Origin of the sequence: Enterobacter huaxiensis, from assembly GCF_003594935.2 — a bacterium.
Lineage (GTDB): Bacteria > Pseudomonadota > Gammaproteobacteria > Enterobacterales > Enterobacteriaceae > Enterobacter > Enterobacter huaxiensis.
On record NZ_CP043342.1, the window covers coordinates 230,687 to 346,029 of the forward strand.

General features: G+C 57.8%; 96 protein-coding genes and 2 pseudogenes (2 of these 98 running past the window's edge). 66 read left to right on the plus strand and 32 right to left on the minus strand.

Features of this window, described 5'->3' with window-relative positions:
* The 3 genes in view from bcsG to bcsE are tightly spaced (each overlapping or abutting the next) and all read right to left on the minus strand, a layout consistent with a single transcriptional unit that may run on beyond the window.
* On the minus strand, positions 1–1,479 hold the 5' portion of the coding sequence (gene bcsG, locus D5067_RS01120) for a cellulose biosynthesis protein BcsG (protein WP_119937506.1). It extends 201 nt beyond the left edge of the window; 1,479 of the gene's 1,680 nt are visible here — the first part of the coding sequence; its start codon is at positions 1,477–1,479; its stop codon lies off the left edge, out of view.
* The gene (gene bcsF / locus D5067_RS01125; protein WP_119937507.1) at positions 1,472–1,666 is read right to left on the minus strand and encodes a cellulose biosynthesis protein BcsF; all 195 of its coding nucleotides are present in this window, start codon (positions 1,664–1,666) and stop codon (positions 1,472–1,474) included. The genes bcsG and bcsF overlap by 8 nt, the downstream gene beginning before the upstream one ends.
* Positions 1,663–3,222, minus strand: coding sequence for a cellulose biosynthesis c-di-GMP-binding protein BcsE (gene bcsE, locus D5067_RS01130; RefSeq protein WP_119937508.1), 1,560 nt, complete (start codon positions 3,220–3,222; stop codon positions 1,663–1,665). Before bcsE ends, bcsF begins: the two co-directional genes overlap by 4 nt.
* Before the next feature lie 173 nt (positions 3,223–3,395).
* Here bcsE and bcsR point away from each other — a divergent pair, with 173 nt between their 5' ends.
* The 9 genes from bcsR (at position 3,396) to D5067_RS01175 (ending at position 19,263) form a co-directional block, all read left to right on the plus strand.
* Positions 3,396–3,584 (plus strand): cellulose biosynthesis protein BcsR, encoded by a 189-nt coding sequence (gene bcsR / locus D5067_RS01135; RefSeq protein WP_014072225.1) that lies wholly within the window; start codon positions 3,396–3,398, stop codon positions 3,582–3,584.
* Positions 3,585–3,595: 11 nt separating this feature from the next.
* Positions 3,596–4,348: a cellulose biosynthesis protein BcsQ gene (gene bcsQ / locus D5067_RS01140; RefSeq protein WP_119937509.1), complete on the plus strand. Its 753-nt coding sequence runs from the start codon at positions 3,596–3,598 to the stop codon at positions 4,346–4,348.
* Positions 4,345–6,960, plus strand: coding sequence for a UDP-forming cellulose synthase catalytic subunit (bcsA, locus tag D5067_RS01145; RefSeq protein ID WP_119937510.1), 2,616 nt, complete (start codon positions 4,345–4,347; stop codon positions 6,958–6,960). The genes bcsQ and bcsA overlap by 4 nt, the downstream gene beginning before the upstream one ends.
* Before the next feature lie 10 nt (positions 6,961–6,970).
* Positions 6,971–9,394 carry a cellulose biosynthesis cyclic di-GMP-binding regulatory protein BcsB gene (gene bcsB, locus D5067_RS01150; protein ID WP_119937511.1) on the plus strand — a complete coding sequence of 808 codons (2,424 nt, stop codon included), beginning with the start codon at positions 6,971–6,973 and terminating at the stop codon, positions 9,392–9,394.
* Positions 9,395–9,400: 6 nt separating this feature from the next.
* Entirely contained in the window at positions 9,401–10,507 is a 1,107-nt protein-coding gene (bcsZ, locus tag D5067_RS01155) for a cellulose synthase complex periplasmic endoglucanase BcsZ (protein WP_119937512.1), read from the plus strand.
* The gene (bcsC, locus tag D5067_RS01160; protein ID WP_119937513.1) at positions 10,489–13,971 is read left to right on the plus strand and encodes a cellulose synthase complex outer membrane protein BcsC; all 3,483 of its coding nucleotides are present in this window, start codon (positions 10,489–10,491) and stop codon (positions 13,969–13,971) included. Before bcsZ ends, bcsC begins: the two co-directional genes overlap by 19 nt.
* 119 nt (positions 13,972–14,090) lie before the next feature.
* The gene (gene hmsP, locus D5067_RS01165) at positions 14,091–16,097 is read left to right on the plus strand and encodes a biofilm formation regulator HmsP (RefSeq protein WP_210433804.1); all 2,007 of its coding nucleotides are present in this window, start codon (positions 14,091–14,093) and stop codon (positions 16,095–16,097) included.
* Positions 16,098–16,256: 159 nt separating this feature from the next.
* A complete protein-coding gene (locus tag D5067_RS01170) occupies positions 16,257–17,543 on the plus strand; it encodes a dicarboxylate/amino acid:cation symporter (RefSeq protein WP_119937514.1) in 1,287 nt (428 codons plus the stop codon).
* Positions 17,544–17,769: 226 nt separating this feature from the next.
* Positions 17,770–19,263, plus strand: a complete 1,494-nt coding sequence (locus tag D5067_RS01175) for a M16 family metallopeptidase (RefSeq protein ID WP_119937515.1) — start codon at positions 17,770–17,772, stop codon at positions 19,261–19,263.
* Between the two features lie 93 nt (positions 19,264–19,356).
* Here D5067_RS01175 and kdgK read toward each other — a convergent pair whose 3' ends face one another.
* Positions 19,357–20,286 carry a 2-dehydro-3-deoxygluconokinase gene (gene kdgK / locus D5067_RS01180; RefSeq protein WP_119937516.1) on the minus strand — a complete coding sequence of 310 codons (930 nt, stop codon included), beginning with the start codon at positions 20,284–20,286 and terminating at the stop codon, positions 19,357–19,359.
* A gap of 231 nt (positions 20,287–20,517) precedes the next feature.
* On the opposite strand from kdgK, the gene pdeH reads away from it, so the two are divergent.
* The gene (gene pdeH / locus D5067_RS01185; RefSeq protein WP_119937517.1) at positions 20,518–21,291 is read left to right on the plus strand and encodes a cyclic-guanylate-specific phosphodiesterase; all 774 of its coding nucleotides are present in this window, start codon (positions 20,518–20,520) and stop codon (positions 21,289–21,291) included.
* A 66-nt stretch (positions 21,292–21,357) separates the two neighbouring features.
* Positions 21,358–23,400, plus strand: a complete 2,043-nt coding sequence (locus tag D5067_RS01190; RefSeq protein WP_119937518.1) for an AsmA family protein — start codon at positions 21,358–21,360, stop codon at positions 23,398–23,400.
* Positions 23,401–23,492: 92 nt separating this feature from the next.
* On the opposite strand, the gene D5067_RS01195 is transcribed toward D5067_RS01190, so the two are convergent.
* The 3 genes from D5067_RS01195 to D5067_RS01205 form a co-directional block, all read right to left on the minus strand.
* A complete protein-coding gene (locus D5067_RS01195) occupies positions 23,493–24,815 on the minus strand; it encodes an MFS transporter (protein WP_119937519.1) in 1,323 nt (440 codons plus the stop codon).
* 261 nt (positions 24,816–25,076) lie between these two features.
* Entirely contained in the window at positions 25,077–26,102 is a 1,026-nt protein-coding gene (gene yhjD, locus D5067_RS01200) for an inner membrane protein YhjD (protein WP_119937647.1), read from the minus strand.
* Positions 26,103–26,152: 50 nt separating this feature from the next.
* Positions 26,153–27,052 (minus strand): LysR family transcriptional regulator, encoded by a 900-nt coding sequence (locus tag D5067_RS01205; protein ID WP_119937520.1) that lies wholly within the window; start codon positions 27,050–27,052, stop codon positions 26,153–26,155.
* Between the two features lie 119 nt (positions 27,053–27,171).
* On the opposite strand from D5067_RS01205, the gene D5067_RS01210 reads away from it, so the two are divergent.
* Positions 27,172–27,930, plus strand: coding sequence for an SDR family NAD(P)-dependent oxidoreductase (locus tag D5067_RS01210; RefSeq protein ID WP_119937521.1), 759 nt, complete (start codon positions 27,172–27,174; stop codon positions 27,928–27,930).
* A gap of 173 nt (positions 27,931–28,103) precedes the next feature.
* Positions 28,104–28,706: a response regulator transcription factor gene (locus tag D5067_RS01215; RefSeq protein WP_119937522.1), complete on the plus strand. Its 603-nt coding sequence runs from the start codon at positions 28,104–28,106 to the stop codon at positions 28,704–28,706.
* Here D5067_RS01215 and D5067_RS01220 read toward each other — a convergent pair.
* Positions 28,685–29,023, minus strand: coding sequence for a glycoside hydrolase family protein (locus D5067_RS01220; RefSeq protein ID WP_119937523.1), 339 nt, complete (start codon positions 29,021–29,023; stop codon positions 28,685–28,687). The genes D5067_RS01215 and D5067_RS01220 overlap by 22 nt on opposite strands.
* 71 nt (positions 29,024–29,094) lie before the next feature.
* Complete coding sequence (locus D5067_RS01225) at positions 29,095–29,634, minus strand: GNAT family N-acetyltransferase (protein WP_119937524.1); 540 nt, start codon at positions 29,632–29,634, stop codon at positions 29,095–29,097.
* A 148-nt stretch (positions 29,635–29,782) separates the two neighbouring features.
* On the opposite strand from D5067_RS01225, the gene D5067_RS01230 reads away from it, so the two are divergent.
* Entirely contained in the window at positions 29,783–31,372 is a 1,590-nt protein-coding gene (locus D5067_RS01230) for an STY4199 family HEPN domain-containing protein (protein WP_119937525.1), read from the plus strand.
* A gap of 58 nt (positions 31,373–31,430) precedes the next feature.
* Here the strand turns inward: D5067_RS01230 and D5067_RS01235 are convergent, their stop codons facing one another.
* From D5067_RS01235 to D5067_RS01250, 4 genes are all read right to left on the minus strand, one after another.
* The gene (locus D5067_RS01235) at positions 31,431–33,080 is read right to left on the minus strand and encodes an alpha,alpha-trehalase (protein WP_119937526.1); all 1,650 of its coding nucleotides are present in this window, start codon (positions 33,078–33,080) and stop codon (positions 31,431–31,433) included.
* A gap of 241 nt (positions 33,081–33,321) precedes the next feature.
* Complete coding sequence (locus D5067_RS01240) at positions 33,322–33,597, minus strand: monooxygenase (RefSeq protein WP_233606902.1); 276 nt, start codon at positions 33,595–33,597, stop codon at positions 33,322–33,324.
* A gap of 182 nt (positions 33,598–33,779) precedes the next feature.
* Positions 33,780–35,132 (minus strand): glutathione-disulfide reductase, encoded by a 1,353-nt coding sequence (gorA, locus tag D5067_RS01245; RefSeq protein ID WP_119937528.1) that lies wholly within the window; start codon positions 35,130–35,132, stop codon positions 33,780–33,782.
* 71 nt (positions 35,133–35,203) lie between these two features.
* Complete coding sequence (locus tag D5067_RS01250) at positions 35,204–36,046, minus strand: 23S rRNA (adenine(2030)-N(6))-methyltransferase RlmJ (RefSeq protein WP_119937529.1); 843 nt, start codon at positions 36,044–36,046, stop codon at positions 35,204–35,206.
* Positions 36,047–36,254: 208 nt separating this feature from the next.
* Between D5067_RS01250 and prlC the strand changes: the two genes are divergently transcribed.
* The gene (gene prlC, locus D5067_RS01255; protein WP_119937530.1) at positions 36,255–38,297 is read left to right on the plus strand and encodes an oligopeptidase A; all 2,043 of its coding nucleotides are present in this window, start codon (positions 36,255–36,257) and stop codon (positions 38,295–38,297) included.
* Between the two features lie 7 nt (positions 38,298–38,304).
* Positions 38,305–39,057: a 16S rRNA (guanine(1516)-N(2))-methyltransferase RsmJ gene (gene rsmJ / locus D5067_RS01260; RefSeq protein ID WP_119937531.1), complete on the plus strand. Its 753-nt coding sequence runs from the start codon at positions 38,305–38,307 to the stop codon at positions 39,055–39,057.
* Positions 39,058–39,154: 97 nt separating this feature from the next.
* Here the strand turns inward: rsmJ and uspA are convergent, their stop codons facing one another.
* Complete coding sequence (uspA, locus tag D5067_RS01265; protein ID WP_003861223.1) at positions 39,155–39,592, minus strand: universal stress protein UspA; 438 nt, start codon at positions 39,590–39,592, stop codon at positions 39,155–39,157.
* Between the two features lie 283 nt (positions 39,593–39,875).
* On the opposite strand from uspA, the gene uspB reads away from it, so the two are divergent.
* Complete coding sequence (gene uspB / locus D5067_RS01270) at positions 39,876–40,211, plus strand: universal stress protein UspB (RefSeq protein ID WP_119937532.1); 336 nt, start codon at positions 39,876–39,878, stop codon at positions 40,209–40,211.
* 54 nt (positions 40,212–40,265) lie between these two features.
* Here uspB and pitA read toward each other — a convergent pair whose 3' ends face one another.
* The gene (pitA, locus tag D5067_RS01275) at positions 40,266–41,765 is read right to left on the minus strand and encodes an inorganic phosphate transporter PitA (RefSeq protein WP_119937533.1); all 1,500 of its coding nucleotides are present in this window, start codon (positions 41,763–41,765) and stop codon (positions 40,266–40,268) included.
* A 228-nt stretch (positions 41,766–41,993) separates the two neighbouring features.
* Here pitA and D5067_RS01280 point away from each other — a divergent pair, with 228 nt between their 5' ends.
* Together D5067_RS01280 and D5067_RS01285 are read left to right on the plus strand one after the other, a co-directional pair.
* The gene (locus tag D5067_RS01280) at positions 41,994–43,193 is read left to right on the plus strand and encodes a BaiN/RdsA family NAD(P)/FAD-dependent oxidoreductase (RefSeq protein ID WP_119937534.1); all 1,200 of its coding nucleotides are present in this window, start codon (positions 41,994–41,996) and stop codon (positions 43,191–43,193) included.
* A gap of 103 nt (positions 43,194–43,296) precedes the next feature.
* The gene (locus D5067_RS01285) at positions 43,297–44,322 is read left to right on the plus strand and encodes a TerC/Alx family metal homeostasis membrane protein (protein WP_119937535.1); all 1,026 of its coding nucleotides are present in this window, start codon (positions 43,297–43,299) and stop codon (positions 44,320–44,322) included.
* 59 nt (positions 44,323–44,381) lie between these two features.
* Here D5067_RS01285 and D5067_RS01290 read toward each other — a convergent pair whose 3' ends face one another.
* Positions 44,382–45,044 (minus strand): HAD family hydrolase, encoded by a 663-nt coding sequence (locus tag D5067_RS01290; protein ID WP_119937536.1) that lies wholly within the window; start codon positions 45,042–45,044, stop codon positions 44,382–44,384.
* A 239-nt stretch (positions 45,045–45,283) separates the two neighbouring features.
* Here D5067_RS01290 and D5067_RS01295 point away from each other — a divergent pair.
* Positions 45,284–45,478: pseudogene (locus D5067_RS01295) on the plus strand (NlpC/P60 family protein); the annotation flags it as partial.
* On the opposite strand, the gene D5067_RS01300 reads toward D5067_RS01295, so the two are convergent.
* Positions 45,466–46,260 carry an SDR family NAD(P)-dependent oxidoreductase gene (locus tag D5067_RS01300; RefSeq protein ID WP_119937537.1) on the minus strand — a complete coding sequence of 265 codons (795 nt, stop codon included), beginning with the start codon at positions 46,258–46,260 and terminating at the stop codon, positions 45,466–45,468. The pseudogene D5067_RS01295 and the gene D5067_RS01300 sit on opposite strands and share 13 nt — an antisense overlap.
* Positions 46,261–46,293: 33 nt before the next feature.
* Entirely contained in the window at positions 46,294–47,175 is an 882-nt protein-coding gene (locus D5067_RS01305) for a LysR family transcriptional regulator (protein ID WP_119937538.1), read from the minus strand.
* Between the two features lie 99 nt (positions 47,176–47,274).
* On the opposite strand from D5067_RS01305, the gene D5067_RS01310 reads away from it, so the two are divergent.
* From D5067_RS01310 to arnF, 8 genes are all read left to right on the plus strand, one after another.
* On the plus strand, positions 47,275–47,781 hold the full coding sequence (locus D5067_RS01310) for a phenolic acid decarboxylase (RefSeq protein WP_119937539.1): 507 nt from the start codon (positions 47,275–47,277) through the stop codon (positions 47,779–47,781).
* Positions 47,782–48,104: 323 nt separating this feature from the next.
* On the plus strand, positions 48,105–49,244 hold the full coding sequence (gene arnB, locus D5067_RS01315) for a UDP-4-amino-4-deoxy-L-arabinose aminotransferase (RefSeq protein ID WP_119937540.1): 1,140 nt from the start codon (positions 48,105–48,107) through the stop codon (positions 49,242–49,244).
* Position 49,245: 1 nt separating this feature from the next.
* Positions 49,246–50,229 (plus strand): undecaprenyl-phosphate 4-deoxy-4-formamido-L-arabinose transferase, encoded by a 984-nt coding sequence (gene arnC, locus D5067_RS01320; RefSeq protein ID WP_119937541.1) that lies wholly within the window; start codon positions 49,246–49,248, stop codon positions 50,227–50,229.
* Positions 50,226–52,208 (plus strand): bifunctional UDP-4-amino-4-deoxy-L-arabinose formyltransferase/UDP-glucuronic acid oxidase ArnA, encoded by a 1,983-nt coding sequence (gene arnA, locus D5067_RS01325; protein ID WP_119937542.1) that lies wholly within the window; start codon positions 50,226–50,228, stop codon positions 52,206–52,208. Before arnC ends, arnA begins: the two co-directional genes overlap by 4 nt.
* A complete protein-coding gene (arnD, locus tag D5067_RS01330) occupies positions 52,205–53,107 on the plus strand; it encodes a 4-deoxy-4-formamido-L-arabinose-phosphoundecaprenol deformylase (RefSeq protein WP_119937543.1) in 903 nt (300 codons plus the stop codon). Before arnA ends, arnD begins: the two co-directional genes overlap by 4 nt.
* Positions 53,104–54,759: a lipid IV(A) 4-amino-4-deoxy-L-arabinosyltransferase gene (gene arnT, locus D5067_RS01335; protein ID WP_119937544.1), complete on the plus strand. Its 1,656-nt coding sequence runs from the start codon at positions 53,104–53,106 to the stop codon at positions 54,757–54,759. Before arnD ends, arnT begins: the two co-directional genes overlap by 4 nt.
* Positions 54,756–55,094, plus strand: a complete 339-nt coding sequence (gene arnE / locus D5067_RS01340) for a 4-amino-4-deoxy-L-arabinose-phosphoundecaprenol flippase subunit ArnE (RefSeq protein WP_374208566.1) — start codon at positions 54,756–54,758, stop codon at positions 55,092–55,094. Before arnT ends, arnE begins: the two co-directional genes overlap by 4 nt.
* Positions 55,091–55,495 (plus strand): 4-amino-4-deoxy-L-arabinose-phosphoundecaprenol flippase subunit ArnF, encoded by a 405-nt coding sequence (gene arnF / locus D5067_RS01345; protein ID WP_119937545.1) that lies wholly within the window; start codon positions 55,091–55,093, stop codon positions 55,493–55,495. Before arnE ends, arnF begins: the two co-directional genes overlap by 4 nt.
* On the opposite strand, the gene acpT is transcribed toward arnF, so the two are convergent.
* Together acpT and D5067_RS01355 are read right to left on the minus strand one after the other, a co-directional pair.
* The gene (gene acpT / locus D5067_RS01350; RefSeq protein ID WP_119937546.1) at positions 55,428–56,048 is read right to left on the minus strand and encodes a 4'-phosphopantetheinyl transferase AcpT; all 621 of its coding nucleotides are present in this window, start codon (positions 56,046–56,048) and stop codon (positions 55,428–55,430) included. The two genes, arnF and acpT, sit on opposite strands and share 68 nt — an antisense overlap.
* Positions 56,049–56,151: 103 nt before the next feature.
* The gene (locus D5067_RS01355) at positions 56,152–57,201 is read right to left on the minus strand and encodes an AI-2E family transporter (RefSeq protein WP_119937547.1); all 1,050 of its coding nucleotides are present in this window, start codon (positions 57,199–57,201) and stop codon (positions 56,152–56,154) included.
* Positions 57,202–57,309: 108 nt separating this feature from the next.
* Here D5067_RS01355 and D5067_RS01360 point away from each other — a divergent pair.
* Positions 57,310–58,561 (plus strand): annotated as a pseudogene (locus D5067_RS01360) (MFS transporter).
* Positions 58,562–58,565: 4 nt separating this feature from the next.
* On the opposite strand, the gene D5067_RS01365 reads toward D5067_RS01360, so the two are convergent.
* Positions 58,566–59,123 carry a DcrB family lipoprotein gene (locus D5067_RS01365; protein ID WP_119937549.1) on the minus strand — a complete coding sequence of 186 codons (558 nt, stop codon included), beginning with the start codon at positions 59,121–59,123 and terminating at the stop codon, positions 58,566–58,568.
* A 72-nt stretch (positions 59,124–59,195) separates the two neighbouring features.
* Positions 59,196–59,861, minus strand: coding sequence for a 7-cyano-7-deazaguanine/7-aminomethyl-7-deazaguanine transporter (locus D5067_RS01370; protein ID WP_119937550.1), 666 nt, complete (start codon positions 59,859–59,861; stop codon positions 59,196–59,198).
* Positions 59,862–60,028: 167 nt separating this feature from the next.
* Between D5067_RS01370 and tusA the strand changes: the two genes are divergently transcribed.
* The 4 genes from tusA to D5067_RS01390 all read left to right on the plus strand — a co-directional run bounded on the left by tusA (position 60,029) and on the right by D5067_RS01390 (position 63,253).
* Positions 60,029–60,271, plus strand: a complete 243-nt coding sequence (gene tusA / locus D5067_RS01375; protein ID WP_119937551.1) for a sulfurtransferase TusA — start codon at positions 60,029–60,031, stop codon at positions 60,269–60,271.
* Positions 60,272–60,462: 191 nt separating this feature from the next.
* On the plus strand, positions 60,463–61,434 hold the full coding sequence (locus D5067_RS01380; RefSeq protein WP_119937552.1) for a TRAP transporter substrate-binding protein: 972 nt from the start codon (positions 60,463–60,465) through the stop codon (positions 61,432–61,434).
* A gap of 12 nt (positions 61,435–61,446) precedes the next feature.
* Positions 61,447–61,956 (plus strand): TRAP transporter small permease, encoded by a 510-nt coding sequence (locus tag D5067_RS01385; RefSeq protein WP_047716443.1) that lies wholly within the window; start codon positions 61,447–61,449, stop codon positions 61,954–61,956.
* 10 nt (positions 61,957–61,966) lie between these two features.
* The gene (locus D5067_RS01390; RefSeq protein WP_119937553.1) at positions 61,967–63,253 is read left to right on the plus strand and encodes a TRAP transporter large permease; all 1,287 of its coding nucleotides are present in this window, start codon (positions 61,967–61,969) and stop codon (positions 63,251–63,253) included.
* Between the two features lie 121 nt (positions 63,254–63,374).
* Here the strand turns inward: D5067_RS01390 and zntA are convergent, their stop codons facing one another.
* Both zntA and D5067_RS01400 read right to left on the minus strand, forming a co-directional pair.
* A complete protein-coding gene (gene zntA, locus D5067_RS01395) occupies positions 63,375–65,546 on the minus strand; it encodes a Zn(II)/Cd(II)/Pb(II) translocating P-type ATPase ZntA (RefSeq protein WP_119937554.1) in 2,172 nt (723 codons plus the stop codon).
* Positions 65,547–65,622: 76 nt separating this feature from the next.
* The gene (locus D5067_RS01400; RefSeq protein WP_119937555.1) at positions 65,623–66,249 is read right to left on the minus strand and encodes a lysoplasmalogenase; all 627 of its coding nucleotides are present in this window, start codon (positions 66,247–66,249) and stop codon (positions 65,623–65,625) included.
* Between the two features lie 129 nt (positions 66,250–66,378).
* Between D5067_RS01400 and D5067_RS01405 the strand changes: the two genes are divergently transcribed.
* Positions 66,379–66,738, plus strand: a complete 360-nt coding sequence (locus tag D5067_RS01405) for a DUF2500 domain-containing protein (protein WP_119937556.1) — start codon at positions 66,379–66,381, stop codon at positions 66,736–66,738.
* A gap of 95 nt (positions 66,739–66,833) precedes the next feature.
* Here D5067_RS01405 and D5067_RS01410 read toward each other — a convergent pair whose 3' ends face one another.
* Together D5067_RS01410 and rsmD are read right to left on the minus strand one after the other, a co-directional pair.
* Positions 66,834–67,115 carry a DUF1145 family protein gene (locus tag D5067_RS01410; RefSeq protein WP_010436509.1) on the minus strand — a complete coding sequence of 94 codons (282 nt, stop codon included), beginning with the start codon at positions 67,113–67,115 and terminating at the stop codon, positions 66,834–66,836.
* Positions 67,099–67,701: a 16S rRNA (guanine(966)-N(2))-methyltransferase gene (gene rsmD, locus D5067_RS01415; protein ID WP_119937557.1), complete on the minus strand. Its 603-nt coding sequence runs from the start codon at positions 67,699–67,701 to the stop codon at positions 67,099–67,101. Before rsmD ends, D5067_RS01410 begins: the two co-directional genes overlap by 17 nt.
* A gap of 127 nt (positions 67,702–67,828) precedes the next feature.
* Between rsmD and ftsY the strand changes: the two genes are divergently transcribed.
* The 6 genes from ftsY (at position 67,829) to livJ (ending at position 74,832) form a co-directional block, all read left to right on the plus strand.
* Entirely contained in the window at positions 67,829–69,307 is a 1,479-nt protein-coding gene (gene ftsY, locus D5067_RS01420; RefSeq protein ID WP_119937558.1) for a signal recognition particle-docking protein FtsY, read from the plus strand.
* Between the two features lie 2 nt (positions 69,308–69,309).
* On the plus strand, positions 69,310–69,981 hold the full coding sequence (ftsE, locus tag D5067_RS01425) for a cell division ATP-binding protein FtsE (protein ID WP_119937559.1): 672 nt from the start codon (positions 69,310–69,312) through the stop codon (positions 69,979–69,981).
* Positions 69,968–71,023 carry a permease-like cell division protein FtsX gene (gene ftsX / locus D5067_RS01430; protein WP_119937560.1) on the plus strand — a complete coding sequence of 352 codons (1,056 nt, stop codon included), beginning with the start codon at positions 69,968–69,970 and terminating at the stop codon, positions 71,021–71,023. The genes ftsE and ftsX overlap by 14 nt, the downstream gene beginning before the upstream one ends.
* Positions 71,024–71,274: 251 nt before the next feature.
* Positions 71,275–72,132 carry an RNA polymerase sigma factor RpoH gene (rpoH, locus tag D5067_RS01435; protein WP_010436497.1) on the plus strand — a complete coding sequence of 286 codons (858 nt, stop codon included), beginning with the start codon at positions 71,275–71,277 and terminating at the stop codon, positions 72,130–72,132.
* 136 nt (positions 72,133–72,268) lie between these two features.
* Complete coding sequence (locus tag D5067_RS01440) at positions 72,269–73,534, plus strand: 4-aminobutyrate--2-oxoglutarate transaminase (protein WP_119937561.1); 1,266 nt, start codon at positions 72,269–72,271, stop codon at positions 73,532–73,534.
* Between the two features lie 197 nt (positions 73,535–73,731).
* Positions 73,732–74,832, plus strand: coding sequence for a branched chain amino acid ABC transporter substrate-binding protein LivJ (livJ, locus tag D5067_RS01445; protein WP_119937562.1), 1,101 nt, complete (start codon positions 73,732–73,734; stop codon positions 74,830–74,832).
* Between the two features lie 117 nt (positions 74,833–74,949).
* Here livJ and panM read toward each other — a convergent pair whose 3' ends face one another.
* Positions 74,950–75,333, minus strand: coding sequence for an aspartate 1-decarboxylase autocleavage activator PanM (gene panM, locus D5067_RS01450; protein WP_119937563.1), 384 nt, complete (start codon positions 75,331–75,333; stop codon positions 74,950–74,952).
* A gap of 424 nt (positions 75,334–75,757) precedes the next feature.
* On the opposite strand from panM, the gene livK reads away from it, so the two are divergent.
* The 10 genes from livK (at position 75,758) to ugpQ (ending at position 85,822) form a co-directional block, all read left to right on the plus strand.
* Complete coding sequence (gene livK, locus D5067_RS01455) at positions 75,758–76,867, plus strand: high-affinity branched-chain amino acid ABC transporter substrate-binding protein LivK (RefSeq protein WP_119937564.1); 1,110 nt, start codon at positions 75,758–75,760, stop codon at positions 76,865–76,867.
* 46 nt (positions 76,868–76,913) lie between these two features.
* Positions 76,914–77,840 carry a high-affinity branched-chain amino acid ABC transporter permease LivH gene (livH, locus tag D5067_RS01460; protein WP_119937565.1) on the plus strand — a complete coding sequence of 309 codons (927 nt, stop codon included), beginning with the start codon at positions 76,914–76,916 and terminating at the stop codon, positions 77,838–77,840.
* Positions 77,837–79,114: a high-affinity branched-chain amino acid ABC transporter permease LivM gene (locus tag D5067_RS01465; protein ID WP_119937566.1), complete on the plus strand. Its 1,278-nt coding sequence runs from the start codon at positions 77,837–77,839 to the stop codon at positions 79,112–79,114. Before livH ends, D5067_RS01465 begins: the two co-directional genes overlap by 4 nt.
* Entirely contained in the window at positions 79,111–79,878 is a 768-nt protein-coding gene (gene livG / locus D5067_RS01470; protein WP_119937567.1) for a high-affinity branched-chain amino acid ABC transporter ATP-binding protein LivG, read from the plus strand. Before D5067_RS01465 ends, livG begins: the two co-directional genes overlap by 4 nt.
* Position 79,879: 1 nt before the next feature.
* Complete coding sequence (livF, locus tag D5067_RS01475; RefSeq protein WP_119937568.1) at positions 79,880–80,593, plus strand: high-affinity branched-chain amino acid ABC transporter ATP-binding protein LivF; 714 nt, start codon at positions 79,880–79,882, stop codon at positions 80,591–80,593.
* Positions 80,594–80,852: 259 nt separating this feature from the next.
* Positions 80,853–82,169, plus strand: a complete 1,317-nt coding sequence (gene ugpB, locus D5067_RS01480; protein ID WP_119937569.1) for a sn-glycerol-3-phosphate ABC transporter substrate-binding protein UgpB — start codon at positions 80,853–80,855, stop codon at positions 82,167–82,169.
* A 105-nt stretch (positions 82,170–82,274) separates the two neighbouring features.
* Complete coding sequence (ugpA, locus tag D5067_RS01485) at positions 82,275–83,162, plus strand: sn-glycerol-3-phosphate ABC transporter permease UgpA (protein WP_119937570.1); 888 nt, start codon at positions 82,275–82,277, stop codon at positions 83,160–83,162.
* Entirely contained in the window at positions 83,159–84,004 is an 846-nt protein-coding gene (ugpE, locus tag D5067_RS01490; protein WP_119937571.1) for a sn-glycerol-3-phosphate ABC transporter permease UgpE, read from the plus strand. Before ugpA ends, ugpE begins: the two co-directional genes overlap by 4 nt.
* A gap of 1 nt (position 84,005) precedes the next feature.
* The gene (locus D5067_RS01495) at positions 84,006–85,076 is read left to right on the plus strand and encodes a sn-glycerol-3-phosphate import ATP-binding protein UgpC (protein ID WP_119937572.1); all 1,071 of its coding nucleotides are present in this window, start codon (positions 84,006–84,008) and stop codon (positions 85,074–85,076) included.
* Positions 85,073–85,822, plus strand: coding sequence for a glycerophosphodiester phosphodiesterase (gene ugpQ / locus D5067_RS01500; RefSeq protein WP_119937573.1), 750 nt, complete (start codon positions 85,073–85,075; stop codon positions 85,820–85,822). Before D5067_RS01495 ends, ugpQ begins: the two co-directional genes overlap by 4 nt.
* Here ugpQ and D5067_RS01505 read toward each other — a convergent pair.
* Positions 85,803–86,183: a DUF2756 family protein gene (locus D5067_RS01505; protein ID WP_119937574.1), complete on the minus strand. Its 381-nt coding sequence runs from the start codon at positions 86,181–86,183 to the stop codon at positions 85,803–85,805. The two genes, ugpQ and D5067_RS01505, sit on opposite strands and share 20 nt — an antisense overlap.
* A gap of 123 nt (positions 86,184–86,306) precedes the next feature.
* Between D5067_RS01505 and ggt the strand changes: the two genes are divergently transcribed.
* Positions 86,307–88,052: a gamma-glutamyltransferase gene (gene ggt, locus D5067_RS01510; protein ID WP_199746147.1), complete on the plus strand. Its 1,746-nt coding sequence runs from the start codon at positions 86,307–86,309 to the stop codon at positions 88,050–88,052.
* 91 nt (positions 88,053–88,143) lie between these two features.
* Here ggt and yhhY read toward each other — a convergent pair whose 3' ends face one another.
* The gene (yhhY, locus tag D5067_RS01515; protein ID WP_119937575.1) at positions 88,144–88,632 is read right to left on the minus strand and encodes an N-acetyltransferase; all 489 of its coding nucleotides are present in this window, start codon (positions 88,630–88,632) and stop codon (positions 88,144–88,146) included.
* A 255-nt stretch (positions 88,633–88,887) separates the two neighbouring features.
* On the opposite strand from yhhY, the gene D5067_RS01520 reads away from it, so the two are divergent.
* The 5 genes from D5067_RS01520 to gntU all read left to right on the plus strand — a co-directional run bounded on the left by D5067_RS01520 (position 88,888) and on the right by gntU (position 93,830).
* On the plus strand, positions 88,888–89,925 hold the full coding sequence (locus D5067_RS01520; protein ID WP_119937576.1) for an oxidoreductase: 1,038 nt from the start codon (positions 88,888–88,890) through the stop codon (positions 89,923–89,925).
* A gap of 124 nt (positions 89,926–90,049) precedes the next feature.
* On the plus strand, positions 90,050–90,745 hold the full coding sequence (locus D5067_RS01525; protein ID WP_003861565.1) for a pirin family protein: 696 nt from the start codon (positions 90,050–90,052) through the stop codon (positions 90,743–90,745).
* A gap of 91 nt (positions 90,746–90,836) precedes the next feature.
* Complete coding sequence (gene gntR, locus D5067_RS01530; protein ID WP_089598541.1) at positions 90,837–91,832, plus strand: gluconate operon transcriptional repressor GntR; 996 nt, start codon at positions 90,837–90,839, stop codon at positions 91,830–91,832.
* Between the two features lie 126 nt (positions 91,833–91,958).
* Positions 91,959–92,486 carry a gluconokinase gene (gntK, locus tag D5067_RS01535; protein WP_119937577.1) on the plus strand — a complete coding sequence of 176 codons (528 nt, stop codon included), beginning with the start codon at positions 91,959–91,961 and terminating at the stop codon, positions 92,484–92,486.
* A gap of 3 nt (positions 92,487–92,489) precedes the next feature.
* Positions 92,490–93,830, plus strand: a complete 1,341-nt coding sequence (gene gntU / locus D5067_RS01540) for a gluconate transporter (protein ID WP_010436459.1) — start codon at positions 92,490–92,492, stop codon at positions 93,828–93,830.
* 508 nt (positions 93,831–94,338) lie between these two features.
* On the opposite strand, the gene D5067_RS01545 is transcribed toward gntU, so the two are convergent.
* Complete coding sequence (locus D5067_RS01545; protein WP_119937578.1) at positions 94,339–94,932, minus strand: YhgN family NAAT transporter; 594 nt, start codon at positions 94,930–94,932, stop codon at positions 94,339–94,341.
* A gap of 177 nt (positions 94,933–95,109) precedes the next feature.
* Between D5067_RS01545 and asd the strand changes: the two genes are divergently transcribed.
* From asd to glgP, 6 genes are all read left to right on the plus strand, one after another.
* A complete protein-coding gene (gene asd, locus D5067_RS01550) occupies positions 95,110–96,213 on the plus strand; it encodes an aspartate-semialdehyde dehydrogenase (RefSeq protein ID WP_119937579.1) in 1,104 nt (367 codons plus the stop codon).
* 233 nt (positions 96,214–96,446) lie between these two features.
* Positions 96,447–98,633: a 1,4-alpha-glucan branching enzyme gene (glgB, locus tag D5067_RS01555; RefSeq protein ID WP_119937580.1), complete on the plus strand. Its 2,187-nt coding sequence runs from the start codon at positions 96,447–96,449 to the stop codon at positions 98,631–98,633.
* Positions 98,630–100,603, plus strand: a complete 1,974-nt coding sequence (gene glgX, locus D5067_RS01560) for a glycogen debranching protein GlgX (RefSeq protein ID WP_119937581.1) — start codon at positions 98,630–98,632, stop codon at positions 100,601–100,603. Before glgB ends, glgX begins: the two co-directional genes overlap by 4 nt.
* A 17-nt stretch (positions 100,604–100,620) precedes the next feature.
* Positions 100,621–101,916, plus strand: coding sequence for a glucose-1-phosphate adenylyltransferase (gene glgC / locus D5067_RS01565; RefSeq protein WP_119937582.1), 1,296 nt, complete (start codon positions 100,621–100,623; stop codon positions 101,914–101,916).
* Positions 101,916–103,349, plus strand: a complete 1,434-nt coding sequence (gene glgA, locus D5067_RS01570) for a glycogen synthase GlgA (RefSeq protein ID WP_119937583.1) — start codon at positions 101,916–101,918, stop codon at positions 103,347–103,349. Before glgC ends, glgA begins: the two co-directional genes overlap by 1 nt.
* 18 nt (positions 103,350–103,367) lie before the next feature.
* Positions 103,368–105,815: a glycogen phosphorylase gene (glgP, locus tag D5067_RS01575; protein WP_119937584.1), complete on the plus strand. Its 2,448-nt coding sequence runs from the start codon at positions 103,368–103,370 to the stop codon at positions 105,813–105,815.
* Between the two features lie 88 nt (positions 105,816–105,903).
* Here the strand turns inward: glgP and glpD are convergent, their stop codons facing one another.
* Positions 105,904–107,412: a glycerol-3-phosphate dehydrogenase gene (gene glpD / locus D5067_RS01580; RefSeq protein ID WP_119937585.1), complete on the minus strand. Its 1,509-nt coding sequence runs from the start codon at positions 107,410–107,412 to the stop codon at positions 105,904–105,906.
* 285 nt (positions 107,413–107,697) lie between these two features.
* On the opposite strand from glpD, the gene glpE reads away from it, so the two are divergent.
* The 3 genes from glpE to D5067_RS01595 are packed head-to-tail and all read left to right on the plus strand — an operon-like array spanning position 107,698 to position 109,683.
* The gene (glpE, locus tag D5067_RS01585) at positions 107,698–108,030 is read left to right on the plus strand and encodes a thiosulfate sulfurtransferase GlpE (protein ID WP_119937586.1); all 333 of its coding nucleotides are present in this window, start codon (positions 107,698–107,700) and stop codon (positions 108,028–108,030) included.
* 47 nt (positions 108,031–108,077) lie between these two features.
* The gene (glpG, locus tag D5067_RS01590) at positions 108,078–108,908 is read left to right on the plus strand and encodes a rhomboid family intramembrane serine protease GlpG (protein WP_119937587.1); all 831 of its coding nucleotides are present in this window, start codon (positions 108,078–108,080) and stop codon (positions 108,906–108,908) included.
* Positions 108,909–108,924: 16 nt separating this feature from the next.
* Complete coding sequence (locus D5067_RS01595) at positions 108,925–109,683, plus strand: DeoR/GlpR family transcriptional regulator (protein WP_119937588.1); 759 nt, start codon at positions 108,925–108,927, stop codon at positions 109,681–109,683.
* Positions 109,684–109,745: 62 nt separating this feature from the next.
* Here D5067_RS01595 and malT read toward each other — a convergent pair whose 3' ends face one another.
* On the minus strand, positions 109,746–112,451 hold the full coding sequence (malT, locus tag D5067_RS01600) for an HTH-type transcriptional regulator MalT (protein WP_119937589.1): 2,706 nt from the start codon (positions 112,449–112,451) through the stop codon (positions 109,746–109,748).
* Positions 112,452–113,034: 583 nt separating this feature from the next.
* Here malT and malP point away from each other — a divergent pair.
* Positions 113,035–115,343, plus strand: partial view of a maltodextrin phosphorylase gene (malP, locus tag D5067_RS01605; protein WP_119937590.1) — the 5' portion only. 85 nt of this gene lie beyond the right edge of the window; 2,309 of the gene's 2,394 nt are visible here — the first part of the coding sequence; it begins with the start codon at positions 113,035–113,037; its stop codon lies off the right edge, out of view.

The window sequence follows — 115,343 nt, forward strand, 5'->3', positions numbered from 1 at the left end:
GCTGCTTGGCTGGGCGATCTCAATCGGTGCACCCTGATGCGGCGCCTTCATACCAAAGAATTTAATTCCGGCAGGTACGTTGGTGATGGATGGGCTTGGAATGTCGCGCAGGCCGGAAACCTGCATTCTGTCGCCTTTCAGCGCGCCACCGTGTTCAGGTACAACGACCACCATCACTCTACGGCCCGATTTCTCCAGCTCGGTGAAGAACGCATCCAGCTCATCGAAGAACTTCTGGGCGCGAACCTTATAATCAGCGGTTTTGCTCACGCCCGGATAATGGTTCCCGTCGTGAAGCGGCAGGGTGTTATAGAACGTTGCGCTACGCGAGCCCTCTTCTTTGCTGACGGTTTGCAGCCAGCGCTGGAGCACGGCGGTATCGTCATATACCGGAGAACCGTCAAAGCCCAGCAGCGTGACGGGAAGACCCTTCTGGTCCATCAGCGGCGCCTGCATACCCCCTTCTTCACGCACTTCTTTCAGGAAGTTACCAAACTGACCGTTATGGCCCAGCATCAGGTGCTGCGTAAAGCCCAGTTTGGACAGGTTATCGAAGAGATAACACTGGTTCCCGGTCGGCTGATACAGATTTTTATGCGATGGCTGGCCGCAGCTTGCGCGTAGCAGACGAATCGCCGCCGGGCCGCTATAGGAGGTTGCGGAGTTGAAGTCTTTGAACTGAATATCGAAGTGTGACCACAGCGGATGCGACATCAATCCTGCAGCATCCACATCCGCCCACGAGAGCGAACAGATGTTGATGACCAGCAGTTCAAACGGCTGGGCGTCGGCAGGCAATGCATCCGGGAATTTGGTCTGGCGCTTGTCTTCAGCGGTATAGAAACTGGAAAGCCAGGCATTCAGGTTTGTGGAGGTGGGAGGCGCCGTCTGCGTTGGAATGTCACCGACTACAGGCGTATCCCCTGCGGTCGCAACAGTCGATGCCGCAGACCCTCCCGTGGTGGTGACGGTTGTCGTCGGCTGGCCTGCAGGCCACAGGGAGAAGCTCGGGCCTGCCAGCGTCAGCACGTTCAGCCAGACCATAATAGCGACGACAAACACCGTTACGCGGATCCACTGTGACAGGAACAGCCAGGCGACCAGCAGCACAAAGACTGCGCCGATCATCTGCCAGTTAATAAAGCGTTCAACCAGGTCAAGGATGTAATCGGTGCTGAAACCCGCAACCTGTGACCCCTGGCTCATGATGCTTTCCGGGCCAGGCAACCAGGTATCATGCCAGAACAGGGCAAACCCGAGAGGAATAGCGACCCAGTGGCGTAGACGGTGCAGCCTGATATTAGGGATTGGCATTAGCAGGAATGCCATAAATACCAGGTTAAGCAGCGGGTGGAAATTAAGATAGCCTGCCCACAGCAGGCCAAACTTCACCAGGAAGTAGAAGTTCCAGCCGGAAAGTCCGCGCCAGTATTGCCAGAGCGGCGATGGCGCCGAAGTGGTATAGGAGGAATTAGTCATGTTTTCGGTTTGCCTTGACGTTCGGAGCGCGTGTCAGTGTTCCGGCGGGTTTAATATAGCGAGGTTTTACAAATATTAATCTGGCCGTATCGCGGATGCGGCGTAATGAGTGGCGCGCATAGTAGCCCAGCGGGAAAAAAATCAGCGCACAAAGTATAACCAGTTGAATGATATCGCTGAGATTCATGATGCGCTCTCCTTGCCCTCAGATAATAAGCGGTGTGGTTCGGGGATCCTGCGCCAGACGTGTCCGTCATGCTTCGCATTCAGAATCGGTTTGGTATCGCTCGTTATCGGTAAAGGTTTCGCCCACCGATCGGGCGTCAGAGTCCGCATTTGCACCAGCTCTGCGCTAATCAGGTTATCTTCGAACCAAATCATGCGGTTAGAGAAAATATCGCCGGTCGGTAACGGGAAAATATGGTTCAGGGCGGTATCGAGATCGTTTACCCGGCAGAAGGATAAAAACAGCACCAGGCGGTTATCGCCAATCGTCATGATGTCCCCGGTGCGGTTGGGGCGGCATAAGGTCAGCGCCTGCTCAACGCGGATGCCCGGAACGGGGCGCAGGGCAACCATCACCCCTTTCCCGTCTGCCGGCAGCAGCGTGTTGCTCATCATGTTTCCGACCGCATCACAGAAGGTGTCCCACTTTTGATATCCGCGCAGCTTCATCGGCTGCGTCATGGAGAGCAGGGTGCCGATATCTTCCGGTACGTGGCGGTTAAACTGCTGGCCCTGGATGCTCTCGATAAGCGTCAGGCAGCGTGATAACGGTGCATTCCACGGTATGACCATATTCGCGCCGCAGCCCAGCAGGAGACGCTCGTCCGTTGCGCGCAGGCTGGTAATATTTTCGCGAACCACGATTTTTAATGCGCTACCGCGCTGCCGGCGTAAGGTGTGGATGTGTCTCGCCAGCGTTTCGATTTGGTTATTCTGCGTTAAAGAGAAAACAATGGTCGCCGCCTGCGTCGTGCGGGCATCGTTAAATAACGCTTCATTCGTTTCGTAGAGTGACCAATTTTCAGAAAGCGCAGGCGCACCTTCTAATACCGCAATATGGCTCAGAATGCGCTTTTCATCGCTGCGCGGCTGGACCACGGTTTCTTCCTGTTGGGCGAGATGCCATTCACCCTCAATTTTTTTGAGCATCAGCTGCTGCCGGGCGCTCACCCCTTTTTCATTGCACCAGAACGCAATATCGTAAAGATAGCTGTCAGTCTGGTCATGGATACTTGCCAGACCGAAAAGAGAGCGATATTCGCCCATTAAAAGTGAAAAAAGCTTGTCATTATTACTGCCAGGGTTAATGACCAGAACCGTGCAGTTTTGATTCTTTGCCCATTTATGGATCCTGCTCAGCCAATGCAACAGTTTTTCTGAGGGGATATTTTGCAGCACGTTACCCGTACATTTAAGAATCAGTAAATGGTGGGTCGGATCAATCGAGCACTGAATGTCTCGGGGCAAAAAGTATAGACTATCCGCCTCCGCTGACATGGAAAATAATTTTACGGTTTGTGGACCTCTGTCACTTTCGAGCCTGATGATTTTCTTCGGTTCTTCGCCCATAGTGATGACAGCGACGCGGGAATCCTTATCCTGTGCGGCAATCGTTTGGTTTACCAGACTTATTGCGTCTTCGTTGCGATCCGTATTAATCCACCAGACTCCTCCGACTGGCATGTGGCGCAATTCGTCCCATAATGACTGGATGCCAATAGAAAATATGGAGTCCACAGTGTCCCTCTTTTCGTCTAATTTATCTGTATCTCAGTTTACTAGCGTAAGCGTAGAAATAAACCTAACATTGAAATTAAAGAACATCAGATTTAGCATGTAAATGAAATTTCGTGGGCAGGAAGCCCCGCTCCATCTGATCTTGTGACTTTACACAAAGGGATGAAATAAAAATGCATAATAACGAACCCGGAACGCCTGTCGACTCAAGCCTGGGTTACACATTCCAAAACGATTTTCTGGCACTTACGCAGGCTTTTTCTTTGCCTGAAATAGACTACACCGATATTTCCCAGCGGGAACAGTTGGCCGCGGCTATTAAACGTTGGCCGTTATTAGCTGAATTTGCCCAACAACAATAAGGGAGCCATTGATGGCCATAATCGGATTACAGGGCGTCCGTGGCGGTGTAGGTACAACCTCCGTTACTGCGGCGCTGGCGTGGTCATTACAGCTATTAGGTGAATCGGTGCTGGTTATTGACGCCTGCTCCGACAATTTGCTGCGCATGTTTTTTAACGTCGACTTTACCCGCAAAGAGGGTTGGGCCCGTGCTCTGCTGGATGATAAAGACTGGCGAGACGCGGGTATGCGCTATACCTCCCAGCTTGATTTACTCCCCTATGGGCAATTAACTGAATCCGAACGTGAGAATGAAGCTGCGTACCAGCGTCTGCTTTCGCAATTCACCACCGCGCTGCAAAGCCTGCATGACAAGGGTGATTATCAGTGGATACTGTTAGATTTGCCGCACGGGGCTGCCGCGTTGACCCGTCAGCTTATCGCGCAATGCGACCATGTCCTCTCGATCGTCAACGTGGATACAAACTGCCATATCCGCCTGCATCAGCAGCCGTTGCCGCCGCACGCCCATTTACTGATTAACGATCTGCGCATCGGCAGCCAGATTCAGGACGATCTGTATCAGGTGTGGCTCCAGAGCCAGCGTCGCCTGCTGCCGATGGTGATCCATCGTGATGAAGGGATGGCGGAGTGCCTTGCTTCCAAACAGCCTCTCGGGGAATACCGTAGCGATTCGCTGGCGGCGGAAGAGATCCTGACGTTAGCGAACTGGTGTTTACTGCATTTCGCTAAACGGCCGGAACCTGCCGGGAGCGCGGTATGAGTCGTCTGTCGACCTGGTTGCTCATCCCGCCGGTCAGTTCGCGGCTAAGCCAACGCTACCGGCATTATCGTCGTCACGGTGCGTCGTCGTTGAGCGCCGCGTTTGGCTGTTTCTGGATGATTCTGGCCTGGGTCTTTATTCCCCTTGAACACCCCCGCTGGCAAGGTATTCGTGCACGGCACAGCGAACTTTATCCGCACATTAATCCCGACAGACCACGCCCATTAGATCCGGCGCGTTATGCCATCCAGGCCGTCTGGCTGGTCGCCACGTCGGGCAGATCTGAAAAATCGACGCCGCGCTGGCGGAGTTTCGATCGCGTCCAGAACTTACGGGAACGTTATCACCAGTGGATGGACAGGCTACCCGATAGCTTCAGCGATAAAACCAGCCATCTGGACAACCACAAAGAGCTCGGGCATCTGCATCCGGGCTTGCGGCGTTTTATCCTCGGCGTCATTGTCGTCTTCTCGCTTATTCTGGCACTGGTCTGTATTACACAGCCCTTTAACCCGCTGGCGCAGTTTACCTTCCTGATCCTGCTGTGGGGCGTTGCGCTGCTGGTACGGCGCTTACCGGGCCGTTTCTCTGCCCTGATGCTGATTGTGCTGTCGCTGACCGTTTCCTGCCGCTACATCTGGTGGCGTTATACCTCGACGCTGAACTGGGATGACCCGGTCAGCCTGGTGTGTGGCTTGATCCTGCTGTTTGCTGAAACCTACGCGTGGATAGTGCTGGTGCTGGGCTACTTCCAGGTGATCTGGCCATTGAACCGCCAGCCGGTTCCGCTGCCGAAAGACACCAACCTGTGGCCGTCGGTCGATCTCTTTGTGCCCACCTACAACGAAGACCTGAGCGTGGTGAAAAACACCATTTATGCCGCGTTGGGCATTGACTGGCCGAAAGATAAGCTCAAAATCTGGATCCTTGATGACGGCGGTCGCGCGGAGTTCCGCCAGTTCGCAGACGAAGTTGGCGTGGAGTATATCGCCCGTACCACGCACGAGCATGCGAAAGCCGGTAACATCAACAACGCGCTGAAATACGCCAAAGGGGAGTTCGTCTCCATCTTTGACTGCGACCACGTGCCGACGCGCTCGTTCCTGCAGATGACCATGGGCTGGTTCCTGAAAGAAAAAGAGCTGGCGATGATGCAGACGCCGCACCACTTCTTCTCGCCGGATCCGTTCGAGCGTAACCTGGGCCGTTTCCGCAAAACCCCGAACGAAGGCACGTTGTTCTACGGCCTTGTGCAGGACGGAAACGACATGTGGGATGCCACCTTCTTCTGCGGCTCCTGTGCGGTTATCCGCCGCGGGCCGCTGGATGAAATTGGCGGTATCGCCGTTGAGACCGTGACCGAAGATGCCCATACCTCGCTGCGTTTACACCGTCGCGGCCACACCTCTGCGTATATGCGCATTCCGCAGGCGGCGGGTCTGGCTACGGAGTCACTCTCGGCGCACATCGGCCAGCGTATCCGCTGGGCGCGCGGCATGGTGCAGATATTCCGCCTGGACAACCCGCTGGCCGGTAAAGGGCTGAAGCTGGCGCAGCGCCTGTGCTACGTCAACGCCATGTTCCACTTCCTGTCCGGTATCCCACGGCTTATCTTCCTCACCGCGCCGCTGGCGTTCCTGCTCCTTCATGCCTATATCATCTACGCTCCGGCGCTGATGATTGCGCTGTTTGTTCTGCCGCACATGATCCACGCGAGCCTGACGAACTCGAAGATTCAGGGGAAATACCGCCATTCGTTCTGGAGTGAAATCTACGAAACGGTGCTGGCGTGGTATATCGCGCCGCCAACGATGGTCGCGCTGATTAATCCGCATAAAGGGAAGTTTAACGTCACCGCGAAAGGCGGGCTGGTGGAAGAGGAGTATGTCGACTGGGTTATCTCCCGTCCGTATATCTTCCTGGTGCTGCTTAATATCGTGGGGGTGATTGTCGGTATCTGGCGCTACTACTACGGCCCGGCAAACGAGGTATTAACGGTATTCGTCAGTATGGCATGGGTGTTCTACAACCTGATTATCCTCGGCGGCGCGGTCGCGGTGTCGGTGGAAAGCAAACAGGTACGACGCGCGCATCGCGTCGAGATCAGCATGCCGGCGGCCATTGCCCGCGAAGACGGACACCTCTTCTCCTGTACCGTACATGACTTCTCCGACGGCGGCCTGGGGATCAAAATCAACGGCCAGGCGAAGGTGCTGGAAGGGCAGAAGGTCAACCTACTGCTTAAGCGCGGCCAGCAGGAGTACGTCTTCCCGACGCAGGTTGCGCGTGTGTCAGGCAATGAGGTCGGTCTGCAGCTGATGCCGCTGACCAAAAAGCAACACATCGATTTTGTGCAGTGTACGTTTGCCCGCGCGGATACGTGGGCTCTGTGGCAGGACAGCTTCCCGGAAGACAAACCTCTGGAAAGCCTGCTCGATATTCTGAAGCTGGGGTTCCGTGGCTATCGTCACCTTGCAGAATTTGCCCCGTCGTCTGTGAAATTAATTTTCCGGTCACTTACTTCGCTGGTTTCCTGGGTCGTGTCGTTCATTCCGCGTCGCCCTGAGCGAGATGAAGCGAAGCAATCGGACCCGGTTATGGCTCAACAATGATGATAACGCGATGAAAACAAAACTTTCCTGGTTATGTGCAGTGGCAATGGGGATGAGTGCGCTTCCCTTAACGATGGCTAACGCAGCGCCTGAAAACGCGGCGGCCACGCCTGCTCCTACGGTTCCTGTCGTCGCGCAAGCGACCGACCCGGTTGTCACGGCGGCACCGGGACAAACGGAAAACGTAGTCCCGAATCAGCCAACGGCGGGGAATACGCTACCGGCCAACAATCAGGTCGTTGGGCAAGTCATGCCTGGCGTACCGGGCGCCAACGCGCCTGTCGTCGCGGAGAATGCCCCATCGCGTGATGTGAAGCTGACGTTTGCCCAGATTGCGCCTCCGCCGGGCAGCATGGTGCTGCGTGGCATCAACCCTAACGGCGGCATTGAGTTCGGGATGCGCAGCGACGAGGTGGTCTCGAATGCGGTGCTGAACCTTGAGTACACGCCGTCGCCGTCGCTGCTGCCCGTGCAGTCTCAGCTCAAGGTCTACCTGAATGATGAGCTGATGGACGTTCTGCCGGTCACGAAAGAGCAGCTGGGCAAGAAAACCCAGGCGCAGGTGCCGATCAACCCGCTGTTCATCACCGACTTTAACCGTGTCCGCCTGGAATTCGTCGGCCACTACCGCGACGTTTGTGAAAACCCGGCCAGCAGCACGCTGTGGATGGACGTAGGGCGTAACTCTTCGCTGCAGATGACCTACCAGTCGCTGGCGCTGAAAAACGACCTTTCCGCGTTTCCGGTTCCGTTCTTCGACTCGCGCGATAACCGCCAGTTAACGCTGCCGATGGTCTTTGCGAGCTCTCCGGACGTCACCGAACAGCTTGCGGCGACTATCGTCGCGTCGTGGTTTGGTTCCCGCTCCGGCTGGCGCGGTCAGAGCTTCCCGGTCATGTACGACAAAATGCCCGACAGAAGCGCGATTGTGTTTGCGACTAACGCCAAACGTCCTGCGTTCCTGCGCGATCACCCGGACGTCAAGGCGCCCACGATTGAAATGATTAGCCACCCGGACAACCCGTATGTGAAGCTGCTGGTGGTCTTCGGCCGTGATGAAAAAGATCTAGTGCAGGCGGCAAAAGGCATTGCGCAGGGGAACATCCTGTTCCGCGGTAATAGCGTCGTTGTCGATGAGGTGAAGCCGCTGCTGGCGCGTAAGCCTTACGATGCCCCTAACTGGGTGCGTACCGACCGCGCAATTAGTTTCGGCGAACTGAAAACTTATGAAGAGCAGCTGCAGGCGACGGGGCTTGAGCCTTCGCCAATCAGCCTGTCGCTGAACCTGCCGCCGGACCTGTATCTGCTGCGCACTAACGGTATCGATATCAATCTGAACTACCGTTACACCGCGCCGTCGACCAAAGACAGCTCGCGCATGGACATTAGCCTGAACAACCAGTTCCTGCAGTCCTTTAGCCTGACAAGCACGCAGGATACCAATCGCCTGATGCTCCGTCTGCCGGTACTGCAGGGTCTGCTGGACGGTAAAACCGATGTGTCTATCCCGGCGCTGAAGCTGGGTGCGATTAACCAGCTGCGTTTCGACTTCCAGTATATGAACCCGATGCCCGGCGGCTCGGTGGATAACTGCATCACCTTCCAGCCGGTACAGAACCATGTGGTGATCGGTGATGAATCCACTATCGACTTCTCAAAGTACTATCACTTTATTGCGATGCCGGATCTGCGCGCGTTTGCCAATGCCAGCTTCCCGTTCAGCCGCATGGCAGACCTGTCTGAGTCTATCGTCGTGATGCCGAAAACACCGTCTGAAGGTCAGGTTACGACACTGCTGGATGCGATGGGCACCGTTGGGGCGCAAACCGGTTTGCCGGCGATTAACGTGACGCTGACCGATGATGGCAGCCAAATCCAGAACAAAGATGCCGATATCATGGTAATCGGCAGCATTCCGGACAAGCTGAAGGATGACAAGCGCGTCGATCTGCTGGTCCAGGCGGCCCAGTCATGGGTGAATACGCCGCTGCGTCAGACCGAGTTCCCAAGCATTATGCCGGACAGCGGCGATCGTCAGGCGAACGTAAGAACCAGCATCAGTTCATCGGGACCGATGGCGGCCATCGTGGGCTTCCAGTCGCCGTATAACGACCAGCGTAGCGTCATCGCACTGCTGGCAGACAGCCCTCGCGGCTATGAGCTGTTAAACACGGCCATGAACGACAGCGGTAAACGTGCGTCAATGTTCGGCTCGGTTTCCGTTATCCGTGAATCGGGCGTCAACAGCCTGCGCGTGGGTGATGTCTACTACGTGGGCCATCTGCCGTGGTTCGAGCGTCTGTGGTATGCGCTGTCTAACCACCCGGTACTGCTGGCCATTCTGGCCGCGGTCAGCGTCGTTCTGCTGGCGTGGGTACTGTGGCGTCTGCTGCGTATCATCAGCCGTCGTCGCCTGAACCCGGACCATGAGTAAGATGTGATGAAAGGCTTTCGCTGGTGTGTATTAGCAGCGTTGATGCTGGCGGCGACGAATCTGCGCGCCGCCTGTAGCTGGCCTGCCTGGGAGCAGTTTAAACAGGACTATATCAGCGAAAGCGGGCGCGTCATTGACCCCAGCGACGCGCGAAAAATTACCACCTCTGAAGGGCAAAGCTATGCGCTGTTCTTTGCGCTGGCGGCCAATGACCGTAAAGCGTTTGATGTGCTGCTGGCGTGGACGCGCGACAACCTCGCTCAGGGCGATATAGCGCAAAACCTGCCTGCCTGGCTGTGGGGGCAAAAGGACAAAGAGACCTGGGCGGTTATCGACCCTAACTCCGCGTCCGATGCTGATGTCTGGATTGCCTGGTCGCTGCTGGAAGCCGGAAGGCTGTGGAAAAACCCGGACTACACCCGCACGGGAAAGGCGCTGCTTAAACGTATCGCCAGCGAGGAAGTGGTCAAGGTGCCGGGGCTGGGCTCTATGTTACTTCCGGGTAAGGTCGGCTTTGCTGAAGAGAACGCCTGGCGCTTTAACCCCAGCTATCTCCCTCCGCAGCTTGCCAGCTACTTCACCCGTTTCGGCGCCCCCTGGACGACGCTACGTGAAACCAACCTGCGTTTACTGCTGGAGACCGCACCGAAGGGGTTCTCCCCAAACTGGGTGCAATACCAGAAAAACAGAGGCTGGCAGCTGAAGCAGGATGCGTCGCTGGTGGGCAGCTATGACGCCATCCGCGTCTATCTCTGGGTGGGCATGATGAGTGAGAAAGACCCGCAGAAGGCCCGTTTGCTGGCGCGATTCCAGCCGATGGCGAAGGTGACGGCAAAACAGGGCGTACCGCCGGAGAAAGTCGATGTGGCAACCGGCAAACGCACGGACACAGGTCCGGTCGGCTTCTCTGCGTCCATGCTGCCCTTTTTACAAAACAGGGATGCACAAGCGGTGCAGCGCCAGCGCGTGGCCGATCGCTTTCCCGATAATAATGCCTACTACAGTTATGTACTGACCCTCTTTGGTCAAGGGTGGGATCAGCATCGTTTTCGCTTCACCGCACAGGGTGAATTAATACCGGATTGGGGCCAGGAATGCGCAAGTTCACAGTAAATCTACTCAGTTTATCGCTTGGTCTGGCCCTGATGCCGCTGGCCGAGGCCGCCAATTCCCCCCAGCAGCAACAGCTGCTGGAGCAGGTCCGTCTGGGCGAATCGACGCAGCGCGAAGATTTGGTTCGCCAGTCGCTCTATCGCCTTGAGCTGATTGACCCGAACAACCCCGACGTGATCGCCGCGCGCTTCCGCTATCTGCTTCGACAGGGTGACAATGCGGGCGCACAAAAAGAGCTGGATCGCCTGAAAGGGATGGCGCCGGGTTCGAGCGCGTATAAGTCGTCCCGCAATACCATGCTTCTCTCTACGCCCGATGGCCGTCAGGCGCTACAGCAGGCTCGTCTGCTCGCCACCACCGGCCACACGCAGGAAGCGATCGCGGCCTACGAAAAGCTGTTTGCAGGGGACCCTCCTGGCGGGGAATTAGCCGCAGAGTACTGGACCGTTGTCGCCAAAGATCCGGCCAGGCGTAATACCGCCATTAACCAGCTGAAGAAGATCAATGCCAGCAGTCCCGGCAATACCCAGCAGCAGGCGGCGCTCGCGCAGCTCCTGTTCCAGAGCGGCCGCCGTGATGAAGGCTTTACCGTGTTGCAGGATATGGCCAAATCCAACAGCGGCCGTAACCAGGCCTCTGATATGTGGTATCAGCAGATCAAAGACCAGCCAGCCAGCAGCGCCAGCGTTAGCGCACTGCAAAAATACCTGAGCGTGTTCAGCGACGGCGATAACGTCACGGCGGCGCGCGCCCAGCTTGAAGCGCAGCAAAAACAGCTCGCCGATCCGGCATTCCGGGCGAAGGCCGAAGGGCTTGCCGCGGTGGATGCCGGGCAGGGCGGTAAAGCGGTCGCGGAACTGCAGAAAGCCGTGAGTGCCAACCATGCCGACAGCGAAGCCGTGGGCGCGCTCGGGCAGGCGTATTCACAGAAAGGCGATCGCGCCCGCGCGGTGGCGCAGTTTGAAAAGGCGATCGCGCTCGATCCGCAGAGTGACAACCGCGATAAATGGGACAGCCTGCTTAAGGTTAACCGCTACTGGCTGCTGATCCAGCAGGGTGACGCGGCGCTGAAGGCCAACAACACGGCCCAGGCGGAACGCAATTTCCAGCAGGCGCGCAGTATCGATAACACCGACAGCTATGCGGTACTGGGGCTGGGCGATACCGCCGCCGCGCGCAAGGATAACGATGCCGCAGAGCGCTATTACCGCCAGGCGCTGCGTATGGACAGCGGCAACAGCAATGCGGTACGCGGCCTTGCCAATATTTATCGCGCGCAGTCGCCTGAAAAGGCCACCCAGTTTATCCAGTCACTCTCCGCGAGCCAGCGTCGCAGCATCGATGACATTGAACGCAGCCTGACCAACGAACAGCTCTCCGCTCAGGCCGAGAAGCTGGAAAGCCAGGGTCAGTATGCCCAGGCGGCGGAGATCCAGCGTCGGCGTCTTGCGCTCTCGCCGGGTGACGTCTGGATCACCTACCGCCTCTCGCGCGATCTCTACAGCGCGGGGCAGCACAGCCAGGCCGATAATCTGATGCGCCAGCTGGCGAGCCAGAAGCCGGGCGATCCGGATCAGGTTTATGCCACCGGGCTTTATCTCTCCGGAAACGATCGGGACAGAGCCGCCCTGGCGCACCTGAACACCCTGCCGCGTGATAAGTGGAACGGCAACATTCAGGAGCTGGCGGACCGTCTGCAAAGCAACCAGGTGCTGGAAACCGCTAACCGCCTGCGCGACAGCGGGAAAGAGCAGGAGGCAGAAACCCTGCTTCGCCAGCAGCCGGTATCCACGCGTATCGACTTAACCCTCGCGGACTGGGCGCTGCAGCGTGGCGACCGCGCGGCGGCAAAAAATGCCTACAGCACCGTGCTGCAGCGCGAGCCGCAAAACGAAGACGCTCTCCTGGGTCTGACCGAGGTTTACATTGCGGAAGGCGATAAGGACGCGGCCCGTGCGGAGCTGGCAAAACTGCCTGCCGAGCAAAATGGCCAGCCGCTCTCCGTCAACATGCAGCGCCGGATAGCCATGGCGCAGGCGGGCCTGGGCGATACGGCGGCGGCAGAGCAGACCTTCAGCAAGCTGATCCCGCAGGCAAAATCGCAGCCGCCTTCCATGGACAGCGCGCTGGTGATGCGTGATGCCGCGCGTTTCCAGGCGCAAAACGACCAGCCTCAGCAGGCGCTGGAAACGTATAAAGATGCCATGGTGGCCTCCGGCGTGACCACTACCCGTCCGGCCGACAACGACAGCTTTACCCGCCTGACGCGCAATGATGAAAAAGACGACTGGCTGAAGCGCGGCGTGCGCAGCGATGCGGGCGAGCTTTACCAGCAGCAGGATCTGAACGTCACGCTGCAGCATGACTACTGGGGCTCCAGCGGCACGGGCGGTTATTCCGATCTGAAAGCGCACACCACCATGCTGCAGGTCGATGCGCCGCTGTCCGACGGTCGGATGTTCTTCCGAAGCGATCTGGTGAATATGGATGCCGGTTCGTTTGCCACCAGCAACGGGACGTACGATCCAAAATGGGGTACCTGCGCCGAAACGCCGTGTAGCGGCAGCACCAACCAGTCGGCCAACGGCGCGAGCGTGGCGGTTGGCTGGCAGAATAAAACCTGGGCATGGGATATTGGCACCACGCCGATGGGCTTCGACGTGGTGGATGTGGTCGGCGGCGTGAGCTACAGCAGCGATCTCGGGCCGATTGGCTACACCCTGAACGCGCATCGTCGTCCGATCTCCAGCTCCGTGCTGGCGTTCGCGGGCCAAAAAGACACCAATACCGATACCACATGGGGCGGCGTACGCTCGACCGGCGGCGGCGTGAGCGTAAGCTATGACAAAGGTGAGGCGAACGGCATCTGGTCGAGCCTGAACATGGATAGCCTCACCGGTAAAAATGTGGAAGATAACTGGCGCATCCGCTGGATGACCGGCTATTACTACAAGCTGATCAATGCAAACAACGAGCGCCTGACGGTCGGTGTCTCTAACATGGTCTGGCACTATGACAAAGATCTCAGCGGCTATACCCTCGGACAGGGCGGCTACTACAGCCCGCAGGAGTACGTCTCCTTCGCGCTGCCGGTGACGTGGCGTAAACGTACCGAGAACTGGTCGTGGGAGCTTGGCGGGTCCGTCTCCTGGTCGCACTCGAAGACAAACGACGAGTTGCGTTATCCGAAGCAGGGGCTAATTCCAACCGATGAGCCCGGTCGATACACCGACAGAGGCGCGATGGAAACCGGGAGCAGTTCCTCCGGTACGGGTTATACCGCAAGAGCGATTGTGGAACGCCGCGTGACCTCCAACTGGTTTGTCGGTCTGGGCGTGGATATTCAGGAAGCGAAAGACTATACCCCGAGCCATGCGCTGCTCTACGTGCGTTACTCTGCCGCGGGCTGGCAGGGCGACATGGACTTACCGCCGCAGCCGCTCATGCCGTATGCGGACTGGTAATCGGATTTAACTTAATCCATTTGTAAGTCTCTCTTAAAAGTGCAGCAATCGGGTATACTCAGGCGCACCAGGTTCACTCCCTGGTGCGCCCTGCGCTTCGAGTTCTGTGGAGAGTCATTTTGCGTGTCAGCCGTTCTTTAACGATCAAACAGATGGCGATGGTTTCTGCCGTCACAATGCTGTTTGTCTTCCTCTTCTGCGTCATTTTGCTGTTTCATTCCGTACAGCAGAATCGCTATAACACGGCTTCACAACTTGAAAGCATCGCTCGTTCGGTGCGTGAACCGCTCTCTGCGGCGATCCTCAAAGGGGATATTCCCGACGCGGAAACGATTTTAAAACGCATCCAGCCCGCCGGTATTGTCAGCCGGGCGGATGTGGTGCTGCCCAATCAGTTCCAGGCGCTACGGATGAGCTTTATTCCCGAACGCCCCGTCCCGGTCACGGTCATGCGGATGTTTGAGCTGCCGGTACAAATTTCACTGCCGATCTATTCGCTCGAACGACCGGCCAACCCTCAGCCGTTAGCCTACCTCGTACTGCAGGCGGACTCCTACCGCATGTATAAGTTCGTGATGAGCTGGGTTGCTACATTAGTGACCACTTACTTACTTTTAACGCTAATCCTCAGCGTCGCGCTGACCTGGTGTATCAACCGGCTGATTGTCCACCCTTTGCGCCGCATCGCCCGGGAGCTGAACGATCTCTCCCCGCAGGAACAGGTGGGACACCAGCTCCCGCTGCCGCGTCTTCATCACGACGATGAAATCGGCATGCTGGTGCGCAGCTACAACATCAACCAGCAGCGCGTCATGCGCCAGCAGGATGAGCTTAACAGCAGTGCGACCCGCTTCCCGGTCTCGGAGCTGCCGAACAAGGCGTTCCTGATGGCGATGCTGGAGCAGACCGTCGCCCGTCAGCAAACCACGGCGCTGATGGTAATCGCCTGCGAAACCCTGCAGGACACGGCGGGCGTGCTCAAAGAGAGCCAGCGCGAGATGCTGCTGCTGACGCTGGTGGAGAAAATAAAAACCGTTCTGGCGCCGCGCATGGTGCTGACGCAGGTCAGCGGCTATGATCTGGTGGTTATCGCGCACGGTGTGAAAGAGCCGTGGCACGCTATCACGTTAGGTCAGCAAGTACTCACTGTCATTAACGAGCGGCTGCCGGTGCAGGGCATTCAGCTGCGCCCGAGCGCCAGCATCGGGATTGCGATGTTCTACGGCGACCTGACGGCGGAGCAGCTCTATCGTCGCGCGTTCTCGGCGGCCTTCACCGCCCGGCGAAAAGGCAAAAATCAGATCCAGTTCTTTGACCCGGAGCAGATGGAAAAGGCGCAGCAGCGCCTGACGGAAGAGAGCGATATTCTGACGGCGATGGACAACCGCCAGTTTGCCATCTGGCTCCAGCCGCAGGTGAATTTGCTGACGGGCGAAGTGAAAAGCGCCGAAGCCTTACTGCGCATGCAGCAGCCGGATGGCTCGTGGGAGCTGCCGGAAGGGCTGATAGAACGCATTGAATCCTGTGGTCTGATCGTGAGCGTGGGGCACTGGGTGCTGGAAGAGTCATGCCGCCAGCTTGCGGCGTGGCAGGAGCGGGGCATCATGCTGCCGCTCTCGGTGAATCTTTCTGCCCTGCAGCTTATGCACCCGACCATGGTCTCCGAGCTGCTGGAGCTTATTCATCGCTACCGCATTCAGCCCGACACGCTGATACTCGAAGTCACGGAGAGCCGCCGCATCGACGATCCGAATGAAGCCGTGGCGATCCTGAAGCCGCTGCGTAATGCCGGGATCCGCATCGCGCTGGATGATTTTGGCATGGGTTACGCCGGGTTACGCCAGCTTCAGCACATGAAAACGCTGCCGGTGGACGTGCTTAAGATCGACAAAACCTTTGTTGACGGGCTCCCGGACGACAGCAGCATGGTGGAGGCGATTATCCAGATGGCGCGCAGCCTGAAACTGCACGTGATTGCCGAAGGCGTCGAAAACGAAGCCCAGCGCGACTGGCTCGCTGCCGCGGGCGTGGAGTACGGCCAGGGGTTCCTCTTTGCCCGGGCGGTACCGTCGGATGTTTTCGAACAACGCTACCTGGCCGACGCCGACCATAACGCAAAAGTGTAATTTTGTTGCTGGCTTGTGCGAGCCAGCTCAAAGTTCTTAACATTTGTGTTTCAAATTTGAAGTTGCTTTATTTCTGTCCTGTTATGTGGGTGTTATTTTAAAGCCGCAGGTTAACCATAACCTTACAAAGCCTGTGGTTTTTCTTCCCAAGGACACCCTATGAAAACCTCAATCTTCAAGAGCCTTTACTTTCAGGTCCTGACGGCCATCGCAATCGGTATTCTGCTTGGTCACTACTACCCTGAACTGGGCGCGCAGATGAAACCGCTTGGCGACGCGTTCGTTAAGCTCATCAAAATGGTCATCGCCCCGGTGATCTTCTGTACGGTGGTGACCGGTATCGCTGGCATGGAAAGCATGAAGGCGGTTGGTCGTACCGGTGCAGTGGCCCTTCTCTATTTTGAAGTGGTCAGCACCATTGCCCTGATTATCGGTCTGATCATTGTTAACGTGGTACAGCCTGGTGCCGGAATGAACGTCGACCCGTCGACGCTGGATGCCAAAGCGGTCGCGGTCTACGCTGAGCAGGCGAAGGATCAGGGCATTGTGGCCTTCCTGCTGGACGTGATACCCGGCAGCGTGATCGGCGCGTTTGCCAGCGGCAATATCCTGCAGGTGCTGCTGTTTGCCGTCATGTTTGGCTTTGCCCTGCACCGTCTGGGCAGCAAAGGCCAGCTGATCTTTAACGTGATTGAAAGCTTCTCGCAGGTCATCTTCGGCATCATCAACATGATCATGCGCCTGGCACCCATTGGTGCCTTCGGTGCGATGGCGTTCACCATCGGTAAATACGGCGTGGGCACGCTGGTGCAGCTGGGCCAGCTGATTATCTGCTTCTACATTACCTGTATTCTTTTCGTGGTGGTGGTGCTGGGCTCAATCGCCCGCGCGACGGGTTTCAGCATCTTCAAGTTCATCCGCTACATTCGTGAAGAGCTGCTGATTGTGCTGGGAACTTCGTCTTCGGAGTCTGCGCTGCCGCGTATGCTCGACAAGATGGAAAAACTGGGCTGCCGTAAGTCGGTGGTGGGGCTGGTCATTCCGACGGGCTATTCGTTCAACCTGGATGGCACCTCGATATACCTGACGATGGCCGCAGTGTTTATCGCGCAGGCGACCAACAGCCATATGGATATCTTCCATCAAATCACCCTGCTGGTGGTGCTCCTGCTCTCGTCGAAAGGCGCGGCGGGGGTGACGGGGAGTGGGTTTATCGTACTGGCAGCGACCATCTCTGCGGTGGGCCATCTGCCGGTGGCTGGCCTGGCGCTGATCCTGGGTATTGACCGCTTTATGTCTGAAGCGCGTGCGCTAACCAACCTGGTGGGTAACGGTGTGGCCACCGTCGTGGTCGCGAAATGGGTAAAAGAGCTGGATCACAAAAAGCTCGACGATACGTTAAATAATCGTACCACTGACAGCAAACCCGCGGATTTATCCTCCTAAATCTTGCCACAATAGCCCGCATTCCCTTGTCGGGATGCGGGCGTCTGCGCATAATAACCGTTCATACCTGTCATACTTCGACAAGATTTTTTTTGGGTATATTTCACTTCCGTCCGTGACGTTTGGCTAAACACGCGGTCTAATCGAGGTGTTTTCATCGTCATCTTTTAGAGTTCTCACGTCGCGAGACACTCTTTTTAACCAGGATTGTTGATCAGGGGTTCACATGCAGGGCACAAAAATTCGACTCTTAACCGGCGGTTTGCTGATGATGGCAGCAGCCAGTTATGTGCAGGCAGATGCGCTCCAGCCAGACCCGGCCTGGCAACAGGGAACGTTGGCGAATGGTTTCCAGTGGCAAGTTTTAGCCACCCCGCAACGTCCCAGCGACCGTATCGAAATCCGTCTGTCTGTGAATACCGGCTCCCTCACTGAAAGCACCCAGCAGACCGGTTTAAGCCACTTTATTCCTCGACTGGCGCTCACGCAGAGCGGCAGTCTGCAAGCTGTTCAGGTACGTTCACTTTGGCAACAGGCCATCGACCCGAAACGTCCCTTACCGCCGGCGGTGGTCTCTTACGACTACACCATGTTTAACCTGAGCCTGCCGAACAACCGCAACGATCTCCTCAAAGAAGCGCTCACCTACCTCTCAGATGCCACCGGCAAACTGGCGATTACGCCTGAGACCGTGAATTACGCGCTGAGCAACAGTGACATGGTGGCGACCTGGCCTACGGACACCAAAGAGGGCTGGTGGCGCTATCGCCTGAAGGGCTCCTCGCTGCTGGGCCACGATCCCGCGGAACCGCTTAAACAGCCCGTTGATGCTGAGCAGGTTAAATCCTTCTACCAGAAGTGGTACACCCCGGATGCAATGACCCTGATTGTGGTTGGCAACGTCGATAGCCGCGCGGTGATTGAGCAGATCAACAAAGCGTTTGGTGATTTGAAAGGCAAGCGCGAAACGCCAGCCCCGGTTCCGACGCTTTCCCCTCTGCGCCCGGAACCGGTTAGCATCATGACCGATACCGTGCGTCAGGACCGTCTCTCAATGATGTGGGACACCGCCTGGCAGCCGATCCGCGAGTCCGCCGCGCTGCTGCGCTACTGGCGTGCAGACCTGGCGCGCGAAGCGCTGTTCTGGCACGTTCAGCAAACGCTGAGTAAAAACAACGTGAAGAATATCGGTCTGGGCTTTGACTGCCGCGTGCTGTTCCAGCGCGCGCAGTGCGCCATTAACGTTGAATCGCCGGGTGATAAGCTGAATGCGAACCTGGGCGTGGTGGCAAAAGAGCTGGCAAAAGTGCGTAAAGAGGGCCTCTCTGAAGAGGAGTTCAACGCCCTGGTGGCGCAGAAGTCGCTTGAGCTGCAGAAGCTCTTTGCGACCTATGCCCGCGCCGACACCGATATCCTGATCAGCCAGCGTATTCGTTCTCTGCAAAACCAGGTGGTCGACATCGCGCCGGAGCAGTATCAAAAACTGCGCCAGGACTTCCTCAGCGGCCTGACCGTCGAAATGCTGAATCAGGACCTGCGTCAGCAGCTGTCTCAGGATATGGCATTGATTCTTCTGCAGCCGAAAGGCGAGCCGGAGTATGACATGAAGGAGTTGCAGGCAACCTGGGAAGGGATTATGACGCCGGTAGCGCAAGCCGCGCAGCCTGCGGCGGCAGATGATTTACATCAGGACGCAACGGATATTCCGCAGGGGCAGTAATCCCCTCACCCTAACCCTCTCCCCAAAGGGGAGAGGGAACTACAAACACCCTCGCCCCTTTGGGGAGAGGGCTGGGGTGAGAGGCAAAGCCCGTTAAGCAGGCATTGCCTCTCGCGGAATAATCGCACCGCGATACTGAATTACGGTGCTGGCCGTCAGGTGGCCGCGCTGCGCCGCCGCTTCCGGCGTTCCACCCGTCAGGCGTACCGCCAGATAACCCGCGCTGAAGGAATCACCGGCCGCCGTGGTATCAATCACTTTCTCTTTGGCTAACTTCACCGCCGGGACCTCAACCACCGCGTCGCCCGTAACGGCAACCAGGCACGAATCCGCTCCGCGCTTAATAACGACTTCACTCACGCCCGCGGCCTGAGTGCGTGCGATAACCTCCTCTACCGGCTTCTCACCCCACAGCGCATCTTCGTCATCCAGCGTCAGGAACGCGATGTCGGTGCATTGCAGCATCCGCTGGTAAACCTGCTGGGTCTCTTCACGGCTGGCCCACAGGCGCGGGCGGTAGTTATTATCGAAAATCACCTTGCCGCCGTTGGCGCGGCATTCGCGCAGCAGGGACAGCAGCTTCTCACGGCTTTCCGGGCTCAGGATCGCCAGGCTGATGCCGCTGAGATAGAGGTAGTCAAAGGTGGCCAGCTCTTCGCAAATAGCGGCTGCGGCTTCGCTTTCCAGCCAGAATTTGGCGGCGGCTTCGTTACGCCAGTAGTAGAAGGTGCGCTCGCCGGTGCTGTCGGTTTCAATGTAGTACAGACCCGGCAGACGGTTTTCCATGCGCTGGATAAGGGAGGTGTGAACATTCTCGCTCTGCCAGGACTCCAGCATCTGCTGGCTGAAACTGTCTGTTCCAAGCGCGGTAACGTAGTTCACGCTCAGCGCGTCAGGGGCAACCTGACGGGCAATATAAACGGATGTGTTCAATGTATCGCCACCAAAACCGCGGCTGACTTCCGCGCCTTTCTGGGACAGCTCAATCATGCATTCGCCAATCACGGCAATTTTTTTGGACATAGTCGTGAACCTGAACAGAGTAAATAAAAAGTAGTGTGCGCTGTGTGGATTATGTGGTCAACCATATTAAAACGACGTTCCAATATTTTTTTTGAGCCAGCGCGTGTTCCGGCAAATTTCTGTCATCTTAATTTCATTTTCGCGGCCAATTGAACATAAAGTTCTCAATTAGCGCGCCGATAACCCAGTGACGAGTCCAGAAAGGTCATCCCATAAAACAGGACATCTGAAATGAAGTCAGAGCAGGTTATCCAGCGGCTGAGCACCACGCCTGAAGCAAGTATTGAGAACTTGCAGGAGCATCGCTACTGGCTGCAGTGTGAGCGCGCGTATACCTATCAACCTATCTATCGCACCGATGGCCGGCTGATGGCGATTGAGATTTTAACGGTCGTGACACACCCTTCGAACCCCTCCCAGCGTATTGCGCCCGACCGCTATTTTGCTGAAGTGGCGGTTCGTCATCGTATCGATGTGCTTGAAGAGCAGCTGCAGATGCTGGCTACAAAGCAGGCCTTCTTTGAGCAGCACGGTATTCTGGCGTCGGTAAACGTGGATGGCCCGACTCTGCTGGCATTGCGCCAGAACGCGAGACTCCAGGCGCTGATTGCCTCCCTGCCGTGGATGCGCTTCGAGCTGGTGGAGCATGTCCGCCTGCCGCAGGACTCGTCTTTTGCCTCGATGTGTGAATTTGGCCCGCTGTGGCTCGACGACTTCGGCACCGGCATGGCGAACTTCTCCGCGCTGAGTGAAGTCCGTTATGATTACATCAAGGTGGCGCGCGACCTGTTTATCATGCTGCGCCAGACCCCGGAAGGACGGAACCTGTTTACGCTGCTGCTGCAGCTGATGAACCGCTACTGCCAGGGCGTGATTGTCGAAGGCGTTGAAACCCTGGAGGAGTGGCGTGATGTGCAAAACTCACCTGCCGCCGCCGCGCAGGGCTATTTCCTCTCCCGCCCGGTGCCAATGGAAACCCTCGAAACCGTGATAACAACCCTCTAATCCGCCCGCTTCCCTTTGTCTGGACTATAGTTTTATAGGCAAGGTCATCAGGAAAGGGGACAAAAAATGACAAAAACAACCAGGGTGATCTCCTGGACAGCAGGGATTTTCTTGTTGTTGATCGTGGTCGCTATCATCATTATCGCTACGTTCGACTGGAACCGTCTTAAGCCGACCATCAACCAGAAAGTCTCAACGGAGCTTAACCGACCCTTCGCGATCCGCGGCGATTTGGGCGTGGTGTGGGAGCGACAGAAAGAGGAGACCGGCTGGCGAAGCTGGATCCCCTGGCCGCACGTCCACGCCGATGACATTATTCTCGGCAACCCGCCGGACATTCCTGAAGTGACCATGGTTCACCTGCCGCGCGTGGAAGCCACGCTTGCACCGCTCGCGCTGCTGACCAAAACGGTCTATCTGCCGTGGATCAAACTCCAGCAGCCGGATGCGCGACTTATCCGCCTCTCTGAAAAAAATAATAACTGGACGTTTAACCTTGCCAGCGATGGCGAAAAAGATCCTAACGCGCAGCCCTCATCGTGGTCGTTCCGCCTCGACAATATCCTGTTCGATCGCGGGCGGATCGCGATTGACGACAAGGTGAGCAAGGCCGACGTGGAGATCCTGGTCGATCCGCTCGGCAAACCGCTGCCGTTTAGCGAAGTGACCGGCAGCCAGGCTAAGGGCGATAAGGCCAGCGTAGGCGATTACGTTTTCGGCCTGACGGCAAAAGGGCGCTACAACGGCCAGCCGCTGACCGGTAAGGGTAAAATTGGCGGCATGCTGGCGCTCAGAAGCGAAGGCACGCCGTTCCCGGTGCAGGCGGACTTCCGCTCTGGCAACACCCGCGTGGCGTTCGTGGGGACGGTTAATGACCCTATGAACATGGGCGGCGTCGATCTCCAGCTGAAGTTTGCAGGCGACTCGCTGGGCGAACTCTATGAGCTGACCGGCGTCCTGCTGCCTGATACGCCGCCGTTTGAAACGGACGGTCATCTGGTCGCGAAAATCAATACGGAAAAATCGTCGGTCTTTGATTACCGCGAGTTTAATGGCCGCATCGGCGACAGCGATATCCACGGTTCACTGACCTACACCACCGGAAAGCCGCGCCCAAAACTGGAAGGCGACGTGGAGTCTCGTCAGCTGAGGCTGGCCGACCTTGGCCCGCTGATCGGCGTGGACTCCGGAAAAGGGACGAAGTCCAAAGAGGTGAAAAAGGACGTTCAGCCTGCGGGTAAAGTTCTGCCGTATGACCGATTTGAAACCGACAAGTGGGACGTGATGGATGCGGACGTACGCTTTAAGGGGCGGAAGATTGAGCATGGCAGCACGCTGCCCATCAGCGACCTCTCAACGCACATCATTCTCAAAAATGCTGACCTGCGCCTGCAGCCGCTGAAGTTTGGCATGGCGGGCGGGACGATCTCTTCGAATATTCATCTGGAAGGCGATAAAAAGCCGATGCAGGGGCGAGCGGAGATCCAGGCGCGCAGGTTAAAGCTAAAAGAGCTGATGCCCAATGTTGAACTGATGCAGAAAACGCTGGGTGAGATGAACGGTGATGCCGACATTCGCGGAACGGGTAACTCCGTAGCGGCGCTGCTGGGCAGCGGCAACGGTAACCTGAAGCTGTTGATGAACGACGGGCTGATCAGCCGTAACCTGATGGAAATCCTGGGTCTTAACGTGGGTAACTTTATCATCGGGCAGATCTTTGGTGATGATGAAGTTCGGGTGAACTGTGCGGCGGCAAACGTGGATCTGGTGAACGGCGTAGCGCGTCCGCAGATTTTCGCCTTTGATACGGAAAACTCGGTCATTAACGTGACCGGCACGGCCAGCATGGCCTCCGAACAGCTTGATTTGACCATCGATCCGGAGAGCAAGGGGATTCGAATCATCACCCTGCGCTCACCGCTCTACGTGCGCGGCACCTTCAAAAATCCGCAGGCGGGCGTGAAGGCCGGACCGTTGATTGCGCGCGGTGCAGTCGCCGCCGCCCTGGCCACGCTGGTGACGCCAGCCGCAGCGCTGCTGGCGCTGATCTCGCCGTCAGAAGGGGATGCTAATCAGTGCCGGAACATTCTGGCGCAGATGAAGAAGTAAGGTGCGGTCTGTTTTGCCGGGTGGCGGCTACGCCTTACCCGGCCTACGAGTCAAATGTAGGCCGGGTAAGCGCAGCGCCACCCGGCATTAGCTTACAAAGCCTGATGCTTCGTTTCGTGCGTCAGCAGCAGCGCAATCAGCGTCAGCGCCGCCATGGACGCAAGATAAACCCCCACATAGAACAGACCGTAGTTTGCCTGCAGCCAGGTGGCGATATACGGCGCAACGGAGGCGCCCAGGATGGACGAGACGTTATAGGAGAACGAGGCACCGGTATAACGCACTTCGGTCGGGAACAGCTCCGGCAGCAGCGCGCCCATCGGGCCGAACGTTAACCCCATCAGGCTCAGGCCAATCAGCAGATAGGCCATCACCAGCGCAGGGCTACCTGAACCCAGCAGCGGCGGGAAGACGAACAGCGCGAACAGAATAATCAGCGAAGTGATGACGATCATGCTGGCGCGGCGGCCAAACTTATCCGCCAGCAGGCCCGCAATCGGCACCATCACGCCAAATCCGATCACCGCCATCATCAGCATCCACAGCACTTCGTTACGCGGCAGGCCCAGCCCAACCGGCGCAGCGGCCGTACTGAACGTCATGGAGTAGACGGTCATGATGTAGAACAGCGTGTAGGTCGCCAGCATGATGAACGTGCCCAGCACGGTCACGCGGACGTGTTTGGTCAGCAGCGTGCCCAGCGGTACTTTAACCTGCTTTTTCGCGGCGGCGACTTTGGCGAAGACCGGCGTCTCGTGCAGCGACACGCGCACATACAGGCCGATCAGCACCAGCACGGCCGAGAAGATGAACGGAATACGCCAGCCCCAGCTCATGAACTGTTCATCCGTCAGCAGCCAGGAGAGCAGCAGGAAAGTACCGTTGGCAAAGAAGAAGCCAATCGGCGCGCCCAGCTGCGGGAATGAGCCGTACAGCGCGCGCTTGCGCGGCGGGGCGTTCTCGGTCGCCAGCAGCGCCGCGCCGCCCCATTCACCGCCCAGACCCAGGCCCTGGCCAAAGCGCGCGAGCGCCAGCAGCACCGGCGCCAGAATGCCGATGGTCTCATAGGTTGGCAGCAGGCCGATCGCCACGGTGGAAATCCCCATGGTCAGAAGAGACGCCACCAGCGTCACCTTACGGCCCACGCGGTCGCCAAAGTGACCAAAAACGGCTGAGCCAATCGGGCGCGCAACGAACGCGATTGCGAAGGTGGCCAGAGACTGTAGCGTCGCCGCCGTCGGGTCACCCTGCGGGAAGAAAATATGCGGGAAGATAATCACCGCAGCGGTGGCATAAATATAAAAGTCGAAGAACTCAATGGCGGTGCCAATCAGCGATGCGACGACAACTTTATTGCGCGAGTTTACCGGAACGTGTTCCGCCTCGGAGTCGAGTGTGGTGGCTGTTGCTTGCATAATATTTTCTTATTTTTTGACGAACGAACGGCCATATTAGACATAGCAAAAGCGACATTTCAATCTGTAACAAACTTGCGCCCTGGCGATAAAAGCAACAAAAAGCGGATAATTTTCAGGCCAGCAAAATCTCTTCTATGAAATGCTTCACACTTTTTAAATATCAGAGAATAAAACTGGTTTTTGGTTAAATAAAAGTTACGGGCTGGATTTATATGCTGAAATGATGAATCGGGCTGAAATTTCAGCCCGAGAAGGGGGTTAGCGGTGCGTTTTCCCCGGCATACGCGGGTCATCTTTATACTCGGCGGTGGCGATCCACGCGGCGCAGAACAGCGTTAGACGGGCGAAGAAGTAGAAGAACGCCATCAGCCCCAGCACGGAACCAAACGCCGCGCCGGAAGGAGATTTAATCAACGATGGCAGGGTATACGTCATCACGATTTTAATCACCTCAAAGCCAATCGCCGCAATCAGCGTGCCGCGGATCAGCGCCTTCTTGCGCGGACGGTGGCGGGGCAGGCGCCAGAAGATCCAGAAGAACAGCAGGTAGTTAGCGAAGATGGAGATCGCCAGCCCGATGCCGCGCCAGGCCGGCTTCAGCCAGTCGATGTAGTCGAGATACAGCGCGGAGATAATCATCTGCTGCGCGGAGCCGGCGACAGAGGTAATGGAGAGCGTCACGATCAGCGCGACGAGCAGGCCAATCAGCGAAATAAAATCGCGGAAATACTTAACCCAGATTTTCTCCTGATCCTGCGGCTTGCGCTCCCAGACGTCGCGCGACTGGGCGCGGATCGCTTCGCGCAGGTTGCCCATCCAGTTAACCCCGGAGTAAAGCGCAATCAGCAAACCCACGATCCCAACGGTGGTACGCTGCTGCACCGCGGTATTGATGGTGCTTTTGAGGGTGGTAGCGAGCGTCGGGTCGCTGACGTTGGTCAGGATTTTATTGAAGATGTCCTGCAGCAGCGTCGGGTGCGAGGCGAGCACGAAGCCGGCCGCCGCAAATGACACCATCAGGATGGGGATCATCGACAAGAATGAGAAGTAGGTAATGGCCGCGCCAAACTGATTGCCCATGCGGTCATTAAAGCGCTCGGCGGCGCGTATCACGTGCGCAATCATCGGCAGCTGCTGAATTTTTTCTGTCATGCTGGTGACCGTACCCAGCGCTTTGCTGGCGGTCCCCGGCGCTTTCGGCTCTTCAGGCTCGGTCTCCATCTTTTTGATGGGTTCATAGTCCAAATTTTGGGTTGGTCGTTGCGGGTTATTTTCCGGCGTCACGCGCATTTTCCTTTTCGTTGAGCTGGATGTTATTGAATTATAGCCTGCGACTAGTCCACGTAGGCTTTTGTGAGATCGGTTAGCCACTCCATGAACAGATGCACGCGGCGGGAGAGGTTACGACGGTGCGGGTAAATCAGTGAAACGGGCATCGGTTCAGCCCGATACTGCGGCAAAATTTCGGCGAGCTTTTTCGCGCGCAGGGAATCGCGCACGCCAACGCGCGGCACCTGAATAATGCCCAACCCCGCGATACACGCTGCATGGTAGGTCTCCGTACTGTTGACCGTTAATACCCCACCCGTTTTGACCCACTGCGTCGCGCTGCCGTTGTAGAACTCGAACCCCTGCGGACGTGAACCAAGGCTGGCCGCGTAGTGAATGACCGCGTGGGACGCCAGATCCTCCAGCGTTTCCGGATAACCAAACCGCGTCAGATAGTCCGGGCTGGCGCAGTTTATCACCGACAGCTTACCCAGCGGACGCGCGATAAGCCCGGAGTCCTTCAGGGTGCCGACGCGCACCACGCAGTCAAATCCTTCGCGAATGACGTCGACCAGGCGGTCGCTGCTGCTCAATTCAAGTTCAATACCGGGATACTGCTGCAGAAAGGCGGGCAGTTTTGGGATGACTAAATTTCGCGCAACGCCGACCGGCATATCAACGCGCAGCCGTCCGCTGATGCTGGAGGGGTCATGCTGGAACATGCCGTCCAGCTCGTCGAGGTTAGTTAGCAGATCTTTTGCCCGTTCGTAATAGACCATCCCATCCTGCGTAAGGCTGACGCGACGCGTAGTGCGGTGCAATAGCTGGGTGCCGAGCTGGTTTTCCAGCGCCTGGATCTGCCGTGACACGCTGCCCTTAGGCAGGCTCAGCGTTTCTGCCGCACGAGAGAAACTCTCCAGTTCAGCGACGCGAATGAAAAGCTGCATTGCGTGAATTTTATCCATAGGCGTGGCTCATTATTGTTTGAAATGAAACAGTGAAGCGTTGGTGGCTATCTTTATTGATCTTCTATCACCTAATAAGCTCTTTCTCAATCTTCATTACAGCCGGAACGAGGTTTCTTATGTCTGAACGTATTGCATTGGTAACAGGCGGTAGCCGTGGCCTGGGTAAAAACGCGGTTTTGAAGCTGGCAGCAGAGGGGACAGGCATCATCCTGACCTATAACAGCAGCCGGCAGGAAGCGCTTGACGTTGTGCGCGAAATTGAGGCGAAAGGGGTTAAAGCGGCGGCATTACAGCTTAACGTCGGCGATATCACCGGTTTCGAGCGATTTGCCGAAAGCGTGCAGGAAACGTTGAAGACGCTCTGGCAGCGCGACGCCTTCGACTATTTATTGAACAACGCCGGGACGGGTTTGTACGCCCCGTTTAGCGAGACGACGGAAGCGCAGTTTGACGACGCAATGAACGTCCATTTCAAAGGGCCGTTCTTCCTGACGCAGCGCCTGCTGCCGTTGTTGAATGACGGTGGGCGGATCCTGAACGTCTCCAGCGGCCTGGCCCGATTTACGCAGCCAGGCTCCGGTACCTACGCGGCGATGAAGGGGGCGATGGAGGTCCTTACGCGTTACCAGGCGAAGGAGCTGGGCGCGCGCGGCATTTCCGTGAATATCATCGCGCCCGGTGCCATTGAAACCGATTTTGGCGGGGGGCGCGTGCGCGACAATGCCGAGCTTAATAAGACGCTGGCGTCGCAAACCGCGCTGGGGCGGGTTGGCCTTCCGGACGATATTGGCGATGCCGTCGCGGCGTTGTTCAGCGACAAACTGGCGTGGATGACGGCGCAACGTATTGAAGTTTCGGGCGGTATGTTCCTGTAGTACAGGCAGGTGAGGGGAGGGAGCCCCTTAAGGATATCCTCAAACTGAATGTATCCAAATCCTGGCAGATATGTATTTAGCGGCGTGATTTGTAACGTCCCCATTCATTGAGTTTTTTCTCAAAAAGGGCCTCTGTAGAATCCCTCCTCGCTATTCTCAGAAGGAGAGAAACGATGCGAGTAATCATGTTTGACAGGCAGTCAAAATTTATTCATGGAGCGAAACAAAGTTTGCCGAAGTTAATTCCAGAAATAATATTGACCGGGGCCCGTCAGGCAGATGAATTATGGGCGCAGTTGTCCGCATCGCCAGCGGCTATAGTCATGATTGACGGAAGCGTAATTCAGCGTGAGGGCATCGCGTTTCTTGAAAGCATTATCATTCGCTTTCCGGCGGTCCGCGTAATCATGATGCTGGCGTTGAAAGAGGCCATATGGCGCGAGCAGGTACTCCAGCGTAACGTAATGGCCATCGTGCCGCGCAATGCGAACCACGAACGGTTTGCCGCCGTGCTGGGCTCCGTCTCCAGGGGGATGATCTGTTATCCCGGCGAATGGCTGAACGAACCGCCGTCAGCGAAGGCGAAGGTGTCCTTAAGCGAACGCCAGCGTGAAGTGCTGAAATTACTGGCCGCGGGCGAATCCAACAAAGAGATCGGGCGTAACCTCAACATTAGCGCAGCCACGGTGAAAGCGCATCTGGAAACGCTTTTCCGCCGGCTGGATGTTAAAAACCGAACGCAGGCCGCCACGTATTACACCCGTTCGACGGCCTGAAGCATTTCTGTTGCCAGAGCGGGAATCATCCCGAAGCTGAATATCATCATCACCAGCGCGTCATGCTGCCGTTGGGTTAATGAGCGTGTAATATTTTCCATCAGCAGCGTCTCGCATAATTGCAGATCGTCATGCAGCAAATATTCGGCCTGTATGGGCGTGATAAGGCCGCGTGAATTCTCCCACTGGCGGATGACGTGGCCATATCCAATTACCCAAATCCCCTGTTCGTCACGATATTTTTCCAGGGAAAGGCCGTGCTGTTTTTTTATTAACGCGATGGCGGCAGAAGATATCTTGAGCGCATTACCTTTCATATTCGTTTCCTCTTAATGGCGACACTGTAGAGGAAACGAAGCGCGAGAAGTATCCGCCAAATGGCTATTATTCAGCGGCTATCGCCACGGAATTCCTGTTTCAACAATCCAAACAACCAGTCGTTATGCCAGCGCCCGGCAAGGTAATAACTCTCGCGCAGTTCGCCTTCCAGCTGAAAACCGGCTTTTTCCAGCAGGCGTTTTGAGGCGATATTGCCCGCCGTAACGGTGGCGGTCAGCCTGCGGATGTTGCCCTGCGTAAACGCGAATTCACACAGCGCCCGCAGTGATTCGTAGCCGTATCCTTTTCCCTGTGCCGTGGGCGCAAACAGAAAACCCACTTCGGCACAGTCCTCTTCACGATGGACATAGCCCGTGACGCCGAGCGGTGTCTGCGTGGACGTTTCGCGCACGACAAGGCAGAGCCAGTGCGCGCTGCCCGGCTTCCACGGCGGCAGGCGGGAATCGAAGGCTTCCCGGACAGCCGCAGCGGGGCGGCCTTCCGCGACAAAGCGCATGACGTCAGGATCTTGCTGTAGCATCAGAAAAAACGGCCAGTCCTGCGCCTGCAGCGGCGAGCAGGTGAGACGTTCGGTAGTCAGGGTGGGCATTCAGATTCTCCTGAGGCATTTTAAATGATTATAAGGTTGTCACTTTATTTCAACAGAAAGTCAGGTATGTTTAACACCGTATAAATAAAAAGAAAAATGGCCGCCGCATGCCAGGCCCGGATGTTTTCGTTGTCTCTGAAGGAAAACAATGACTCTCAGCACATCACACCCTATCCGCGAACAGTTTGAACGCTGTCTGGCGGTGATACGGCAGGCCTCTGTCGAAATTCTGCTTCTCCTGAATGTGCATGTTTCTGAAGGAAAAGATCCTCGCTGGTTCCTGGAACAGCTCGACACCGCCCGCCTGGGCCTGGGCGGATGGGGGGCGGTTGCGAAACAGCTCAACCTGAATGATGCTGAAATGTCGGAATTTACGCTGCAGCTGCGCCTGCTACAGCAGCGCGTTCCGCAGTATGAAAGCGGGCAGGATGTGACTGAAAACCAGCGCATTGTGGCGGTGCGTTTTGTGACCGCGCTGGAACACCTTCGTCTGCAGCAGCCTCTCCTGACATACAGCACCGATCTGGCGCCCGGAAGCGATGCGCAACAGCAGCAGGCGCACAAACAGGTTAGGGCGATTGAGCTGATGATAAAAGGGCTGATCCAGCAGGCATGGCCCGATCAGGTGCGGCTGAATAACCATCTTAAGACCTTGTTTAACGCCGATCGCGTGCGTCGCTGGCTCAAGCTTGGCGACATCAACGACGTTTTGAGCGGGATGATGTTCAGCGAGCTGGCTCAGCTGCTGGTGGATAAAAAAGAGTTTAGCCGTTACTACGCGTCGCTGTTCAGCGACCCCACGATGCTGACGCTGCTGGTTGAGCCGCGCAAAACCCTGCAAACCTTCCTCGATGACATCCGGCAAATCCGTAACTGCATCACCGTGCAGCAGTCGCTCAGCTCGGCGCAGCTTATGCTGCTGGATGGCTACTATGCGCAGATCGCCCGGCCGGTTCAGCGCGCGTTTGAAGAGGGGCGGACCCGCATCAACCCGGCGGGGCTGCTGTCCGTCGATGCCAGCGAGCTCCACGACTTCTGGGAAAAGGCGCAGAAAATGGACCGCGTGACCGGCGGCGATCTGTTTGAGGTGCGTGACACCATTGAAAAGCCGACGCAGCGTGCGCCGCGAACGCCCGAGCAGCGCGAGCAGATCATCTCGGGCGTGCTGTGGGGGGCGGTGGGCGTCATGGTCATCGCGATTGTGGCGGGGGGATTCTGGCTGGTGACCAGCGGTAAACCTCAGCCTGCGGCCGTTAATGCCGCAGAAACGCCTCCACCGCAGGAGATGCGCGAAATGCCTTCCTCGCGCGAGACGCTCACGAAAGCGGGGGTGACCTGGGACGAGAACAACTTCCGTTCTGCCATCAACCGGAATGACACCCGCGTGGCGCTGCTTTTTTTACAGGGCGGCATGGACTGGAAGCTGTCCTGGACGGAAGAGGCGATGGCAGCAGGCCACGACGACGTGCTGGAGCTGATGCTGCGCTATCGAAACAACATGACGGAAGAGAAGCCGTGCCGTCGCTTTATCAACACGCTCAGCCACGCGATGGCGAACGGTGGGTCCCTGACATCGATGCGCAAACAGTATCTGCAAGCGTTTTGCACAGTTCCCGCGGTGGTAAAACGGCAGCAGCACGATGCCGATATGGCAACGCGCCGCGCCAAATCGCAGCCTGATGCGGCCACAAAAAAATGGCAGTCCATTCAGACCGCCATTTATGAGGTGATTCGCTAATCTTTTCCCCACTTCCTGTGGGAGAGGGCTGGGGTGAGGGCATCAGTCCGCACTGAACTTAAGGTTCACCATACAGCCCAATCAGCCGCCGCACCACGCCGTTCGTCCAGCCGAAGCCATCCTGCAGCGGGTACTCACCCCCGCCACCCTCGCGCGGCGTGCTGCTGGCGATGTGGTACTTCTCAATCAGCTTGTGGTGCGTTTTGTAGAAATGATTAACCGTCTGCAGCCAGCTCCAGGCGATTTCATCCCCCAGCGAGTCGTTGCCGTACTGTTTGAACCCCTGGATCGCCATCCACTGCAGCGGCGCCCAGCCGTTGGGCTTATCCCACTGCTCGCCGGTTTCGTACTCGGTCGCCAGGATCCCGCCCGGCGTAAGAAGGCGCGCTTTGACGGCATCCGACAGGCGCTCGGCCTGCTCGTGGGTCGCCATGCCCACATACAGCGGCACAATGCTGGCGGCAGAGAACAACCCCATCTCTTCACGCCGCCAGTCGTAGTCGCGGTAACAGCCGCTTTCTTCGTCCCAGAGATAGCGGTTCACGGCCGCGCGGCGGTCGTTAGCTTTCTGGCGGAACAGCTCGGCGGTCTCTTTATCCCCTTTGGACGCCGAAATATTGGCGATGGCGCTTTCCAGCTTGAACAGGAAGGCGTTCAGGTCGATGGGGATAAACTGCGTTGTCCGAATGCTCGCCAGCCGCGACGGATCGCGCAGCCAGCGGGAGGAGTAATCCCAGCCTGATGCGGCCCCGGCGCGCAGGTCGCGATACACTTCATTTGGCGGTCGGCCGGAATGGCGGGCCGTTTCCACGTCCTCAATCCAGGATTCGTCGCGCGGCGTATCACGGTCGTCCCAGTAGCGGTTGAGCAATGAGCCGTCCGGCATGCGCACGGCGCTACGGTAGGCCTGGTTGAGCAGCAGCGACTCCGCGCCGTCCATCCAGAAGGCGTACTCCATTTTCAGGTGGTCCAGATAGCGTTTCGCACCTCTTACGCCATCTTCTTCAAACAGCTCCACCATCAGGGCAAAGACCGGCGGCTGCGAGCGGCTGAGGTAATAGGTGCGGTTGCCGTTCGGGATATGCCCGTAGCGCTCAATCAGCCAGGCAAAGTTATCCGCCATGCATTTCAGCAGATCGTTTCGGCCACTCTCCGCCAGCCCCAGCATGGAAAAATACGAGTCCCAGTAGTAGGTTTCGCTGAATCGTCCGCCGGGGACAATATAGGCCTGCGGCAGCGCCAGCAGCGATGACCAGGGAATATGGTCCTGCGGCTCGCGGGTCAGTACCGGCCACAGGTTATCAATATGCTCTTTCAGGGAGAGGCCGGGGTCAGAGACGTATTCCGTGCCGTAGGATTCGGGCAGCCAGAAATGGTTCTCCACAAAGCGCGCCAGGTCGAAGTCGCGATGGCGACGCACCTTGCGGTAGCGGATCAGGATATCCAGCGGATCCATCTTCGGCGCGCAGTCGGGAAACGTTTTGCTGTCCGCAAACAGCCGCGACGACTGCACGTGCTCAAACAGCTCAAGGTAGCGATCTGCGGGCGTCAGGGCGTCCGACGCGGGCAGCCCCTCAATCATTTCCGGTTCCGGCTCCGCCTCGATCATCTCATCCAGTTTCAACTCGCAGGGATCGGTCTCGTAGCGCAGCTCTTCTGCAATCTCGAACTCGATGTTCTCGGCAGCCTGTAGTTTCTGGTTGAACATGGTGTTCAGGACCTCCGGTTATTGTCGTAACAAATACGGGTTATTCCCGGTCATCTTTTAAGCGTAGACATTCGCTTCGGTTAGTGTGGTGCGAAGTGTGCGGTAGATCACGCTTTCAAAATGGATATCATTGCCCGGAAAATTATCTATCTCTTTGATTATGAATTTATTTACTCAAAATCTTTGGGAGGAGAGCAGGAATAAAATTCAGAGCATTCGGTATTCTGCGTTTGAGCAGGAATTAATGCGCCTGTCGCGCATTGCCTGAAAGGCTATTGGCGGTTTGATTGGCTTTCTGGCTGGCGCCTTCGCTTTTATCCATAGCCATGCTGGCCGCTTTTTCCGCATGGGCGGCGCTATAGGCGGCCAGATGGGAAATCACGATGGCGTAAATGCTCATTAATGACACCCATAGAATGCTGTTTTTCCACCACAGCAGGGTTGGAATAGTCAGTATCGCCCAGACAAGCGCGAGGACAAGATGCATTTTGGCCATCAGTTTAGCGGTGATCTTCATGTGCATTTTCATATCTCTAATCTTTATTCCTATTAACAGGCAAACGCGTAGCGCTTTCTAAGATTAGTTAATTCCACCGCACCTGGCGGCTAATTTTGTTACCGTTTGTACACCCGCGAAGCTACCCGCAAAGGCATAAAAAAACCGGCCAACTGGCCGGTTTTTGCCGAGAATCGCACGGATTAGCGCATGGTCACAAACTCTTCCGCTGCGGTCGGGTGAATGGCCACGGTATTATCGAAGTCTTTCTTCGTTGCGCCCATCTTCAGCGCCACGGCGAAGCCCTGCAGGATCTCGTCCATGCCGAAGCCAATGCCGTGGATACCGACAATCTTCTCATCCGGACCCACGCAGACCAGCTTCATGCGGCACGGCTGGCGGTGCGAGGTGACAGCGGTATACATCGCGGTAAACGCCGATTTATACACTTTCACCTGGTCGTCGCCATACTGCTCGCGCGCCTGCGGCTCGGTTAAGCCGACGGTGCCGATTGGCGGGTGGCTGAATACCACGGTCGGGATCAGGCTGTAGTCCAGATGCTCGTCCGGCTTGTTGTTAAACAGGCGCTCTGAGAGACGACGGCCCGCCGCAACGGCAACCGGGGTCAGCTCAACCGCACCGGTGTTATCGCCTACAGCGTAGATGCCCGGCACGCTGGTGTTCTGGAACTTATCGACAACGATATAGCCTTTGTCGTTGGTTTTAACGCCCGTGACGGCCAGGTTGAAGTTATCGTTCGCCGGTTCACGGCCAATCGCCCAGATCAGGCAGTCAACGGTCTGGCTGCGACCATCTTCCAGCTCAAGCGTCAGGCTGCCGTCCGCGTTTTTCACCACCGCTTTCGGCACGGCGTTTGTGTGCAGGGTTGGGCCTTCGGCGTTCATCACCTCTACCAGCGTATCGACGATCAGCGGGTCGAAGCTGCGCAGCGGCGCGTGTTTGCGCACGAAGAGGTGCGCTTCTGCGCCCAGCCCGTTAATCACGCCAGCCAGTTCCACGGCAATGTAGCCCGCGCCCACGATGGCGACGCGCTCAGGCAGGGCAGGCAGCTCGAAGAAACCGTCGGAGTCGATGCCGTATTCCGCACCTGGAATATTAGGGTGGCTCGGACGACCGCCGGTGGCGATCAGGATGTGATCGGCGGTGATCGTCTCGCCGTTTACTTCGATCGTTTTCGCATCAACAAAGCGGGCGAAACCGCGGATTACGTCGACGTTATTTTTGCCCAGCACGTTGTCGTACGAGGTGTGAATACGGTCGATGTAGGCGGTACGGCTGGCAATCAGCTTGTCCCAGTCAAAGTGGTTGATGGTGGTGTCAAAGCCGTAGTCCGGGCCATACATATGGATAGCTTCACGAATCTGTGCCGCATGCCACATCACTTTTTTCGGTACACAACCCACGTTCACGCAGGTGCCGCCCAGCGCTTTGGCTTCAATCAGCGCACACTTCTGGCCGTACATGGCCGCACGGTTGATGGAGGCGATGCCGCCGCTGCCGCCGCCGATTGCGATGTAGTCATAATGCTTAGTCATAGCTTTTGTCCTTAATCGTGAATTGCCGCGATTGTATACCTGAAATCAATAGGTTCCACCAATGCCTGCGATTACTCCGGCACGATCCAGCTAACGGTGGCGTGGCCCGTACCGGCCGGTACCAGCTTTTTGTGCAGCCACGGCAGCACGTTGTTCATCTGCGCTTCAAGCTTCCACGGCGGGTTGATCACAATCATGCCGGAGGCGGTCATGCCGCGCTGGTCGCTGTCCGGACGCACCGCCAGCTCAATCTGCAGAATTTTACGGATGCCGGTCGCTTCCAGGTCTTTAATCATGCGCTTGATTTGCGCGCGCAGCACCACGGGATACCACAGGGCGTAGGTGCCGGTGGCAAAGCGTTTGTAGCCTTCGTTGATGCCGGTCACTACCGCCTGGTAGTCGGTTTTGATTTCGTACGGCGGGTCAATCAGCACCAGGCCGCGACGGGACACCGGCGGCAGTTTGGCTTTCAGCTGCTGATAGCCGTCGGCTTTATCGACGCGGGCGCGGTTGTCTTTCTGAAACTCAGAGCGCAGCAGCGGGAAGTCGCTCGGGTGCAGTTCGGTCAGCTGAAGGCTGTCCTGCTCGCGCAGCAGCTGGCGGGCAATCAGCGGGGAGCCCGGGTAGTAGCGCAGCTGGCCGCTGCGGTTGAAGTGATTCACCACGCCGATGTACGGCTCCAGCTCGGCGGGCAGGTCGTCCTGCTGCCAGATGCGGGCGATGCCCTCAAGGTATTCACCGGTACGCTCGGCGTGTTCGCCGCTCAGCTGATAGCGGCCCGCGCCGGCGTGGGTGTCCAGGTAGAGAAACGGCTTATCTTTCTCTTTGAGCGCTTCAATGATCAGGCTCTGAACGGTGTGTTTGAGGACGTCGGCGTGGTTGCCAGCGTGAAAGCTGTGGCGATAACTGAGCATGGGTAATGGTATTCCGCTGAAATGACGATTTGCCACAGTTTACAGCAGAACGGCACAGATTACCCGTAGGCCCGGTAAGCGCAGCGCCACCGGGCGTTTTTCGACAACGTCCGGTATTGAAATCCTCTACACTTAACCCCATTACAGAAAACAATATGCACAGCGCCGGATGCGCGCTTCATTCATCTTATTCAACAGGACAGCGCTTATGACCAATCCATTACTGACGCCTTTTTCGTTGCCGCCGTTTTCTAAAATCCTCCCTGAGCATGTGGTTCCAGCCGTTACGCAATCGCTGGACAACTGCCGCGCGGCGGTAGAAAGCGTGGTAGCGCAGGGCGCGCCGTACACCTGGGAAAATCTGTGTCAGCCGCTGGCCGAAGTGGACGACGTGCTGGGGCGTATCTTCTCCCCGGTCAGCCACCTGAACTCGGTGAAAAACAGCCCGGAACTGCGCGAAGCCTACGAACAGACCCTGCCGCTGCTCTCTGAGTACAGCACCTGGGTCGGCCAGCACGAAGGGCTGTACAAAGCCTACCGCGACCTGCGCGACGGCGATCACTATGCCTCCATGAACACGGCGCAGAAAAAATCGGTCGATAACGCGCTGCGTGATTTCGAGCTGTCCGGGATTGGCCTGCCAAAAGAGAAGCAGACCCGCTACGGTGAAATCGCCGCTCGCCTGTCCGAGCTGGGCAACCAGTACAGCAACAACGTCCTCGACGCCACCATGGGCTGGACGAAGCTGATTACCGATGAATCCGAACTGGCCGGCATGCCGGAAAGCGCGCTGGCGGCGGCGAAAGCCCAGGCCGAAGCGAAAGAGCAGGAAGGTTTCCTGTTAACGCTGGACATCCCGAGCTACCTGCCGGTAATGACCTACTGCGACAACCAGGCCCTGCGCGAAGAGATGTACCGCGCGTACAGCACCCGCGCCTCCGATCAGGGGCCGAATGCCGGTAAGTGGGACAACAGCCCGGTGATGGCGGAAATCCTCGCGTTGCGCCACGAGCTGGCCCAGCTGCTGGGCTTCGACAGCTACGCCGATAAATCCCTCGCCACCAAAATGGCGGAGAACCCGCAGCAGGTGCTCGACTTCCTGACCGACCTCGCTAAGCGCGCCCGCCCGCAGGGTGAGAAAGAGCTTGCCCAGCTGCGCGCCTTTGCGAAAGCGGAGTTTGGCGTTGACGAGCTGCAGCCGTGGGACATCGCCTACTACAGCGAAAAACAGAAACAGCACCTCTACAGCATCAGCGACGAGCAGCTGCGCCCGTACTTCCCGGAAAACAAAGCCGTTAACGGCCTGTTCGAAGTGGTAAAACGCATCTACGGCATCACCGCCAAAGAGCGTACCGACATTGACGTATGGCACCCGGACGTGCGCTTCTTCGAGCTGTATGACGAGAAAAACGAGCTGCGCGGCAGCTTCTACCTTGATCTGTACGCGCGTGAGAACAAGCGCGGCGGGGCATGGATGGACGACTGCGTAGGCCAGATGCGTAAAGCCGACGGTTCCCTGCAGAAGCCGGTCGCCTACCTGACCTGTAACTTCAACCGTCCGGTCAGCGGCAAGCCTGCGCTGTTCACGCACGATGAAGTGATCACCCTGTTCCACGAGTTCGGTCACGGTCTGCATCACATGCTGACCCGCATCGAAACCGCAGGCGTGGCCGGTATCAGCGGCGTGCCGTGGGATGCGGTCGAGCTGCCGAGCCAGTTTATGGAAAACTGGTGCTGGGAGCCGGACGCGCTGGCGTTTATCTCCGGCCACTATGAAACTGGCGAACCGCTGCCGAAAGAGCTGCTGGATAAAATGCTGGCGGCGAAGAACTACCAGGCGGCGATGTTTATCCTGCGCCAGCTGGAGTTCGGCCTGTTCGACTTCCGCCTGCACGCCGAGTTCAGCCCGGAGCAGGGGGCGAAAGTCCTCGAAACCCTCGCCGAGATTAAAAAGCAGGTTGCCGTTATCCCAGGGCCAACCTGGGGCCGTTTCCCGCACGCGTTCAGCCATATCTTCGCGGGCGGCTACGCGGCGGGCTACTACAGCTACCTGTGGGCCGACGTGCTGGCGGCGGATGCGTTCTCTCGCTTTGAAGAGGAAGGTATTTTCAACCGCGAGACCGGGCAGTCCTTCCTCGATAACATCCTGACCCGCGGCGGCTCTGAAGAACCAATGGAACTGTTCAAACGCTTCCGTGGACGCGAGCCGCAGCTGGATGCGATGCTTGAGCATTACGGGATCAAAGGCTGATTGTTACGTGAAGATCTGCTTAGTCGATGAAACGGGCGCCGGAGACGGCGCCTTATCTGTTCTGGCGGCCCGCTGGGGGCTGGAGCACGATGAAGAAAACCTGATGGCGCTAGTGATGACGGCCGCGCATCTTGAACTGCGCAAGCGCGACGAGCCGAAGCTGGGCGGGATTTATGTCGATTTTGTCGGCGGCGCCATGGCGCACCGGCGCAAGTTCGGCGGCGGTCGCGGCGAAGCGGTGGCCAAAGCGGTTGGCATCAAGGGAGGCTATCTCCCGGACGTGGTGGACGCCACGGCGGGGCTGGGGCGCGATGCCTTTGTGCTGGCGTCGGTAGGGTGCCGCGTGCGGATGCTGGAGCGCAACCCGGTAGTCGCCGCATTGCTCGACGACGGGCTGGCGCGCGGCTACGCGGACCCGGAAATCGGTCCGTGGTTGCAGGAACGACTGCAGCTGATCCACGCCTCCAGCCTGACGGCATTGACGGATATCACCCCGCGTCCGCAGGTGGTTTATCTCGACCCCATGTTCCCGCACAAGCAGAAAAGTGCGCTGGTGAAGAAAGAGATGCGGGTGTTTCAGTCGCTGGTGGGGCCGGATTTGGACGCAGATGGCCTGCTGGAGCCGGCGCGTCAGCTCGCGACGAAGCGGGTGGTGGTGAAGCGCCCGGACTACGCGCCGCCGCTGGCGGACGTTGCGACCACTAACGCGGTGACCACCAAAGGGCACAGGTTTGATATTTATTCGGGTACGCCGGAATAAAAAAAGCCGGGTGGCGGCTTCGCCTTACCCGGCCTACGTCCTCGATCTATTCCCTCTCCCACGGGGAGAGGGTAAGGGTGAGGGGAATTTAACGCGCTTACTCGTCTTCTTCGTCACGCAGCGGAACAATCAGCATATCCACGTGAACGGTGTTGATCAGCTGACGCGCTGAGGACATCAGCTTGCTCCAGAAGTCCTGATGGTGACCGCAAACCACCAGGTCCATGTCGTATTTCTTAATCGCATCAACCAGCACCTGGCCCAGGTCACCGCTGCCGCTAAGGGTTTCGGTAATTGGGTAGCCCGCGTTGGTAGACAGCTCGCTCAGGGCATGGTGGGTCTCTTCGGAGATGCGTTTTTGCATATCGCCGAGGTTTACGTCGATCAGACCGGTATAGAGATCGGAGTAATTCACGTCAACGTGAATCAGCGAAACTTTCGCGTTGTAGGGGCGTGCCATGGATACCGCTTTATCAACCAGCACTTTGCTCTCCGGGGAGAGGTCTACCGCGATGAGAATGTGTTTGTAAGCCATAGTGTTACTCCTTCCTTAAGTTATCGATGACTAAATTGGAAAGCCGTCGTCTGATGCTTTCATTACGGCCCAGTTAAACAAATTTTTCAAGCTTTGGTGTTGATAACGATTAACCTTGTGGCAAAAAAATTAACGGATCTCCTACACTATTGAATGAGCCGTTCGGATATTAAAACGCGAACCGGATCGACTTTTGGTCATTCTTTCACTGAACTGTCTGTCAGGGCATTGGGGTGCGGTAGCTCAGAAGTCTTGCTTCGTGGGCGGGCGCCGGGGAGGATGTATGATTAGCACCGTCGCATTGTTTTGGGCGTTATGTGTGGTTTGCATAGTGAATATGGCGCGCTACTTCTCATCGTTACGTGCGCTATTAGTGGTACTTCGTGGTTGCGATCCGTTGCTTTATCAGTATGTGGACGGTGGAGGATTCTTCACCTCGCATGGACAGCCCAGCAAGCAGATGCGGCTGGTGGGATATATCTACTACCAGCGCTACCGCGATCACCATGACGAAGAGTTTATTCGTCGCTGCGAGCGCCTGCGTCGTCAGTTCATTTTGACCAGCGGTCTGTGTGGCCTGGTCGTGGTCAGTATGATTGCATTGATGATTTGGCACTGAGCATAAAAAAAGCGGGTCAGTTTCCTGACCCGCTTTTTTGTCGCGTTTAGCCGATTAAATCAGCTTCAGCGAAATCCAGTACAAACCGCCAGACAGCAGGATAGATGCCGGGAGTGTGAACACCCAGGCCATCAGAATGTTGGTCACGGTTTTGCGCTGCAGGCCGCCACCGTCAACAATCATAGTACCTGCCACGGACGAGGAGAGTACGTGGGTAGTGGATACCGGCATACCGGTGTAGCTCGCCAGACCGATAGAAACGGCCGCCGTCATCTGCGCGGACATGCCCTGCGCATACGTCATGCCTTTCTTACCAATCTTCTCGCCGATGGTGGTCGCCACGCGACGCCAGCCAATCATCGTACCGATACCCAGCGCCAGCGCGACGGCCATGATGATCCAGATTGGCGCGTACTCAATGGTATTGAGCATGTCGCCTTTCAGTTTCTTCAGCAGGCGTTTGTCGTCGGCATTCACTTCCGGCAGCTTCGCGACTTTATCCGTCACGTCAGAGATGCAGAGCATAATGCGACGCAGCTGACCGCGCTGTTCAACAGCCAGTTTGTCGTAGCTTTCGATATCGCCCAGCATGCCTTTCGCACGTTCCAGCGCGTTAATCGCGTTTGCCGGATGGCAGTGGAACTCGCCAGGCGCGGTGGTTGCGCCCGCTTCAGGAGACGGGATCAGCTGGTCAACGCCGGTCGCTTTCTTCAGCAGCTCAGGGTGCTGTTGGAAGTAAACTTCAACGTTGTTGATCGCATCACGGGTACGGGTGATTTCGTAACCGGTGGCATTCATGTTGACCACGAAACCGGCCGGAGCGACACCAATCAGTACCAGCATAACCAGACCAATGCCTTTCTGACCGTCGTTCGCGCCGTGAGAGAAGGCCACGCCGATAGCAGAAATGATCAGGGCAATACGCGTCCAGAACGGCGGCTTTTTCTTGCCGTCTTTCTTTTCACGTTCTGCTGGCGTCAGGTGGATACGCGCGCGCTTTTTCGTGTTGCTCCAGTAGCGACGCAGGATGAAGATTAACCCGCCTGCCACCACCAGACCCACGATAGGGGAGATGATCAGAGAGCCGAAAATACCCAACACTTTCGGGATATTCAGCGCATCAACGACGGAGGTCCCGGTCATCAGGGCATTGGTTAACCCGATACCGATAATCGCGCCGATGAGGGTGTGAGAACTGGATGCAGGCAGGCCGAAATACCAGGTACCGAGGTTCCAGATAATCGCAGCGAGCAGCATTGAGAACACCATAGCAAGGCCATGGCCAGAACTAACGTTGAGAAGCAGATCCGTTGGCAGCATATGCACGATGGCATACGCAACGCTCAGTCCGCCCAGGAGGACACCGAAAAAGTTAAATACCGCCGCCATAACAACCGCAACCTGCGATCGCATTGCGCGAGTGTAAATAACCGTTGCTACTGCGTTTGCAGTGTCGTGGAAGCCGTTAATCGCTTCGTAAAACAGTACAAAAACCAGAGCAAGCAATAATAAAAGCCCGGTATGTAAATCCAGGCCGGCAAACAAATGTAGCATAGGACGTTACGCCATTTTGAGGACATGAACGCGGCGCATTATCCAGGACAAATGCGCAACGGGCAAAGTGAAATATAGACTTTTTTTGACATACCACCTGATTTAAGAAATGTGCTTGAAAGGATATTCTTTAAATTTCAATGAAATGGCTTTGTAATATCTTTTTGCGCTGGTGTGACCACAGAGGAAACTTTACAATCCGCGGCAGTTAACGATGAGGATTTTGACGTGGAAAGGTTTGATGCCGTGGTAATTGGCGCCGGTGCGGCGGGTATGTTTTGTGCGGCGATGGCCGGGCAGGCGGGTCGTCGTGTGCTGCTGCTGGATAACGGTAAAAAGCCTGGCCGCAAGATCCTGATGTCCGGCGGCGGTCGCTGCAACTTCACGAATCTCTATGTCGAACCCGCGGCCTATTTGAGCCAAAACCGTCATTTCTGCAAATCTGCGCTGGCGCGTTATACCCAGTGGGATTTTATCGAGCTGGTGGGCAAGCACGGCATCGCGTGGCATGAGAAAACGCTGGGGCAGCTGTTCTGCGACGACTCCGCGCAGCAGATTGTCGATATGCTGGTGGCCGAGTGCGAAAAGGGCGGCGTAACGATGCGCCTGCGCACCGAGGTGCTGGAAGTCACGCGCGACGAGCAGGGCTATACGCTGCAGCTGAACGGTGAAACCGTCAGCGCCGACAGCCTGGTGATTGCCAGCGGTGGACTGTCGATGCCCGGGCTGGGGGCTTCTCCGTTCGGATACAAAATCGCCGAGCAGTTTGGCCTGAAGGTGCTGCCAACGCGCGCGGGCCTGGTGCCGTTTACGCTCCATAAGCCGCTTCTGGAACAGCTTCAGACGCTTTCTGGCGTCTCGGTTCCATCGGTCATCACTGCCGAAGACGGTACGGTGTTCCGCGAGAATCTTCTCTTTACCCATCGCGGCCTGTCCGGCCCTGCGGTGCTGCAAATCTCCAGCTACTGGCTGCCGGGCGAGTTCGTCACGGTAAATCTGCTCCCGGACTGCGACCTGGACGCGTTCCTCAACGCGCAGCGCGCCGCGCACCCGAATCAAAGCCTGAAAAATACGCTCGCGATGCAGCTGCCGAAGCGCCTGGTAGAGTGTTTGCAGGTGCTTGGGCAGATCCCGGACGTGTCGCTGAAGCAGTTGAACAGCCGCGAGCAGGAAACGCTGGTCGAGACGCTCACGAACTGGCGCGTCCAGCCAAACGGTACGGAAGGTTACCGCACCGCGGAGGTGACGCTGGGTGGGGTGGACACCGACGAGCTTTCCTCGCGCACCATGGAGGCGCGCAGCGTGCCAGGGCTGTACTTCATCGGCGAAGTGATGGACGTCACCGGCTGGCTCGGCGGATACAATTTCCAGTGGGCGTGGGCCAGCGCCTGGGCGTGTGCGCAGGCGCTGGCTGAAAAGAACGGTTAATATTGATTTTTTAGAGTGCCGCTTTTTTAAAGGTACTCTTTTTCTCTACTGGCTCCCGCCAGTCTGCATGGTGTTGTGTTTTGCCTCGATAAAAGGGTGTTGTATGTCTGCTGCTCATCTCGGTTTCCCGACGGAAACCGTTGTTGTCTTTGTTGTGATGGCCGCTGGGGCGATGTTCATCGACCTCTTCATGCACCGTCACGACAAACCTGTCTCGCTGAAAAGTGCGGCCCTGTGGTCCGTGTTCTGGTTCTCAATGGCGATGGCGTTTGCCGGGTTCCTGTATATCCACCACGGTGCCGAAATGGCGAGCCTGTTCCTGACCGGCTACGCGCTGGAGGAAGTGCTCTCCATCGATAACCTGTTCGTGATGATGGCGATCTTCGCCTGGTTTGGCGTGCCGGATAAATACCGTCACCGCGTGCTCTACTGGGGCGTGCTGGGCGCGATTGTGTTCCGCGGTATCTTTGTCGCCATTGGCACCAGCCTGCTGAGCCTTGGGCCGTACGTGGAGGTTGTGTTTGCGCTGGTCGTCGGCTGGACGGCGGTAATGATGCTCAAGCGCAATGAAGAGAGCGACGAAGTGGAAGATTACTCCGGCCACCTCGCCTATCGTCTGGTCAAACGTTTTTATCCTGTCTGGCCGAAAATCAGCAGCCACGCGTTTATTCTGACGCAGAAAGAGGTCGATGCGGAGCTTGAGAAGCCAGAAAACCAGGACGTGATGGTCGGGCGCGTGAAGAAAGCGAAGCGTTATGCAACGCCGCTGCTGCTCTGCGTGGCGGTGGTCGAGCTGTCTGACGTGATGTTCGCCTTTGACTCCGTACCGGCCATTATTGCCGTGAGCCGCGAGCCGCTGATTATTTATAGCGCGATGATGTTCGCCATCCTCGGCCTGCGTACGCTCTATTTCGTTCTGGAAGCGCTGAAGCAGTATCTGGTACATCTGGAGAAAGCGGTGGTGCTGCTGCTGTTCTTCGTGGCGTTCAAGCTGGGCCTGAATGCGACCGATCACTTCTGGCACCACGGTTACAGCATTGGCGCGACGGCCAGCCTGTTTGTGGTGCTTGGCGTGCTCGCGCTGGGGATTATTGCGAGCGTGATGTTCCCGGGGAAACGTACTGCCTGATACACCGTTTTTCTCCCTCTCCCTGTGGGAGAGGGCCGGATGAGGGCAACAGACCGCCCTTAGCCCTTAATCGGTGAATTCCGGCGCTTGCGCGGGTGATGGAAATGACGCCAGTGCGGATCCTGCGCCGCTGCCAGCAGCTCGTGATCGCCGCGCGTATCGCCCCAGGCGCGCAGGTGGTAGGCGTTCAGATCGCCGTACACCTTTTCCAGCCTTGCGACCTTCTGCGCACAGCGGCAGTTGTTGCCGGTGATTCGCCCGGTCAGCTTCCCGTCCTTCACTTCCAGCTGCGTACCAATCAGCTTAATACCGAGCTTATCGGCCCACGGCTGCAGCACCAGCGCCGGCGAGGCGGAGCAGATGGTTACCTCTGCGCCGGAATTGACTTCCGCTGCCACCGCCAGTACGCCTTCAGGGCGCATCAGCTTGTTCCAGTATTTTTCGCAAAAGACTTCAGCCTGCTGGCGTAACCAGTGCTCATCAACCCCCGTCAGGAAGGTTCTGATCAACACCTCTTTCAGCTCATCGCGCGTGAGCTTGCGGCGCACGCAGTGGAGCGTTGGCAGCGCCATGCGTACCAGTCTGCCCGCGAAGTAACGTTTGCCGAAAGCAAAACGCAGGAAAGGGATGAAACTGTCGTGGTGGGTCAGGGTTCCATCAAAGTCGAAGACGGAAAGCACGCTGGACTTCGCCACGGCTTCGTCGGCAATCATATTGGTCATAAATACGTCTTAGCTGAAATACACATTCTGTTCATTAGTTTACCTGCTTTACCTTCACAGTCCTTATATCACCCACATTTTTTTCTCAATCTTGCGACCTGAATGTCAGTCCAATTTTGGCCTGACTAAAGGTTAGGTGAAAAATGAGCTGTCTATATTATCGCCACATCGAAAGATATTTCGGGGAACCTTTGGTCCCCACAGGTAAGGAAAAATTCACTCACTTCTTCTTTCTTGATATGACTCTTAAATCACTTATTTCAATACTCTCGTTATGCTTTGCGTCGTTTTCTGCACTGGTACATCAGGAAACGGGTCCGCTGCGTTCCCGAACTCTTGATCAATACCAGAAGTGGAAAGGTACCCACTATCAGTGGGGCGGCACGACGCACCGGGGCGTAACGGTTTCCACCCTGACGGATCAGATGATGTCATCCACCACGCCACCGTCGACGCGCAGCGCCGCGCCCGAGGTGGCGGAGGCCTGCGTCGAGCAGACGTACACCACCATATTGGCAACCTCTTCCACCGTTGCCGCTCGCTGGATGACCGAGCTCGGACGGTTCGCCATCACAAACTCTTTCGCCAGCTGTTCCAGCGACTTCCCGGTTTTTTCAATTTCGTCCTTCATCATCTCGGCGAAACCGTCCGACATCGTTGGGCCAGGCAGCACGCTGTTTACCGTGACGCCGCTTCCCGCCACAAATTTCGCCAGCCCGCGCGCCAGCGAGAGCTGCGCCGTTTTGGTTACGCCGTAGTGGATCATGTCCGCAGGAATATTGCACGCCGACTCGGAGGAGATAAACACCACGCGCCCCCAGCCTTTCTGCACCATGCCCGGCAGCAGGGCGCGGGAGAGACGGACGCCGGACATCACGTTGGTCTGCCAGTAGCGTTCCCAGGTGTCGTCGTCGGTGGAATAGAAATCCTGCGGGCCGTAAATGCCGGCGTTATTCACCAGAATATCGACGTTGGTCGCCACTTTCAGCAGCGCGTCCACGCCTTCCTGAGTACTGAGGTCGGCAATGGCGGCGCGGACCTGCACCCCCGGTACGACCTGCTGAAGCTGCTGAATGCCTTTGTTAACCGATTCAGTGCTGCGGCCATTAACGATCACTTCTGCACCGCTTTCTGCCAGCCCTCTGGCGATGGCGAACCCAATCCCGCCGGTTGAGGCGGTAACTAACGCGACTTTCCCCGTAAAATCGATTTTCATTATCTGCTCCATGTCATTTTCAACGTTCGGACCTTAAAGCGTAGCAGCTGATGATGATGGCTCCTGGCTAAAAAGGCGCAACAGCGTTTCCACCTGCTCGTCCAGGGGAGAGAGGGTGCGTTTTACGATCAGATGCAGCGGCGTGGCTCTGCGGACGCCGTGGCTAAGCGGTAGCACCTTGAGCGTGCCCTGCTCCAGCTGGGCCTGAATACGCTCCTCCGGCAGCCAGCCATAGCCAACCTGATACATCACCGCTTCAATGGCGGCGTCAATCGTCGAAAAGGTCCACGACTCTCCGGCAGGGCGCGAAGCATGCTGGCTGTCAGCAATCTGAATCAACGGCCACGGACGCAGCACGTCGTCGTTTAGCGGCGCATCCAGGGTAAACAGGGGATGGTCACGGTGGGCGACGGCGACAAAATCAATATTCATCAGCCACTCGCCCAGCCCGGTAATGTCCTGACGGCGGGTTAAAACCATTACATCGGCTTCGTCATTGAGGGTATCGGCGCGGGTGTTTTCCAGCACTTCGGTGAGGCGCACCTGGGTTTGAGGATACTGCTGCTGGAACTGACGCAAAATAGCGAACAGGCGGCGGCGTGGAAAAATACTGTCTACTATAAGATCGATTCGGGTACGCATGCCGCTCTGCAGCGTGGCGGCACGCGTCTCGACGTACGAGAACGCTTTCAGGAGCGGCTTCACCTGATTCAACAAGAGTTCCCCTGCGGGCGTAAGCACGGCCCGCCTTCCTTCCGCCACCAGCAGCGCAACGCCCAGCCGTTCCTGCAGTAAAGAGAGGTTATAGCTCACGGAAGATTGGCTCCGGTGGGTCAGCTCTGCCGCTTTGGCAAAGCTGCCGGCCTCCACCACTTTTTCCAGTAATGACCATTGCTCAAGCGTTGATTTGTGCATGACTTATCTAAATTTTGAATTAATTTGATTCAAACATAGCGTTATTCATTCAATTTTTGAAGGGGTACGATACGTTCATCAACACAAAGGAGACACATCATGAGCAACTTTGACAAACAAGATTTAAGCGGCTTCGTCGGCAAACATCTGGTTTATACCTACGATAACGGCTGGAACTACGAGATTTACGTTAAAAACGAAAATACCCTCGACTACCGCATTCACAGCGGTCTGGTCGGTAACCGTTGGGTGAAAGACCAGCAGGCGTACATCGTCCGCGTAGGGGAGAGCATCTATAAAATTTCCTGGACAGAGCCAACCGGAACCGACGTCAGCCTGATCGCTAACCTGGGCGACAACCTGTTCCACGGCACTATCTTCTTCCCGCGCTGGGTGATGAATAATCCGGAAAAAACCGTCTGTTTCCAGAACGACCACATCCCGCTGATGAACAGCTATCGCGATGCAGGCCCGACCTATCCAACCGAAGTGATTGATGAATTTGCCACAATCACCTTCGTGCGGGACTGCGGCGCTAACAACGACAGCGTTATTGCGTGTGCCGCCAGCGAGCTGCCGGAAAACTTTCCCGACAATTTAAAATAAGCGCGACAATTAACTAAAAAGAAAAGTTCCCGATGCATTTCACATTTATTTGAAATGGTCGGGAATTTTTTTATTTGTTGATGGTCGGTTTAAGAAACAGGTCCAAAAATGATGCGTTACTCACAAAATAAATAATTCACAATATTTTAATTCATTGTTTATTAATGGTTTAAAGATTTATTGCGCTTTTTATCTTCTGCTGTCTTAATTTTTTCCTAAGAAATGAAAGCTACCTTGAGATGAGTTTATGGTTCGTTGAAATAAACGTGCCGGCATTTGGTTAATATCAAAAAGCCGCCTTACCTATCTCAAGGAAATTAATAATGAGTGATTTTTTGCCTTTTTCCCGGCCCTCTATGGGGAACGAGGAATTAGCCGCGCTGCAGGAGGTCATTACCTCTGGCTGGATCACCACAGGGCCGAAAAATCAGGCGCTTGAAGAGGCATTTTGCACGCTCACGGGCAACCGTCATGCCATTGCCGTCTCCTCTGCCACGGCGGGGATGCACGTGACCCTGATGGCGCTGGGCATAGGTCCTGGTGATGAGGTCATTACTCCCTCCCTGACGTGGGTGTCGACGCTGAACATGATCGTGCTGCTGGGCGCCACGCCGGTGATGATCGACGTCGACAAAGACACGCTGATGGTAACGCCTGAGGCGGTCGAGACCGCCGTTACGCCTCGAACCAAAGCCATCGTGCCGGTGCATTACGCGGGAGCACCCTGCGATATCGACGCCATCCGCGCGGTTGGCGAGCGCCACGGTATTCCGGTCATTGAAGATGCGGCCCATGCGGCAGGCACGTTCTACAACAACCGCCACGTGGGCTGGCGGGGGACGGCCATTTTCTCCTTCCACGCCATCAAAAATATGACCTGCGCCGAAGGCGGACTGGTGGTGACGGATGACGCGCAGCTCGCGCAAAAAATCCGTAGTCTGAAGTTCCACGGGCTGGGCGTAGATGCCTACGATCGCCAGACCCACGGCCGCGCCCCGCAGGCAGAGGTCATCACCCCGGGCTTCAAATACAACCTCGCGGATATCAACGCCGCGCTGGCGCTGGTGCAGCTCGGCAAGCTGGGCGAGGCCAACAGGCGCCGTCGCGACATTGCCGACCGCTACCTGCTCGAACTCTCGGATACCCCTTTCCAGCCGCTGCGTATTCCACCCTGGCCACACCTGCACGCCTGGCACCTGTTTATCATTCGCGTGGATGAAGCCCGGTGCGGCATCACGCGCGATGCATTAATGGCGGCGCTGAAAGAGCAGGGTATCGGTACCGGCCTGCACTTCCGCGCGGCCCACACGCAAAAATATTACCGCGAGCGTTTTCCGGAAGTCTCACTCCCGAACTCCGAATGGAACAGCGCGCGTATTTGCTCTCTCCCTCTTTTTCCGGACATGACTCATGACGACACAACCCGCGTCATTACCGCGCTCCATCAGCTTGCAGGACATTGATATGTTCAGCGCGCCGCCCGTTCAAAAAGTTTCCGTGGTGATCCCGGTATATAACGAGCAGGAGAGCCTGCCGGAACTGATCCGCCGTACCACGGCGGCCTGCGACGCCTTAGGCAAAGCTTATGAAATTCTGCTGGTGGACGACGGCAGCAGCGACGATTCCGCGCGCATGTTGACCGAGGCCGCGCAGGCGGAGGGCAGCCGTATTGTGGCCGTGCTGCTTAACCGTAACTACGGCCAGCACTCGGCGATTATGGCCGGGTTCAGCCACGTCACGGGCGATCTGGTGATCACCCTGGATGCGGACCTGCAAAACCCGCCGGAAGAGATCCCGCGCCTGGTCGCCAAAGCCGACGAGGGCTATGACGTGGTCGGCACCGTGCGGCAAAACCGCCAGGACACCCTGTTCCGCAAGCTGGCGTCACGCACCATCAACCGCCTGATCCAGCGCACCACCGGGAAAGCGATGGGCGACTACGGCTGCATGCTGCGCGCTTACCGCCGCCACATTATTGACGCCATGCTGCACTGCCACGAGCGCAGCACCTTCATTCCGATTCTGGCGAACACCTTTGCCCGCAAAGCGACGGAAATCCCCGTCCTGCACGCCGAGCGCGAGCACGGAGAATCGAAGTACAGCTTTATGCGCCTGATCAACCTGATGTACGACCTGATCACCTGCCTCACCACCACGCCGCTGCGTCTGCTAAGCGTCTTTGGCAGCATCATCGCGCTGGCCGGGTTTGCGCTTTCCGTTCTGCTGGTGGTGCTGCGGCTGGCGTTTGGCCCGCAGTGGGCGGCGGAAGGGGTCTTTATGCTCTTTGCCGTGCTGTTCATGTTCATCGGCGCCCAGTTCATTGGTATGGGCCTGCTCGGTGAGTATATCGGCCGAATTTACAACGATGTTCGCGCGCGTCCGCGCTACTTTATTCAACGCGTTGTCCGTCAGGAACACACCGCATCTCAAGAGGAAAAACACCCATGAAAGCTGTCGTCTTTGCCTATCACGATATGGGGTGCGCGGGCACACAAGCCTTGCTGGACGCTGGTTTTGACATTACAGCCATCTTCACCCACCCGGACGTACCGGGAGAAAATCACTTCTTTGGCTCAGTGGCGCGCATTGCCGCAGAGCACGGTATTCCGGTGTATGCCCCGGATGATGTGAACCATCCGCTGTGGGTGGATCGCATTCAGAAACTGGCGCCCGATATGATTTTCTCTTTCTACTACCGCCACCTGATTTGTGACGAGATCCTGAGCGTGGCAGCAAAAGGGGCATTCAATCTGCACGGCTCTCTGCTGCCAGCCTACCGTGGCCGCGCGCCGCTGAACTGGGCGCTGGTCAACGGTGAAACGGAAACGGGCGTCACGCTGCATCGGATGGTGAAGCGTGCGGATGCGGGCAACATCGTGGCGCAGCAGAGCGTGAGCATTGATGCCGATGAAACGGCGCTGCAATTGCATCACAGGCTCTGCACCTCGGCGCAAAGCCTGCTGCGCGATGCGCTGCCTTCTCTGCTGCTGGGGTCTTATACCGAAACCGCGCAGGATGAAAGCAAGGCCAGCTGCTTTGGCCGCCGCACGCCGGAAGATGGCCGTCTGGACTGGAACAAACCGGCGCGCCAGCTGCATAACCTGGTGCGCGCCGTGGCCGATCCGTGGCCGGGCGCGTTCAGCTTCGCCGGCGTCAGCAAATTTATCGTCTGGAAATCCCGCGTGCGTGACGACATTCCTGCCGCGAAGCCGGGCACCGTCGTTTCTGTCTCCCCGCTGATCGTCAGCTGCGGCGAGCAGGCGCTGGAGATTGTCACCGGGCAAACGGACAACGGTCTCTACGTTCAGGGCACGCAGCTGGCGCAGTCGCTGGGGCTGGTGGCGGGAGCGCTGATCACCAGCGCACCGGTTGTGGCCATTAAGCGTCGCACCCGCGTCTTAATCCTCGGCGTCAACGGCTTTATCGGTAACCACCTGACCGAACGCCTGCTGAAGGATGACAACTACGAGATCTACGGCCTGGATATCGGATCCGATGCGATCGGCCGTTTCCTCAACAACCCGCGCTTCAACTTCGTGGAGGGGGATATCAGCATCCACTCCGAATGGATCGAGTATCACATCAAAAAATGCGACGTGGTGCTGCCGCTGGTGGCGATTGCTACGCCCATTGAATACACCCGCAACCCGCTGCGCGTGTTCGAGCTGGATTTCGAAGAGAACCTGAAGATCATCCGCGACTGCGTGAAATACGACAAGCGCATCATCTTCCCGTCCACCTCTGAAGTGTACGGCATGTGCACCGACAAGAACTTCGACGAAGACACGTCTAACCTGGTGGTAGGGCCTATCAACAAGCAGCGCTGGATTTACTCCGTCTCCAAACAGCTGCTGGACCGCGTGATCTGGGCCTACGGCGAAAAAGAGGGGCTACGCTTCACCCTGTTCCGCCCGTTCAACTGGATGGGACCGCGTCTGGACAACCTCAACGCCGCCCGTATCGGCAGCTCGCGCGCGATCACTCAGCTGATCCTCAACCTGGTGGAAGGGTCACCGATTAAGCTTATTGAAGGGGGCCAGCAGAAGCGCTGCTTCACCGACATCAGCGACGGTATCGAGGCGCTGTTCCGCATCATTGAGAACAAGGACGGCCGCTGCAGCGGGGAGATCATCAACATTGGCAACCCGGAGAACGAAGCGAGCATCCGCGAGCTGGCGGAAATGCTGCTGGCAAGTTTTGAGCGCCATCCGCTGCGCAGCCAGTTTCCGCCGTTTGCCGGTTTCCGTGAGGTCGAGAGCAGCAGCTACTACGGCAAAGGCTATCAGGACGTTGAGCACCGTAAGCCAAATATTCGTAACGCTAAGCGCTGCCTGAACTGGACGCCGACCGTGAAGATGGAGCAGACCATCGATGAAACGCTCGACTTCTTCCTGCGCACCGTGGAGCTGTCGGAACAGGCATCATGAAAAAAGTCGGTTTACGCATTGATGTCGATACCTTTCGGGGAACGCGCGACGGCGTACCCCGGCTGCTGGAACTGTTGGGCAAGCACGACGTGCGTGCCAGTATGTTCTTCAGCGTCGGGCCAGACAACATGGGGCGCCACCTGTGGCGCCTGGTTAAACCGGCATTTCTGTTCAAAATGCTGCGCTCGCGCGCGGCATCCCTTTACGGCTGGGACATTCTGCTGGCAGGTACGGCATGGCCCGGCAAGCGCATCGGCGCGGGCAATGAAGCGATCATCCGCGAAGCGGCCCTGCGCCATGAGGTGGGGCTGCACGCCTGGGATCACCATGCCTGGCAGGCCTGGGCCGGCGTGTGGGATATCCCGCGGCTGACCCGGGAGATTGAACGCGGCATGCTTGAGCTGGAGGCGATAATCGGCCAGCAGATACGCTGCTCCGCGGTGGCGGGATGGCGTGCGGATCAGCGCGTGGTGAAAGCCAAAGAGACCTTCGCCTTTCGCTACAACAGCGACTGCCGCGGGAGCGGACCGTTTTTACCGCTGCTGGGGAACGATCGCACCGGGACGGTTCAGATCCCGGTCACGCTTCCGACCTGGGATGAGGTAGTGGGGCGCGACGTCAGCGCCGACGGGTTCAACCGCTACATCCTGGACTGTATCCACCGGGATACGGGGACCCCGGTCTACACTATCCATGCGGAAGTGGAGGGAATTGCGTATCAGCATGATTTTGATGCGTTGCTAACGCTGGCGGCGCAGGAGGGCATTCAGTTTTGTCCGCTCAGCGACATGCTGCCAGAGGATCTCAGCACGCTACCGGTGGGCAAAATTGTCCGCCAGGAAATGGCCGGTCGGGAAGGCTGGCTTGGTTATCAACATACCGTGAGCCCGGCATCATGAAAGCAACCCGCTATGGCGTAGCGCTTCTTGCACTGTTTATCGTTTACTACCTGATTCCGGTCGATCTTCGCCTGCTGTGGCAGCCGGATGAGACGCGCTATGCGGAAATCAGCCGCGAAATGATCGCCTCCGGCGACTGGGTGGTGCCGCATTTCCTTGGGCTGCGCTACTTTGAAAAACCGATTGCCGGATACTGGGTTAACAGTATTGGGCAGATGATTTTTGGCCACACCAATTTGGCGGTCCGCGCCGGAGCGATATTCTCGACCGGGCTAACGGCGCTGCTGGTTATCTGGCTCGCCTGGCGTCTCTGGCAGGATAAGCGCGCTGCGCTGCTCTCCGGCATCATCTTTCTCACCCTTTTCCTGGTTTACGGCATCGGTACCTATGCGGTGCTGGACCCGATCGTTACGCTCTGGCTGGTGGCCGCGATGTGCAGCTTCTGGCTGGCCGCGCAGGCGAAAACCCCGGGTGGGAAGGTGGGCGGCTACGTGCTGCTCGGGCTGGCCTGCGGGATGGGGGTGATGACCAAAGGCTTTCTGGCGCTGGCGGTACCGGTCATTGGCGTGCTGCCGTGGGTCATTGCGCAGAAACGCTGGAAAGAGGTGCTGGCGTATGGCTGGCTGGCGGTCCTGAGCTGCGTGCTCGTCGTCCTGCCGTGGGGGCTGACGATCGCGCAGCGTGAGCCGGATTTCTGGCGCTACTTCTTCTGGGTGGAGCATATTCAGCGCTTTGCCCAGAGCGATGCCCAGCACAAAGCCCCGTTCTGGTACTACCTGCCGTTCCTGATCGCCGGAAGCCTGCCGTGGCTGGCGCTACTGCCGGGGGCGCTGCGTCTGGGCTGGCGTGACAGACAAAGCGACGGCGTCGGGCTTTACCTGCTGGGCTGGGTGGTCATGCCGCTGATTTTCTTCAGCATCGCGAAAGGCAAGCTGCCGACCTACATCCTCCCGTGCTTTGCCCCGCTGGCGATCCTGATGGCGCGGTATGCCTGCACCGTGGCAGAAAAAAGCGTTAAGGTGCTGCGCGTTAACGGCTGGATCAACCTTGCGTTTGGGGTCGCTGGCGCGATCGCGGCGCTGGTGGTGTCGCCGTGGGGGCTGACGAAGCATCCGGTCTGGACGCCGGTAGAACTCTACAAAGTGTTCTGCGCCGTGGTGGCGTTTCTGCTCTGGGCTGCGGTGGGCTGGTTTACGCTGAATCGGAGCCAGCAGCGCTGGTGGCTGGCAGCGCTGTGTCCCGCCGGGCTTGCGCTGCTGATTGGCTTCGCCGTCCCGAACCTGGTGGTTGACTCAAAACAGCCGCAGTCGCTGGTTGATACCGTTCGCCTGCCGTTGCAGGAGAGTCAGTTTGTCCTGGCCAACAACGTGGGCGTCGCCTCCGGGCTGGCGTGGGAGCTCAACCGTAATGACATTATTCTTTTTGGTCAGGCGGGGGAGCTGAGGTACGGCCTCGATTATCCTGATGCGAAAGGGCGATTTGTGGGCAAAGATGAGCTTGCGCAATGGCTTGAACGTCATCGCCAGCAGGGGCCGGTATCGCTGGTGATCCTGCTGTCGAAAAACGACGATCTTGCCCGCGCCGGGCTGCCCAAACCGGACAACCTGACGATTCAGGGACGTCTGGCTTACCTGCAATACCTGCCGCAATGATGGCCTGGAGCCTGCTGGTCTTAGCCAGCCTGCTGAGCTGCGCAGGGCAGCTGTGCCAGAAGCAGGCCACCCGTCCGGCGAAAGCCGGGCGGCGCGGTCAGCACGTCTCCCTGTGGCTTGGGCTGGCCTTGCTGGCGCTGGGCTGCGGGATGATCGTCTGGCTGGCGGTATTACAGCACCTGCCCGTCGGAATCGCCTACCCGATGCTGAGCCTTAATTTTGTCTGGGTGACGCTGGCGGCGAAAACGTTCTGGCATGAGCGCGTTACGTCGCGGCACTGGCTGGGCGTCGGGTTGATTATCGTCGGGGTGATATTGCTGGGAGGAAGCCTGTGAGAGGCGTGTTATGGGCTTTATGCAGCGTAGCGCTCGTCAGCGCTGCGCAGCTGCTGTTGCGCTATGCCATGCTGGCGCTGCCGCCCGTCAGTGACGTTTATGCGTTTATCTCCGCGCTCTGGCACGTCTCATCCGGTACCGGCCCGCTGGTGCTGGGGCTGATGGGCTACGTGACCTCAATGGGCTGCTGGTATCTGGCCCTGCACCGTATGGCGCTCAGCAAAGCGTATGCCTTGCTGAGCCTCAGCTATATTCTGGTGTGGGGCGCCGCGCTGCTGTTGCCCGGCTGGGGGGATAGCTTTTCCTGGCAGGGGCTCTCGGGCGTCGGGTGTATTATTCTTGGCGTGCTGACGATTTTCCGGCCAGCGCGTCGTCAACGGAATGGATCTGAGCCGACGTAAGCGAAAAGGGCGTTGTGGTGCACACGGCGAGGCTCAGCGAACCCATCTGGCACTGGCTGACGGAATGAAGCGCGCTGGCGGCGCTGTCAAAGCTGACGATTTGCCAGGAGTGCGCGCCGCGCTGTTTCACGATGGCCTCTTTTCGCGTCCAGATGCGCCAGAATGCGTCAAGCTGGCTCTCCGGCGTTTCGTTTTCAAGCTCGGCGTGTTCGGCATTGCTGAAGACGGCATTGGCCAGCGTGCGCCAGTTGTCCTGCGGGCGAATGTGCTCCAGTGAGCAGCCAACATCCCCCTCATCGCTAACAATCACCGCGATATCATCTTCACACTGGCTAACGCTAAACCACAGCGGATAGTCATTGGAAAACGTGGGTTTTCCCTGCTCGCTGTAGACAATTTCCGGTAACGGCTTTGGGGCGAAGAGACGTGAGAGCAGGCCGCGACCCGCCAGCCAGCGGGCGCGATGCGCGCCCTGGGGAGCGTGTCGTGAAAGGGCTTCAGCCCAATGGTCAGTGCTCAGCGAGGAGATTTTTCCCAGAAAAACCTGGTACATATAACGTCTGGCCTTCAGTCAAAACAGAGAGAGCCGCAAAGTTACGCGACGAAACCATTACTATAATCCATTGCCCTTACCAATAGCTAACCGTGGGAGGCAATTACCCCGGCAATCGGCTCTTTGGCCGTCCTGGTCCGAGGAGTATCGCCAGCTTGCTGCCGCCTTTGGTGGTCTCCATCCAGATTTTACACACGCTGGTGAGCGGTACGGAAAGCAGCATTCCCACCGGTCCCAGCAGCCATCCCCAGACCAGTAACGACAGGAACACCACCAGCGTCGACATGCCCAGGCGGTGGCCCATCATGCGCGGTTCGAGAATGTTGCCCAGCACCATATGCACGACAAGGAACAGCGCCCCCACCAGCATGCATTCATAAAAGCCGTTAAACAGGAACGCCTGGATCATCGGCGGTACGGCGGAGAGCACCGCGCCAATGTTGGGCACATAGTTCAGCAGGAACGCCAGCACGCCCCACATCAGCGCAAACTGCACGTCCAGCAGCATCAGCCCCAGCCAGACGATCGCCCCGGTCCACAGGCTTAATAACGTTTTCAGCGCCAGATATTTGGAGACGCCCTTCAGGGCGCGGTGCAGGCCGGCAATGTGAATCTGCGGGTTATTCAGGGCAAAACGCAGTTTGTAGGGCACGTGGCGGACTTCAAACAGCATAAACACCACCGTCATCACCAGCAGCAGAATGCTCGCCATCGCGCCGGAAAGGCCGGTCATCAGGGTGGTGGCGTAGGTCATCACCTTTTCGGAGTCCATTCGGCGCAACATCCTTTCCGGTGAGATGTGCAGGTTGAGAAAGGGCACCATCTCCTGCAGATCGACCAGCTTGCGGGTTAGCTCTTTGTTGTACTGCGGCAGCATGGTTGAGAATTCGCTCAGCGACGCCGCGAGCACGCCGAACAGGGCCGTCAGGACGATCATCATCACGATAACCACAATGGTGATTGCCACCGGGCGGCTGACGCCACGGCGCAAAAACCAGGTCACCAGCGGGTTAAGGACAATGGCGAAAAAGAGCGCCAGCAGGAGCTGAACGATTATGTCGGCGGCAGCATGGATACCTGCGAGGATAACCACAAGGCAGGCGAGTTTTAATAGGATGTGAAGACCTGCTTTGTCGGTCTGGTTGGGTATCATGCTTTTTCCTCAGTGTGTTAGCCCATTAAGTGTAGTGTGCAGGATGCGCTTCGTTGAGGCTGATAATCTGAAAGTCGCTGCTGATTTTCACCGCCCTTCGTGGTAATAGTGAAACACTGTTGTAAAAATCCAGGTAGAACTCATGCCCGAACCTGCCGCCGAACCGGCGCTTAGCGGATTGCGCCTCAATCTGCGCATTGTCTCCGTTGTTATTTTTAACTTTGCCAGCTACCTGACGATTGGCCTGCCGCTGGCGGTCCTGCCGCGCTATGTTCATGACGTGATGGGCTATAGCGCCTTCTGGGCAGGGCTGGTAATTAGCCTGCAATATTTCGCCACGCTGATGAGCCGCCCCCATTCCGGCCGCTATGCCGATCTGTTTGGGCCCAAAAGCATCGTTGTTGTGGGGCTGTGCGGCTGCTTCCTGAGCGGCCTGAGCTACTTTCTGGCGGCAACCACCGGCCACTGGCCGCTGGTCAGCCTGGTACTGCTGTGCCTGGGACGCGTGGTTCTGGGCATTGGGCAAAGCCTTGCGGGGACCGGCTCAACCCTGTGGGGCGTGGGCGTTGTGGGTGCACCCCATATTGGCCGGGTGATCTCCTGGAACGGGATTGTAACCTACGGCGCGATGGCGATCGGCGCGCCGCTGGGCGTGGTGTGTTATGCGTATGGTGGATTGTACGGCCTGTCCATCACCATTATGGCGGTTGCGCTGCTGGCGCTCCTGCTGGCCCTGCCGCGCCCGAAGGTGAAGGCCAGCAAGGGCAAACCGCTGCCGTTTCGCGCGGTGCTCGGCCGCGTCTGGCCCTACGGAATGGCGCTGGCGCTGGCGTCAGCCGGCTTCGGCGCGATCGCCACCTTCATCACCCTTTTCTACGATGCCAAAGGCTGGGACGGCGCGGCGTTTGCGTTAACCCTGTTTAGCTGCGCGTTCGTGGGCGCGCGCCTGCTGTTCCCGAACGGGATTAATCGCCTGGGGGGACTGAACGTTGCCATGATCTGCTTTGCGGTGGAAATTGTCGGGCTGCTGTTGACCGGTTTCGCCAGCGCGCCGTGGATGGCAAAAGTGGGCGTATTTCTCGCAGGCGCGGGTTTCTCGCTGGTCTTCCCGGCGCTGGGCGTGGTGGCGGTAAAAGCCGTGCCGCAGCAAAATCAGGGTTCGGCGCTGGCAACCTACACGGTGTTTATGGATATGTCGCTGGGGATTACCGGGCCGCTGGCAGGGCTGGTGATGGCGTGGGCAGGCGTGCCGGTTATCTATTTTGCAGCGGCAGGGCTGGTGGCTATCGCGCTTATGCTGACGTGGCGGCTAAAAAAATGGCCCCCGGCGCAGGCGCCGGAGGCCACGTCATCCTCGTGAAGGATTACTGAATCACGAGGGTGTTGATGATGTTTTCAGCGGCGGTCTGCGCTTTCTGCTGATCGTCTGCTGGCAGCGTGATCTGGATGGTCAGCAGCTTGTTATCGATCTTACCCAGTACGACTGAAGAGTACGCGGTCTGGCCTTTTGCAGAGATAATGCTGTCCAGCTGCTGCAGGGTATGGCCTTTCAGCTCGATGGACTTATTGGTTACGACCTGCAGCTGCGGGTCGCGGCTGCGCTGCTGATCTTCCAGACGTTTAGACAGCACGCCCAGCTCTTCGCTGGTGTCGTCCCCGACAATCACAATCACCGCTTTCTGCCCGGTGGCATCGGAATAGACGTGCATGTTGTTCGCCTGGGTGCCGAGCTTACCGCTCTGGTCGGTCATATCCGCCGGCAGAGAGAAACTGAGTTTGCCATCCATCAGGCTGACCGGCTGACCGGTTGCGTTGCTTTCTGCTGACGCGCCTTGAGTAGGGGTTTTTGTGTCGCTGTTATCACAGGCGGCAAGCCCGACAACCAGCAGGCCAATCCCGACATATTTAACCAGATTGCGCATTGACTTCTTCCTTTCGATAAACGGCCATAGCGGCTCATTCGCCCATCTTATCACAACTGATAAAGCGAACCCTTAACCTGCCTGCAATGCAGAGATTTCAGATTTATCTGCCAGCCTTTTCAGCAGCATATTCAACAGCACGCCGTACATTGGCAGGAAGAAAGCAATGCTGATAAGCACCTTGAAGCAGTAATCTACCAGGGCGATTTCCATCCAGTGTGCGGCCATAAAGGCATCCGGGCTGCGCCAGAAGGCGATGAAGAAGAAGGCCAGCGTATCGCTCACGTTACCGAACAGCGTGGAGGCGGTCGGCGCCATCCACCAGCGGTGGTTCTGACGCAGGCGGTTAAACACGTGAACGTCGAGGATCTGCCCCAGGGCGTAGGCCATAAAGCTGGCGGCGGCGATACGGGCAACAAACAGGTTGAAGTGCGTCAGCGCCTCAAAGCCCTGCCAGCTTCCCATGTAGAAGAGGGAAGAGATGACATAGGAAATGAACAGCGCCGGGAGCATCACCGCGAAAATGATGCGACGCGCCAGCGGTGCGCCAAAGATCCGCACGGTCAAATCGGTGGCGAGGAAAATAAACGGAAAACTGAACGCGCCCCAGGTGGTGTGGAAACCAAAGATGGAGATCGGGAGCTGCACCAGATAGTTGCTGGAAGTGATCACCAGCAGATGAAAAAGCGAAAGCCAGAACAACGCTTTTACGCGCTGCGATTGAGAAAACTGCGTCATATTGTGACCTTTTTGAGAGTTGGGGTGAGGGAACCCAATAAAATCGGCTGCATGATACTGCTTTCATTAGGCTTTGCAATGGCTAATTTTCACGCAATCGTTAACCTGGTTTGCTTTGACGTTAGCGGGGCGTAAACTACAGCCGTTTTATTATCATCGAGAAGATCATGACCGACCTGTTTTCCAGCCCAGACCATACTCTTGACGCCCAGGGCCTCCGCTGCCCGGAGCCGGTAATGATGGTGCGCAAAACCGTGCGCAACATGCAGACCGGCGAAACGCTGCTGATCATCGCTGACGATCCGGCCACCACCCGCGACATTCCTGGCTTTTGTACCTTTATGGAACATGAGCTGGTGGCGCAGGAAACGGACGCGTTGCCGTATCGGTATGTGATTCGTAAGGGGTAAGTGCGGCCAGTTGCCCTCATCCCGGCCCTCTCCCACAGGGGGAGGGAGAAAACCGTTCTAAACCATCGTTTCAAAAGTTCGCGCTTTTGTGAGGCGCTTCACCTCCGCTTTTCCAGCCGTAGTCTAATTTTTAAACGTATAAAACTAAAACACCGTTTTAACGCTTACCTCACTACCCTGGAGTTGACTCGATGAAAACGACCCTCAAGCCGTTACTGGCCGCTCTGTGTCTGTCTGCTTTTGCCTGCTCCGTTTCCGCCCAAACCATTAAAGCTGCGGATGTCCACCCCGAAGGCTACCCGAACGTGGTGGCGGTGCAGCACATGGGTGAAAAGCTCAAACAACAAACCGACGGCAAGCTGGAGATCAAGGTCTTCCCCGGCGGCGTGCTCGGGGATGAAAAGCAGATGATTGAGCAGGCGCAGATGGGGGCAATCGACATGATCCGCGTCTCGATGGCGCCTGTTGCCGCCATCCTGCCGGATATCGAAGTTTTTACGCTGCCCTACGTGTTCCGTGATGAAGACCACATGCACAGGGTGATCGACGGCGATATTGGCAAGCAGATCGGCGACAAGCTGACCGCGAACCCGAAATCTCGCCTGGTGTTCCTCGGCTGGATGGATTCCGGCACCCGTAACCTGATCACCAAAGAGCCGATCGTCAAACCGGACGATCTGAAAGGGAAGAAAATCCGCGTGCAGGGTAGCCCGGTAGCCCTCGCCACGCTGAAAGACATGGGGGCAAACTCGGTGGCGATGGGCGTGAGCGAGGTTTACAGCGGCATGCAAACCGGCGTGATTGACGGCGCGGAGAATAACCCGCCGACCTTTATCGCCCACAACTACATGCCGGTTGCCAAAAACTACACCCTGAGCGGCCACTTTATTACCCCCGAAATGCTCCTCTATTCAAAAGTGAAATGGGACAAGCTCAGCGCCGACGAGCAGCAAAAGGTCCTGACTCTGGCCCGCGAGGCGCAGTTCGAGCAGCGTAAGCTGTGGAATGCCTACAACAACCAGGCGCTGGCAAAAATGAAAGCGGGCGGGGTGCAGTTCCACGACATCGACAAAACGGTGTTTATCAAGGCTACGGAGCCGGTGCGCGCCCAGTATGGCGACAAGCATCAGGATCTGATGAAAGCCATCGCTGACGTCCAGTAAACCGGAGTACGTATGTCCGAACTCTACCTGAAGTGGATGGACCGTCTGTACCTGCTCGCCATGACCGTGGCGGGCGTCTCGCTGCTGGTCATGACGATAGCGATCCCGATTGGCATCTTCTCACGCTACGTGCTTAACCGCGGGGAATCCTGGCCGGAGCCGATCGCCATTATCTGCATGGTGACCTTTACCTTTATCGGCGCGGCGGTGGGGTATCGCGCCGGATCGCACATCGCGGTAAACATGCTCACCGACCGTCTGCCCGACATGCTGAAAAACCTCTGCGCTCGCGTGGTCGATCTGCTGATGCTGCTGATCTCCGCGCTGATGTTCTGGTACAGCCTCTGGCTGTGCGTCGACCTCTGGGAACAGCCCGTTGCGGAGTTCCCGCTTCTGACGTCCGGCGAAAGCTATCTGCCGCTGCCCGTCGGGTCGGCCATTCTGATCCTGTTTGTGATTGAACGCCTGCTGTTTGGCTCGCAGGAAAACCGTCCCGTCGTGCTCATCGGCAACCACAGCTAAGGGGTGAACAATGGATGCTTTCGTGTTGTTATTCACCCTCGCCATTTTGCTGGCGCTGGGTATGCCGGTGGCCTTTGCCGTGGGCTTGAGCGCCGTGGCGGGCGCGCTGTGGATTGATTTGCCGCTCGAGGCGCTGATGATCCAAATCACCAGCGGGGTGAACAAGTTTACCCTGCTGGCGATCCCGTTCTTCATCCTCGCCGGGGCGATCATGGCGGAAGGGGGCATCGCCCGACGGCTGGTGAATTTTGCCTACGTGTTTGTCGGCTTTATTCGCGGCGGGCTGTCGCTGGTGAATATTGTTGCGTCAACGTTCTTCGGCGCAATTTCCGGTTCATCGGTGGCGGATACGGCCTCCATCGGCAGCGTGATGATCCCGGAGATGGAGAAGAAGGGCTATCCGCGCGAATACGCGGCGGCGGTGACGGCCAGCGGGTCGGTGCAGGCGATTTTAATCCCGCCCAGCCATAACTCGGTCATTTACTCCCTTGCGGCGGGCGGCACAGTCTCTATCGCCACGCTGTTTATCGCGGGCGTCCTTCCGGGGCTGCTGTTGGGATTCTGCCTGATGATCCTGTGCCTTGGCTTTGCCCATAAGCGCGGTTACCCGAAGGGAGAGAAAATTCCGTTTAAGCAGGCGGTGAAGATTTTGCTCGATGCTCTGTGGGGGCTGATGACGGTAGTGATTATCCTCGGCGGGATATTGTCCGGGATATTCACGGCAACCGAATCTGCCGCCGTGGCCTGCCTGTGGGCGTTCTTCGTCACCATGTTTATCTACCGCGACTACAGGTGGAGCGAGCTGCCGAAGCTGATGTGCCGGACGGTCAAAACGGTCACTATTGTGATGATTTTGATAGGCTTTGCCGCGGCGTTTGGCGCGGTGATGACCTATATGCAGCTGCCGACGCGCATCACCGAGTTCTTCACCTCGCTCTCCGATAACAAGTACGTGATCCTGATGTACCTCAACGTCATGCTGCTGCTGATTGGCACCCTGATGGACATGGCGCCGATCATCCTGATCCTGACGCCGGTTCTGCTGCCGGTGACCAACTCGCTGGGGATCGACCCGGTGCATTTCGGGATGATCATGATGGTGAACCTGGGGATTGGGCTTATCACACCGCCGGTCGGGTCGGTGCTGTTCGTGGCAAGCGCGGTGAGCAAGCAGAAGATTGAAACCGTGGTACGCGCCATGCTGCCGTTCTACGGCATGCTGCTGGTGGTACTTGGAATGGTAACGTACATCCCGGCGATTTCATTATGGCTGCCGGGGGTGTTAGGGATGCAGTGACGCCTCTCTTCTCCCTCTCCCCGTGGGAGAGGGTTGGGGTGAGGGCATCAGGCCGCACCCCGGCCCAACCCACTGCCGGGTGGCGGCTACGCCTTACCCGGCCTACGGTTCGATAACGATTTTATTTCCGACGTAATAGCCGCAGCGCATTCGCCGTCACCAGCACCGTCGCCCCCGTATCCGCCAGCACCGCCAGCCACAGGCCGGTCATGCCGAGCAGGGTGGTCACGAGGAATATCCCCTTCAGGCCCAGCGCTATCGCAATGTTCTGTCGAATATTGGCCCGCGTCGCTCGCGCCAGACCAATCATCTGCGCCAGCCCGGTCAGGCGGTTGTGGGTCAGCGCCGCATCCGCCGTCTCCAGCGCCACGTCGGTACCGCTGCCCATCGCAATGCCAATGGTGGAAGCCTTCATCGCAGGCGCATCGTTAATGCCGTCACCGACCATCGCCAGCGGGGCGAATGCGTTCAGTTCGGTGACCGCGCTGACCTTATCCGCGGGCAGCAGTCCGGCTTTAAACTCCAGCCCCAGCTCGTCGGCAATGGCCGCCGCCGCGCGCGGGTTATCGCCGGTGAGTATCACGCCCTGTACGCCCAGCTGATGCAGCGCCGCGACGGCCTCTTTGGCATCGCCACGCAGGGTATCTCGCAGTGCGAGCATTCCCGTCGCCGCGCCGTCCTGCGTGACGACAACGACCGTCTGCCCGGCCTGTTCTAACGCCTCAACCTCTGGATGAGAAGACTTGCCAGCCGCGGCAATGAGCACCTTTTTACCCTCAACAACGGCTTCAATCCCTGACCCGACCAGCGCCCGCTGTGCGGTTGCCGGAGGAATGTTCAGCCCGCGCGCCTGCGCTTCACGCACGATCGCCAGCGCCAGCGGGTGCGTGGAACCTTGCTCCACTGCAGCGGCCAGCATCAGCAGTTCGTTCTCGCTGATATCCTGCGGATACACGCCGGTCACCTGCGGCTTGCCGACGGTCAGCGTGCCGGTTTTATCGAACGCGATATGCTGAACCTGGCTCAGCTGTTCCAGCGCCGCGCCGCCCTTAATCAACGCGCCGCGACGCGCCGCCGCCGCCAGCCCTGACGTAATTGCCGCAGGCGTGGAGATCACCAGCGCGCACGGGCAGCCTATCAGCAGCAGCGTCAGCCCTTTATAAATCCAGCTCTCCCACGGCGCGCCGAAAAACAGCGGCGGAACGAGGGTAACCAGCAGGGCAACCAGCATGATGGCGGGGGTGTAAATCCGGCTGAAGCGATCGATAAAGCGTTCGACCGGCGCACGGCGCTCTTCGGCCTCTTCTATCAGCTTCAGGATGCGGTCAATCGCGCTGTCGCCCGGTTCGGAAAGCACGGTAAGCTGTACCAGACGGTCGACGCTGGTAGCACCCGCAGGCACCTTTTCACCTGCCGCGCGTTCTACGGGGATCGATTCCCCGGTAAGGGCGCTTTCATCAAAGCTGGCGGTGGCGGTAGCGAGGGCACCATCCGCTGGCAGACGCCCGCCGGCGGGAACTTCAATCACGTCGCCCGGGCGCAAGCTATTGATGGCAACCGTTTCACGACGATCGTTCACGACCCGTATCGCGGTTTCCGGCTTTAGCGCCATTAGCGCGCTGACGCCTTTACGCGCGCGGCTCGCTGCCCAGCCCTCAAGTCGTTCGCCGATCAGGAACAGCAGCAGCACCATCGCCGCTTCCGCCGTGGCACCGATGAACAGCGCGCCGATGGCGGCCACGCTCATCAGGGTTTCGATGGCAAACCAGCTGCCGCTTTTCATCAGGCGCAGCGCCTGACGGGCGATGGGGAACAGCCCAACCAGGGTAGTGGCGATAAACGCCAGATTGCCGAGCGGATGGTTAATCTGCTCCAGACCCCAGCTGATGACCATCATGATGATGAGCGCGATGAGGGGCAGGTTTTCTTTTAAAGACGAGGTTTTTTCAGCCGGGGCCGTTTCGCTACGCAGGGTATAACCGGCCTTGCTGACCGCGGCTTCAACCTGTTTGCTGACGTCGTTATCGGCGCTGACCAGCAGCTTCTCGGTAGAAAACAGCACCTGAACGTGGCTTACGCCCGGCACCTGCTTAACCGCATTTTCGACTTTACGCGCGCAGGCCGCGCAGTCCATGCCGTTAACCACCCAGCTGTAGCGATTTCCACTTTCTGGCTGCGTGACGGCCTGCGTTTCGCACGCGCCTTCGCAGCAGCAGTCGTCTTTCGCCGGAACCGGGCTGAGCTTAAGTGCCGAGAATTGTGGAACTTTTTTAGGTATTTCTGGGGTCGACATGGCAGTCTCCGGTAATGATAATTTTCTCATTAACCGCAGCATACACTCTGGAGTCGACTCCAGAGTCAAGCGTTATTTAAATATACAGCGAACGCACGATCAGGAAGTGCCCGGCAAAGTAGCAGGCGGCAGCAATCGCGTTATCCGCGCGGAAGCGGCAGCGATAGTGGCTGCCCAGCCAGACGACATTCCCGATCAGCAGCAGCGCGGCGCCGAAGAACGCGGACATTGCCTGAGACGTCGGACGGAAGAACCACAGCTCGCCCGCCAGCCACACCATCACCAGCGTCATGGCAATGAACGTGCAGACCGGCAAACGCATCTCTTCCAGACGTGACCAGATCACCGCGAGCAGCAGCGCGCCAATCACCAGCAGCACCAGCGGCAGCGGCCAGAAGAACGACAGCGTCATCTGGCTGGCAAAGTAGATGGTGTAGAGCAGGTGCGACAGGAAGAACGCGCCCACGGCATACAGCAGGCGCTGACGCGGCAGCAGCGTTAAGGCATCGCCCACGAGAGATGCACACAGCCCTGCAAGGACCAGATAGCTGACTGCGTTAAACATCGGCGCTTGCCAGGCCAGCAGCAGCAGGAGCAACAGCGTGACGGGTTTAAACAGCCAGCGCTGCCAGGTGGGACCCCGATAGGACGCATCGACAAAAAGCCATGCGGACAAACAGACGGCGATAAATGACCAAAGCATATTAACTCCCTGTAACTGTTGAGGCTGAATAATCAGTTTCTGATCCAGTGTAGTGACGCGAGCGCGCGTTTGGCAATGCCGATGCAGGCAGGGTATCCTGAATTCCGCATAATCTGATGGGATTTTTCAATGAGCAAGATGCCGCTGTTTTTCATTATCGTGGTGGCGATTATCGTTATTGCCGCCTCGTTTCGCTTCGTGCAGCAGCGCCGTGAGAAGGCCGACAACGATGCCGCGCCGCTGGTACAAAAGCGCGTAGTGGTGAGCAATAAGCGCGAAAAAGCCCTGAACGACCGCCGCTCTCGCCAGCAGCAGGTGACGCCCGCGGGTGCCAGCATGCGCTATGAAGCGAGCTTTAAGCCCGAAACCGGCGGCCTGGAAATGACGTTGCGCCTTGAGGCGCAGCAGTACCATCAGCTGACGGTGGGGGAGAAAGGAACGTTGAGCTACAAAGGGTCGCGATTTGAAGGGTTTGAACCGGAGCAGTAATTTTCCCCTCACCCCGGCCCTCTCCCACAGGGAGAAGGTGTAATCGTTCCCTCTCCCTGTGGGAGAGGGTTAGGGTGAGGGCACCGGGCCGCACCTTACTTCTTCACCTGCGCCTTAAACTTTTTCATCCACACCAGCAGTTCAAACACGCCGAAAATAAACACGCGCAGCTGCTGCCAGCCCGTCATCTGCGGCCCGTCTTTCGGCAGACCATTTTTCAGCATCACCATCTGCAGGGCGTGCATGAACGAGGTAAAAATCAGCGCCACGTTAACGAAAATGTTCATCGGGCGCGGGAAGGGGTGCACCAGATTCAGGATCAGGAACGCCCAGACGCCCAGCATCAGCAAACGTCCCAGGTTAATCAGTACCGGCATCGGATCCTCCTTGTGCCTGGCGGTGATAAAGACGATAAGCGACCTGGCCTGCGACCTTTTCGCGGTGCAGATCCCAGTGGGCGGGTACCGGCGGCATACCGTTTTCCACTTCGCTTTCTACATAGATTAGCGCGTCATCCGCCAGCCAGCCGTTTTGCTCCAGCAGGGATAACGTCTCTTCCAGCAGCCCTTTGCGGAACGGCGGGTCGACAAATACCACGCTGTGCGGCGTGCCCGGCTGCGCGAGGAAGCTCAGCGTATTGGTGTTCACCACCTTCGCATTCGTCGCCTTCAGCGTTGCCAGATTTTGCTGCAGCGTCTGCGCAACGCCGCGCTCCATCTCCAGCAGCGTGGCGCTGGCGGCATAGCGCGACAGCGCCTCAAGCCCTAATGCACCGCTTCCGGCGAAGCAGTCCAGGCAGCGGGCGTCTACCATTGACGGGGCGAGCCAGTTAAACAGCGTCTCGCGAACGCGGTCGGTAGTCGGGCGTAGACCGGGGCTGTCCGGCACCGGTAATTTCCGGCCTCGCCACTGGCCGCCGATAATCCGTATTTGACCGGCCGGGGCGCGGTTGGGTTTCTTCATTTCAGGAAAGCTCTGTTAACAATTGGCCTGCGATTGCGGGCGGTGATGTCAATTAAGTAAAGTGTTAGACTATTTCATCATTTTTTTAGCTTCCATGTATATAGCGCCGCGAGGAGTGTAGTCGCAGATGGCAAAACAAAAAAAACGTGGCTTCTTTTCCTGGCTGGGCTTCGGTGAAAAAGAGCAAGAAACAGAACAGAAAACCGAAGAACAACAAGCCGTTGAAGAGCAGTCGCAGCCTGAAACGCCTGTAGAAACCGCCGCGGTTGTCGAAGCGGAAGAAACGGCGCACAGCAAAGAAGAGATTGAATCCTTTGCTGAAGAGGTGGTTGAGATCACTGAACAGGTTCAGGAAAGCGAGAAGCCCGAGCCGGTTGTGATTGAAGAGGTTGCTGAGGTCATCGAGGTTGTCGAGACGCCTCCGGCGGCCATCGAACACGAAGAGCTGCCGCTGCCGGAAGCGGTAAAAGCTGAAGAGGTTTCTGCCGAAGAGTGGCAGGCCGAAGCGGAAACCGTTGAAATTGTTGAAGCGGTGGAAGAAGAAGCGGCACTCGAGCCAGAGCTGACCGACGAAGAGCTGGAAGCCCAGGCGCTGGCGGCAGACGCCGCGGAAGAAGCGGTCATCGTCGTGCCGGTGGAAGAGCAGCCGGAAGAAGATGCCGTTCAGGAGCAGGAAAAACCGACCAAAGAAGGTTTCTTCGCGCGCCTGAAGCGTAGCCTGCTCAAAACCAAAGAAAACTTAGGTTCCGGATTTATCAGTCTGTTCCGCGGCAAAAAGATCGACGACGATCTGTTTGAAGAGCTGGAAGAGCAGCTGCTGATTGCGGACGTGGGTGTGGAAACCACCCGTAAGATCATCGCCAACCTGACCGAAGGGGCGAGCCGCAAGCAGCTGCGTGATGCCGAGGCGCTGTACGGCCTGCTGAAAGACGAGATGGGCGAAATTCTCGCAAAAGTTGACGAACCGCTTAATATTGAAGGCAAAACGCCATTTGTTATTCTGATGGTTGGCGTTAACGGCGTGGGTAAAACCACCACCATCGGCAAGCTGGCGCGTCAGTTCGAGCAGCAGGGTAAATCCGTGATGCTGGCAGCGGGCGATACCTTCCGCGCGGCGGCTGTTGAGCAGCTGCAGGTCTGGGGCCAGCGCAACAATATTCCGGTGATTGCTCAGCATACCGGTGCGGATTCCGCGTCCGTGATCTTCGATGCCATCCAGGCGGCGAAGGCGCGTAACGTAGACGTGCTGATTGCCGATACCGCAGGGCGTTTGCAGAACAAATCGCACCTGATGGAAGAGTTGAAGAAAATCGTCCGCGTCATGAAGAAGCTGGACGAAGAAGCACCGCATGAAATTATGCTGACTATTGACGCCAGCACCGGGCAGAACGCCATTAGCCAGGCGAAGCTGTTCCATGAAGCGGTAGGACTGACGGGGATCGCGCTGACCAAGCTGGACGGCACAGCCAAGGGCGGGGTGATCTTCTCCGTAGCCGACCAGTTCGGCATTCCTATCCGTTACATCGGTGTGGGCGAGCGTATTGAGGATTTGCGTCCGTTTAAGGCGGACGACTTTATTGAGGCATTATTTGCCCGAGAGGACTAACAATGATTCGCTTTGAACACGTCAGCAAGGCCTATCTCGGTGGGAGACAAGCGCTGCAGGGGGTAACATTCCACCTGCAGCCGGGCGAGATGGCATTCCTGACCGGCCATTCCGGCGCGGGGAAAAGTACCCTGCTCAAGCTTATCTGTGGGATCGAACGGCCAAGCGCCGGGAAAATCTTTTTCAGCGGCCATGACATTAGCCGTCTGAAAAACCGGGAAGTGCCGTTCCTGCGTCGTCAGATCGGCATGATTTTCCAGGATCACCACCTGCTGATGGATCGCACCGTTTTCGATAACGTCGCTATCCCGCTGATTATTGCCGGCGCCAGCTATGACGATATCCGCCGTCGCGTCTCTGCGGCGCTGGATAAGGTCGGGCTGTTGGACAAAGCGAAGAACTTCCCGATCCAGCTGTCCGGCGGTGAGCAGCAGCGCGTGGGCATTGCCCGCGCGGTGGTGAACAAGCCTGCCGTACTGCTGGCGGATGAACCGACCGGTAACCTGGACGATGCCCTGTCCGAAGGGATTTTGCGTCTGTTTGAGGAATTCAACCGCGTAGGGGTAACGGTATTGATGGCAACGCACGACATCGGGCTGATTTCCCGTCGTTCGTACCGCATGCTGACCCTGAGCGACGGGCATTTGCACGGAGGCCACGGTGAACAAGCGTGATGCAATAAACCAGATTCGGCAGTTCGGAAACCGGTTTGACCGTTTCCGCAAGCCCCACGGCGGCGGTGACGGCAATCGCAATGCGCCAAAGCGCGCGAAAGCCGCGCCGAAGCCGAACTCCCGCAAAACCAACGTCTTCAACGAGCAGGTGCGCTATGCCTTCCAGGGCGCGTTGCAGGACCTGAAAAGCAAGCCGCTGGCGACGTTCCTGACGGTGATGGTGATTGCCATCTCCCTGACCCTGCCTAGCGTCTGCTATATGGTCTACAAGAACGTTAACCAGGCGGCGTCACAGTATTATCCGTCGCCGCAGATCACCGTCTATCTGGATAAGGCGCTGGACGATAACGCCGCGGCGCAGGTAGTTGGGCAAATCCAGGCCGAGCAGGGCGTGGAGAAGGTCAACTATCTTTCGCGCGATGAAGCGCTGGGCGAGTTCCGCAACTGGTCAGGCTTTGGCGGCGCGCTGGATATGCTGGAAGAGAATCCGCTGCCCGCCGTGGCGGTGGTGATCCCGAAGCTCGATTTCCAGGGGACCGATTCGCTCAACACCCTGCGCGACCGCATCACCCGTATCAACGGGATCGATGAAGTGCGCATGGACGACAGCTGGTTTGCCCGTCTTGCAGCCCTGACCGGGCTGGTGGGGCGCGTGGCGGCGATGATCGGCGTGCTGATGGTGGCGGCGGTGTTCCTCGTCATCGGTAACAGCGTGCGTCTGAGCATCTTCGCCCGTCGCGACACCATCAACGTACAGAAACTGATTGGCGCGACGGATGGTTTCATCCTGCGTCCGTTCCTCTACGGCGGCGCACTGCTCGGTTTTTCCGGCGCATTTCTTTCACTGATATTGTCAGAAATTTTGGTGATGCGGCTCTCCTCTGCCGTCACCGACGTGGCGCAGGTCTTTGGAACTAAGTTTGATATCAGTGGCTTAGGCTTCGATGAGTGCCTGCTGTTGCTGCTGGTCTGCTCCATGATCGGCTGGATTGCCGCCTGGCTGGCAACGGTTCAACATTTACGCCACTTTACTCCCGACTAATAAAAGCGTGATATAATCTTTCCCTGCACCGAGATGTTTGCTCTGCAGGGAAAGTGTCCCTGTTGTCTCTTCCCCTGTTATCATCTTCATGTCACATTTTGTGCGTAATTTATTCACCGTTGCACTCGGAACTTGTGGATAAAATCACTGTCTGATAAAAATGTGAATGCTAATCTCGCTGCTCAAACGCTTTGGTATGGTTGTTGCCTGACGGGGATAACCTGGACCAGAAGAAACATTGAGAGGAATGAATGACCAAAGAAATGCAAACTTTAGCTTTAGCCCCTGTTGGTAACCTGGAGTCTTATATCCGGGCTGCGAACACCTGGCCGATGTTAACGGCCGAGGAAGAGAAGGAGCTTGCTGAAAAGCTGCATTACCAGGGCGATCTGGAAGCAGCTAAGACGCTGATCCTGTCTCACCTGCGCTTTGTTGTTCACGTTGCTCGTAACTACTCGGGCTACGGCCTGCCGCAGGCGGACTTGATTCAGGAAGGTAACATCGGCCTGATGAAGGCGGTACGTCGCTTCAACCCGGAAGTGGGTGTGCGACTGGTCTCCTTTGCCGTGCACTGGATCAAAGCAGAAATTCACGAATACGTCCTGCGTAACTGGCGTATTGTGAAGGTCGCCACGACAAAAGCGCAGCGCAAGCTGTTCTTCAACCTGCGTAAAACCAAGCAGCGTCTGGGCTGGTTCAACCAGGATGAAGTCGAAATGGTGGCGCGCGAGCTGGGCGTATCCAGCAAAGACGTCCGCGAGATGGAATCCCGCATGGCCGCGCAGGACATGACGTTTGATATGTCCTCCGATGATGACGCATCCGACAGCCAGCCGATGGCTCCGGTCCTGTATCTGCAGGATAAGACCTCTAACTTTGCCGACGGCATTGAAGAGGACAACTGGGAAGACCAGGCGGCGAACAAGCTGACCTTCGCGATGGAAGGTCTCGACGAGCGTAGCCAGGATATCATCCGCGCCCGCTGGCTGGACGAAGACAACAAGTCCACGCTGCAGGAGCTGGCCGACCGCTACGGCGTCTCCGCTGAACGTGTGCGTCAGCTTGAAAAGAATGCCATGAAAAAACTTCGCGCCGCTATCGAAGCGTAATTTCCGCGAAGTATGACGAGAACCCTCGAATGCAAATTCGGGGGTTTTGTTTTTTTAGCACCCGCTCTGGCGAATTTCTCCCCCCTGGCAAACACTTACTGATGCGCTAAGCAGGCGACTTTCTGAGGGTGACAGGGTGAAAAATAACGAACTGAACGACCGGCGTTTACAGGCGACGCCGCGCGGTATCGGGGTCATGTGTAATTTCTATGCCGATAAAGCCGAAAACGCCACGGTGTGGGACGTGGAAGGCAACGAGTACATCGACTTCGCCGCGGGGATCGCGGTGCTGAATACCGGCCATCGCCATCCAAAAGTCATTTCCGCCATCGAAAAACAACTCCACGCCTTTACCCATACCGCCTACCAGATTGTGCCGTACGAAGGCTACGTAGCGCTTGCCGAGCGTATCAACGCGCGCGTGCCGATTGAGGGCCCGGCAAAAACGGCCTTCTTCTCAACCGGCGCTGAAGCCGTAGAAAACGCGGTCAAAATCGCCCGCGCGTATACCAGGCGCCCAGGGCTTATCACCTTCGGCGGTGCCTTCCACGGCCGCACCTTTATGACCATGGCGCTGACCGGCAAGGTTGCGCCCTACAAGCTCGGCTTTGGCCCGTTCCCCGGCTCTGTCTATCACGCGCAGTTCCCCAACGACCTGCACGGCATCAGCTCGGCGGAAGCCATCAAAAGCCTCGATCGCATCTTCAAGGCGGATATCGCGCCCGATCAGGTGGCGGCCATTATTCTTGAACCGGTACAGGGTGAAGGCGGTTTTAACGTCGCCCCTGCTGATTTTATGCAGGCGCTGCGTGCCCTTTGCGATACCCACGGGATCCTGCTCATTGCCGATGAAGTACAAACCGGCTTCGCGCGTACCGGCAAGCTGTTCTCGATGGAAAACCACTGCGTGAAGCCCGATCTCATTACCATGGCGAAAAGCCTGGCGGGCGGAATGCCGCTCTCGGCGGTCTCTGGTCGGGCAGAGGTAATGGATGCTCCCGCGCCGGGCGGGCTGGGTGGGACCTATGCGGGTAACCCGCTGGCGATTGCGGCTGCGCATGCGGTGCTGGACGTGATTGACGAGGAAGATCTCTGCACCCGGGCAGCGCACCTTGGCCACCATCTGGTGGAGGTGCTGCATAAAGCGAAGGACAGCTGTGCGTATATCGCCGATATCCGCGCGCAGGGTTCGATGGTGGCGGTGGAGTTCAACGATCCGCAAACCGGACAGCCTTCACCGGAGTTCACCCGCGAGGTGCAGGCGCGCGCGCTGCAGGAGGGGCTGTTGCTCCTGAGCTGCGGCGTGTACGGCAATGTGATTCGCTTCCTCTATCCGCTCACCATCCCCGAGGCGCAGTTCCGCCAGGCGCTGGATATTATTTCCGCCTCGCTGACACGATAAAGCCAAATGCCCGGCGCAAAACGGCGCCGGGCGTAGCATAGATACATTTCAAATTAGCTATTCCAAAATCATAAAATTCGGGTATGTTTTAGCAGAGTATGCTGAAAAAGCGCGAACAGCACGCCTATAAATGAAATAAAGCGCTACACAACAACATCACAACAATCGTTATAACCAGAACAATGGGGATTCTCAGGATGAACATGAAGGGTAAAGCGTTACTGGCAGGATGTATGGCGTTGGCATTCAGCGCAATGGCTCAGGCAGACATCAAAGTGGCTGTTGTGGGCGCCATGTCCGGCCCGGTAGCCCAGTACGGCGACCAGGAATTTACCGGCGCAGAGCAGGCGGTTGCAGACATTAATGCCAAGGGCGGCATCAAGGGCGAAAAACTGCAGATCGTAAAATATGATGATGCCTGTGACCCGAAACAGGCGGTCGCTGTGGCGAACAAAGTGGTGAATGACGGGATCAAATACGTTATCGGTCACCTGTGCTCCTCTTCAACACAGCCTGCATCTGACATCTACGAAGACGAAGGCATTCTGATGATCACCCCGGCGGCAACCGCGCCGGAGCTGACGGCTCGCGGCTATAAGTTGATCCTGCGCACCACCGGTCTGGACTCTGACCAGGGTCCAACCGCCGCTAAATACATCGTTGATAAAGTGAAGCCGAAGCGCATCGCCATCGTTCACGACAAGCAGCAGTACGGTGAAGGCCTGGCGCGCTCCGTCCAGGACAACCTGAAGAAAGCCAATGCTGACGTGGTGTTCTTCGACGGCATCACCGCCGGTGAAAAAGACTTCTCTACCCTGGTGGCGCGTCTGAAGAAAGAGAATATCGATTTCGTTTACTACGGTGGCTACCACCCGGAAATGGGACAGATCCTGCGCCAGGCGCGCGCTGCCGGTCTGAAAACCCAGTTCATGGGCCCGGAAGGCGTGGCGAACGTGTCTCTGTCTAACATCGCGGGTGAATCTGCTGAAGGCCTGCTGGTGACCAAGCCGAAGAACTACGATCAGGTACCGGCGAACAAACCCATCGTAGATGCGATTAAGGCGAAGAAACAGGATCCAAGCGGCGCGTTCGTCTGGACCACCTACGCGGCGCTGCAGTCTCTGCAGGCAGGCCTGAACCAGTCAGCCGATCCGGCTGAGATTGCCACCTGGCTGAAAGCGAACTCCGTAGAAACCGTGATGGGGCCGCTGTCCTGGGATGAGAAGGGCGATCTGAAGGGCTTCGAGTTCGGCGTGTTTGACTGGCACGCTAACGGAACTGCTACAGACGCAAAATAAAACTGGTGCGGGTTGATACCCTCACCCTAACCCTCTCCCACAGGGAGAGGGGACCGCTCGGTGTTCTCCCTCTCCCCGTGGGAGAGGGCCGGGGTGAGGGCATCAGGCCGCACACATTTAGCGCTTCTCCCATCCGTTCGCCTGCGCCGTAAACCCTAACGCCTGCATAAATGCCGCCATCACGCTGCGGTCTTCCACGCCCACGTCGGCCATCCACCAGGAGGTCACGCTCGGGTTGTCGCGAATCACCTCTTCAATCAAATACTGCCCCACGCCGCGACGGCGGGTGACGTCGCGCACGCGCAGCGAGTCCAGCGCGCCTTCCGTGCCGCTCAGCGTCACGCGAACGGCGGCCAGCAGACGCTCGTTAAAGCGCGCGGCATAAATTCGGTGGTTCTCGTCGACGGTCAGCGACGAGGGGGAATATTCCGGCCAGATTTTGCCCAGGTCGATACGATCCTGGTCGCTAAAGGTCACCAGACGCACGATAGTCAGTTTCATTAGCTGCTTGTCCAAATCAAATAGAGTGCGGCCAGTGTACTCAATTTATTTGCTCAGACGCTTTCTCTTTTTAACCCCCTTTACCAGGCGATTAGTTTTTTGGCGTGGCGTTGTGCAGTTCGAAAACACATGGATCGAAAAATAAGCAGAATTTTAACCTGAAGGGTAGTGATTTATTCGGCGCTTTGTACCGTTATTTTATGCTGCAAACTGCGCTTTTATTTGTTTATCTCTGCCTGATTTCAGAATATTATCTTTGCTTAATCGCCTGAAAAATAGAGATATTAGTCTGGTTTTTGACAAAAAACCGCGCTAAACCATTAAAGGCACTGGTAAAAATAGCGTTGTTCATTAAAAGTACAGAATGCTTTTTAACCATAATAAAACAAAATATAAACATCACGTCACGAATGGGGATTCAGAGATGAAAAGGAACGCGAAAGCAATAATCGCGGGAATGGTTGCACTGGCGATTTCGCAGGCAGCGATGGCGGACGATATTAAAGTTGCGGTAGTCGGCGCGATGTCCGGTCCTGTTGCCCAGTGGGGCGATATGGAATTCAACGGCGCGCGTCAGGCTATCAAAGACATCAACGCCAAAGGCGGGATCAAAGGCGACAAGCTGGTGGACGTGGAGTATGACGACGCCTGCGATCCAAAACAGGCCGTCGCGGTCGCCAATAAAATCGTTAACGACGGCATCCAGTATGTGATTGGCCACCTGTGTTCATCCTCCACCCAGCCCGCGTCTGATATCTACGAAGACGAAGGCATCCTGATGATCACTCCCGGTGCGACTAACCCTGAGCTGACCCAGCGCGGCTACCAGCACATCATGCGCACCGCCGGTCTGGACTCCTCACAGGGACCAACCGCCGCTAAATACATCCTCGAGACCGTTAAGCCGCAGCGCATTGCCATCATCCATGACAAACAGCAGTACGGCGAAGGCCTGGCGCGCTCCGTACAGGACGGCCTGAAAAAAGGCGGCGCGAACATCGTCTTCTTCGACGGCATTACCGCCGGTGAGAAAGATTTCTCCGCGCTGATTGCCCGTCTGCAAAAAGAGAATATCGACTTCGTCTACTACGGCGGCTACTACCCGGAAATGGGGCAGATGCTGCGCCAGGCGCGCGCCACCGGCCTGAAAACCCAGTTCATGGGGCCTGAGGGCGTGGGCAACGCCTCCCTGTCAAACATCGCGGGGGATTCTGCCGAAGGCATGCTGGTCACGATGCCAAAACGCTATGACCAGGATCCGGCCAACAAGGCTATCGTAGATGCGCTCAAGGCGCAGAAGAAGGATCCGAGCGGCCCGTACGTGTGGATCACCTATGCCGCCGTGCAGTCTCTGGCGACCGCGCTGGAGCGTACCGGCAGCAAAGAGCCGCTGGATCTGGTGAAAGATTTAAAAGCACACGGGGCGAACACCGTGATTGGGCCGCTGAACTGGGATGAGAAAGGCGATCTGAAGGGATTTGAATTTGGTGTCTTTAAGTGGCACGCCGACGGTTCATCCTCGGCCGCCAAATAATAATCCCACCGCCCGGCGAGCCGGGCGGGTATAAAAAGGTTTGCATATGTCCGAGCAGTTTCTCTATTTCCTGCAGCAGATGTTTAACGGCGTCACGCTGGGAAGCACCTACGCGCTGATCGCCATCGGCTACACGATGGTTTACGGCATTATCGGCATGATCAACTTCGCCCACGGCGAGGTGTACATGATCGGTAGCTACGTCTCCTTTATGATCATTGCCGCGCTGATGATGATGGGCATCGACAGCAGCTGGCTGCTGGTCGCGGCCGGGTTTGTCGGCGCGATTGTGATAGCCAGCGCCTACGGCTGGAGCATCGAGCGCGTGGCCTACCGGCCGGTGCGCAGCTCCAAGCGCCTGATCGCGCTGATCTCCGCGATTGGTATGTCGATATTCCTGCAAAACTACGTCAGCCTGACCGAAGGCTCGCGCGACGTTGCGCTGCCAAGCCTGTTTAACGGCCAGTGGATTGTGGGGGCCAGCGAAAACTTCTCTGCCACCATCACCACCATGCAGCTGGTCATCTGGGTTGTAACCTTCCTGGCGATGCTCGCCCTGACCATTTTCATCCGCTACTCACGCATGGGACGCGCCTGCCGCGCCTGCGCGGAAGACCTGAAGATGGCGAGCCTGCTCGGCATCAACACCGACCGCGTGATTGCCCTGACCTTCGTGATCGGCGCGGCGATGGCGGCGGTGGCAGGCGTGCTGCTCGGCCAGTTCTACGGCGTGATTAACCCATACATCGGCTTTATGGCCGGGATGAAAGCCTTCACCGCCGCGGTGCTTGGCGGTATCGGCAGCATTCCGGGCGCGATGATCGGCGGCCTGATCCTGGGCGTGGCCGAAGCGCTCTCCTCGGCGTACCTGAGCACAGAATATAAAGACGTGGTGTCGTTTGCCCTGCTGATTCTGGTTCTGCTGGTCATGCCTACCGGTATTCTGGGCCGTCCGGAGGTAGAGAAAGTATGAAACCGATGCATTTTGCAATGGCGCTGCTCTCTGCGGCCATGTTCTTCGTGCTGGCGGGCGTCTTTATGGGCGTCCAGCTCGAGCTGGACGGCACTAAGCTGGTGGTCGATACCGCTCCCGACATCCGCTGGCAGTGGGTGTTTGTCGGCACCGCCGTGGTGTTCCTGTTCCAGCTGCTGCGTCCGGTGTTCCATAAGACGATGAAAAACGTCTCCGGCCCGAAGTTCGTGCTGCCGGCCATCGACGGTTCTACCGTGAAGCAGAAGCTGTTCCTCGTGGCGCTGCTGGTCGCGGCCGTGGCGTGGCCGTTCGTGGTGTCGCGCGGCACGGTCGATATCGCCACCCTGACCATGATCTACGTGATTCTGGGTCTCGGTCTGAACGTGGTGGTGGGTCTGTCTGGCCTGCTGGTGCTGGGTTACGGCGGCTTCTACGCCATCGGTGCCTACACCTTCGCGCTGCTCAACCACTATTACGGCCTCGGCTTCTGGACCTGCCTGCCGCTGGCGGGGCTGGTCTCTGCCGCCGCGGGCTTCCTGCTCGGCTTCCCGGTGCTGCGCCTGCGCGGTGACTATCTGGCGATTGTGACCTTAGGCTTCGGCGAAATCGTCCGTATCCTGCTGCTCAACAATACCGAAGTGACCGGCGGCCCGAACGGCATCAGCCAGATCCCGAAACCGACCTTCTTCGGTCTGGAGTTCAGCCGTACCGCCCGCGAAGGCGGCTGGGACACCTTCAGCAACTTCTTTGGCATCAAGTACGACCCGTCCGACCGCGTGATCTGGCTCTATCTGGTGGCGCTGCTGCTGGTGGTGATTACCCTGTTTGTGATCAACCGTCTGCTGCGCATGCCGCTCGGCCGCGCGTGGGAAGCGCTGCGCGAAGATGAAATTGCCTGCCGCTCGCTGGGCCTGAACCCGACCCGCATCAAGCTGACCGCGTTCACCATCAGCGCCGCGTTTGCCGGTTTCGCCGGAACGCTGTTTGCCGCGCGTCAGGGCTTCGTCAGCCCGGAATCCTTCACCTTTGCCGAATCGGCCTTCGTGCTGGCGATTGTGGTGCTCGGCGGGATGGGCTCGCAGTTCGCCGTTATCCTCGCGGCCATCCTGCTGGTGGTCTCACGCGAGCTGATGCGTGACTTTAACGAATACAGCATGCTGATGCTGGGTGGTTTGATGGTGCTGATGATGATCTGGCGTCCGCAGGGCCTGCTGCCGATGACCCGTCCCCAGCTGAAGCTGAAGAACGGGCAAGCAAAAGGAGAGCAGGCATGAGTCAGCCATTATTATCCGTTAGCGGCCTGATGATGCGTTTTGGCGGCCTGCTGGCGGTCAACAACGTAAATCTGGATCTGCATAAGAAAGAGATCGTCTCCCTGATTGGCCCGAACGGCGCGGGGAAAACCACGGTCTTCAACTGCCTGACCGGCTTCTATAAGCCGACGGGCGGCACCATCATGCTGCGCGACCAGCACCTGGAAGGGCTGCCGGGCCAGCAGATTGCCCGCATGGGCGTGGTGCGTACCTTCCAGCACGTGCGTCTGTTCCGCGAGATGACGGTGATTGAAAACCTGCTGGTGGCACAGCACCAGCAGCTCAAAACCGGCCTGTTCTCCGGCCTGCTGAAAACCCCGGCCTTCCGCCGCGCGCAGGAGGAGGCGCTCGACCGCGCCGCCACCTGGCTCGACCGTATCGGCCTGCTCCAGCACGCCAACCGTCAGGCGAGCAACCTGGCCTACGGCGATCAGCGTCGTCTGGAGATCGTGCGCTGCATGGTGACGCAGCCGGAAATTCTGATGCTCGACGAACCGGCGGCGGGCCTCAACCCGAAAGAGACCAAAGAGCTGGACGAGCTGATTGCCGAGCTGCGTGACCATCACGACACCACCATTCTGCTGATTGAGCATGACATGAAGCTGGTGATGGGCATTTCGGATCGTATCTACGTGGTAAACCAGGGCACGCCGCTGGCAAACGGGACGCCGGAAGAGATCCGCAACAACCCGGACGTGATCCGCGCATACCTTGGTGAGGCATAAGATGGAAAAAGCGATGTTAACGTTTGACAAGGTCAACGCGCACTACGGCAAGATCCAGGCGCTGCACGACGTCAGCCTGCACATCAATCAGGGCGAAATCGTCACCCTGATCGGGGCCAACGGCGCGGGTAAAACCACGCTGCTCGGCACCCTGTGCGGCGACCCGCGCGCCACCAGCGGGCGGATTGTGTTTGATGATAAAGACATTACCGACTGGCAGACCGCTAAAATCATGCGCGAAGCGGTGGCGATTGTGCCGGAAGGGCGTCGCGTGTTTTCCCGCATGACGGTGGAAGAGAACCTGGCGATGGGCGGCTTCTTCGCCCACCGCGACCAGTTTCAGACCCGCATCAAGTGGGTATACGAGCTTTTCCCGCGCCTGTGGGAGCGCCGTATCCAGCGTGCGGGCACCATGTCCGGCGGCGAGCAGCAGATGCTGGCGATTGGCCGCGCGCTGATGAGCCAGCCGCGCCTGCTGCTGCTGGACGAGCCGTCGCTCGGCCTGGCGCCGATCATCATCCAGCAGATTTTTGACACTATCGAACAGCTGCGTAAAGAGGGGATGACCATCTTCCTCGTCGAGCAGAACGCCAACCAGGCGCTGAAGCTCGCCGACCGTGGCTACGTGCTGGAGAACGGCCGCGTGGTGCTGGAGGATACCGGCGACGCGCTGCTGGCGAACGAGGCGGTGCGGAGCGCGTATTTAGGCGGCTGATCGCGTTTCCCCCTCTCCCTCAAGGGAGAGGGAACCGATCGCTTTTCTCCCTCTCCCCGTGGGAGAGGGCCGGGGTGATGGCACCAGACCGCACCCAACCACACACCCAACCCCCTTCACACAACCATCATCCCCCTGACGCCTGACTGTCACTTATCTGTAAACAAACAGTTATTTTTCTGTCATTCGAGCATGTCATGTTACCTCGCGAGCATAAAACGCGTGATATCGCGCATCCGGCACAATAAGAGAGATGACAATGACATCGTTACGACACACAGCTTTGGGTCTGGCACTGGGTCTGGCTTTTGCGACGAACGCAATGGCTGTGACCACCATTCCGTTCTGGCACTCTATGGAAGGGGAGTTGGGTAAAGAGGTTGACTCCCTGGCGCAGCGTTTCAACGACACCCACCCGGATTACAAAATTGTGCCGGTGTATAAAGGCAACTACGAGCAGAGCCTGAGCGCGGGCATCGCCGCCTTCCGTACCGGCAACGCGCCAGCCCTGTTACAGGTTTATGAAGTGGGCACCGCCACCATGATGGCCTCTAAAGCCATCAAGCCGGTCTACGAAGTGTTCAAAGATGCGGGCATCAACTTCGACGAATCACAGTTCGTGCCGACCGTTTCCGGTTACTACACCGATTCCAAAACCGGCCACCTGCTGTCCCAGCCGTTTAACAGCTCCACCCCGGTGCTGTACTACAACAAAGACGCGTTCAAGAAAGCCGGTTTAGACCCGGAGCAGCCGCCAAAAACCTGGCAGGATCTGGCCGAGTACACCGCGAAGCTGAAAGCGGCAGGGATGAAGTGCGGCTACGCCAGCGGCTGGCAGGGCTGGATCCAGATTGAAAACTTCAGCGCCTGGCACGGCCTGCCGGTGGCGACCAAAAACAACGGCTTCGACGGCACCGACGCGGTACTGGAGTTCAACAAGCCTGAGCAGGTGAAGCACATCGCGCTGCTGGAGGAACTCAACAAGAAGGGCGACTTCAGCTACTTCGGCCGTAAAGACGAATCTACCGAGAAGTTCTACAACGGCGACTGCGCCATTACCACCGCCTCGTCCGGCTCGCTGGCGGATATCCGCCACTACGCCAAATTTAACTACGGCGTGGGCATGATGCCGTATGACGCCGACGTGAAGGGCGCGCCGCAGAACGCCATCATCGGCGGGGCGAGCCTGTGGGTGATGCAGGGCAAAGACAGCGGCACCTACAAAGGCGTAGCCGAGTTCCTGGATTTCCTGGCGAAGCCTGAAAATGCGGCCGAGTGGCACCAGAAGACCGGCTATCTGCCGATCACCAAAGCCGCGTACGACCTGACCCGCGAGCAGGGCTTCTACAGCAAGAACCCAGGGGCGGACATTGCGACGCGCCAGATGCTGAACAAGCCGCCGTTGCCGTTCACCAAAGGCCTGCGTCTGGGCAACATGCCGCAGATCCGCACCATCGTGGATGAAGAGCTGGAAAGCGTGTGGACCGGTAAGAAAACGCCACAGCAGGCGCTGGACTCTGCGGTAGAGCGCGGGAATCAGCTGCTGCGCCGCTTTGAGCAGTCGACGAAGTCTTAATCTTTTTACCCTCACCCTAACCCTCTCCCAAAGGGAGAGGGAACGTATACCCCCTCTCCCTTTGGGAGAGGGCGGGGGTGAGGGGAAACCAACTTGAGCTAACCTATGTCATCATCCCGTCCGGTGTTCCGTTCCCGCTGGCTGCCGTACCTGCTGGTCGCGCCGCAGCTGGTCATCACCGTCATCTTCTTTATCTGGCCTGCGGGCGAAGCGCTGTGGTACTCGGTACAAAGCGTCGATCCGTTCGGGCTTTCCAGCCAGTTTGTGGGTCTGGAGAATTTTGCCGCCCTGTGGCACGACAGCTACTACATCGACGCCTTCTGGACGACGATCAAATTCAGCACCCTGGTGACCGTCAGCGGCCTTCTCGCCTCGCTGTTCTTCGCCGCGCTGGTCGACTACGTGGTGCGCGGCAGCCGTATTTATCAAACGCTGATGCTGCTGCCCTATGCCGTGGCCCCCGCCGTGGCGGCCGTGCTGTGGATCTTCCTGTTTAACCCGGGGCGCGGGCTGATTACCCATTTCCTGGCCGAACTGGGTTACGACTGGAACCACGCCCAGAACAGCGGCCAGGCGATGTTCCTGGTGGTCTTTGCCTCCGTGTGGAAGCAGATCAGCTACAACTTCCTGTTCTTCTTTGCCGCGCTGCAGTCCATTCCGCGCTCGCTGGTGGAAGCCGCGGCAATTGACGGCGCAGGCCCGGTTCGCCGCTTCTTCAGGCTGTCGCTGCCGCTGATCGCCCCGGTGAGTTTCTTCCTGCTGGTGGTTAACCTCGTGTACGCCTTCTTCGACACTTTCCCGGTGATCGACGCGGCCACCGCGGGCGGCCCGGTGCAGGCGACGACGACGCTTATCTATAAGATCTACCGCGAAGGTTTTGCCGGCCTGGATCTCTCTGCCTCTGCCGCGCAGTCCGTGGTGCTGATGTTCCTCGTCATCATCCTCACGGTGGTGCAGTTCCGCTACGTTGAAAGTAAGGTGCGCTACCAATGATTGAGAACCGTCGCGGGCTGACGATTTTCAGCCATACCATGCTGATTTTAGGGATTATCGTCATCCTGTTCCCCCTGTACGTGGCCTTCGTTGCCGCCACGCTGGACACCAAAGCGGTGTTCGACACGCCGATGACGCTGATCCCAGGCGGACATCTTTTCGAGAACATGAAGACCATCTGGACCCAGGGCGTGGGGGCCAACAGCGCGCCGTTCTGGCTGATGATGCTCAACAGCTTCATCATGGCGTTCGGCATTACGGTCGGCAAAATTACGGTGTCGATGCTTTCGGCCTTCGCCATCGTCTGGTTCCGCTTTCCGTTGCGTAACCTCTTCTTCTGGATGATCTTCATCACCTTGATGCTGCCGGTGGAGGTGCGTATCTTCCCGACGGTGGAGGTCATTGCCAACCTTGGGATGCTCGACAGCTACGCAGGCTTAACCCTGCCGCTGATGGCCTCGGCGACCGCCACCTTCCTGTTCCGCCAGTTCTTTATGACCCTGCCGGACGAGCTGATTGAAGCGGCGCGAATCGACGGCGCGTCGCCGATGCGCTTCTTCCGCGACATCGTGCTGCCGCTGTCGAAAACCAACCTCGCGGCGCTGTTTGTGATCACCTTTATCTACGGCTGGAACCAGTATCTGTGGCCGCTGCTGATTATTCAGGACGTCAACCTCGGCACCGCCGTGGCGGGCATCAAAGGCATGATCGCCACCGGCGAAGGCACCACACTCTGGAACCAGGTGATGGCGGCAATGCTGCTCACCCTTATCCCCCCGGTCGTTATCGTTTTAGCCATGCAGCGTGCGTTTGTGCGTGGTTTAGTGGACAGTGAGAAATAAGATGGCAGGTTTAAAATTACAGGCAGTGACCAAAAGCTGGGATGGCAAAACCCAGGTTATTCAGCCGCTGACGCTCGACGTGGCGGACGGGGAATTTATCGTGATGGTCGGCCCGTCCGGCTGCGGAAAATCCACGCTGCTGCGCATGGTGGCGGGGCTGGAGCGCGTGACGTCCGGGGATATCTGGATTGACCGTCAGCGCGTCACCGAGATGGAGCCGAAAGACAGAGGCATCGCGATGGTGTTCCAGAACTACGCTCTTTATCCGCACATGAGCGTGGAAGAGAATATGGCCTGGGGGCTGAAAATCCGCGGCATGGGAAAAGGCCATATCGACGAGCGCGTGAAGGAGGCTGCGCGCATTCTCGAGCTGGACGGCCTGCTCAAGCGCCGCCCGCGCGAGCTTTCCGGCGGCCAGCGCCAGCGCGTGGCGATGGGGCGTGCCATCGTGCGCGATCCGGCGGTATTCCTGTTCGACGAGCCGCTCTCCAACCTCGACGCCAAGCTGCGCGTGCAGATGCGTCTTGAGCTGCAGCAGCTGCACCGTCGTCTCAAAACCACGTCCCTGTACGTTACCCACGATCAGGTCGAAGCCATGACGCTCGCCCAGCGCGTAATGGTGATGAACAAAGGCATCGCCGAGCAGATTGGCACCCCGGTGGAAGTGTACGAGAAACCGGCCACTCGCTTTGTGGCGAGCTTTATCGGCAGCCCGGCGATGAACCTGCTGGAGGGGCGCATCAGCAGCGCGGGCACGCACTTTGAGCTGGAAAGCGGGATGGCGTTGCCGATCAACTGGTACTATCGTGGCTACGCCGGGCGTAAGATGACGCTCGGTATCCGCCCGGAACATATTGGTTTAACCTCCCAGGCGGAGGGCGGCGTGCCGCTGGTGATGGACACGCTGGAGATGCTGGGTGCCGATAACCTCGCACACGGACGCTGGGGTGAACAAAAAATGGTGGTTCGCCTCGCGCATCAGGAACGCCCGAAAGCAGGCAGCACGCTGTGGCTGCATCTTCCGGAGAATCACCTGCACTTATTTGACGGTGAAACAGGACAACGAGTATGAGCAACTGGCCTTATCCCCACGTCGTCGCCCACCGTGGCGGCGGTAAGCTGGCGCCGGAGAACACCCTGGCGGCCATCGATACGGGCGCGCATTACGGTCATACCATGATCGAATTTGACGCCAAGCTGTCGAAAGACGGCGAAATTTTCCTGCTGCACGACGACAACCTCGAGCGCACCAGCAACGGCTGGGGCGTGGCGGGCGAACTGCCGTGGCGCGACCTGCTAAAGGTGGACGCCGGAAGCTGGTACAGCGGCGAGTTCAAAGGCGAACCGCTGCCGCTGCTCGCGGAGGTGGCCGATCGCTGCCGCCAGCACGGGATGATGGCCAACATCGAAATCAAACCGACCACCGGCACCGGGCCGCTGACGGGCAAAGTCATCGCGCTGGCCGCGCGCGAGCTGTGGGAAGGGATGACCGCGCCGCTGCTGTCGTCGTTTGAAATCGACGCGCTGGAGGCCGCCCAGGCGGCCGTACCGGAGCTGCCGCGCGGGCTGCTGCTGGACGAGTGGCGTGAAGACTGGCGCGAGCTGACGAACCGCTTGGGCTGCGTGTCGATCCACCTGAACCACAGGCTGCTGGACGAGGCGCGGGTGAAAATGCTGAAAGAGGCGGGGCTGCATATTCTGGTTTACACCGTCAACAGGCCCCAGCGCGCAGCCGAACTGCTGCGCTGGGGCGTCGACAGCATTTGTACCGATGCGATTGACCGCATCGGCCCTGACTTTAGTTCTGCGGATTATTAAGCATACTGCCGTTCGACTGCGGCGGCAGCATATGCTGCTGGCCGCTGCTTAACGTATTTCCCCCGCCTAACATCCCGCCGTTTTTATTCTGCAGCGGCTGCTCGCGCACCTGGCCCTGCTGAATACGCTGCGTATTCGTGTTCATCTGGTTTTGCAGGCTCTGCTGCTGCATCTGGGTCTGCGTTCTCAGCTGCTGATTGAGCATCCCTTTCTGCTGCTGCTGTTGGCTCATCATCTCCGTCTGCATGCGCTGCTGGCTCGGAATGACGTACCCCGGCTGGTTAGGGTTGTTCATGGTATTGAGTGGCTGTGCGAGCGCAGCGAACGGAAGCAGCGCGGTAATAATCAGTAAGCGTTTCATTGTCATCTCCTCCTTTTGAGGCTTCTCTTAAGTTTACCCTGATTCCACCATAACGATGATTTTTTAGGAGTTGTGAACCAGGCTTAAGCGGGGAATATGGACCCCTTCACCTGGAGAACAATAATGATGAAACCAACGTTTTTGCGCTGGGTAGCGATCGCCGCGCTGATGGCAGGCGGCACGTTTAGCGTGGCGGCCAATCCGCCGGCGGCTCCGCCAGTGTCCTACGGCGTGGAGGAAGATGTTTTTCATCCCGTGCGGGCGACGCACGGCATGGTGGCGTCGGTTGACGCGCTGGCAACTCAGGTGGGCGTTGATATCCTCAGGCAGGGCGGTAACGCGGTGGATGCGGCGGTCGCCGTGGGGTACGCGCTTGCGGTGACGCACCCGCAGGCGGGTAACCTGGGCGGCGGCGGTTTTATGATGCTGCGCACCAAAGACGGCAAAACCACGGCCATCGATTTCCGTGAGATGGCGCCAAACCAGGCCTCCCGCGATATGTTCCTTGACGACCAGGGCAACCCGGACAGCAAGAAATCCCTGACGTCGCACCTTGCCTCCGGCACGCCGGGCACCGTCGCGGGCTTCTCGCTGGCGCTGGAAAAATACGGCACCCTGCCGCTGAACAAGGTGGTGCAGCCCGCCATCAGGCTGGCGAGAGAGGGGTTTGTGGTGAACGATGCCCTGGCGGACGATCTTAAAACCTACGGCAGCGAAGTCATTCCGAATCACGAAAACAGCAGGGCGATCTTCTGGAAAGACGGCGAGCCGCTGAAGAAGGGCGACAGGCTGGTGCAAAAGAACCTGGCCACCAGCCTTGAGCGGATTGCGGAGCACGGCCCTGACGCGTTCTACAAGGGGGCGATAGCCGACCAGATCGCCGATGAGATGCAGAAAAACGGTGGGCTAATCACGAAAGCGGATCTGGCGGAGTACAAAGCGGTGGAGCGCGAGCCGATTAGCGGCACCTATCGCGGCTACGAGGTCTTCTCCATGCCGCCGCCGTCCTCCGGCGGGATCCACATCGTGCAGATCCTCAACATTCTTGAAAACTTCGATATGCACAAGTTCGGCTTCGGCAGCGCGGACGCCCTGCAGGTCATGGCGGAAGCGGAAAAACGCGCCTATGCCGACCGCTCGGAGTACCTCGGCGATCCGGACTTTGTGAAGGTGCCGTGGCAGGCGCTGACCAACAAGGCCTATGCCAAATCCATTGCCGATGAGATCGACATCAACAAGGCCAAACCGTCAAGCGAGATCCGCCCCGGCAAGCTGGCCCCGTATGAAAGCAACCAGACCACCCACTTCTCGGTGGTGGATAAAGACGGTAACGCGGTGGCGGTGACGTACACGCTCAACACCACCTTCGGTACCGGGATTGTGGCGGGCAACAGCGGCATTCTGCTGAACAACGAGATGGATGACTTCTCCGCCAAGCCGGGCGTGCCGAACGTCTACGGGCTGGTGGGCGGTGACGCCAACGCCGTCGGGCCGAAGAAGCGCCCGCTGTCGTCAATGTCGCCCACCATCGTGGTGAAAGACGGTAAGACCTGGCTGGTGACCGGCAGCCCGGGCGGCAGCCGAATTATCACCACCGTGCTGCAGATGGTGGTGAACAGCATCGACTTTGGAATGAACGTTGCCGAAGCGACCAACGCCCCTCGTTTCCACCACCAGTGGCTGCCGGACGAGCTGCGCGTTGAGAAGGGCTTTAGCCCGGATACGATCAGGCTGCTTGAACAGCGCGGGCAAAAAGTGGCGGTGAAAGAGGCGATGGGCAGCACCCAGAGCATTATGGTCGGGCCGGACGGGGCGCTGTTTGGCGCGTCGGACCCGCGTTCGGTGGATGATTTAACAGCGGGATATTGATGTGTTGTTGCCGGGTGGCGGCTTCGCCTTACCCGGCCTACGTTTTTCATTCCCTCTCCCTGTGGGAGAGGGTTAGGGTGAGGGCAACAAACTACTTCATCCGCGCCATATAATGCGCATCCACATACTCGCCGTTGCGCAGGGCAAATTTCCTGCCCGTCCCTTCGATTTCAAAACCAAACTTCCGGTACAGCGCCAGGGCAGCAGGGTTATCGGCAAAAACCGTTAACTCAATACGCTCGATGCGCAGCCAGTTATCGCACAGGTTGATCATCTCGCGCATGAGCGCGCTCCCGACGCCGCTCCCCTGCGCATGCGCCGCAACGCTGATGCCAAACGTTGCCACATGGCTGCGTCGCGGGTTGGGTTCAACCTGCAGCGCCAGGTCACCGACGATGCTCTCGTCAATGCAGGCGACCAGACGTTTTTGTCCAGGTTTAGGGGTAAGGCGTTCCTGCCAGTGCTCAAGGGAAGGATGAGGTAGCTGTAGCGTGTCGTGATACACCCCAGGATGCATGTAGTTCTGGCGCAGGGCTTCGGCATCTTTCGGCTCAGCGTGGCGTATCACTATCTCACTCATTCCTTGTTCCTCAGTCAGTTAAGCGTCCTTTCCAACATCAATGACTTTAAAATTTGAGTCAACCGCTAATTTTTGCAAAAAAGGGTAGACAAGTGCGAATGAGAATGATTATTATTGCTCTGCATTCAGGAAGACCGCTACGGGAACCTGAAAGCACGACATTGCTCACATTGCTTCCAGTATTACTTTAGCCAGCTTCTCGCTGGCTTTTTTTTTGTTATGGTTAGACTCAGTAACCTTAAAAAGGACTGAGCCATGACCCTGAACTGTGCATTTATTGGATTTGGTAAAAGCACCACCCGCTATCACCTACCGTACGTTGTCAACCGTAAAGACAGCTGGCACGTTGCCCACGTCTACCGGCGCCGCGCGAAGCCGGAAGAACAATCCCCGCAGTATTCCCATATTCATTTCACCAGCGATCTTGACGAGGTTCTTAGCGACCCGCAGGTGAACCTGGTCATTGTCTGTACCCATGCCGACAGCCACTTTGAGTACGCAAAACGCGCGCTGGAAGCAGGCAAAAACGTGCTGGTGGAAAAGCCGTTCACCCCAACGATTGCCGAAGCAAAAGAGCTGTTCGCGCTGGCAAAAAGCAAAGGGCTGACCGTCACGCCGTACCAGAACCGTCGCTTTGACAGCTGCTTCCTGACGGCGAAAAAGGCGATTGAGAGCGGCAGGCTGGGCGACATCGTGGAGATCGAAAGCCACTTCGATTACTACCGCCCGGTGGCGGAAACCCAGCCCGGGCTGCCGCAGGACGGCTCATTCTATGGCCTCGGCGTGCACACCATGGACCAGATCATCTCCCTGTTTGGCCGCCCGGATCACGTGGCGTATGACATCCGCAGCCTGCGCAATAAAGCCAACCCGGACGATACCTTCGAGGCGCAGCTGTTCTACGGCGACCTGAAGGCCATCGTCAAAACCAGCCATCTGGTGAAAATCGACTATCCCAGGTTTATCGTTCACGGCACCAAAGGCTCGTTTATCAAGTACGGCATCGACCAGCAGGAGACCAGCCTGAAGGCTAACATCATGCCGGGCGAACCGGGCTTTGCGGCGGATGATTCCGTGGGCGTGCTGGAGTATGTGAACGACGAGGGCGTGACGGTCAGAGAAGAGCTGAAGCCCGAAGCGGGCGACTACGGTCGCGTATACGATGCGCTGTTTGAGACGATCGCTCACGGCGTGCCGAATTACGTCAAGGAATCTGACGTTTTGACCAACCTGGAAATCCTTGAGCGCGCCTTCGAGCAGGCTTCTCCTGCCACGGTAACCCTTGCGAAATAAGCAAAACAGGCTCCTCTGCGCTTGTTCATAATTTTTGAACAGAGGAGTCAATTTTCACCCTCTATGATCCCCGGCGGTTTGCGTCCACACTTACTCCATCGAAACGAACTGAGGGTGAAAAACAATGATCTACTTACGCAAAGCAAACGAACGTGGTCACGCGAATCATGGCTGGCTGGACTCATGGCATTCATTCTCGTTTGCCGACTACTACGACCCGAACTTCATGGGCTTCTCCGCACTGCGCGTCATTAACGATGACGTGATTGATGCAGGCCAGGGCTTCGGTACCCACCCGCACAAAGACATGGAAATCCTGACCTATGTGCTGGAAGGGGCGGTTGAGCACCAGGACAGCATGGGCAACAAAGAGCAGGTGCCGGCGGGTGAGTTCCAGATTATGAGCGCGGGTACCGGGGTGCGTCACTCTGAGTACAACCCGAGCAAAACGGAAAAACTGCACCTGTATCAAATCTGGATCATTCCAGAAGAGACCGGCATCACGCCGCGCTACGAGCAGCGCCGCTTCGACGCGAAACAGGGCAAACAGCTGGTGCTGTCCCCGGATGCGCGTGAAGGTTCCCTGAAGGTGCATCAGGATATGGAACTGTACCGCTGGGCGCTGGCAAAAGACGAACAGTCTGTCCACCAGATTGCCGCCAACCGCCGCGTCTGGATCCAGGTGGTGAAAGGTGAAGTGTCTATCAACGGCACCAAAGCCACCACGGCGGACGGCCTGGCCGTATGGGATGAGCAAGCCCTGTCCGTACATGCGGATAGCGAAAGCGAAATCCTGCTGTTTGACCTGCCGCCGGTATAAATAATTTCTCAACCTTCCCTTTAAACGGGGAAGGTTGAGCTTTGTCCGTGATAAACTGAGAAAATCTCTCACTTCAAGATTTCTCAGGACGATGAAAAAGAAACGCCCCGTACTTCAGGATGTCGCCGATCGCGTCGGTGTGACCAAAATGACGGTCAGCCGTTTTTTACGTAACCCGGAACAGGTTTCCGTGGCGCTGCGTGGCAAGATTGCTGCCGCTCTTGATGAACTGGGCTATATCCCCAACCGCGCACCCGATATTCTCTCCAATGCGACCAGCCGTGCGGTGGGCGTCCTGCTTCCTTCCTTGACCAACCAGGTTTTCGCCGAGGTGTTACGCGGTATTGAAAGCGTGACCGATGCCTTTGGCTATCAGACCATGCTCGCGCACTACGGGTACAAGCCGGAACTGGAAGAAGAACGTCTTGAATCCATGCTTTCCTGGAACATCGACGGCCTGATTTTAACGGAACGTACCCACACCGCCCGCACGCTGAAAATGATCGAAGTGGCCGGTATTCCGGTGGTGGAGCTGATGGACAGCCAGTCGCCGTGTCTCGATATCGCCGTGGGCTTTGATAACTTCGAAGCGGCACGCCAGATGACGGCGGCCATCATCGCCCGTGGGCATCGTCATATCGCCTACCTGGGTGCGCGTCTGGATGAACGTACTATCATCAAACAGAAGGGATACGAGCAGGCGATGCTCGACGCTGGCTTAACGCCGTATAGCGTGATGGTGGAGCAATCCTCCTCCTATACGTCGGGTATTGAGCTGATGCGTCAGGCGCGACGCGAGTATCCGCAACTGGACGGTATTTTCTGTACCAACGATGACCTTGCGGTCGGCGCGGCGTTTGAGTGTCAGCGTCTGGGGCTTAAGATCCCTGACGATATGGCGATTGCCGGTTTCCACGGCCATGACATTGGCCAGGTAATGGAGCCGCGTCTTGCGAGCGTCCTGACTCCGCGCGAGCGCATGGGCCGCATTGGTGCAGAACGCCTGCTGGCGCGCATTCGAGGTGAGGCAGTTACCCCTAAAATGTTAGATTTAGGTTTCACCTTGTCACCGGGCGGATCTATTTAATCTGACAAATTTGAAGTAGCTCACACTTATTCACTTCGCGCACGTTTGGATATTGCTTCTCTTTTGCCCCGGCAGGACAATGTTACCGATAACTGTTACCCGTAACAATTGACTGAGGGACACCCTTTGAGCACGACTAATCACGATCACCACGTTTACGTCCTGATGGGCGTGTCCGGTAGCGGTAAATCGGCCGTAGCCAGCGAAGTGGCGCATCAACTTCATGCCGCGTTTCTTGATGGCGACTTCCTTCATCCGCGCAGCAACATCATCAAAATGGCCGCAGGCGAGCCGCTGAACGACGACGATCGCAAACCGTGGCTGCAGGCGCTGAACGACGCCGCGTTCGCCATGCAGCGCACCAACAAAGTTTCCCTGATCGTCTGTTCCGCGCTGAAAAAAACCTACCGCGACCTGCTGCGCGACGGCAACCCGAACCTCTCCTTCATCTATCTGAAGGGCGATTTCGACGTCATTGAAAGCCGTCTGAAGGCGCGTAAAGGCCACTTCTTCAAAACCCAGATGCTGGTCACGCAGTTTGAAGCGCTGCAGGAGCCGGGTGCGGATGAGCAGGACGTATTGGTGGTTGATATCGATCAGCCGCTTGACGGTGTTGTTGCCAGCACCATCGAGGTCATTAATAAAAGGCAGTAAGTTTTGAGTACATTAACGCTTGTTTTGACAGCAGTAGGTTCCGTGTTGCTGCTGCTGTTTTTAGTGATGAAGGCGCGTATGCATGCCTTCGTTGCTTTGATGGTGGTTTCTATTGGTGCAGGTCTCTTTTCCGGTATGCCGCTCGATAAAATCGCAGCGACCATGGAAAAAGGGATGGGCGGCACGCTGGGCTTCCTGGCGATTGTGGTCGCGCTCGGCGCGATGTTCGGCAAGATTTTGCACGAGACGGGCGCGGTCGATCAGATTGCCGTCAAAATGCTGAAATCCTTCGGGCACAGCCGCGCGCACTACGCGATTGGCCTGGCCGGTCTGATTTGCGCGCTGCCGCTGTTCTTCGAGGTGGCGGTGGTGCTGCTGATTAGCGTCGCGTTCTCGATGGCGCGCCACACCGGCACTAACCTCGTGAAGCTGGTCATACCGCTGTTTGCGGGCGTGGCGGCTGCGGCGGCGTTCCTGCTGCCGGGGCCTGCGCCGATGCTGCTGGCGTCACAAATGCACGCCGACTTTGGCTGGATGATCCTGATTGGCCTGTGCGCCGCGATCCCGGGGATGATTATCGCCGGTCCGCTGTGGGGTAACTTCATCAGCCGCTACGTTGAGCTGCACATTCCTGACGACATCACCGAGCCGCACCTGGGCGAGGGCAAAATGCCGTCCTTCGGCTTCAGCCTGTCGCTGATCCTGCTCCCGCTGGTGCTGGTGGGTCTGAAAACCATCGCCGCGCGCTTTGTGCCGGTCGGTTCCAGCGCCTACGAGTGGTTTGAGTTTATCGGCCACCCGTTTACGGCGATCCTGGTGGCCTGTCTGGTGGCGATTTACGGCCTGGCGATGCGTCAGGGGATGCCAAAAGACCGCGTGATGGAGATCTGCGGCGCCGCGCTGCAGCCTGCGGGTATCATCCTGCTGGTGATCGGTGCCGGTGGCGTGTTCAAGCAGGTGCTGGTGGATTCCGGCGTGGGTCCTGCGCTGGGCGAAGCGCTGACCGGGATGGGCCTGCCAATTGCGGTCACCTGCTTCGTGCTGGCCGCGGCGGTGCGTATCATCCAGGGCTCTGCGACCGTCGCATGCTTGACTGCCGTGGGCCTGGTGATGCCGGTGATTGAACAGCTGAACTACTCCGGTGCGCAGATGGCGGCGCTCTCTATCTGTATCGCGGGCGGTTCGATTGTGGTATCCCACGTGAACGACGCGGGCTTCTGGCTGTTCGGTAAATTTACCGGCGCGACCGAAGCGCAAACCCTGAAAACCTGGACGCTGATGGAAACCATCCTCGGCACGACGGGTGCGATCGTCGGGATGATTGCGTTTACGCTGCTGAGCTAACTCCTGGTTTTCTCCCATTCCCTGTGTAAGAGGGTTGGGGTGAGGGCATCAGGCCGCAGAGGCCGTATTTTGTCGGGTGGCGCTTGCGCTTACCCGACCTACAGGTCACTCGGTTTTCTCCCACTCCCTGTGGAAGAGGGTTGGGGTGAGGGCTTCAGACCACAGTGGTCGTATATTGTCGGGTGGCGCTTGCGCTTACCCGACCTACAGGTCACTCGGTTTTCTCCCTCTCCCTGTGGGAGAGGGTTGGGGTGAGGGCATCAGGCCGCGGAGGTCGTATTTTGTCAGGTGGCGCTTGCGCTTACCCGACCTACAGGTCACTCGGTTTTCTCCCTCTCCCTGTGGGAGAGGGTTGGGGTGAGGGCATCAGGCCGCAGAGGTCGTATTTTGTCGGGTGGCGCTTGCGCTTACCCGACCTACAAGTCACTCGGTTTTCTCCCACTCCCACAGGAAGAGGGAGCAAACACTAATAACGGCAATCTTAGATTGCCGTTTTGCATTTACCTTTCTAGCCCTTCATCCATGCCCGGATCCCGTCCAGGAACATCTGCGTCGCCATCATCACCAGAATCAGCCCCATCAGGCGCTCCAGCGCGTTCACCCCTTTCTCGCCCAGCAGGCGCAGGAACAGCGACGACTGCAGCAGGATGATAAACGTCCCGCCCCAGGCAATCAGCAGGGCAATCACCAGATGGCTCATTTGATTCGGGTACTGGTGCGACAGCAGCATCAGCGTCGCCAGAATGGTCGGCCCGGCGACCAGCGGGATCGCCAGCGGCACGATGAACGGCTCTTCACCCGCAGGCAGGCCGCTGCTGCTGCCTTCGGCGCTTGGGAAAATCATTTTGATGGCAATCAGGAACAGAATAATCCCGCCCGAAATCGAGACCGTTTCAGCGCGTAAGTTCAGGAACGCGAGGATCTTCTCCCCGGCAAACAGGAAGATAAACATCACCACCAGAGCGATGAGCAGCTCGCGGATCATGATCGCCCGACGGCGCTTCGGCTCGGTGTGCTTTAGCACCGACATGAAGATGGGCAGGTTTCCGAGTGGATCCATTATCAGGATCAATAAAACCGCCGCGGAAATGATTTCACTCATGTAAATTATCCCTGAAACTCTCTATGGTTATTATGATGATTAGCTGTATTTCTGATTGCCGGGCAATCATCGATTAATTTCGCTTGCGACTTTGGCAGCATTTTGTAATGTGAAGCATATCCCAGTTCAATACTGGCTTGCACAAACAGCACACACCCTCTGCAGGAAATAAATGCTATGAAAAACGTTGGTTTTATCGGCTGGCGCGGTATGGTCGGCTCTGTACTCATGCAACGCATGGTTGAAGAGCGCGATTTCGACGCTATCCGCCCGGTCTTCTTCTCCACTTCCCAGCTCGGCCAGGCTGCACCGTCCTTTGGTGGTACCACAGGCACGTTGCAGGATGCTTACGATCTGGAAGCGCTGAAGGCACTCGACATTATTGTCACGTGTCAGGGCGGCGATTATACCAACGAAATCTATCCAAAGCTGCGTGAAAGCGGCTGGCAGGGCTACTGGATTGACGCGGCCTCTTCGCTGCGTATGAAAGACGATGCCATCATCATTCTCGACCCGGTTAACCAGGGCGTGATTACCGACGGCCTGAACAACGGCGTGAAAACCTTTGTCGGCGGCAACTGTACCGTTAGCCTGATGCTGATGTCCCTGGGCGGCCTGTTCGCGCAGGATCTGGTGGAGTGGGTCTCCGTGGCGACCTACCAGGCCGCGTCCGGCGGCGGCGCGCGCCATATGCGCGAGCTGCTGACCCAGATGGGCCAGCTGCACCAGAGCGTCGCAGCCGAGCTGGCAAACCCGGCGTCCGCTATTCTCGATATCGAACGTAAAGTCACCCAGCTGACCCGCAGCGGCGAGCTGCCGGTGGACAACTTCGGCGTACCGCTGGCCGGTGGCCTGATCCCGTGGATCGACAAACAGCTGGATAACGGCCAGACCCGCGAAGAGTGGAAGGGCCAGGCTGAGACCAACAAAATCCTCAATACCGCGTCGGCGATCCCGGTTGACGGCCTGTGCGTGCGTATCGGCGCGCTGCGCTGCCACAGCCAGGCCTTCACCATTAAACTGAAAAAAGATGTGTCTATTCCGACCGTGGAAGAGCTGCTGGCTGCGCATAACCCGTGGGCGAAAGTGGTGCCAAACGATCGCGATATCACCATGCGTGAACTGACCCCGGCAGCCGTGACAGGCACGCTGACCACCCCGGTTGGCCGCCTGCGTAAGCTGAACATGGGGCCGGAGTACCTCTCCGCGTTCACCGTCGGCGACCAGCTCCTGTGGGGGGCCGCCGAACCGCTGCGCCGCATGCTGCGCCAGCTGGCGTAATAATTTGTTAACTACAAGGGGGTGATTTTCACCCCCTTTTTTTGCGTACTACATGGAGTAAAACGCATATGTCTTATTTTTTATCAGGAGTCATGTAGAGCGTTGGCTATGCTTTAAGGAAGATTTGTTTCTTACCTGAGGTTAGGACGGGGCTGAGTGGATGCCCGTTCAGGTCACATTAAAGTCGTCCCAGGCGCTTAATAAGGGCGACATAAAAAAACAGGATGAATACCATGTCCGATCGTGTGGATAGAGACGTGATTAATGCGCTTATTGCGGGTCATTTTGCTGACCCCTTTTCCGTGCTGGGAATGCACCAAACAGAGGCGGGACTGGAAGTCCGGGCACTGTTACCCGACGCGACTGAAGTCTGGGTGATTGAACCTAAAACCGGCCGCAAGGTGGGTAATCTGGAATGCCTCGACTCGCGTGGCTTCTTTTCGGGCGTCATGCCCCGTCGTAAAAACCCCTTTCGCTATCAGCTCGCCGTTATCTGGCACGGTCAGCAAAACCTGATTGATGACCCCTACAGCTTTGGCCCGCTCTTAAAAGAGATGGACGCCTGGCTGCTGTCCGAAGGAACCCACCTGCGCCCTTATGAAACGCTGGGCGCCCATGCCGATACCATGGACGGTATCACCGGGACGCGGTTTTCCGTGTGGGCGCCGAACGCCCAGCGCGTCTCCGTCGTCGGGCAGTTCAACTACTGGGACGGTCGCCGCCACCCGATGCGCCTGCGGCGTGAAACCGGCATCTGGGAGCTGTTTATCCCCGGGGCGCACAACGGGCAGCTGTATAAATTCGAGATGATCGATGCCCACGGCAAGCTGCGCATTAAGGCCGATCCGTACGCCTTCGAAGCGCAGATGCGCCCGGAAACCGCGTCGCTGATTTGCGGCCTGCCGGAAAAGATCGTTCAGAGCGAGGAGCGCAAGCAGGCCAACCGCTTCGACGCGCCAATCTCCGTCTATGAGGTTCATCTCGGGTCGTGGCGTCGCCACACCGACAACAACTTCTGGCTGAGCTATCGCGAGCTGGCCGACCAGCTGGTGCCCTACGCCAAATGGATGGGCTTTACCCATCTGGAGCTGCTGCCGGTCAACGAACACCCGTTCGACGGAAGCTGGGGCTATCAGCCCACCGGGCTGTATGCCCCGACGCGCCGCTTCGGCACGCGGGATGACTTCCGCTACTTCATCAACGCCGCCCACGCCGCCGGGCTGAACGTCATCCTCGACTGGGTGCCGGGCCATTTTCCGTCCGATGATTTTGCGCTGGCAGAGTTCGACGGCACGAAGCTCTACGAGCATAGTGACCCGCGCGAAGGTTATCACCAGGACTGGAACACGCTGATCTACAACTACGGTCGCCGCGAAGTCACGAACTATCTGGTGGGGAACGCCCTTTACTGGATTGAGCGCTTCGGCATTGATGCCCTGCGCGTTGATGCGGTGGCATCGATGATCTACCGCGACTACAGCCGCAAAGAGGGGGAATGGATCCCGAACGAGTTTGGCGGCCGTGAAAACCTCGAAGCGATTGATTTCCTGCGCAACACCAACCGCATTCTCGGCGAGCAGGTGGAAGGTGCGGTGACCATGGCGGAGGAATCCACCGACTTCCCGGGCGTGTCCCGGCCACCGTCAATGGGCGGCCTGGGCTTCTGGTACAAGTGGAACCTCGGCTGGATGCACGACACGCTCGACTACATGAAGCTCGATCCGGTTCACCGCCAGTATCACCATGACAAGCTCACCTTCGGGCTGCTCTACAACTACACCGAAAACTTCATGCTGCCGCTGTCGCATGATGAAGTGGTGCACGGCAAAAAATCTATCCTCGACCGCATGCCGGGCGACGCGTGGCAGAAGTTCGCCAACCTGCGCGCCTACTACGGCTGGCTGTTCGCCTTCCCCGGCAAGAAGCTGTTGTTTATGGGCAACGAGTTCGCTCAGGGCCGCGAGTGGAACCACGATACCAGCCTGGACTGGCACCTGCTGGAAGGGGGCGACAACTGGCACCACGGCGTGCAGCGACTGGTGCGCGACCTGAACCTGACCTATCGCCACCACAAAGCGCTGCACGAGCTGGATTTTGATCCGTACGGCTTTGAGTGGCTGGTGGTGGACGACCACGAGCGCTCGGTGTTTGTCTTTGTGCGCCGCGATAAAGCGGGCAATGAAATTATCGTTGCCAGCAACTTCACGCCGGTGCCGCGCGAACATTACCGCTTTGGCATCAACCAGCCGGGGAAATGGCGCGAAATCCTGAATACCGATTCGATGCACTACCACGGCAGCAACGCGGGTAACGGCGGTCTGGTGCAGAGCGATGCGCTTGAAAGCCACGGGCGACCGAACTCCCTGAGCCTTACGCTGCCGCCGCTGAGCACCATCTGGCTGGTGCGGGAGGGGGAATGACGCAACTCACGGCAGGTAAACCCGAACCGCTCGGGGCGAGCGTTGATGGAAAGGGCGTGAACTTCACCCTCTTTTCAGCCCATGCGGAACGGGTAGAACTCTGTGTGTTTGATGGTGAAGGCAATGAGCACCGTTACGATTTACCTGAGCGTACGGGAGACATCTGGCACGGCTACCTGGCCGGAGGACGCCCGGGTCTGCGCTACGGATATCGCGTTCATGGCCCGTGGGAACCGACGCAGGGGCACTGGTTTAACCCGGCGAAGCTGTTGATCGACCCGTGCGCCCACCGCGTGGACGGGGAGTTCAAAGACGACCCGATTTTCCACGTTGGCTACGGTGAACCCGACCGCCGCGACAGTGCCCCCGTCGCGCCCAAAAGCGTGGTGGTAAACGATATCTACGACTGGGAAGACGATGCCCCGCCGCGCACGCCGTGGGGCAACACCGTTATTTACGAAGCCCACGTGAAAGGGCTGACGTATCTGCACCCGTCGATTCCCCAGGAGATGCGCGGCACCTATAAGGCGCTCGCGCATCCGGCGATGATCGCCTATCTGAAGCATCTGGGGATCACCGCGCTGGAGCTGCTGCCCGTGGCGCATTTTGCCAGCGAGCCTCGTCTCCTGCGGCTGGGCCTGAGCAACTACTGGGGCTACAACCCGCTGGCGATGTTCGCGCTGGAACCGCGCTATGCGGTGCATCCGGATAAGGCCCGGGATGAATTTCGCGATGCGGTGAAGGCGCTTCATGAAGCGGGAATTGAGGTCATTCTGGACGTGGTGTTGAACCATAGCGCCGAAAGCGATCTCGACGGCCCGACGCTATCACAGCGCGGAATTGATAACCGTAGCTATTATTGGATCAGGGAGGATGGCGATTACTACAACTGGACCGGCTGCGGTAACACGCTGAATCTTAGCCACCCGGCAGTATCGCATTATGCCTACGCGTGCCTGAAATACTGGGTTGAGACGTACCACATTGACGGCTTCCGCTTCGATTTGGCCTCCGTCATGGGGCGTACGCCCGCCTTTAGCCAGCAGGCACCGCTGTTTGAAGCGATAAAAAATTGTCCCGTGCTGTCGCAGGTGAAGCTGATCGCGGAGCCGTGGGACATCGGCGAGGGCGGTTATCAGGTGGGGAATTTTCCGCCGCTGTTTGCCGAGTGGAACGATCGCTTCCGCGATGCCGCGCGCCGCTTCTGGCTGGAAAAAAACCTGTCGTTAGGGGAGTTCGCCGGGCGCTTTGCAGGATCCAGTGATCTGTTTAAACGTGACGGTAAATTACCCTCCGCCACCATCAATCTGGTGACGGCGCACGACGGTTTTACGCTGCGCGACTGCGTTTGTTTCAATCAGAAACACAATGAGGCAAACGGTGAAGAGAATCGCGATGGCACTAACAATAACCATAGCTTTAACCATGGTATAGAAGGGTTAGGCGGAAATCTTGACGTTATCGAGCGGCGACGCGCCAGCGTGCACGCGCTGCTGACCACGCTGCTGCTGTCGCAGGGCACGCCGATGCTGCTGGCGGGCGATGAACATGGCCACAGCCAGCACGGTAACAACAACGCCTATTGCCAGGACAACCCGTTAACCTGGCTTGACTGGGGTGAAGCGAACAGCGGGTTAACCCAGTTTACCGCGGCGCTGATCCACCTTCGCCAGCAGATCCCCGCGCTGACCGCCAACCGCTGGTGGGAGGAGGGCGACGGTAACGTTGGCTGGCTGAACAAAGACGCGCAACCGTTGAGCGCGCAAGAGTGGCAACACGGCATAACCTGCCTGCAAATCCTGCTGTCGGATACGTGGCTGGTGACGCTGAACGCGACGGACGACGTCGCAGAGATTGTTTTACCTGACGGGGAGTGGCGAGCCGTTCCCCCCTTTGCCGGAGCGGATAATCCGGTTGTTATGGCTGTCTGGCACGGGCCTGCGCACGGAGTGTGCGTATTCCAAAGATGATAAAAAAGGAGTTAGTCATGGTTAGATTAGAGAAGAACGATCCGTTAATGTTGGCTCGCCAGCTACCATTAAAAACTGTTGCCCTGATACTCGCGGGCGGGCGTGGTACCCGTCTGAAAGATTTAACCATCAAGCGCGCTAAACCGGCCGTTCACTTTGGTGGTAAGTTCCGCATCATCGATTTTGCACTCTCAAACTGCCTGAACTCAGGCATTCGCCGCATTGGCGTCATTACGCAGTATCAGTCGCACACGCTGGTGCAACACATTCAGCGCGGCTGGTCATTCTTCAGCGAAGAGATGAACGAGTTTGTCGACCTCCTGCCTGCGCAGCAGCGCGTTCACGGGGAGAACTGGTATCGCGGTACGGCGGATGCGGTGACGCAGAACCTCGACATCATTCGTCGCTACAGCGCGGAGTACATCGTGATCCTCGCGGGTGACCACATCTACAAGCAAGACTACTCCCACATGCTGATCGACCACGTTGAGAAAGGGGCGCGCTGCACCGTGGCGTGTCTGCCGGTGCCCGTTGCGGAGGCAACGGCGTTCGGCGTGATGCACGTGGATGCCGACGATAAAATCATCGACTTTGTTGAAAAACCGGCAAACCCGCCAACCATGCCGGGGGATGATACGAAATCCCTCGCCAGCATGGGGATCTATGTCTTTGATGCTGATTACCTTTACGAACTGCTGGAAGAAGACGACAAAGACGAAAATTCCAGCCACGACTTTGGCAAGGACATCATCCCGAAAATCACCAAAGCTGGCATGGCTTATGCACATCCTTTCCCGCTGTCCTGCGTGCAGTCTGACCCCAATTCCGAGCCCTACTGGCGCGACGTTGGCACCCTGGAAGCCTACTGGAAAGCGAACCTGGACCTGGCATCCGTCACGCCTGAGCTGGATATGTACGACCAGAACTGGCCGATTCGCACCCACATGGAATCGTTACCGCCCGCGAAGTTCGTGCAGGACCGTTCCGGCAGCCACGGCATGACGCTCAATTCGCTGGTGTCCGGCGGGTGCATCATCTCCGGCTCGGTGGTGGTGCAGTCTGTGCTGTTCCCGCGCGTGAGGGTGAACTCATTCTGTAATATCGACTCGGCAGTTCTGCTGCCGGACGTCTGGGTAGGGCGCTCTTGCCGCCTGCGCCGCTGCGTGATCGACCGCGCCTGCGTCATTCCGGAAGGGATGGTGATAGGTGAAAATGCGGAAGAGGACGCGCGTCGCTTCTACCGTTCAGAAGAAGGGATCGTGTTAGTCACACGGGAAATGTTGCGGAAGCTGCAGGTCAAACAGGAGCGATAATGCAGGTTTTACATGTATGTTCAGAGATGTTCCCGTTGTTAAAGACGGGCGGTCTGGCGGATGTTCTTGGTGCATTACCGGCGGCGCAAATCGCCGGGGGTGTGGATACCCGAGTTCTGTTGCCTGCCTTTCCGGATATCCGTCGCGGTATTCCAGATGCAAAGGTCGTGACGCGTCGTGAAACCTTCGCCGGGCGTATCACCCTGCTGTTTGGACATTACAATGGCGTTGGAATTTACCTGATTGACGCGCCGCACCTATATGACCGACCAGGGAGCCCGTATCACGATACGAACCTGTTCGCCTACACCGATAACGTCATGCGCTTTGCGCTGCTCGGCTGGGTAGGGGCCGAGATGGCCGTCGGGCTGGATCCGTTCTGGCGACCGAACGTGGTGCATGCCCACGACTGGCACGCGGGGCTCGCGCCGGCATACCTTGCCGCCCGCGGCAACCCGGCGAAATCGGTCTTTACGGTGCACAACCTTGCGTATCAGGGCATGTACTATGCCCATCATATGAATGACATCGATCTGCCATGGTCGTTCTTTAACATGCACGGGCTGGAGTTTAACGGGCAGATCTCCTTCCTGAAGGCGGGGCTGTACTACGCCGATCACATTACGGCGGTGAGCCCAACCTATGCCCGAGAAATTACCCTGCCGGAGTTCGGCTACGGTATGGAAGGGCTGCTGCAGCAGCGCCACCGCGAGGGCCGCCTGTCGGGGATCCTGAACGGCGTGGATGAGCAGATCTGGAGCCCGGAAACCGATCTCCTGCTGGCCGCACGCTATGGCCGTGATTCGGTGGAAGACAAAGCCGAAAACAAACGCCAGCTGCAGATTGCGATGGGGCTGAAGGTGAACGACAAAGTGCCGCTGTTCGCGGTGGTCAGCCGCCTGACCAGCCAGAAAGGGCTGGATCTGGTCCTGGAAGCGCTACCGGGGTTACTGGAGCAGGGCGGCCAGCTGGCGCTGCTCGGCGCGGGCGATCCTGTGCTGCAGGAAGGTTTCCTCGCCGCCGCCGCGGAACATCCGGGGCAGGTGGGTGTGCAGATCGGCTATCACGAAGCGTTTTCCCACCGCATTATGGGCGGCGCAGACGTAATTCTGGTGCCGAGCCGCTTCGAGCCCTGCGGTCTGACGCAGCTTTACGGCCTGAAATACGGCACCCTGCCGTTGGTAAGACGCACGGGCGGGCTGGCAGATACTGTTTCTGACAGCTCGCTGGAAAACCTGGCGGACGGTATCGCCAGCGGGTTTGTCTTTGAGGACAGTAATGCCTGGTCGCTGCTTCGTGCGATTCGGCGTGCATTCGTCTTGTGGTCCCGGCCGTCGCTGTGGCGTTACGTTCAGCGTCAGGCGATGTCCATGGACTTTAGCTGGCACGTTGCGGCGCAGTCCTACCGCGAACTCTATCAACGCTTGATGTAACGAGGCGAAGTTACTGATATGAATGCACCTTTTAGCTACTCTTCACCCACGCTCAGCGTTGAGGCGTTAAAGCACTCCATCGCCTATAAGCTGATGTTTACCATCGGGAAAGATCCGGTTATTGCCAACAAACACGAGTGGCTGAACGCCACCCTGTTTGCGGTACGTGACCGTTTAGTTGAACGCTGGCTGCGATCCAACCGCGCCCAGCTCTCGCAGGAGACGCGTCAGGTTTACTACCTGTCGATGGAGTTTTTGATTGGCCGCACCCTTTCCAACGCGCTGCTGTCGCTCGGCATTTATGACGATGTAAAAAACGCGCTGGAAGAGATGGGGCTGGATTTAGAAGAGCTGATTGACGAAGAAAATGACCCGGGCCTCGGTAACGGGGGGCTGGGTCGCCTTGCCGCCTGCTTCCTCGACTCGCTGGCGACGCTGGCGCTGCCGGGCCGCGGATACGGTATCCGCTACGACTACGGCATGTTCAAGCAGAACATCGTCGATGGCCGCCAGAAGGAGTCCCCGGACTACTGGCTGGAGTACGGCAACCCGTGGGAGTTCAAGCGCCACAACACGCGCTATAAGGTGCGCTTTGGCGGGCGAATTCAGCAGGAAGGGAAAAAATCCCGCTGGGTTGAGACCGAAGAGATCCTGGCCGTGGCCTATGACCAGATCATCCCCGGTTACGATACCGATGCCACCAATACGCTGCGCCTGTGGAGCGCCCAGGCCAGCAGCGAGATCAACCTCGGTAAATTCAACCAGGGCGACTACTTCGCGGCGGTGGAAGATAAAAACCACTCTGAGAACGTCTCCCGCGTGCTGTACCCGGACGACTCGACCTACTCTGGCCGCGAGCTGCGCCTGCGTCAGGAGTATTTCCTCGTCTCCTCGACCATTCAGGACATCCTGAGCCGCCACTACCAGCTGCACAAAACCTACGCCAACCTGGCGGAGAAAACGGCCATTCACCTTAACGACACCCACCCGGTGCTCTCCATTCCCGAGCTGATGCGCCTGCTGATTGACGAACATAAGTTCAGCTGGGATAACGCCTTTGAGGTGACCTGTCAGGTCTTCTCCTACACCAACCACACGCTGATGAGCGAGGCGCTGGAGACCTGGCCGGTGGATATGCTCGGCAAAATTCTGCCGCGCCATTTGCAGATCATCTTTGAGATCAACGACTACTTCCTCAAGACGCTGCAGGAGCAGTATCCGAACGATACCGGCCTGCTGAGCCGCGCCTCGATCATTGATGAGTCTAACGGCCGCCGCGTGCGCATGGCCTGGCTGGCGGTGGTGATCAGCCACAAGGTCAACGGCGTGTCCGAGCTGCACTCTAACCTGATGGTTCAGTCTCTGTTTGCGGACTTCGCGAAGATATTCCCGACGCGCTTCTGCAACGTGACAAACGGCGTCACGCCGCGCCGCTGGCTGGCGCTGGCGAACAAGCCGCTGTCTGAGGTGCTGGACGCCAATATTGGCCGCACCTGGCGTACCGATTTAGGCCAGCTGAGCGAGCTTGAGCAGCATATTGATTTCCCGACGGTGAACAAAGCCGTGCGTGAAGCCAAGCTGCTGAATAAAAAACGTCTGGCGGTCTACCTTGCGATGCACCTTAACGTGGTGGCGAATCCGAAAGCGCTGTTTGATGTGCAAATTAAGCGCATCCACGAGTACAAGCGCCAGCTGATGAACGTGCTGCACGTGATCACCCACTACAACCGCATCAAGGCCGACCCGACGGCCGACTGGGTGCCGCGCGTGAAGATCTTTGCCGGTAAGGCCGCGTCCGCGTACTACATGGCGAAGCACATCATTCATCTGATTAACGATGTTGCGAAGGTGGTGAACACCGATCCGGATATCGGCGACAGGCTGAAGGTAGTGTTCATCCCGAACTACAGCGTGAGCCTGGCGCAGCTGATCATCCCGGCGGCGGATCTCTCTGAGCAGATTTCCACGGCCGGAACGGAAGCGTCCGGCACCAGCAACATGAAGTTTGCCCTTAACGGCGCGCTGACCATCGGCACGCTGGACGGCGCGAACGTCGAGATGCTGGAGCACGTGGGTGCGGATAACATTTTTATCTTCGGGAATACGACGGAAGAGGTGGAGGAACTGCGCAGGCAGGGCTACAAGCCGCGTGAGTATTACGAGCAGGACGAAGAGTTACGTCAGGTGCTGACGCAAATTGCGACGGGCCTGTTTAACCCCGACGAGCCGGGGCGCTATCGTGACCTGGTCGATTCGCTGATTAACTTTGGCGATCACTATCAGGTGCTGGCGGATTACCGCAGCTATGTGGACTGCCAGGACAGAGTAGACGAGCTGTACCGTCAGCAGGAGAAGTGGACCAGCGCCGCGATGTATAACATCGCCAATATGGGATACTTCTCGTCGGACAGAACCATCAAAGAGTATGCCGATACGATCTGGCATATCGATCCGGTGCGGTTGTAAAAACAAAGCCGGGTGGCGGCTTCGCCTTACCCGGCCTACTCGATCCCGTAGGCCCGGTAAGCGCAGCGCCACCGGGCATTTTTTCTAATTACGACGCGAGCGACAGTTCACCCTTTCCCGCATGTTGTTGCAACCACTGCGCCACGCGAGACTGCTGCTCGGCGTTGAGCCACATCCCTTCTTTAGTCCGACGCCAGATGGCATCGTCCAGTCGGCGAACCCACTCGTGCTCGACCAGGTAGCGCAGCTCGGCTTCGTACAGCTCGTGGCCGAAATGTTCGCCCAGGTCGGCAATTTCTTTCGCTTCGCCCAGGAACAGCTCGGTATTGCTGCCGTAGGTGCGGGCGTAGTGGCGCGCCATTCCTTCGGTAATGAACGGGAAGCGACGGCGCAGCTTCGCGGCGTAGTCATCGCGGTTATCGCCGATATCACCGCCGGGCAGCACGGCACCTTTGGTCCACGCCGGGCCAATGCCTTTGTAGTACGGCGCCAGTTTTTCCAGCGCGTGCTCGGCCAGCTTGCGGTAGGTCGTGAGCTTGCCGCCGAATACGGAAAGCAGCGGCGCCTGGCCGTCAACGTCGTGAATATCGAGCGTGTAGTCGCGGGTGATGGCCTGCGGTGAATCGGATTCATCGTCGCACAGCGGACGCACGCCGGAGTAAGTCCACACCACGTCATCGCGTGACAGCTGTTTCTTGAAGTGCGCGTTGTACACTTTCAGCAGGTAGTTCACTTCGCTCTCTTCGATCACGACGTTCTTCGGATCGCCTTTGTACTCCACGTCGGTGGTGCCGATGATGGAGAACTCGTCCATCCACGGGATCACAAACACGATGCGCTTGTCTTCGTTCTGCAGAATGTAGGCCTGCTTCTGGGTATGCACGCGCGGCACCACAATGTGGCTGCCTTTGATCAGGCGAATGCCGTACGGGGAGGGCAGGTGCATGCCATCGTCGAAGAACTGCTTCACCCACGGGCCGGTCGCGTTCACCAGGCCGCGCGCTTTCCAGCTGAACTTCTCGCCGGTATCCACGTCTTCCGCTTCCACAATCCACAGGCCGTTTTCGCGGCGCGCGGCGGTGGCGCGGGTGCGGGTTTTCACCTCGCCGCCTTTCTTCTCGACCATCTGCGCATTCGCCAGAACCAGACGCGCATCGTCCACCCAGCAGTCGGAATATTCGAAACCGCGCACGATTTCAGGCTTAAGGACCGATTCTGAGCCAAAACGCAAACCGGTCGAACCCGGCAGGCTGGTGCGTTTACCCAGATGGTCGTACATAAACAGACCGATTCGGATCATCCACGCCGGGCGCAGGTGCGGGCGATGGGGCAGGCGGAAGCGCATCGGAATAGCCAGATGCGGCGCCATTTTCAGCAGCACTTCACGTTCGGCCAGCGCTTCGCTGACGAGGCGGAATTCGTAGTGTTCCAGGTAGCGCAGGCCACCGTGAATCAGCTTGGAGCTGGCGGACGACGTCGCGCAGGCGAGATCGTTAGCTTCCAGCATCATTACGGATAAACCGCGTCCTGCGGCGTCGACCGCAATACCGGCACCGTTGATGCCACCGCCTATCACAATCAGATCTTTGGTTTCCATAACACCCTCATGCACTTTCGTTAAAGCTCAGAAATGTTCGATATCGCTCATAATAGCAAAGGAACGCGCCTTTGGTAACATCAAAAAAACAATTTAGAGTGATATGGATAACATAATGGCGTTTACCCGCCGCCAGGACGTACACTACGGGGTAAAATAGTGCGGTCTGATGCCCTCACCCCAGCCCTCTCCCACGGGGAGAGGGGGATCCGTTTCCCTCTCCCTTAGGGAGAGGGTAGGGTGAGGGGAAAAACGCACCACACTTGAATATAAGATGAGAACACCATGGATCAGTTTGAATGTATTAACGTAGAAGAAGCCCACCAGAAGATGCACCAGGGAAAAGCGGTGCTGGTGGACATCCGCGATCCGCAGAGCTTCGCGATGGGCCACACGCCGGGCGCGTTCCATCTCACCAACGACTCCCTGGGCGCGTTTATGCGCGATAACGACTTCGAGACCCCGGTTATGGTCATGTGCTACCACGGCAACAGCAGCAAAGGCGCGGCGCAGTACCTGCTTCAGCAGGGTTACGACGCGGTATACAGCGTCGACGGCGGCTTCGATGCCTGGCACCGTCACTTCCCTGCGGAAGTTGAATACGCGTTTGAGCGCTGATCCCGCTATACTGTCCCCTTTTGTGTGGAAATAAGCGACCGCCGCCCATGTTGATGATTACCTCCTTTACCAATCCGCGCGTCGCCCAGGCGTTTGTCGACTATATGGCGACGCAGGGCGTTATCCTGACTGTTCAGCAACATAACCAGACCGACGTCTGGCTGGCCGACGAAAGCCAGGCCGCGCGCGTAAACGAAGAGCTGGCGCGTTTTCTTGAGAATCCCGGTGACCCGCGTTACCTGGCGGCAAGCTGGCAGTCCGGCCACACGGGCAGCGGGCTGCACTACAGCCGTTTTCCCTTCCTTGCCACTATTCGCGAACGCGCGGGTCCGTTCACGCTGCTGCTGATGGCGGCCTGCATCATCGTCTTCATTATTATGAACGTGGCAGGCGACCAGAGCGTGATGATTGCCCTCGCGTGGCCGTACGATCCGTCGCTGGATTTTGACGTATGGCGCTACTTCACCCACGCGCTGATGCATTTCTCGGTGATGCACATCCTCTTTAACCTGCTGTGGTGGTGGTATCTCGGCGGTATTGTTGAGAAGCGTCTCGGCAGCGGAAAATTGATTGTCATTACGGTGATAAGCGCCCTGCTGAGCGGCTATGTGCAGCACAAGTTCAGCGGTCCGTGGTTCGGCGGATTGTCCGGCGTGGTATATGCCCTGATGGGCTACGTCTGGCTCAGGGGCGAGCGCGATCCGGAAAGCGGCATCTATCTGCAGCGCGGATTAATAACCTTTGCGTTAATATGGCTGATTGCCGGATGGTTTGATCTGTTTGGTATGTCTATTGCCAACGGTGCGCACGTCACCGGGCTGGCCGTGGGGCTGGCGATGGCGTTTGCCGACACGCTCCATGCGCGAAAACGAACATAATTCCCAGGGATATTTCATGAAACAAACACAACGTCATGACGCCATTATCGAACTGGTAAAAAAACAGGGATACGTCAGCACCGAAGAGCTGGTGGAGCAGTTTGCCGTCAGCCCGCAAACCATTCGTCGTGACCTGAACGACCTGGCCGATCAGAACCGCATTCTGCGCCACCACGGCGGGGCGGCGCTGCCGTCCAGCTCGGTCAACACCTCATGGCACGATCGTAAAGCGACGCAAACGGCAGAAAAAGAGCGCATTGCCCGTAAAGTGGCAAGCCAGATCCCGAACGGGGCGACGCTGTTTATTGATATCGGCACAACGCCGGAAGCGGTGGCCCATGCGCTGCTGAATCACGAGAACCTGCGCGTGGTCACCAACAACCTTAACGTGGCGAACACGCTGATGCAGAAGGATGATTTTCGCATCATCCTGGCGGGCGGGGAGCTGCGCAGCCGCGACGGTGGAATTATCGGTGAAGCGACGCTCGATTTTATCTCTCAGTTCCGCCTCGATTTCGGCATTCTGGGGATCAGCGGCATCGACAGCGACGGCTCGCTGCTGGAGTTTGACTACCACGAGGTGCGCACCAAGCGCGCGATCATTGAAAACTCACGCCACGTGATGCTGGTGGTAGATCACTCTAAGTTTGGCCGTAACGCGATGGTGAACATGGGCAGCATCAGCATGGTCGATGCGGTCTATACGGACGTGCCGCCGCCGGCAGGGGTGATGCAGGTGATTAAAGATAATAATGTGCAGTTAGAGTTGTGTTGAGAAGCCTTTCTCCCTCTCCCTGTGGGAGAGGGCCGGGGTGAGGGCATCAGACCGCAGAGGATCTAAACTCCGTACCCCATCATCTTCAACAATTGCTGCGCATGCTGCACCGCATCCTGACGGTGCGCCACGCCCAGCTTCTGATACAGATTGCGAATATGCGTTTTGATGGTGGTCGCCGCGACCGCCAGCTCACCGGCAATCTGCTCGTTACTGTAGCCTGAATAGATCAGTCCCAGAACCTGCCATTCGCGCTGAGTGAGCGGGCTGGTGCGGATAAGTTCAGGCACTTCCGGGTGGTTCAGCAGACGCTCAACGAAGTTCTCATCAAAGTGCGCAAACTTGTGGCGATGGTGCTGGTTAATCTCGCGCAGAATACGCTGGGCGCGATGCTGATCCAGCTCCGGCAGCGTGTTGAGCTGAATCAGCTGGCGCAGTTGCTGCGCCATCACTTCGCCTTCAATCACAAAGTGGCTGATGAACCCGGTGCGGTTAGCCAGCTGTAGCGCTTCAAGCAGCACGCGCTGGGCATCGTTCTTACGACCGGCCTGCCAGTAAAGCTGGTTGAGCAGCAGCAGGTTGCGGTTCAGGTCGCTCATCAGACGCAGGCTGCGGGCGTTTTCGTTCAACTCTTCCAGCACAATCTCCGCGGGCTCAAACTCGCCCAGCAGGATCTGCACGCGGGCAATGTTCCGCCACTGGCTCTGCAGGAAGTGGTTATTGGCAAACTCAGGCTTTGGCGTCTGGCGAAGCCAGTTAGCGGCGGACTTTTTGTCGCCGATCATCTGCCAGTAAATCACCCGCACCTTGTCGGCATTCGACACCCAGTCGCTATGATACTGGCCGTTACCGAGCAGGTTTTCCAGGCGGTTAAGGTGGTTGCGGGCATTGTCCAAATCGCCGCGCGCCAGCGAGCATTGCACCAGAAGGGCCAGACACTGCAGCTGTTGCTGCGGCTGGAAGCTGGACAGGACGTCCACACCCTGTCGGGCGCAGCTTTCTGCTTCGTCCAGGCGCGACCACGCCCACAGGAGCTGAGCGCGAATGCGCAGCAGGAACTCGTGCATCGGGAGCTGTTCCAGATGCTGATCGCGGATCAGCTGGAAGGCTTTTTCCTGATTCTCCCAGGCGGCCTGCAGGAACCCCTGCGCGAATAAAATTTCGCTCTGCTGTATAAGGCTCCACAGGGCGTAGTGCCAGACATCGTGGCGGCGCGCCATCTGCTCGGTTTGCTGCATCAAAGAGAGCGAACGCGTGAGGTCGCCCTTACAGTGCAGAACTTCACCGTGCACCGACGTGGCAACGATGCGGCTGTAGAAGTTTGCCAGCGGCAGCTCATCAAGCGCCACCATCGCCAGGCGTTCCGCCTCTTCCGGGTCACCGTCGTTAATGGCCACCTGAGCACGCAATGCGTTGAATTCGCCGTGCAGGGTGGCATCCATTTCGCTTTCCATCTCCTGCTCGGCGCGCGCCAGCAGGGTATTCACCTCGCTGTAGCGATGCTGGCTTTGCATCAGCCAGGCCTGCAGCAGCACCAGACGCGGGTTCTCCAGCAGGCTCTCCCACGGCAGGGCTTTCAATGACTCTTCAAGCAGCGTCAGTTCGCTGTGGTTAAACAGGCCCCACGCGTGGTTGAGCAGGATATCGCGCAGCATGCTGGCGTCGCCGGCGGCCAGCGCGTGGTGGATAGCCTCGCTCGGGAAGCCTTGCGCCATCCAGCTCTCCGCGGCGGCGCGGTGGATTTCCGGCAGTTCAACCGCCATCTCCCACTGGCACCGCTGGCGCAGGAAGCTGCCAAACAGCGGGTGATAGCTAAACCATTCGCCGGGATCGTCCATGCGCGTCAGGAACAGACCCTGACGTTCAATCTCTTCGAGCTGCAGCTGGCCGTTTTCGCAGCCGGTCACGCGCACAATCAGCGCGTCGTTCATGGAACGCAGCAGGGAGCTTTTCAGCAGGAAGTTACGGGTGGACGGATCGACGCTGTCCAGCACCTCGTCTACCAGATAATCCGACAGGTGGCTGGCGTTGATGCCCGCCAGGCGGCGTGCGGACTGGTGCGTCGGGCTGTTATTTTGGCGGGCCGAGAGGGCAATCAGTTGCAGTGCGGTAGCCCAGCCGGCGACATCGTCACAGAGGCGGCTGCTTTCGGCGGCCTCAATTGGCGAGGTCAGGCGGCAGTCAAAGAACTGCTTCGCTTCCTGGTGGGTGAAGGCCAGCTGCTGGCTGCCCACTTCCAGAAGCTGATCGCGCACGCGCAGGTTAGCAATGCCCAGCTGCGGCAAATTACGCGACAGGACGACCAGGGTCAGGTTTTCCGGCTGATGGCGCAGGAAGAAGCGCATCGACTCGTGGATCACCGGGTTGGTGATCAGATGGTAATCATCAATTACCACGTAGAGCGGGCGATGCCATTCGGCCAGCTCGATAAACAGCTGAGAGAAAAGGGACGACAGGCTGGCGTACTGGCGCTTTTGCACCATCACCTCACTGGCGACGCAGTGTCCGTTGGTGGCCTGCTGAATGGCGGCAATCAAATAGCTGGCAAAACGCTCCTGCTGGTTATCGCCCTCATCAAGGGAGTACCAGCCGAGATCGCTCTTACCTGCGGCCCATTGTGAAATGAGCGTTGTTTTTCCATAACCTGCAGGGCTCGTAACCAGCGCCAGTCGGAAATTATGCGCGCCAGAAAGTTTAGCCAACAGACGCTCGCGGACCACCGTATGGTCAAGACGAACCGGGCGACTTAATTTAGACGGAATCAACATAGTTTTCACTTCACTGTGGGGAACGAGGAAATTTATTTTTTTTGCGCTTCGTAATTAATGGATATAAGGTCGGCCAATAAAGGAACTATTGCAAGTTATGTCGGGGTTTTGTGCCTGTGAATTTGCACTCTGTCACAAAACATTGCGATAGCGGGCGGAACTTTTTAAAAAGGGCTCACATACCGCGTGGATGCTGGCTTGTATGCATGTTGTGCGCTTTCGCTGAAACTGGTTTCAGAAAGGTATAGTGACGTCAAAGTTAATAAAGTTTGGGTAAAGTTGAGGGAGCTTAATAGTGTCCTGAGATAATGCTCAATTGCAGAAATATTATTCTACGTAAGTAATCATTTCTGCGTGAATTAATTTCCCTCGAAACTGCATTTCATTTTTTTGACACCTTCCCCGGTTATCTTTTTCCGTTACGGGCACACTCAAACTATGCTCTCTGAGTGGCCTCGATCACACTTTTCTGCTCATCCCCGCTACTCCTCCCCGCCTAATCCCCCGCAGGAGGAGGAAGTGGAGGAATGAGCCAGGCACACTAGCGCAAATTGTTTATTTCTCTACAGGATGCCGATTCCCTATGTCACAGCCTACCTTCAACAAAGCTCAATTCCAGGCTGCCCTGACGCGTCAGTGGCAGCGTTTTGGCCTTCATGCTGCCAACGAGATGACGCCTCATCAGTGGTGGCAGGCCGTGAGCGGTGCGCTCGCAGAGCAGCTGGACGCTCAGCCGGTGGCGAAGCCTGTCAAAGGCCAGCGTCACGTGAACTATATTTCGATGGAATTCCTGATCGGTCGACTGACCGGCAATAACCTGCTGAACCTCGGCTGGTATCAGGAGGTGGGCGACGTGCTGAAAGAGCATGACGTGAACCTGACCGACCTGCTCGAAGAGGAGACCGACCCGGCGCTGGGCAACGGTGGCCTGGGACGCCTGGCGGCCTGTTTCCTGGATTCCATGGCAACGGTTGGACAATCGGCCATTGGCTATGGCCTGAACTATCAGTACGGTCTGTTCCGCCAGTCGTTCGCTGATGGTCACCAGATGGAAGCGCCGGACGACTGGCACCGCAATACCTACCCGTGGTTCCGCCACAATGCGCAGCTGGACGTGCAGGTAGGCATTGGCGGTAAGGTCTCGAAGCAAGGACATTGGGAACCGGCGTTCACCCTTACCGGTGAAGCCTGGGATCTGCCGGTGCTCGGCTACCGCAACGGGGTGTCGCAGCCTCTGCGCCTGTGGCAGGCGAAGCACGCGCATCCGTTTAACCTGACCAAATTCAACGACGGCGATTTCCTGCGCGCCGAGCAGCAGGGCATCGACGCCGAGAAGCTGACCAAAGTCCTCTACCCGAACGACAACCATCTGGCGGGTAAAAAACTGCGCCTGATGCAGCAGTACTTCCAGTGCGCCTGCTCGGTGGCGGACATTCTGCGTCGCCATCACCTGGCGGGCCGCAAGCTGGCGCAGCTGCCGGACTTCGAAGTGATTCAGCTCAACGACACGCACCCGACCATTGCTATTCCTGAGCTGCTGCGCGTGCTGATCGACGAGCATCAGCTGAGCTGGGATGACGCCTGGGCCATCACCAGCCGTACCTTTGCCTACACCAACCACACCCTGATGCCGGAAGCGCTGGAGTGCTGGGATGAGAAGCTGGTGAAAACGCTGCTGCCGCGCCATATGCAGATTATCAACAAAATTAACAACCAGTTTAAGGTGCTGGTGGATAAAACCTGGCCGGGCGACAAAGCGGTCTGGGCGAAGCTGGCGGTTGTGCATGACAAACAGGTACGCATGGCGAACATGTGCGTGGTGAGCGGCTTTGCGGTGAACGGCGTGGCCGCGCTGCACTCGGACCTGGTGGTGAAAGATCTGTTCCCGGAATACCACCAGCTGTGGCCGACCAAATTCCACAACGTGACCAACGGCATTACGCCGCGCCGCTGGATCAAGCAGTGCAACCCGCTGCTGGCAGGGCTGCTGGATAAAACCCTGAAAAAAGAGTGGGCTAACGATCTGGATCAGCTGATTGCTCTGGAAAAACAGGCCGACAACGCGAAGTTCCGCGAGCAGTATCGTGCCATCAAGCTGGAGAACAAAGTTCGCCTGGCGGAGTTCGTGAAGGTGCGTACCGGGATTGAGATTAACCCGAACGCGATTTTCGACATCCAGATCAAACGTCTGCACGAGTACAAGCGTCAGCACCTGAACCTGCTGCACATTCTGGCACTGTACAAAGAGATCCGTGAGAACCCGCAGGCCGACCGCGTGCCGCGCGTGTTCCTGTTCGGTGCGAAAGCGGCACCGGGCTACTACCTGGCAAAAAACATTATCCTCGCCATCAACAAAGTGGCGGCGGCGATCAACAGCGATCCGAACGTGGGCGACAAGCTGAAGGTGGTGTTCCTGCCGGACTACTGCGTCTCTGCCGCTGAGCTGCTGATCCCGGCGGCGGATATCTCCGAGCAGATCTCGACCGCAGGTAAAGAGGCGTCCGGTACCGGCAACATGAAGCTGGCGCTGAACGGCGCGCTGACCGTCGGCACGCTGGACGGGGCAAACGTCGAAATCGCCGAGAAGGTGGGTGAAGAGAACATCTTTATCTTCGGCCATACTGTTGAAGAAGTGAAAGCCATCAAGGCCAAAGGCTACGACCCGGTGAAATGGCGTAAGAAAGACAAAGTGCTCGATGCGGTACTGAAAGAGCTGGAAAGCGGCAAATACAGTGACGGCGACAAGCACGCGTTTGACCAGATGCTGCACAGCATGGACAAACACGGCGGCGACCCGTATCTGGTGATGGCAGACTTCACGGCCTACGTGGACGCGCAAAAGCAGGTCGACGTGCTGTACCGCGACCAGGACGCCTGGACCCGCGCGTGCAT

Bases quoted from the DNA above. Each gene is read 5' to 3' on its own strand.
- bcsF (WP_119937507.1), bottom strand. From the start codon at position 1,666: ATGAATCTCAGCGATATCATTCAACTGGTTATACTTTGTGCGCTGATT.
- bcsR (WP_014072225.1), top strand. From the start codon at position 3,396: ATGCATAATAACGAACCCGGAACGCCTGTCGACTCAAGCCTGGGTTAC.
- bcsQ (WP_119937509.1), top strand. From the start codon at position 3,596: ATGGCCATAATCGGATTACAGGGCGTCCGTGGCGGTGTAGGTACAACC.
- bcsA (WP_119937510.1), top strand. From the start codon at position 4,345: ATGAGTCGTCTGTCGACCTGGTTGCTCATCCCGCCGGTCAGTTCGCGG.
- bcsB (WP_119937511.1), top strand. From the start codon at position 6,971: ATGAAAACAAAACTTTCCTGGTTATGTGCAGTGGCAATGGGGATGAGT.
- bcsZ (WP_119937512.1), top strand. From the start codon at position 9,401: ATGAAAGGCTTTCGCTGGTGTGTATTAGCAGCGTTGATGCTGGCGGCG.
- bcsC (WP_119937513.1), top strand. From the start codon at position 10,489: ATGCGCAAGTTCACAGTAAATCTACTCAGTTTATCGCTTGGTCTGGCC.
- D5067_RS01170 (WP_119937514.1), top strand. From the start codon at position 16,257: ATGAAAACCTCAATCTTCAAGAGCCTTTACTTTCAGGTCCTGACGGCC.
- D5067_RS01175 (WP_119937515.1), top strand. From the start codon at position 17,770: ATGCAGGGCACAAAAATTCGACTCTTAACCGGCGGTTTGCTGATGATG.
- kdgK (WP_119937516.1), bottom strand. From the start codon at position 20,286: ATGTCCAAAAAAATTGCCGTGATTGGCGAATGCATGATTGAGCTGTCC.
- pdeH (WP_119937517.1), top strand. From the start codon at position 20,518: ATGAAGTCAGAGCAGGTTATCCAGCGGCTGAGCACCACGCCTGAAGCA.
- D5067_RS01190 (WP_119937518.1), top strand. From the start codon at position 21,358: ATGACAAAAACAACCAGGGTGATCTCCTGGACAGCAGGGATTTTCTTG.
- D5067_RS01195 (WP_119937519.1), bottom strand. From the start codon at position 24,815: ATGCAAGCAACAGCCACCACACTCGACTCCGAGGCGGAACACGTTCCG.
- D5067_RS01205 (WP_119937520.1), bottom strand. From the start codon at position 27,052: ATGGATAAAATTCACGCAATGCAGCTTTTCATTCGCGTCGCTGAACTG.
- D5067_RS01210 (WP_119937521.1), top strand. From the start codon at position 27,172: ATGTCTGAACGTATTGCATTGGTAACAGGCGGTAGCCGTGGCCTGGGT.
- D5067_RS01215 (WP_119937522.1), top strand. From the start codon at position 28,104: ATGCGAGTAATCATGTTTGACAGGCAGTCAAAATTTATTCATGGAGCG.
- D5067_RS01220 (WP_119937523.1), bottom strand. From the start codon at position 29,023: ATGAAAGGTAATGCGCTCAAGATATCTTCTGCCGCCATCGCGTTAATA.
- D5067_RS01225 (WP_119937524.1), bottom strand. From the start codon at position 29,634: ATGCCCACCCTGACTACCGAACGTCTCACCTGCTCGCCGCTGCAGGCG.
- D5067_RS01230 (WP_119937525.1), top strand. From the start codon at position 29,783: ATGACTCTCAGCACATCACACCCTATCCGCGAACAGTTTGAACGCTGT.
- D5067_RS01235 (WP_119937526.1), bottom strand. From the start codon at position 33,080: ATGTTCAACCAGAAACTACAGGCTGCCGAGAACATCGAGTTCGAGATT.
- D5067_RS01240 (WP_233606902.1), bottom strand. From the start codon at position 33,597: ATGAAGATCACCGCTAAACTGATGGCCAAAATGCATCTTGTCCTCGCG.
- gorA (WP_119937528.1), bottom strand. From the start codon at position 35,132: ATGACTAAGCATTATGACTACATCGCAATCGGCGGCGGCAGCGGCGGC.
- D5067_RS01250 (WP_119937529.1), bottom strand. From the start codon at position 36,046: ATGCTCAGTTATCGCCACAGCTTTCACGCTGGCAACCACGCCGACGTC.
- prlC (WP_119937530.1), top strand. From the start codon at position 36,255: ATGACCAATCCATTACTGACGCCTTTTTCGTTGCCGCCGTTTTCTAAA.
- uspA (WP_003861223.1), bottom strand. From the start codon at position 39,592: ATGGCTTACAAACACATTCTCATCGCGGTAGACCTCTCCCCGGAGAGC.
- uspB (WP_119937532.1), top strand. From the start codon at position 39,876: ATGATTAGCACCGTCGCATTGTTTTGGGCGTTATGTGTGGTTTGCATA.
- pitA (WP_119937533.1), bottom strand. From the start codon at position 41,765: ATGCTACATTTGTTTGCCGGCCTGGATTTACATACCGGGCTTTTATTA.
- D5067_RS01285 (WP_119937535.1), top strand. From the start codon at position 43,297: ATGTCTGCTGCTCATCTCGGTTTCCCGACGGAAACCGTTGTTGTCTTT.
- D5067_RS01290 (WP_119937536.1), bottom strand. From the start codon at position 45,044: ATGACCAATATGATTGCCGACGAAGCCGTGGCGAAGTCCAGCGTGCTT.
- D5067_RS01300 (WP_119937537.1), bottom strand. From the start codon at position 46,260: ATGAAAATCGATTTTACGGGGAAAGTCGCGTTAGTTACCGCCTCAACC.
- D5067_RS01305 (WP_119937538.1), bottom strand. From the start codon at position 47,175: ATGCACAAATCAACGCTTGAGCAATGGTCATTACTGGAAAAAGTGGTG.
- D5067_RS01310 (WP_119937539.1), top strand. From the start codon at position 47,275: ATGAGCAACTTTGACAAACAAGATTTAAGCGGCTTCGTCGGCAAACAT.
- arnB (WP_119937540.1), top strand. From the start codon at position 48,105: ATGAGTGATTTTTTGCCTTTTTCCCGGCCCTCTATGGGGAACGAGGAA.
- arnC (WP_119937541.1), top strand. From the start codon at position 49,246: ATGTTCAGCGCGCCGCCCGTTCAAAAAGTTTCCGTGGTGATCCCGGTA.
- arnA (WP_119937542.1), top strand. From the start codon at position 50,226: ATGAAAGCTGTCGTCTTTGCCTATCACGATATGGGGTGCGCGGGCACA.
- arnD (WP_119937543.1), top strand. From the start codon at position 52,205: ATGAAAAAAGTCGGTTTACGCATTGATGTCGATACCTTTCGGGGAACG.
- arnT (WP_119937544.1), top strand. From the start codon at position 53,104: ATGAAAGCAACCCGCTATGGCGTAGCGCTTCTTGCACTGTTTATCGTT.
- arnE (WP_374208566.1), top strand. From the start codon at position 54,756: ATGATGGCCTGGAGCCTGCTGGTCTTAGCCAGCCTGCTGAGCTGCGCA.
- acpT (WP_119937546.1), bottom strand. From the start codon at position 56,048: ATGTACCAGGTTTTTCTGGGAAAAATCTCCTCGCTGAGCACTGACCAT.
- D5067_RS01355 (WP_119937547.1), bottom strand. From the start codon at position 57,201: ATGATACCCAACCAGACCGACAAAGCAGGTCTTCACATCCTATTAAAA.
- D5067_RS01365 (WP_119937549.1), bottom strand. From the start codon at position 59,123: ATGCGCAATCTGGTTAAATATGTCGGGATTGGCCTGCTGGTTGTCGGG.
- D5067_RS01370 (WP_119937550.1), bottom strand. From the start codon at position 59,861: ATGACGCAGTTTTCTCAATCGCAGCGCGTAAAAGCGTTGTTCTGGCTT.
- tusA (WP_119937551.1), top strand. From the start codon at position 60,029: ATGACCGACCTGTTTTCCAGCCCAGACCATACTCTTGACGCCCAGGGC.
- D5067_RS01380 (WP_119937552.1), top strand. From the start codon at position 60,463: ATGAAAACGACCCTCAAGCCGTTACTGGCCGCTCTGTGTCTGTCTGCT.
- D5067_RS01385 (WP_047716443.1), top strand. From the start codon at position 61,447: ATGTCCGAACTCTACCTGAAGTGGATGGACCGTCTGTACCTGCTCGCC.
- D5067_RS01390 (WP_119937553.1), top strand. From the start codon at position 61,967: ATGGATGCTTTCGTGTTGTTATTCACCCTCGCCATTTTGCTGGCGCTG.
- zntA (WP_119937554.1), bottom strand. From the start codon at position 65,546: ATGTCGACCCCAGAAATACCTAAAAAAGTTCCACAATTCTCGGCACTT.
- D5067_RS01400 (WP_119937555.1), bottom strand. From the start codon at position 66,249: ATGCTTTGGTCATTTATCGCCGTCTGTTTGTCCGCATGGCTTTTTGTC.
- D5067_RS01405 (WP_119937556.1), top strand. From the start codon at position 66,379: ATGAGCAAGATGCCGCTGTTTTTCATTATCGTGGTGGCGATTATCGTT.
- D5067_RS01410 (WP_010436509.1), bottom strand. From the start codon at position 67,115: ATGCCGGTACTGATTAACCTGGGACGTTTGCTGATGCTGGGCGTCTGG.
- rsmD (WP_119937557.1), bottom strand. From the start codon at position 67,701: ATGAAGAAACCCAACCGCGCCCCGGCCGGTCAAATACGGATTATCGGC.
- ftsY (WP_119937558.1), top strand. From the start codon at position 67,829: ATGGCAAAACAAAAAAAACGTGGCTTCTTTTCCTGGCTGGGCTTCGGT.
- ftsE (WP_119937559.1), top strand. From the start codon at position 69,310: ATGATTCGCTTTGAACACGTCAGCAAGGCCTATCTCGGTGGGAGACAA.
- rpoH (WP_010436497.1), top strand. From the start codon at position 71,275: ATGACCAAAGAAATGCAAACTTTAGCTTTAGCCCCTGTTGGTAACCTG.
- livJ (WP_119937562.1), top strand. From the start codon at position 73,732: ATGAACATGAAGGGTAAAGCGTTACTGGCAGGATGTATGGCGTTGGCA.
- panM (WP_119937563.1), bottom strand. From the start codon at position 75,333: ATGAAACTGACTATCGTGCGTCTGGTGACCTTTAGCGACCAGGATCGT.
- livK (WP_119937564.1), top strand. From the start codon at position 75,758: ATGAAAAGGAACGCGAAAGCAATAATCGCGGGAATGGTTGCACTGGCG.
- livH (WP_119937565.1), top strand. From the start codon at position 76,914: ATGTCCGAGCAGTTTCTCTATTTCCTGCAGCAGATGTTTAACGGCGTC.
- D5067_RS01465 (WP_119937566.1), top strand. From the start codon at position 77,837: ATGAAACCGATGCATTTTGCAATGGCGCTGCTCTCTGCGGCCATGTTC.
- livG (WP_119937567.1), top strand. From the start codon at position 79,111: ATGAGTCAGCCATTATTATCCGTTAGCGGCCTGATGATGCGTTTTGGC.
- livF (WP_119937568.1), top strand. From the start codon at position 79,880: ATGGAAAAAGCGATGTTAACGTTTGACAAGGTCAACGCGCACTACGGC.
- ugpB (WP_119937569.1), top strand. From the start codon at position 80,853: ATGACATCGTTACGACACACAGCTTTGGGTCTGGCACTGGGTCTGGCT.
- ugpA (WP_119937570.1), top strand. From the start codon at position 82,275: ATGTCATCATCCCGTCCGGTGTTCCGTTCCCGCTGGCTGCCGTACCTG.
- ugpE (WP_119937571.1), top strand. From the start codon at position 83,159: ATGATTGAGAACCGTCGCGGGCTGACGATTTTCAGCCATACCATGCTG.
- D5067_RS01495 (WP_119937572.1), top strand. From the start codon at position 84,006: ATGGCAGGTTTAAAATTACAGGCAGTGACCAAAAGCTGGGATGGCAAA.
- ugpQ (WP_119937573.1), top strand. From the start codon at position 85,073: ATGAGCAACTGGCCTTATCCCCACGTCGTCGCCCACCGTGGCGGCGGT.
- D5067_RS01505 (WP_119937574.1), bottom strand. From the start codon at position 86,183: ATGAAACGCTTACTGATTATTACCGCGCTGCTTCCGTTCGCTGCGCTC.
- ggt (WP_199746147.1), top strand. From the start codon at position 86,307: ATGATGAAACCAACGTTTTTGCGCTGGGTAGCGATCGCCGCGCTGATG.
- yhhY (WP_119937575.1), bottom strand. From the start codon at position 88,632: ATGAGTGAGATAGTGATACGCCACGCTGAGCCGAAAGATGCCGAAGCC.
- D5067_RS01520 (WP_119937576.1), top strand. From the start codon at position 88,888: ATGACCCTGAACTGTGCATTTATTGGATTTGGTAAAAGCACCACCCGC.
- D5067_RS01525 (WP_003861565.1), top strand. From the start codon at position 90,050: ATGATCTACTTACGCAAAGCAAACGAACGTGGTCACGCGAATCATGGC.
- gntR (WP_089598541.1), top strand. From the start codon at position 90,837: ATGAAAAAGAAACGCCCCGTACTTCAGGATGTCGCCGATCGCGTCGGT.
- D5067_RS01545 (WP_119937578.1), bottom strand. From the start codon at position 94,932: ATGAGTGAAATCATTTCCGCGGCGGTTTTATTGATCCTGATAATGGAT.
- asd (WP_119937579.1), top strand. From the start codon at position 95,110: ATGAAAAACGTTGGTTTTATCGGCTGGCGCGGTATGGTCGGCTCTGTA.
- glgB (WP_119937580.1), top strand. From the start codon at position 96,447: ATGTCCGATCGTGTGGATAGAGACGTGATTAATGCGCTTATTGCGGGT.
- glgX (WP_119937581.1), top strand. From the start codon at position 98,630: ATGACGCAACTCACGGCAGGTAAACCCGAACCGCTCGGGGCGAGCGTT.
- glgC (WP_119937582.1), top strand. From the start codon at position 100,621: ATGGTTAGATTAGAGAAGAACGATCCGTTAATGTTGGCTCGCCAGCTA.
- glgA (WP_119937583.1), top strand. From the start codon at position 101,916: ATGCAGGTTTTACATGTATGTTCAGAGATGTTCCCGTTGTTAAAGACG.
- glgP (WP_119937584.1), top strand. From the start codon at position 103,368: ATGAATGCACCTTTTAGCTACTCTTCACCCACGCTCAGCGTTGAGGCG.
- glpD (WP_119937585.1), bottom strand. From the start codon at position 107,412: ATGGAAACCAAAGATCTGATTGTGATAGGCGGTGGCATCAACGGTGCC.
- glpE (WP_119937586.1), top strand. From the start codon at position 107,698: ATGGATCAGTTTGAATGTATTAACGTAGAAGAAGCCCACCAGAAGATG.
- glpG (WP_119937587.1), top strand. From the start codon at position 108,078: ATGTTGATGATTACCTCCTTTACCAATCCGCGCGTCGCCCAGGCGTTT.
- D5067_RS01595 (WP_119937588.1), top strand. From the start codon at position 108,925: ATGAAACAAACACAACGTCATGACGCCATTATCGAACTGGTAAAAAAA.
- malT (WP_119937589.1), bottom strand. From the start codon at position 112,451: ATGTTGATTCCGTCTAAATTAAGTCGCCCGGTTCGTCTTGACCATACG.